This window comes from Streptomyces sp. NPDC001744 (assembly GCF_042892575.1).
Lineage (GTDB): Bacteria > Actinomycetota > Actinomycetes > Streptomycetales > Streptomycetaceae > Streptomyces.
On the sequence record NZ_JBIAUG010000006.1, the window covers coordinates 57,672 to 173,014 of the forward strand.

Annotated in this window: 97 protein-coding genes, 1 tRNA gene and 1 pseudogene (2 of these 99 cut by a window edge); 59 read left to right on the forward strand and 40 right to left on the reverse strand. The window is 73.6% G+C overall.

Features of this window, described 5'->3' with window-relative positions; genetic code table 11:
* Positions 1-234: the end of an ABC transporter permease gene (locus ACFYZY_RS09615; protein ID WP_388691489.1), read on the forward strand. 591 nt of this gene lie to the left of the window's left edge; the window shows 234 of its 825 coding nt (coding positions 592-825); its start codon lies beyond the left edge, outside the window; its stop codon occupies positions 232-234.
* Positions 235-268: 34 nt separating this feature from the next.
* Positions 269-949 (forward strand): DUF2567 domain-containing protein, encoded by a 681-nt coding sequence (locus ACFYZY_RS09620; protein ID WP_388691492.1) that lies wholly within the window; start codon positions 269-271, stop codon positions 947-949.
* Between the two features lie 21 nt (positions 950-970).
* Here the strand turns inward: ACFYZY_RS09620 and ybaK are convergent, their stop codons facing one another.
* The 4 genes from ybaK to ACFYZY_RS09640 form a co-directional block, all read right to left on the reverse strand.
* Positions 971-1,468 carry a Cys-tRNA(Pro) deacylase gene (gene ybaK / locus ACFYZY_RS09625; RefSeq protein ID WP_388691949.1) on the reverse strand — a complete coding sequence of 166 codons (498 nt, stop codon included), beginning with the start codon at positions 1,466-1,468 and terminating at the stop codon, positions 971-973.
* 66 nt (positions 1,469-1,534) lie between these two features.
* Positions 1,535-2,272, reverse strand: a complete 738-nt coding sequence (locus ACFYZY_RS09630; protein ID WP_388691494.1) for an LON peptidase substrate-binding domain-containing protein — start codon at positions 2,270-2,272, stop codon at positions 1,535-1,537.
* A gap of 10 nt (positions 2,273-2,282) precedes the next feature.
* Entirely contained in the window at positions 2,283-3,362 is a 1,080-nt protein-coding gene (locus ACFYZY_RS09635) for a hypothetical protein (RefSeq protein WP_388691496.1), read from the reverse strand.
* 247 nt (positions 3,363-3,609) lie between these two features.
* Positions 3,610-5,214, reverse strand: coding sequence for an oxidoreductase (locus ACFYZY_RS09640; protein ID WP_388691499.1), 1,605 nt, complete (start codon positions 5,212-5,214; stop codon positions 3,610-3,612).
* A gap of 194 nt (positions 5,215-5,408) precedes the next feature.
* Here ACFYZY_RS09640 and hisD point away from each other — a divergent pair, with 194 nt between their 5' ends.
* The 10 genes from hisD (at position 5,409) to ACFYZY_RS09690 (ending at position 13,104) form a co-directional block, all read left to right on the forward strand.
* Entirely contained in the window at positions 5,409-6,761 is a 1,353-nt protein-coding gene (hisD, locus tag ACFYZY_RS09645; protein WP_388691502.1) for a histidinol dehydrogenase, read from the forward strand.
* A complete protein-coding gene (locus ACFYZY_RS09650) occupies positions 6,758-7,864 on the forward strand; it encodes a histidinol-phosphate transaminase (protein WP_388691504.1) in 1,107 nt (368 codons plus the stop codon). The genes hisD and ACFYZY_RS09650 overlap by 4 nt, the downstream gene beginning before the upstream one ends.
* Positions 7,861-8,454, forward strand: coding sequence for an imidazoleglycerol-phosphate dehydratase HisB (gene hisB / locus ACFYZY_RS09655; protein WP_388691507.1), 594 nt, complete (start codon positions 7,861-7,863; stop codon positions 8,452-8,454). Before ACFYZY_RS09650 ends, hisB begins: the two co-directional genes overlap by 4 nt.
* A gap of 2 nt (positions 8,455-8,456) precedes the next feature.
* Positions 8,457-8,621: a hypothetical protein gene (locus tag ACFYZY_RS09660; protein ID WP_388691510.1), complete on the forward strand. Its 165-nt coding sequence runs from the start codon at positions 8,457-8,459 to the stop codon at positions 8,619-8,621.
* On the forward strand, positions 8,618-9,268 hold the full coding sequence (gene hisH, locus ACFYZY_RS09665) for an imidazole glycerol phosphate synthase subunit HisH (RefSeq protein ID WP_388691512.1): 651 nt from the start codon (positions 8,618-8,620) through the stop codon (positions 9,266-9,268). The genes ACFYZY_RS09660 and hisH overlap by 4 nt, the downstream gene beginning before the upstream one ends.
* A complete protein-coding gene (priA, locus tag ACFYZY_RS09670) occupies positions 9,265-9,993 on the forward strand; it encodes a bifunctional 1-(5-phosphoribosyl)-5-((5-phosphoribosylamino)methylideneamino)imidazole-4-carboxamide isomerase/phosphoribosylanthranilate isomerase PriA (protein WP_388691515.1) in 729 nt (242 codons plus the stop codon). The genes hisH and priA overlap by 4 nt, the downstream gene beginning before the upstream one ends.
* Positions 9,990-10,403: a RidA family protein gene (locus ACFYZY_RS09675; RefSeq protein ID WP_388691517.1), complete on the forward strand. Its 414-nt coding sequence runs from the start codon at positions 9,990-9,992 to the stop codon at positions 10,401-10,403. Before priA ends, ACFYZY_RS09675 begins: the two co-directional genes overlap by 4 nt.
* Complete coding sequence (gene hisF, locus ACFYZY_RS09680; RefSeq protein ID WP_388691520.1) at positions 10,400-11,155, forward strand: imidazole glycerol phosphate synthase subunit HisF; 756 nt, start codon at positions 10,400-10,402, stop codon at positions 11,153-11,155. Before ACFYZY_RS09675 ends, hisF begins: the two co-directional genes overlap by 4 nt.
* Positions 11,156-11,272: 117 nt before the next feature.
* Positions 11,273-11,860 carry an ArsR/SmtB family transcription factor gene (locus ACFYZY_RS09685; RefSeq protein WP_388691522.1) on the forward strand — a complete coding sequence of 196 codons (588 nt, stop codon included), beginning with the start codon at positions 11,273-11,275 and terminating at the stop codon, positions 11,858-11,860.
* Positions 11,857-13,104 carry an MFS transporter gene (locus ACFYZY_RS09690; RefSeq protein WP_388691525.1) on the forward strand — a complete coding sequence of 416 codons (1,248 nt, stop codon included), beginning with the start codon at positions 11,857-11,859 and terminating at the stop codon, positions 13,102-13,104. The genes ACFYZY_RS09685 and ACFYZY_RS09690 overlap by 4 nt, the downstream gene beginning before the upstream one ends.
* A 3-nt stretch (positions 13,105-13,107) precedes the next feature.
* Here ACFYZY_RS09690 and ACFYZY_RS09695 read toward each other — a convergent pair whose 3' ends face one another.
* Positions 13,108-13,743 (reverse strand): TIGR03085 family metal-binding protein, encoded by a 636-nt coding sequence (locus ACFYZY_RS09695; protein WP_388691528.1) that lies wholly within the window; start codon positions 13,741-13,743, stop codon positions 13,108-13,110.
* 84 nt (positions 13,744-13,827) lie between these two features.
* Between ACFYZY_RS09695 and hisI the strand changes: the two genes are divergently transcribed.
* The 11 genes from hisI (at position 13,828) to lgt (ending at position 23,070) form a co-directional block, all read left to right on the forward strand.
* On the forward strand, positions 13,828-14,178 hold the full coding sequence (gene hisI / locus ACFYZY_RS09700; protein ID WP_388691531.1) for a phosphoribosyl-AMP cyclohydrolase: 351 nt from the start codon (positions 13,828-13,830) through the stop codon (positions 14,176-14,178).
* An 11-nt stretch (positions 14,179-14,189) separates the two neighbouring features.
* Positions 14,190-15,692 (forward strand): anthranilate synthase component I, encoded by a 1,503-nt coding sequence (locus ACFYZY_RS09705; RefSeq protein WP_388691534.1) that lies wholly within the window; start codon positions 14,190-14,192, stop codon positions 15,690-15,692.
* 22 nt (positions 15,693-15,714) lie between these two features.
* A complete protein-coding gene (locus ACFYZY_RS09710) occupies positions 15,715-16,362 on the forward strand; it encodes a TIGR02234 family membrane protein (protein ID WP_388691537.1) in 648 nt (215 codons plus the stop codon).
* 136 nt (positions 16,363-16,498) lie between these two features.
* Positions 16,499-16,753, forward strand: coding sequence for an HGxxPAAW family protein (locus tag ACFYZY_RS09715; RefSeq protein ID WP_388691539.1), 255 nt, complete (start codon positions 16,499-16,501; stop codon positions 16,751-16,753).
* Positions 16,754-16,959: 206 nt separating this feature from the next.
* Positions 16,960-17,373: a DUF2752 domain-containing protein gene (locus ACFYZY_RS09720; protein WP_388691542.1), complete on the forward strand. Its 414-nt coding sequence runs from the start codon at positions 16,960-16,962 to the stop codon at positions 17,371-17,373.
* 141 nt (positions 17,374-17,514) lie between these two features.
* On the forward strand, positions 17,515-18,324 hold the full coding sequence (gene trpC, locus ACFYZY_RS09725) for an indole-3-glycerol phosphate synthase TrpC (protein ID WP_388691544.1): 810 nt from the start codon (positions 17,515-17,517) through the stop codon (positions 18,322-18,324).
* Positions 18,325-18,388: 64 nt separating this feature from the next.
* Positions 18,389-18,616 carry a tryptophan biosynthesis modulator TrpM gene (gene trpM / locus ACFYZY_RS09730; RefSeq protein WP_388691547.1) on the forward strand — a complete coding sequence of 76 codons (228 nt, stop codon included), beginning with the start codon at positions 18,389-18,391 and terminating at the stop codon, positions 18,614-18,616.
* Positions 18,617-18,894: 278 nt separating this feature from the next.
* Positions 18,895-20,184 carry a tryptophan synthase subunit beta gene (gene trpB / locus ACFYZY_RS09735; protein WP_388691550.1) on the forward strand — a complete coding sequence of 430 codons (1,290 nt, stop codon included), beginning with the start codon at positions 18,895-18,897 and terminating at the stop codon, positions 20,182-20,184.
* A complete protein-coding gene (gene trpA, locus ACFYZY_RS09740; protein ID WP_388691552.1) occupies positions 20,181-21,011 on the forward strand; it encodes a tryptophan synthase subunit alpha in 831 nt (276 codons plus the stop codon). The genes trpB and trpA overlap by 4 nt, the downstream gene beginning before the upstream one ends.
* Before the next feature lie 63 nt (positions 21,012-21,074).
* Positions 21,075-21,899, forward strand: a complete 825-nt coding sequence (locus ACFYZY_RS09745) for a DsbA family protein (RefSeq protein WP_388691555.1) — start codon at positions 21,075-21,077, stop codon at positions 21,897-21,899.
* 139 nt (positions 21,900-22,038) lie between these two features.
* Positions 22,039-23,070, forward strand: coding sequence for a prolipoprotein diacylglyceryl transferase (gene lgt, locus ACFYZY_RS09750; protein ID WP_388691558.1), 1,032 nt, complete (start codon positions 22,039-22,041; stop codon positions 23,068-23,070).
* Positions 23,071-23,162: 92 nt separating this feature from the next.
* Here lgt and ACFYZY_RS09755 read toward each other — a convergent pair whose 3' ends face one another.
* The 3 genes from ACFYZY_RS09755 to ACFYZY_RS09765 form a co-directional block, all read right to left on the reverse strand.
* A complete protein-coding gene (locus tag ACFYZY_RS09755; RefSeq protein ID WP_388691952.1) occupies positions 23,163-23,381 on the reverse strand; it encodes a CoA transferase in 219 nt (72 codons plus the stop codon).
* A gap of 121 nt (positions 23,382-23,502) precedes the next feature.
* Entirely contained in the window at positions 23,503-24,423 is a 921-nt protein-coding gene (locus ACFYZY_RS09760; protein WP_388691560.1) for a ribokinase, read from the reverse strand.
* 121 nt (positions 24,424-24,544) lie between these two features.
* Positions 24,545-25,711 carry an ADP-ribosylglycohydrolase family protein gene (locus tag ACFYZY_RS09765; protein WP_388691561.1) on the reverse strand — a complete coding sequence of 389 codons (1,167 nt, stop codon included), beginning with the start codon at positions 25,709-25,711 and terminating at the stop codon, positions 24,545-24,547.
* Between the two features lie 322 nt (positions 25,712-26,033).
* On the opposite strand from ACFYZY_RS09765, the gene ACFYZY_RS09770 reads away from it, so the two are divergent.
* The 3 genes from ACFYZY_RS09770 to ACFYZY_RS09780 all read left to right on the forward strand — a co-directional run bounded on the left by ACFYZY_RS09770 (position 26,034) and on the right by ACFYZY_RS09780 (position 33,439).
* Positions 26,034-26,762 carry a VIT1/CCC1 transporter family protein gene (locus ACFYZY_RS09770; RefSeq protein ID WP_388691564.1) on the forward strand — a complete coding sequence of 243 codons (729 nt, stop codon included), beginning with the start codon at positions 26,034-26,036 and terminating at the stop codon, positions 26,760-26,762.
* Positions 26,763-27,417: 655 nt separating this feature from the next.
* Positions 27,418-31,986 carry a glutamate synthase large subunit gene (gltB, locus tag ACFYZY_RS09775; protein WP_388691566.1) on the forward strand — a complete coding sequence of 1,523 codons (4,569 nt, stop codon included), beginning with the start codon at positions 27,418-27,420 and terminating at the stop codon, positions 31,984-31,986.
* Complete coding sequence (locus tag ACFYZY_RS09780; protein WP_388691569.1) at positions 31,979-33,439, forward strand: glutamate synthase subunit beta; 1,461 nt, start codon at positions 31,979-31,981, stop codon at positions 33,437-33,439. The genes gltB and ACFYZY_RS09780 overlap by 8 nt, the downstream gene beginning before the upstream one ends.
* Before the next feature lie 122 nt (positions 33,440-33,561).
* Here ACFYZY_RS09780 and ACFYZY_RS09785 read toward each other — a convergent pair whose 3' ends face one another.
* The 3 genes from ACFYZY_RS09785 to ACFYZY_RS09795 are packed head-to-tail and all read right to left on the reverse strand — an operon-like array spanning position 33,562 to position 39,493.
* On the reverse strand, positions 33,562-34,020 hold the full coding sequence (locus tag ACFYZY_RS09785) for a hypothetical protein (protein WP_388691571.1): 459 nt from the start codon (positions 34,018-34,020) through the stop codon (positions 33,562-33,564).
* Entirely contained in the window at positions 34,014-34,346 is a 333-nt protein-coding gene (locus tag ACFYZY_RS09790) for a hypothetical protein (RefSeq protein ID WP_388691574.1), read from the reverse strand. The genes ACFYZY_RS09785 and ACFYZY_RS09790 overlap by 7 nt, the downstream gene beginning before the upstream one ends.
* Positions 34,343-39,493, reverse strand: a complete 5,151-nt coding sequence (locus ACFYZY_RS09795) for a caspase family protein (RefSeq protein WP_388691576.1) — start codon at positions 39,491-39,493, stop codon at positions 34,343-34,345. The genes ACFYZY_RS09790 and ACFYZY_RS09795 overlap by 4 nt, the downstream gene beginning before the upstream one ends.
* Positions 39,494-39,657: 164 nt before the next feature.
* On the opposite strand from ACFYZY_RS09795, the gene ACFYZY_RS09800 reads away from it, so the two are divergent.
* The 3 genes from ACFYZY_RS09800 (at position 39,658) to ACFYZY_RS09810 (ending at position 42,606) form a co-directional block, all read left to right on the forward strand.
* Positions 39,658-40,038: a VOC family protein gene (locus tag ACFYZY_RS09800; RefSeq protein WP_388691579.1), complete on the forward strand. Its 381-nt coding sequence runs from the start codon at positions 39,658-39,660 to the stop codon at positions 40,036-40,038.
* A gap of 64 nt (positions 40,039-40,102) precedes the next feature.
* The gene (locus tag ACFYZY_RS09805; RefSeq protein WP_388691582.1) at positions 40,103-40,612 is read left to right on the forward strand and encodes a pyridoxamine 5'-phosphate oxidase family protein; all 510 of its coding nucleotides are present in this window, start codon (positions 40,103-40,105) and stop codon (positions 40,610-40,612) included.
* Between the two features lie 368 nt (positions 40,613-40,980).
* On the forward strand, positions 40,981-42,606 hold the full coding sequence (locus tag ACFYZY_RS09810) for a DEAD/DEAH box helicase (RefSeq protein ID WP_388691585.1): 1,626 nt from the start codon (positions 40,981-40,983) through the stop codon (positions 42,604-42,606).
* Between the two features lie 340 nt (positions 42,607-42,946).
* On the opposite strand, the gene ACFYZY_RS09815 is transcribed toward ACFYZY_RS09810, so the two are convergent.
* Positions 42,947-44,416 carry an ankyrin repeat domain-containing protein gene (locus ACFYZY_RS09815; RefSeq protein WP_388691588.1) on the reverse strand — a complete coding sequence of 490 codons (1,470 nt, stop codon included), beginning with the start codon at positions 44,414-44,416 and terminating at the stop codon, positions 42,947-42,949.
* Positions 44,417-44,483: 67 nt separating this feature from the next.
* The gene (locus ACFYZY_RS09820) at positions 44,484-45,368 is read right to left on the reverse strand and encodes a hypothetical protein (protein ID WP_388691591.1); all 885 of its coding nucleotides are present in this window, start codon (positions 45,366-45,368) and stop codon (positions 44,484-44,486) included.
* 177 nt (positions 45,369-45,545) lie between these two features.
* Between ACFYZY_RS09820 and ACFYZY_RS09825 the strand changes: the two genes are divergently transcribed.
* On the forward strand, positions 45,546-46,313 hold the full coding sequence (locus tag ACFYZY_RS09825; RefSeq protein ID WP_388691954.1) for a S1 family peptidase: 768 nt from the start codon (positions 45,546-45,548) through the stop codon (positions 46,311-46,313).
* 298 nt (positions 46,314-46,611) lie between these two features.
* Here the strand turns inward: ACFYZY_RS09825 and ACFYZY_RS09830 are convergent, their stop codons facing one another.
* Complete coding sequence (locus tag ACFYZY_RS09830; protein WP_388691593.1) at positions 46,612-48,369, reverse strand: beta-galactosidase family protein; 1,758 nt, start codon at positions 48,367-48,369, stop codon at positions 46,612-46,614.
* A gap of 161 nt (positions 48,370-48,530) precedes the next feature.
* Here ACFYZY_RS09830 and ACFYZY_RS09835 point away from each other — a divergent pair, with 161 nt between their 5' ends.
* The 7 genes from ACFYZY_RS09835 to ACFYZY_RS09865 all read left to right on the forward strand — a co-directional run bounded on the left by ACFYZY_RS09835 (position 48,531) and on the right by ACFYZY_RS09865 (position 56,602).
* Positions 48,531-49,418, forward strand: a complete 888-nt coding sequence (locus ACFYZY_RS09835; protein WP_388691595.1) for a helix-turn-helix domain-containing protein — start codon at positions 48,531-48,533, stop codon at positions 49,416-49,418.
* An 11-nt stretch (positions 49,419-49,429) separates the two neighbouring features.
* Positions 49,430-49,822, forward strand: a complete 393-nt coding sequence (locus tag ACFYZY_RS09840) for a chorismate mutase (protein ID WP_388691598.1) — start codon at positions 49,430-49,432, stop codon at positions 49,820-49,822.
* The gene (locus tag ACFYZY_RS09845) at positions 49,819-50,100 is read left to right on the forward strand and encodes a hypothetical protein (RefSeq protein WP_388691599.1); all 282 of its coding nucleotides are present in this window, start codon (positions 49,819-49,821) and stop codon (positions 50,098-50,100) included. The genes ACFYZY_RS09840 and ACFYZY_RS09845 overlap by 4 nt, the downstream gene beginning before the upstream one ends.
* A complete protein-coding gene (locus tag ACFYZY_RS09850; protein WP_388691602.1) occupies positions 50,100-51,086 on the forward strand; it encodes an asparaginase in 987 nt (328 codons plus the stop codon). Before ACFYZY_RS09845 ends, ACFYZY_RS09850 begins: the two co-directional genes overlap by 1 nt.
* Positions 51,087-51,150: 64 nt before the next feature.
* The gene (pepN, locus tag ACFYZY_RS09855; protein ID WP_388691604.1) at positions 51,151-53,637 is read left to right on the forward strand and encodes an aminopeptidase N; all 2,487 of its coding nucleotides are present in this window, start codon (positions 51,151-51,153) and stop codon (positions 53,635-53,637) included.
* Between the two features lie 122 nt (positions 53,638-53,759).
* On the forward strand, positions 53,760-55,145 hold the full coding sequence (locus ACFYZY_RS09860) for a pyridoxal phosphate-dependent decarboxylase family protein (RefSeq protein WP_388691605.1): 1,386 nt from the start codon (positions 53,760-53,762) through the stop codon (positions 55,143-55,145).
* Positions 55,142-56,602: a lysine N(6)-hydroxylase/L-ornithine N(5)-oxygenase family protein gene (locus ACFYZY_RS09865; protein ID WP_388691608.1), complete on the forward strand. Its 1,461-nt coding sequence runs from the start codon at positions 55,142-55,144 to the stop codon at positions 56,600-56,602. Before ACFYZY_RS09860 ends, ACFYZY_RS09865 begins: the two co-directional genes overlap by 4 nt.
* Positions 56,603-56,607: 5 nt before the next feature.
* Here ACFYZY_RS09865 and ACFYZY_RS09870 read toward each other — a convergent pair whose 3' ends face one another.
* Positions 56,608-58,410, reverse strand: coding sequence for a 5'-nucleotidase C-terminal domain-containing protein (locus ACFYZY_RS09870; RefSeq protein WP_388691610.1), 1,803 nt, complete (start codon positions 58,408-58,410; stop codon positions 56,608-56,610).
* A 307-nt stretch (positions 58,411-58,717) separates the two neighbouring features.
* Between ACFYZY_RS09870 and pyk the strand changes: the two genes are divergently transcribed.
* Complete coding sequence (pyk, locus tag ACFYZY_RS09875) at positions 58,718-60,145, forward strand: pyruvate kinase (RefSeq protein ID WP_388691613.1); 1,428 nt, start codon at positions 58,718-58,720, stop codon at positions 60,143-60,145.
* 18 nt (positions 60,146-60,163) lie between these two features.
* Here the strand turns inward: pyk and ACFYZY_RS09880 are convergent, their stop codons facing one another.
* Together ACFYZY_RS09880 and ACFYZY_RS09885 are read right to left on the reverse strand one after the other, a co-directional pair.
* On the reverse strand, positions 60,164-60,952 hold the full coding sequence (locus tag ACFYZY_RS09880) for a helix-turn-helix domain-containing protein (RefSeq protein WP_388691616.1): 789 nt from the start codon (positions 60,950-60,952) through the stop codon (positions 60,164-60,166).
* Between the two features lie 80 nt (positions 60,953-61,032).
* A tRNA-Leu gene (locus ACFYZY_RS09885) sits at positions 61,033-61,119 on the reverse strand.
* Positions 61,120-61,212: 93 nt separating this feature from the next.
* On the opposite strand from ACFYZY_RS09885, the gene ACFYZY_RS09890 reads away from it, so the two are divergent.
* The gene (locus ACFYZY_RS09890) at positions 61,213-61,866 is read left to right on the forward strand and encodes an ANTAR domain-containing response regulator (protein WP_388691618.1); all 654 of its coding nucleotides are present in this window, start codon (positions 61,213-61,215) and stop codon (positions 61,864-61,866) included.
* Between the two features lie 90 nt (positions 61,867-61,956).
* Here ACFYZY_RS09890 and ACFYZY_RS09895 read toward each other — a convergent pair whose 3' ends face one another.
* From ACFYZY_RS09895 to ACFYZY_RS09930, 8 genes are all read right to left on the reverse strand, one after another.
* Positions 61,957-62,673, reverse strand: a complete 717-nt coding sequence (locus tag ACFYZY_RS09895; RefSeq protein WP_388691620.1) for an ABC transporter ATP-binding protein — start codon at positions 62,671-62,673, stop codon at positions 61,957-61,959.
* Positions 62,670-63,644 carry an ABC transporter ATP-binding protein gene (locus tag ACFYZY_RS09900; RefSeq protein ID WP_388691623.1) on the reverse strand — a complete coding sequence of 325 codons (975 nt, stop codon included), beginning with the start codon at positions 63,642-63,644 and terminating at the stop codon, positions 62,670-62,672. The genes ACFYZY_RS09895 and ACFYZY_RS09900 overlap by 4 nt, the downstream gene beginning before the upstream one ends.
* Before the next feature lie 4 nt (positions 63,645-63,648).
* Entirely contained in the window at positions 63,649-65,382 is a 1,734-nt protein-coding gene (locus ACFYZY_RS09905) for a branched-chain amino acid ABC transporter permease (RefSeq protein ID WP_388691625.1), read from the reverse strand.
* A 5-nt stretch (positions 65,383-65,387) separates the two neighbouring features.
* Positions 65,388-66,320, reverse strand: a complete 933-nt coding sequence (locus ACFYZY_RS09910; protein ID WP_388691628.1) for a branched-chain amino acid ABC transporter permease — start codon at positions 66,318-66,320, stop codon at positions 65,388-65,390.
* A 113-nt stretch (positions 66,321-66,433) separates the two neighbouring features.
* Positions 66,434-67,678 (reverse strand): branched-chain amino acid ABC transporter substrate-binding protein, encoded by a 1,245-nt coding sequence (locus tag ACFYZY_RS09915; protein WP_388691630.1) that lies wholly within the window; start codon positions 67,676-67,678, stop codon positions 66,434-66,436.
* A gap of 494 nt (positions 67,679-68,172) precedes the next feature.
* A complete protein-coding gene (locus tag ACFYZY_RS09920; RefSeq protein ID WP_388691632.1) occupies positions 68,173-68,553 on the reverse strand; it encodes a hypothetical protein in 381 nt (126 codons plus the stop codon).
* Positions 68,554-68,849: 296 nt separating this feature from the next.
* On the reverse strand, positions 68,850-69,353 hold the full coding sequence (locus ACFYZY_RS09925; RefSeq protein WP_388691635.1) for a PaaI family thioesterase: 504 nt from the start codon (positions 69,351-69,353) through the stop codon (positions 68,850-68,852).
* 60 nt (positions 69,354-69,413) lie between these two features.
* Positions 69,414-71,696: an FdhF/YdeP family oxidoreductase gene (locus ACFYZY_RS09930; protein WP_388691637.1), complete on the reverse strand. Its 2,283-nt coding sequence runs from the start codon at positions 71,694-71,696 to the stop codon at positions 69,414-69,416.
* A gap of 122 nt (positions 71,697-71,818) precedes the next feature.
* On the opposite strand from ACFYZY_RS09930, the gene polA reads away from it, so the two are divergent.
* Positions 71,819-74,530 (forward strand): DNA polymerase I, encoded by a 2,712-nt coding sequence (gene polA / locus ACFYZY_RS09935; RefSeq protein WP_388691640.1) that lies wholly within the window; start codon positions 71,819-71,821, stop codon positions 74,528-74,530.
* Between the two features lie 83 nt (positions 74,531-74,613).
* On the opposite strand, the gene ACFYZY_RS09940 is transcribed toward polA, so the two are convergent.
* On the reverse strand, positions 74,614-75,510 hold the full coding sequence (locus ACFYZY_RS09940) for a DUF4184 family protein (RefSeq protein ID WP_388691643.1): 897 nt from the start codon (positions 75,508-75,510) through the stop codon (positions 74,614-74,616).
* Between the two features lie 317 nt (positions 75,511-75,827).
* Between ACFYZY_RS09940 and ACFYZY_RS09945 the strand changes: the two genes are divergently transcribed.
* A complete protein-coding gene (locus ACFYZY_RS09945; protein WP_388691646.1) occupies positions 75,828-77,699 on the forward strand; it encodes a lytic transglycosylase domain-containing protein in 1,872 nt (623 codons plus the stop codon).
* Between the two features lie 392 nt (positions 77,700-78,091).
* Here the strand turns inward: ACFYZY_RS09945 and hrpB are convergent, their stop codons facing one another.
* A complete protein-coding gene (gene hrpB / locus ACFYZY_RS09950) occupies positions 78,092-80,650 on the reverse strand; it encodes an ATP-dependent helicase HrpB (RefSeq protein WP_388691649.1) in 2,559 nt (852 codons plus the stop codon).
* Positions 80,651-80,770: 120 nt separating this feature from the next.
* On the reverse strand, positions 80,771-81,619 hold the full coding sequence (locus ACFYZY_RS09955; protein ID WP_388691651.1) for a class I SAM-dependent methyltransferase: 849 nt from the start codon (positions 81,617-81,619) through the stop codon (positions 80,771-80,773).
* 346 nt (positions 81,620-81,965) lie between these two features.
* Between ACFYZY_RS09955 and rpsA the strand changes: the two genes are divergently transcribed.
* Positions 81,966-83,474 carry a 30S ribosomal protein S1 gene (gene rpsA / locus ACFYZY_RS09960; RefSeq protein ID WP_053648865.1) on the forward strand — a complete coding sequence of 503 codons (1,509 nt, stop codon included), beginning with the start codon at positions 81,966-81,968 and terminating at the stop codon, positions 83,472-83,474.
* A 143-nt stretch (positions 83,475-83,617) separates the two neighbouring features.
* Here the strand turns inward: rpsA and ACFYZY_RS09965 are convergent, their stop codons facing one another.
* Positions 83,618-84,565 carry a right-handed parallel beta-helix repeat-containing protein gene (locus ACFYZY_RS09965; protein WP_388691654.1) on the reverse strand — a complete coding sequence of 316 codons (948 nt, stop codon included), beginning with the start codon at positions 84,563-84,565 and terminating at the stop codon, positions 83,618-83,620.
* A 222-nt stretch (positions 84,566-84,787) separates the two neighbouring features.
* Between ACFYZY_RS09965 and ACFYZY_RS09970 the strand changes: the two genes are divergently transcribed.
* From ACFYZY_RS09970 to ACFYZY_RS09980, 3 genes are all read left to right on the forward strand, one after another.
* Complete coding sequence (locus ACFYZY_RS09970) at positions 84,788-85,726, forward strand: PAC2 family protein (protein ID WP_388691656.1); 939 nt, start codon at positions 84,788-84,790, stop codon at positions 85,724-85,726.
* 31 nt (positions 85,727-85,757) lie between these two features.
* Positions 85,758-86,381, forward strand: coding sequence for a dephospho-CoA kinase (gene coaE / locus ACFYZY_RS09975; protein WP_388691659.1), 624 nt, complete (start codon positions 85,758-85,760; stop codon positions 86,379-86,381).
* A 139-nt stretch (positions 86,382-86,520) separates the two neighbouring features.
* Positions 86,521-86,889 carry a tetratricopeptide repeat protein gene (locus ACFYZY_RS09980; RefSeq protein ID WP_388691661.1) on the forward strand — a complete coding sequence of 123 codons (369 nt, stop codon included), beginning with the start codon at positions 86,521-86,523 and terminating at the stop codon, positions 86,887-86,889.
* A 57-nt stretch (positions 86,890-86,946) separates the two neighbouring features.
* Here the strand turns inward: ACFYZY_RS09980 and ACFYZY_RS09985 are convergent, their stop codons facing one another.
* Positions 86,947-87,231: a DUF6343 family protein gene (locus tag ACFYZY_RS09985; protein WP_388691663.1), complete on the reverse strand. Its 285-nt coding sequence runs from the start codon at positions 87,229-87,231 to the stop codon at positions 86,947-86,949.
* Between the two features lie 110 nt (positions 87,232-87,341).
* Positions 87,342-87,677, reverse strand: a complete 336-nt coding sequence (locus ACFYZY_RS09990; protein WP_388691666.1) for a hypothetical protein — start codon at positions 87,675-87,677, stop codon at positions 87,342-87,344.
* Positions 87,678-87,897: 220 nt separating this feature from the next.
* Here ACFYZY_RS09990 and ACFYZY_RS09995 point away from each other — a divergent pair, with 220 nt between their 5' ends.
* From ACFYZY_RS09995 to ACFYZY_RS10005, 3 genes are all read left to right on the forward strand, one after another.
* Positions 87,898-90,849, forward strand: a complete 2,952-nt coding sequence (locus tag ACFYZY_RS09995; RefSeq protein ID WP_388691669.1) for an SNF2-related protein — start codon at positions 87,898-87,900, stop codon at positions 90,847-90,849.
* On the forward strand, positions 90,846-92,117 hold the full coding sequence (locus ACFYZY_RS10000) for an SWIM zinc finger family protein (protein ID WP_388691671.1): 1,272 nt from the start codon (positions 90,846-90,848) through the stop codon (positions 92,115-92,117). The genes ACFYZY_RS09995 and ACFYZY_RS10000 overlap by 4 nt, the downstream gene beginning before the upstream one ends.
* 128 nt (positions 92,118-92,245) lie before the next feature.
* Entirely contained in the window at positions 92,246-93,034 is a 789-nt protein-coding gene (locus ACFYZY_RS10005) for a chaplin (protein WP_388691673.1), read from the forward strand.
* Positions 93,035-93,081: 47 nt separating this feature from the next.
* On the opposite strand, the gene ACFYZY_RS10010 is transcribed toward ACFYZY_RS10005, so the two are convergent.
* The 3 genes from ACFYZY_RS10010 to ACFYZY_RS10020 form a co-directional block, all read right to left on the reverse strand.
* Positions 93,082-93,756, reverse strand: a complete 675-nt coding sequence (locus ACFYZY_RS10010) for a DUF2293 domain-containing protein (RefSeq protein WP_388691675.1) — start codon at positions 93,754-93,756, stop codon at positions 93,082-93,084.
* Positions 93,757-93,767: 11 nt separating this feature from the next.
* Entirely contained in the window at positions 93,768-94,226 is a 459-nt protein-coding gene (locus tag ACFYZY_RS10015; protein WP_388691678.1) for a hypothetical protein, read from the reverse strand.
* Positions 94,227-94,294: 68 nt separating this feature from the next.
* Positions 94,295-95,521, reverse strand: coding sequence for a pyridoxal phosphate-dependent aminotransferase (locus ACFYZY_RS10020; protein ID WP_388691681.1), 1,227 nt, complete (start codon positions 95,519-95,521; stop codon positions 94,295-94,297).
* Positions 95,522-95,610: 89 nt separating this feature from the next.
* On the opposite strand from ACFYZY_RS10020, the gene ACFYZY_RS10025 reads away from it, so the two are divergent.
* On the forward strand, positions 95,611-96,330 hold the full coding sequence (locus tag ACFYZY_RS10025) for a winged helix-turn-helix transcriptional regulator (protein WP_388691683.1): 720 nt from the start codon (positions 95,611-95,613) through the stop codon (positions 96,328-96,330).
* Between the two features lie 4 nt (positions 96,331-96,334).
* On the forward strand, positions 96,335-96,982 hold the full coding sequence (locus ACFYZY_RS10030) for a uridine kinase (protein ID WP_388691956.1): 648 nt from the start codon (positions 96,335-96,337) through the stop codon (positions 96,980-96,982).
* 76 nt (positions 96,983-97,058) lie between these two features.
* Here ACFYZY_RS10030 and ACFYZY_RS10035 read toward each other — a convergent pair whose 3' ends face one another.
* Entirely contained in the window at positions 97,059-97,973 is a 915-nt protein-coding gene (locus ACFYZY_RS10035) for a carbohydrate kinase family protein (protein ID WP_388691684.1), read from the reverse strand.
* A 152-nt stretch (positions 97,974-98,125) separates the two neighbouring features.
* Positions 98,126-99,022: pseudogene (locus ACFYZY_RS10040) on the reverse strand (pseudouridine-5'-phosphate glycosidase); the annotation flags it as partial.
* A gap of 318 nt (positions 99,023-99,340) precedes the next feature.
* Here ACFYZY_RS10040 and ACFYZY_RS10045 point away from each other — a divergent pair.
* The 4 genes from ACFYZY_RS10045 to ACFYZY_RS10060 all read left to right on the forward strand — a co-directional run bounded on the left by ACFYZY_RS10045 (position 99,341) and on the right by ACFYZY_RS10060 (position 103,778).
* A complete protein-coding gene (locus ACFYZY_RS10045) occupies positions 99,341-99,697 on the forward strand; it encodes a cupin domain-containing protein (protein ID WP_388691686.1) in 357 nt (118 codons plus the stop codon).
* 416 nt (positions 99,698-100,113) lie between these two features.
* A complete protein-coding gene (locus ACFYZY_RS10050; protein WP_388691687.1) occupies positions 100,114-101,454 on the forward strand; it encodes a discoidin domain-containing protein in 1,341 nt (446 codons plus the stop codon).
* Positions 101,454-102,782, forward strand: coding sequence for an MFS transporter (locus ACFYZY_RS10055; protein ID WP_388691689.1), 1,329 nt, complete (start codon positions 101,454-101,456; stop codon positions 102,780-102,782). The genes ACFYZY_RS10050 and ACFYZY_RS10055 overlap by 1 nt, the downstream gene beginning before the upstream one ends.
* A 3-nt stretch (positions 102,783-102,785) precedes the next feature.
* Complete coding sequence (locus ACFYZY_RS10060) at positions 102,786-103,778, forward strand: hypothetical protein (protein WP_388691692.1); 993 nt, start codon at positions 102,786-102,788, stop codon at positions 103,776-103,778.
* A gap of 133 nt (positions 103,779-103,911) precedes the next feature.
* Here ACFYZY_RS10060 and ACFYZY_RS10065 read toward each other — a convergent pair whose 3' ends face one another.
* Positions 103,912-105,237, reverse strand: coding sequence for an MFS transporter (locus ACFYZY_RS10065; protein WP_388691695.1), 1,326 nt, complete (start codon positions 105,235-105,237; stop codon positions 103,912-103,914).
* Positions 105,238-105,460: 223 nt separating this feature from the next.
* Positions 105,461-106,051, reverse strand: a complete 591-nt coding sequence (locus ACFYZY_RS10070) for a methylated-DNA--[protein]-cysteine S-methyltransferase (protein WP_388691698.1) — start codon at positions 106,049-106,051, stop codon at positions 105,461-105,463.
* Between the two features lie 394 nt (positions 106,052-106,445).
* Here ACFYZY_RS10070 and ACFYZY_RS10075 point away from each other — a divergent pair, with 394 nt between their 5' ends.
* The 5 genes from ACFYZY_RS10075 (at position 106,446) to ACFYZY_RS10095 (ending at position 113,633) form a co-directional block, all read left to right on the forward strand.
* The gene (locus tag ACFYZY_RS10075; protein WP_388691699.1) at positions 106,446-107,366 is read left to right on the forward strand and encodes an MHYT domain-containing protein; all 921 of its coding nucleotides are present in this window, start codon (positions 106,446-106,448) and stop codon (positions 107,364-107,366) included.
* Between the two features lie 70 nt (positions 107,367-107,436).
* Positions 107,437-109,566: an excinuclease ABC subunit UvrB gene (gene uvrB / locus ACFYZY_RS10080; protein WP_388691701.1), complete on the forward strand. Its 2,130-nt coding sequence runs from the start codon at positions 107,437-107,439 to the stop codon at positions 109,564-109,566.
* A gap of 142 nt (positions 109,567-109,708) precedes the next feature.
* Positions 109,709-110,287, forward strand: a complete 579-nt coding sequence (locus ACFYZY_RS10085; protein ID WP_388691703.1) for a TerD family protein — start codon at positions 109,709-109,711, stop codon at positions 110,285-110,287.
* A gap of 176 nt (positions 110,288-110,463) precedes the next feature.
* Positions 110,464-112,395 (forward strand): TerD family protein, encoded by a 1,932-nt coding sequence (locus tag ACFYZY_RS10090; protein WP_388691706.1) that lies wholly within the window; start codon positions 110,464-110,466, stop codon positions 112,393-112,395.
* A gap of 230 nt (positions 112,396-112,625) precedes the next feature.
* Positions 112,626-113,633: a TerC/Alx family metal homeostasis membrane protein gene (locus ACFYZY_RS10095; protein ID WP_388691709.1), complete on the forward strand. Its 1,008-nt coding sequence runs from the start codon at positions 112,626-112,628 to the stop codon at positions 113,631-113,633.
* Between the two features lie 72 nt (positions 113,634-113,705).
* Here the strand turns inward: ACFYZY_RS10095 and ACFYZY_RS10100 are convergent, their stop codons facing one another.
* Both ACFYZY_RS10100 and ACFYZY_RS10105 read right to left on the reverse strand, forming a co-directional pair.
* Positions 113,706-114,986, reverse strand: a complete 1,281-nt coding sequence (locus tag ACFYZY_RS10100; protein ID WP_388691712.1) for an MFS transporter — start codon at positions 114,984-114,986, stop codon at positions 113,706-113,708.
* 152 nt (positions 114,987-115,138) lie between these two features.
* Positions 115,139-115,343, reverse strand: the final stretch of a protein-coding gene (locus ACFYZY_RS10105) for an MBL fold metallo-hydrolase (protein WP_388691714.1). The gene runs 452 nt beyond the window's last position; 205 of the gene's 657 nt are visible here — the last part of the coding sequence; its start codon lies beyond the right edge, outside the window; the stop codon is at positions 115,139-115,141.

Below are 115,343 nucleotides of genomic sequence, written 5' to 3' on the forward strand. Positions count from 1 at the left end.
GGCATGTCGGCGGCGCTGCTCCTGGGCGTGCTCCCGGCGGAACGGCTGCCGGGCCCCCTCGGCTGGGCGCGGGACCTGCTGCCGTCCACGTACGGCGTGGAGGCCCTGGCCCGCACCTTCGTCCCGCACCCCGACTGGGCGGCCGTCGGCCTCGACCTCGCCGTCTGCGGCGCGGTCGGCGCGGCCTCGCTCGCGGTCGCCACCCGGGCGTACCGGCGGGCCGTCGTCCGCTGAGGCGGGACACCGGAGCACCTGGCACGATGTCGGGGTGACCGCACCTCTGACTCCGCCCCACCAGCCACGGCCGCACGACCCCGACTGGCCCCCGCCGCCCCCGCCGCCGCTCGGCCCGGAGGGCGACCCGATCACGGCGGCCGAGGTCGTCCTGGGTGCCGCGGTGACCGTCGTCTCGGCGGTCGCGGGCGCGCTGCTCGGAGTGCTGTGGCTGAACCTGGCCCCGCGCGTCCCGCTCGTCTCGGACGGCAAGGGGATCTACCTGCGGAACTCCGAGGGGGAGGCGGCGATCGGCGGGGACGGCACGTTCGTCCTGCTCGCCCTGGCCTTCGGCGCGGTCGCCGGGCTCGTCGTCTTCCTGCTGCGCCGCCGGGGCGGGATCCCGCCGGTGCTCGGCCTGGCGGCGGGCGGCGTCCTGGGTTCGCTGCTCGCGTGGAAGGTGGGGACGTACTTCGGCGCGGGCCCGGACGTGATCGCCCGCGCCAAGGCGGTCGGTCCCGGTGTCGTCTTCGACGCGCCGCTGAAGCTGAACCTGGGGGCCGCCGCGCTGCTGGCCTGGCCGCTCGCGGCGGTGATCGTCCACCTGGTCCTGACGGCCGTCCTCGGCCCCCGCGACCCCGACCCCTGGGACCGGCCGGAGGACGGCGCTCCCGGGGCCGGCCCCGGGAACGGCCTGGGGACCACCGCCCCCGGGCCCGGTCCGGGAGCGGCCTGAGGACCACCGGCCCCGGGAGGGTCAGACGCGGCCGATCGGGGCCACGACCGCCGAGGTGAGGGCGGCGAGGTCCCCCGGGGAGAGCTCCACCTCCAGGCCGCGCCGGCCCGCCGAGACGCAGATCGTCGCGTGACCGGAGGCCGAGGCGTCGAGGACCGTGCGGAGCCGCTTGCGCTGCCCCAGGGGGGAGATGCCGCCCCGCACGTAGCCCGTGGTGCGCTCCACCACCGCCGGATCGGCCATCGCCGCGCGCTTGCCGCCGACCGCCGAGGCCAGCGCCTTCAGGTCCAGCCTGCCCGCCACCGGGACCACCGCGACCGTCAGCTCCCCGTCGACGTCCGCCACCAGCGTCTTGAACACCCGCTCGGGGGAGACGCCCAGCGCCTCCGCCGCCTCCTCGCCGTACGAGGGGGAGGCCGGGTCGTGCGCGTAGGCGTGCACGGTGAACGGGGTGCCGGCCGCCGTCAGGGCCACCGTCGCCGGGGTGCCCCCGCCGTTCTTCTTCTGCTTCTTCACCACGTTCTCCGCCACGCGTCCTTCCTCGACCTCTTCCCCGGCCCGGCCCTCCCGGCCGCCGGGACCGGCTCAGTTCGGGTACGTCGGAGCCTGTGTCAGGTCCACCATCGGCAGCGACGGCAGGTGCCGCAGCACCGCCGTCTCCGCGCGCAGCAGGGACAGCTCCTCGCGCAGCCGCGTCGCCGTGTCCGGGGCCTGGAGCAGCCGCTGCTTCGACGGCGTGTCGAGCATCGCCGCCGCCGCGACCAGGTACGACACCACCGACGGGTCGTCCGGCAGCTCGCTCGTGGTCAGGGACCGCTCCCGGGCCCCCGCCAGCCGCTTCTGGTAGTTCCGGAAGGCCCGCAGCACCACCTCGGCGAGCGCGCCCGGCTCCTCGCCCGGCTCCTCCGGGATCTCCTCGACCCCGGCCACCAGGAACGGACCGCTCGCGTCGACCGACAGCAGCCTCACCCGGGACGTGCCGGTCACCATCACCTCGAAGCTGCCGTCGGCACGCTCCCGGATGCTCGCCACGTCGGCGACGCAGCCCACCCGGTGGAAGGACCGGAGCGGGTCGGGACCGAACCCGGCGGCCGGGCCCCTGGCGGGCAGCGCCGTCGGGTCCGGCAGTCCGGGCGCGGTCGGCGCGACCTCGTGGCCGTCGCGGATCGCCACGACGGCGAAACGGCGCGGTTCCGGCTCGTCGATCGTGAGCAGCTCGCGCATCATGGCGCGATAACGCTCCTCGAAGACGTTCAGCGGCAGGACGAGGCCGGGGAACAGCACCGCGTTGAGCGGGAAGAGGGGCATGCGGGCGGTGGTCACAGCGGCCAGCCTAATGGCCGACGGGCCCGTCCCGTCCGGCCCGTCCGCGACGGGGCTCCCGGAGGGGCGTCCGGCGGGCCAGCTCGACCCGCGTCCGGTCCCGCGCGGCCAGGAAACGCAGGAGGGGGTCCCTCCTGGCCGGGCGGGGCCGGGGGCCCGGGGGCGGGTCCTCCGGTACGGCGTCCCCCGCGCACCCCCACGGGAACGAGGTCGCGTACGGGCCGATCCGGCCGAACTCCTCCCGCGCCTCCGCCCACCGGCCCCGCTCCACGAGGACGTGCGCGAGCAGGTTGCGGACCTCGGCCGGCCAGGGGTCGCCCGCCGGGAACGCCGCCGACAGGGCCAGGGCCCGGTCCGCCGCCCGGTCCACCCGGTCCGGGGGCCCGGACCCGTCCCGCTCCGGCTCCGCCCGCAGCGCGTCGTGGGCGGCGCGGACCGGCAGCGCCCGGACGAGGGAGTGCGGGGCGGCGTCGTCGGCGGCCCGCTCGGCGAAGTCGAAGGCGGCGCGGTGCGAGCCGTACCCCTGGGCGGACAGGTACTTCAGCGCCGCGACGTGGGAGCCGTAGTGGTGCGGGGAGCGGCGCACGGCCTGCCCCCAGAGCGTCTCGAAGACGGCGGGCCCGGCCTGCGCGCCGCGCGCGTGGTCCAGGGCGAGCCGCCACGGCACCGGGTCGTGCCCCGCCTCCTCGGCGACCGCCCGGACCAGCGGGTCCAGCTCGCGCAGCCGCTCGGCCCGCGCCGGGGACTCCCACGCCCTGCGGACGGCGAGCTGCGCCGTGACCAGGAGGGCGTCGGGGTCGTGGGGCGCGGCCGAGACCCACCGGGCCAGCCACTCGTCCCTCCGGTACGCGAAGGCGGCCAGCCGGACGACGTACCGGTCGCGGTCCTCCCACTCCGCGGCGTCCCGGGTGGTGGCGAGCAGCTTCGCCGCGGGGTCGGGATCGGCCAGGGCGGCGGCGACCAGGGCGGGGGCGAGCCGCGCGTCCGGGGCGTCGAGCAGCACCTCGTCGTCCGGCACGAGCCCGGCCGCGAGCCGGGGAGCGTGCCGGACCGAACGGACGGCGCCGACCAGGGTGCGGAACAAGGACATGGTGTGACGTATTGTCCCCCGGGCCCGCCCGCCGCGGCAGCCGAGTCCACCCGGTCACGACAGCTCCCTCACCCCGTCGTGACAGCTTCCACACCCTCTCCGCGACGCCCTCCCGCGTGGGCTCCGCCCCCTCTCCGCGGCGCCCTCCCGCGCGGACTCCGCCCCCCTCCCCGCGACACCCCCGCACGGGGCTCCGCCCCCCTCCGCGCGGCGCCCTCCCGCGCGGGCCCCCGTCCCCGGGGCGCTCTCAGCCCCTGCTCAGCAGCCGGGTCGCGCCCGCCGCCACCGTCGTCGCCAGGATCCAGCCCAGCAGGATCAGCCCCGCCACCACCCACTGCCAGACGCCCTCCAGGCGCCAGTAGCCCTCCTGACCCAGGTTGATCACCGGCAGCAGCAGGTCGAGCGCGTACAGCGAGCCGTTCCACTCGGGCGCCTCGTCCGCCTTCAGCGGCACCGGGTGGTAGCGGGAGAAGGCCACCGTGCCCGCCGCCCACAGCACCGCCATCCACAGCGCCGCCCGCCCCGGCCGGTAGCCGTACGCCACGGCCCAGTCCTGGAGGTATCCCCAGAGCTTCCCGGCCAGGGGCAGCGTCTCCCGTCTGCGCCGCTGCTTGGCGAGCAGCACCTCACGGGCGTCGGCGTCCTCGCCGCTGTTGCGCAGCACCGTCGCGAGGCGTTCGTACGGCTCGGGGGCGTACTCCGGGGTCGCCGCCGCCACCCACTCCAGCCGGAGCGACAGCGGGAAGCGCTCGTAGGGCACCAGGTTCTCGTAGACGAAGCCGCCCATCGCCAGGCCGCCGGGGCCCGGCCAGCTGCTCCACATGTCGAGGAGCGTGACGACCTTGGCCCCGTTGAGCACCACCCGCCCCTCCTCCGGCCGCTCCCCGTTGAACCGCAGCTCCGGCGTGGTGATCCGGCGCAGCGACACCTCCTCGCGGCGGGAGCCGTCCAGCAGGAACCGGGCGTGCTTCAGGTCCACCGCGTCGCCGAACCGCCCGTCGTCGAGCCGCACCCCGCCGTGGAACTCGGTCGGCTTGTTCCGGGTCCCCGGGGCGGGCCCGATCCCGTACGGCGGGGTGACCGCCGAGTCGACCGTGCCCTCGGCGACCTCGCGCACCCACGCCGCGTTCAGGTAGAGCGTGCGCTCCACCGTCAGCTGCGGGGCGTTGAGCGCGCGGCGGTCCCGCGCCGCGCGCAGCACGCTGCCCCGCAGGTTGAGCGAGACCCCGACCTGCGCCCCGCGCAGACTCACCTCCCCGTACGTCTCGATCCGCTCGGCCTGGAGGTCCTGGGCGACCACCATCCCGTCCGCCGTGATCGCCCGCCCCCGCTGGTCCGGCCACACCTGGATCTCGCTGATCAGCAGATCCGTGCCGATCTGGGCGTCGGTGAGCCGGATGCCCCACCGCACCCGGCAGCGCGGCAGGTGCAGGTCCCCCTCCGTGTGCAGCCGGGCCGCCTCCAGACGCGGCAGCGCGCACTCGACCATCCGCAGGGTGCCGAACCGGGCCTCGGGCACCATCACCTCGCCGTCGAACCGGCAGCCGCGCAGCTCCACGTACGGCCCTATGGCCCCGCCCGCCAGGTCCAGCACGCCGGTGACCCGGGCCCCGTACAGCTTCAGCGCCGCCACCCGGCCGGACAGGGCCGGCGGTCCGGCGAGCAGCAGCAGCGCCAGCACCTCGGCGCGCACGCTCCGCTCCTCTCCCCACTCCCATCCCCCGAACGGGTCGTCCCGCTCCGCGACCCCCTCCGTCAGGTCGCACGTCCCGCCCACGCGGAACGCCCGCCACAGGGCCCGCTCCGGGTCCGTGAGGTCGTCCGGCATCCCGTTCTCGTGCGGCTCGGTCACTGCCGCCCCCTCGCTTTCCACGATCCGTACCCACGGCTCCGTTCCCCGGGTTCCGTGGATTCGTACAGCCGTTCTTCCCGCTGTGTGACGGGCTGAACGCTAACGGTCAGGAGTGGCGACAAGACGCCAGTGGGGCGTGTATCAGCCAGTGATACGGGCGTCCGGTGCCGTGGGCCGTCTGAGAGAATTGACCCGTGATCTCTCGAATCGATCTGCGCGGCGAGGCCCTTCCCGAGGGTTCCGCCCTGCGCGACCTGCTGCCCCGTGCCGAGTTCGACGTGGAAGCCGCCCTGGAGAAGGTGCGGCCGATCTGCGAGGACGTACGGCATCGCGGCGCGGCGGCGGTGATCGAGTACGGCGAGAGATTCGACGGCGTGCGGGTCGGGTCCCTGCGCGTCCCCGCCGAGGAGCTCGCCCGCGCCCTCGACGAACTGGACCCGGCCGTCCGCGCCGCCCTGGAGGAGTCCGTCCGCCGCGCCCGCCTCGTCCACCGCGAGCAGCGCCGCCCCACCCACACCACCCAGGTCGTCCCCGGCGGCACCGTCACCGAGAAGTGGATCCCCGTCGAGCGCGTCGGCCTGTACGTGCCGGGCGGCCGTTCCGTCTATCCGTCCTCCGTCGTGATGAACGTCGTCCCGGCCCAGGAGGCCGGCGTCGAGGGCATCGCCGTCGCCTCGCCCCCGCAGAAGGAGTTCGGGGGCCTGCCGCACCCGACGATCCTGGCCGCCTGCGCCCTGCTCGGGGTGGACGAGGTCTACGCCGCCGGCGGCGCCCAGGCCGTCGCCATGTTCGCGTACGGAACCCTCGACGGCGCCGGCACGGCCGACGGGCCCGGCTGCGCCCCCGTCAACCTGGTCACCGGCCCCGGCAACATCTACGTGGCCGCCGCCAAGCGCCTCCTCAAGGGCCGCGTCGGCATCGACGCCGAGGCCGGGCCCACCGAGATCGCGATCCTCGCGGACTCCACCGCCGACCCCGTGCACGTCGCCGCCGACCTCATCAGCCAGGCCGAGCACGACCCGATGGCCGCCTCCGTCCTCGTCACCGACTCCGAGGAGCTGGCCGAGGCCACCGAGGCCGAGCTGAAGGCCCAGGTCGCCGCCTCCAAGCACGTGGACGACCGGATCGTCCCCGCCCTGGCCGGCCGCCAGTCCGCGATCGTCCTCGTCCGCGACCTCGCGGACGGCCTCCGGGTCGTGGACGCGTACGGCGCCGAGCACCTGGAGGTCCAGACCGCCGACGCCGCCGCCGTCGCGGACCGCGTCCGCAACGCCGGCGCGATCTTCGTCGGCCCCTGGGCCCCCGTCTCCCTCGGCGACTACTGCGCCGGCTCCAACCACGTCCTGCCCACCGGCGGCTGCGCCTGCCACTCCTCGGGCCTCTCCGTGCAGTCCTTCCTGCGCGGGGTGCACATCGTGGACTACACGCGCGACGCCCTCGCGGACGTCGCCCACCACGTGGTGACCCTGGCGGAGGCCGAGGACCTGCCGGCCCACGGCGCGGCGATCAAGGCCCGTTTCGGGTGGAAGGTGCCGGAGGGCAAGTGACCGGGATCGACGACCTGCCCGTCCGCGACGAACTGCGCGGCAAGACCCCCTACGGCGCCCCCCAGCTCGACGTCCCCGTCCAGCTGAACACCAACGAGAACCCGTACCCGCTGCCCGAACCGCTGGTGGCCCGGATCGCGGAACGCGTCGCCGAGGCCGCCCGCGGCCTCAACCGCTACCCCGACCGCGACGCCGTCGAACTGCGCACCGAGCTGGCCCGCTACCTCACCCGCACCGGCGGGCACCCGGTCGCCGCCGAGAACGTCTGGGCGGCCAACGGTTCCAACGAGGTCCTCCAGCAGCTGCTCCAGACCTTCGGCGGTCCCGGCCGCACCGCGATCGGCTTCGAGCCCTCGTACTCGATGCACGCCCTGATCGCCCGCGGCACCGGCACCGGCTGGATCTCCGGACCCCGGAACGACGACTTCACCCTCGACGTGGCGGCCGCGCGGAAGGCGATCGCCGAGCACCGCCCGGACGTCGTCTTCGTCACCTCGCCCAACAACCCCACCGGCACCGCCGTCGGGGCCGACACCGTCCTCGCCCTGTACGAGGCGGCCCAGGCGGCCGGCCCCTCGATGGTCGTCGTGGACGAGGCGTACGTCGAGTTCAGCCACCACGCCTCGCTGCTGCCCCTCCTGGAGGGCCGCCCGCACCTGGTGGTCTCCCGGACCATGTCCAAGGCGTTCGGCGCCGCCGGACTCCGCCTCGGCTACCTCGCCGCCCACCCGGCCGTGGTCGACGCCGTCCAGCTGGTCCGCCTCCCGTACCACCTCTCCGCCGTCACCCAGGCCACCGCGCTCGCCGCCCTGGAGCACACCGACACCCTCCTCGGGTACGTCGAGCAGCTCAAGGCCGAACGCGACCGGCTGGTCACCGAGTTGCGGGCGATCGGCTGCGAGGTCACGGAGTCCGACGCCAACTTCGTGCAGTTCGGGAGGTTCCCCGACGCCCACGCCGCCTGGCGGAGGATCCTCGACCGGGGCGTCCTGGTCCGGGACAACGGCGTACCGGGGCGGCTGCGGGTCACCGCGGGCACCCCCGCAGAGAACGACGCGTTCCTCGACGCGGTCCGTGAAGTGATGAAGGAGCAGGAACGATGAGCCGCGTAGGCCGCGTTGAGCGCGCCACCAAGGAGACCTCCGTCGTCGTCGAGATCGACCTCGACGGCACCGGAAAGGTCGACGTGTCGACCGGGGTCGGCTTCTACGACCACATGCTCGACCAGCTCGGCCGCCACGGTCTGTTCGACCTCACCGTGAAGACCGACGGCGACCTGCACATCGACACGCACCACACCATCGAGGACACCGCCCTCGCCCTCGGCGCCGCCTTCCGGCAGGCCCTCGGAGACAAGGTCGGCATCTACCGCTTCGGCAACTGCACCGTCCCCCTGGACGAGTCGCTCGCCCAGGTCACCGTCGACCTCTCCGGCCGCCCGTACCTCGTGCACACCGAGCCCGGGAACATGGCACCGATGATCGGCTCGTACGACACGACGATGACCCGCCACATCTTCGAGTCCTTCGTCGCCCAGGCCCAGGTCGCGCTGCACGTCCACGTCCCGTACGGGCGCAACGCCCACCACATCGTGGAGTGCCAGTTCAAGGCCCTCGCCCGTGCCCTCCGCTACGCCTCCGAGCGCGACCCGCGCGCCGCCGGCATCCTCCCCTCCACGAAGGGCGCCCTCTAGTCGTGAACGGCCTCTCCACCGTCCTGATCGTCGTCGGACTCTTCCTGCTCGGCGGCATCTACTCCTTCGCCAAACAGAAGATGCCCAAGGGCCTGATCGTGCTCCTCTCCCTCGGCGCCGCGATGTGCCTCGCCGCCGGTGTGGTCCGTCTGGACGTGTGGGCATGAGCGCGGCCGGAAGCCCCAGGAAGGTCGTCGTCTTCGACTACGGCTTCGGCAACGTGCGCTCCGCCGAGCGCGCGCTCGCCCACGTCGGCGCCGACGTCGAGATCACCCGCGACTACGAGACGGCGATGAACGCCGACGGGCTCCTCGTCCCCGGCGTCGGCGCCTTCTCCGCCTGCATGAAGGGGCTCAGGGAGGCCCGCGGCGACTGGATCGTCGGCCGCCGCCTCGCCGGCGGCCGCCCCGTCATGGGCATCTGCGTCGGCATGCAGATCCTCTTCGCCCGGGGCATCGAGCACGGCGTGGAGACCGAGGGGCTCGACGAGTGGCCCGGCACCGTCGAGCCGCTGGACGCCCCCGTCGTCCCCCACATGGGCTGGAACACCGTCGAGGCCCCTGCGGACAGCGAGCTGTTCGCCGGGCTCGACGCCGACGCCCGGTACTACTTCGTGCACTCCTACGCGGTGCGCGCGTGGTCCCTGGAGGTCGGCAACCCCAACATCCGCGCGCCCAGGGTCACCTGGGCCACCCACGGCGAGCCGTTCGTCGCGGCCGTCGAGAACGGCGCCCTGTGGGCCACCCAGTTCCACCCCGAGAAGTCCGGCGACGCCGGAGCCCAGCTCCTCACCAACTGGATCGGAACCCTGTGAGCACCCTCGAACTCCTCCCCGCCGTGGACGTCCGCGACGGCCGGGCCGTCCGCCTCGTGCACGGCGAGTCCGGCACCGAGACCTCCTACGGCTCCCCGCTCGAAGCGGCCCTGGCCTGGCAGCGCTCCGGCGCCGAGTGGCTGCACCTGGTCGACCTCGACGCGGCCTTCGGCACCGGTGACAACCGCGAGCTGGTCGCCGGGGTCGCGGGGGCCATGGACATCAAGGTCGAGCTCTCCGGCGGCATCCGCGACGACGCCTCGCTCGCCGCCGCCCTCGCCACCGGCTGCACCCGCGTCAACCTCGGCACCGCCGCCCTGGAGACCCCCGAGTGGGTCGCCAAGGTCATCGCCGAGTACGGCGACAGGATCGCCGTCGGCCTCGACGTGCGCGGCACGACCCTGCGCGGCCGGGGCTGGACCCGCGACGGCGGCGACCTGTACGAGACGCTCGCCCGGCTCGACTCCGAGGGCTGCGCGCGCTACGTCGTCACCGACATCGCCAAGGACGGCACCCTCCAGGGCCCCAACCTGGAACTCCTGAAGAACGTCTGCGCGGCCACCGACAAGCCCGTCGTCGCCTCCGGCGGGGTCTCCTCCCTGGACGACCTGCGGGCCCTGTCCGGCCTGGTCCCGCTGGGCGTGGAGGGCGCGATCGTCGGCAAGGCGCTGTACGCGGGGGCCTTCACCCTCGAAGAGGCGCTCGAAACGGTGGCCCGGTCATGACGGGGGAGCTCCGCAAGATCGCCACCGGCGCCCCCTGGGAGGACCAGTTCGGCTACTCGCGCGCGGTGGAGCTGCCCAACGGCCTGGTCCTGGTCTCCGGCTGCACCTCCGTGGTCGGCGGCCAGATCGCCGAGGGCGGCCCCTACGAGCAGACGGTCAACTCCTTCCGGGTGGCCCTCGACGCGCTGGGGCGGCTCGGCCTGGGCGCCGAGCACGTCGTCCGCACCCGGATGTACCTCACCCACGCCCGGGACATAGAGGAGGTCGGCCGCGCCCACAAGGAGCTGTTCGAGGACGTGCGTCCGGCAGCCTCCATGATCATCGTCTCCGGCTTCGTCGACCCCAGCCTGGTCGTGGAGGTAGAGGTCGAGGCGTACCGCCCCCAGGAGCAGGGGGGAGAGGGCGCGTGAGCCTCGCCGTACGGGTCATCCCCTGCCTGGACGTGGACGACGGCCGGGTCGTCAAGGGCGTCAACTTCCAGAACCTGCGGGACGCGGGCGACCCCGTCGAGATGGCCCGGCTGTACGACGCCGAGGGCGCCGACGAGCTGACCTTCCTCGACATCACCGCCTCCTCCGGCAACCGGGAGACCACCTACGACGTGGTGCGCCGCACCGCCGAGCAGGTCTTCATCCCGCTCACGGTCGGCGGCGGCGTGCGGTCGGCGCGGGACGTGGACAAGCTGCTGCGGGCGGGCGCCGACAAGGTCGGCGTGAACACCGCCGCCCTCGAGCGCCCCGAGCTGATCCGGGAGATCGCGGAGCGCTTCGGCCGCCAGGTGCTCGTCCTGTCCGTGGACGCGCGCCGCACCGCGACCGGCTCCTTCGAGGTCACCACGCACGGCGGCCGCAGGGGCACCGGCATCGACGCCGTCGAGTGGGCGCACCGCGCCGCCGAGCTGGGCGCGGGCGAGATCCTGCTCAACTCGATGGACGCGGACGGCACGAAGGACGGCTACGACACCGGGATGATCGCGGCCGTGCGCGAGCACGTGACCGTGCCGGTGATCGCCTCCGGCGGCGCGGGCAGGCTCTCCGACTTCCCGCCGGCCGTCGCGGCGGGCGCGGACGCGGTGCTCGCGGCCTCCGTCTTCCACTTCGGCGACCTGCGGATCGGGCAGGTCAAGGAGACGCTGCGGGAGGCGGGCCACCCGGTCCGCTGAGCCCTGGTTCCGCTTCTCGGAAGGGCCCCTTCGGGGGCCCTTCTTCGCGCCAGAACGTGCAACATTTATTTCGCAATTTTAGTTGCGCAACTTTTCTTTCGTATCTAGGGTCGGGGCATGACCCCACCGGAGCATCGCCGGATCACCGACCTCGGCACCCTCAAGGCCATCTCGCACCCGCTGCGCATGCGCCTCTACCGCGCCCTCTTCACGGCCCGCACCGCCACCGCTTCCCAGCTCGCGGACCAGGTCGACGAGGCCGTCTCCCTCGTCAGCTACCACCTGCGCAAGCTCGCGGACCACGGCCTCATCGAGGAGGCCGAGGTCCGTTCCCCGGACGGCCGCGAGCGCTGGTGGCAGCCCAGTTCCTACGGCTTCGGCATCCACGACGAGGACATGCGCGACGCCCCCGAACTCGTCGCCGCGAGCACCGCCTTCAGCCGTACGGTCGAGGAGCAGCGCAACGCGATGTACGCCCGCTTCCTCGACGAGCGGCACACCTGGTCCGACGCGTGGCGCTCCGCCTCCACCGGCTCCGAGTGGCTGCCCCGCCTCACCGCCCCCGAACTCGCCGCACTCGCCGCCGAACTGGACGCCGTCGTCAGGAAGTACGACCAGCGGGCCCGCGCCGCCGAAGAGGCCGGCGACACCGAGGGCCGCGAGAACGTCGCCGTCCACATCCACGGCTTCCCCTACCGCCCGTGACCGCCGCCGTCCTCGCCGCCGCCCCGTCGCGGCCCGCCCACCGCGACCCCCGGGTCCTGCGCTGGCTCGGCGCCTACACCGCCTCCACCCTCGGCGACAGCGTCTACCACCTGGCCCTCTCCTGGGCCGCCGTCCGCGGCGGCACCCCGGCGGAGGCGGGACTCGTGATGGCCGTCTCCGCCGTGCCCCGGGCCCTGCTGATGCTCGGCGGGGGAGTGGTCGCGGACCGCTTCGGCCCCCGCCGGGTCGTCATCGCCTCCGACGGCGCCCGCTGCCTCGTCGTCCTCGCCCTGGCCGCGCTCGTCCTGGTCACCGCGCCCGCCCTCTGGGTGCTCGCCGCCGTCGCCCTCGTCTTCGGCGTCCTCGACGCCCTCTTCCTGCCCGCCGTCGGCGCCCTGCCGCCCCGGCTGGCCGCGCGCGACCAGCTCGCCCGCGTCCAGGGCATGCGCGGCCTCGGCCAGCGCGCCGGGGCCGTCCTCGGCGCCCCGCTCGGCGGCCTCGCGGTCGCCCTCGGCGGACCGGGCGGCGCGTTCGCGGCCGCCGGGGCGCTCTTCGCGCTCTCCCTGCCCCTGCTGCTCGGCCTGCGCCTGAACCCGCTGCCGGCCGACGCCGAGGCGCGGACCGGGAAGAACACCGCCCTCGGCGACCTCGCCGACGGCCTGCGCTACCTGCGCGGCCACCGGATCCTCGGGCCCCTCATGATCGTCATCGCGCTCAGCGACCTCGGCTTCGTCGGCCCGCTCAACGTCGGCCTCGCGCTCCTCGCCGACCAGCGCGGCTGGGGCGCCTCCGGCATGGGCTGGGTCCTCGCCGGCTTCGGGACGGGCGCGGCGGCCTCCTCGCTGCTGCTCGGCGTCAAGGGCCGGGTCCCGCGCGCCGGAGCCGTCCTCGGCCCGACCATGGTCCTCGGCGCCGTCTCGATCGGCGCGCTCGCCCACGCCCCGCTGCTGCCGGCCGCCGTGCTCCTCGCGCTCTCCGTCGGCCTGCTCGCCGGGCTCTCCGGAGCGCTGGCCGGCGCCCTCCTCCAGACCGAGTGCGCCCCCGCGTACCTCGGCCGCGTCTCCGCCGTCGCGAGCCTGTGCAGCCTGGGGCTCGCCCCGCTGAGCTTCCCGCTCACCGGGGCCGCCGTCGGCCTCTGGGGCCCCGGCCCGGTCTTCGTCGTCAGCGCCGCCGTCTGCGCCCTGTCGGGCGTGTACGCCCTCGCGGTCCCGGCCCTGCGCCACGCCGAACTGCCCCGGGGCTGATCCTCAGATGCCGAGCCGCTTCGTCTCCCGCAGCCGCTCGATCGCCTCGGGCTCGCCCTCCAGGGCCACCTTCGCCGCCGACTGGCGCCCGTACAGGTACATCGTCAGCTCGCCCGGCTCCCCGGAGGCCGTCACCACCGGGGTGCCCTTGCGGGCGACCACCGTCTGGCCGTCCGGGCGGCGCAGCACCAGCCCCGCCGGGGCCTTGCGGCCCAGAAGACGGGCCGAACGCTCCAGACGGGACCAGAGGACGTCCGCGAAGACCGGGTCGAGCTCACGGGGCGACCAGTGGGGCTGCGCCCGCCGCACGTCCTCCGCGTGCACGTAGAACTCGACCACGTTCGCCCCCTCGTCCACCTGCTTGACGGCGAAGGGCGAGAACTTCGGCGGACCCGTCCGGATCAGCCGGATCAGCTCCTCGTACGGCTTGTCCGCGAACTCCGCCTGCACCCGGTCCCGCCGGTCCTTCAGCGCCGGTACGAGCGAACCGGCCGCCGCGTCCGGGCGGCGCTCCCGCACCACCACATGGGCCGCGAGGTCCCGGGTCCGCCAGCCCTCGCAGAGCGTCGGCGCGTCCGGACCGGCCGCTTCCAACAGATCAGCCAGCAGAAGCCGTTCACGTTTGGCATGGGTCGACATGTCCGCCAGCCTACGGCGGACGCCGGCGGTCCGCCCAGTGGACGCCCCGCCGGCCACCGCCCCCGGGCGCGGCACAATGGCGCCATGAGCAGCAACCTCGACCCGTCCCTCTCCGCCCGGCTCAAGCGCAGCCCGGACGGGCTCGTCCCCGCCATCGCCCAGCAGTACGACACCGGTGAGGTGCTGATGCTCGGCTGGATGGACGACGAGGCCCTGCACCGCACCCTCACCACCGGCCGCTGCACCTACTGGTCCCGCAGCCGGGGCGAGTACTGGGTCAAGGGCGACACCTCCGGCCACGTCCAGCACGTCAAGTCCGTCGCCCTCGACTGCGACGCCGACACCCTCCTCGTCAAGGTCGACCAGGTCGGAGCCGCCTGCCACACCGGCGCCCGCACCTGCTTCGACGCCGACGTGCTCCCCGTGTCCCAGTAAGGTCCGGTGCCATGGACCTCGAGACCTTCCGCAAGCTGGCGGCCGACCGCCGCGTCATCCCCGTCGGCCGCAGACTCCTCGCGGACGGCGACACCCCGGTCGGGCTCTACCGCAAGCTCGCCGCCGAACGCCCCGGCACCTTCCTCCTCGAATCCGCCGAGAACGGGCGCTCCTGGTCCCGCTACTCCTTCGTCGGGGTCCGCAGCGACGCCACCCTGACGGTGAAGGACGGCGAGGCCCACTGGCTCGGCACCCCGCCCGTCGGCGTCCCCACGGACGGCGACCCCCTCCGGGCCCTGCGCGCCACCGTCGAGGCCCTCCACACCCCCCGCGACCTCGACGCCCTGCTCGACGGCGGACCGCCCCCCTTCACCGGCGGCATGGTCGGCTACCTCGGCTACGACATCGTCCGCCGCCTGGAGCGGATCGGCGAGCACGGCCGCGACGACCTGGAACTCCCCGAGCTGACCATGCTCCTCACCAGCGACCTCGCGGTCCTGGACCACCGGGACGGCACGGTCCTCCTGATCGCCAACGCGATCAACCACAACGACCTGGAGACCGGCGTCGACGAGGCGTACGCGCACGCCGTCGCCCGCCTCGACGCGATGGAGGCCGACCTGGCCCGCCCGGTCGCGGCCGCCCCCACCGCCCTGCCCGCCTCCGAGCTCCCCGCGTACTCGGCCCTCTGGGGCGGCCGGGCCTACCAGGACGCCGTCGAGGACGTGAAGGAGCGCATCCGGGCGGGCGAGGCGTTCCAGGTGGTGCCCTCGCAGCGGTTCGAGACCCCCTGCACCGCCTCCGCGCTCGACGTCTACCGGGTCCTGCGGGCCACCAACCCCTCCCCGTACATGTACCTCTTCCGCTTCGAGAACGGCTTCGACGTGGTCGGGTCCAGCCCCGAGGCCCTGGTCAAGGTCGAGGACGGACGGGCGCTGCTCCACCCCATCGCCGGCACCCGGCGCCGGGGCGCCACCCCGCAGGAGGACCACGACCTCGCCGAGGAGCTGCTCGCCGACCCCAAGGAGCGCGCCGAGCACCTCATGCTCGTGGACCTCGGCCGCAACGACCTCGGCCGGGTCTGCGTGCCCGGCTCCGTGGAGGTCGTGGACTTCATGTCGGTCGAGCGCTACTCCCACGTCATGCACATCGTCTCCACCGTGACCGGCCGGGTCGCGCCGGACCGCACGGCCTTCGACGTCCTCACCGCCTGCTTCCCCGCCGGGACGCTCTCCGGCGCCCCCAAGCCCCGCGCCATGCAGATCATCGAGGAGCTGGAACCCTCCCGGCGCGGCCTGTACGGCGGATGTGTCGGTTATCTCGATTTCGCCGGCGACGCGGACACCGCCATCGCCATCCGCACCGCCCTGCTCCGCGACGGCACCGCGTACGTGCAGGCCGGGGCGGGCGTCGTCGCCGACTCCGACCCGGCGGCCGAGGACGACGAGTGCCGCAACAAGGCCGCGGCCGTCCTCCGGGCCGTCCACACCGCCAACCGGATGAACGGCTCCTGAGCCCGTGGGGGATAGTGGGTACGTGAGCGCCGTACCCGTACCCGCACCCCAGCCCCGGGCCGCCCGCGCGGCCGCCCCCTCCGGCGGTCGTCGCAGCCTGGCCGCGGCCCTCCTCCTCGGCGCCCTCGGCGCCACCGTCGTCCTGCTCTCCGCCGGACAGACCTGGGCGGAGGGCACCGCGTCCGTCGGCGGCGGCAGCGTCCCCGTCGAGGCCGACGGCGGCACCGTCACCGGCGTGCCGACCGCCCTCGCGATCGTCGGCCTCGCCGCGCTCTTCGCCGTCTTCGCGGTCCGCCGCACCGGCCGCGCCCTCGTCTCCGCGCTCCTCGCGCTGAGCGGCGCGGGCGCCGTCCTCGCCGCCCTCCTCGGTGCCTCCGACCGGGCCGCCCTGGACGCCGAGGCCGCCCGGATCAGCGGCGACACCTCCGCCGCCGTGGCCGGCCTGACGCACACCGCCTGGCCGTACGTGACCGCCGCGGGCGCCGCCCTCCTCCTGCTCGCCGGCCTCCTCGCGCTCCGCTTCGGCGGGAGCTGGCCCGCCATGGGCGGCCGCTACGAGCGGACCGGCGCCCCCCGCGCCGGGCGCGCGGCCCCCGTCACCGACCCGGACCGGCCCGAGGACCTGTGGAAGGCCCTGGACCGCGGCGAGGACCCCACCCGCGGCGCGTGACCCGGAGGCCGGCCGCGACGCGTGATCGTCCCGGCACCCCCGATTCACCCTCGCGACCCCGCGTGCGGGACAATGAGCGCCGAGTGTCCGCGCACGCGAGACCTCACCACCGAGCAACAGCAACGAGGAGCAACTCATGGCGGGCAGCGCCCACGGACACACCCCGGCCGCCTGGACCGGTGTCATCATCTCCTTCATCGGCTTCTGCATCGCCGGGGTCTTCATGGTGGCCGCCAACGCGCCCGGCTTCTGGGCGGGCATCGGCGTCGTCCTGCTCGGCGGCGTCGTCGGCGGGGCGATGAAGATCGCGGGCCTCGGCATGCCGAAGGAGTCGGCCGACGTGGCCGCCGCCCGCGAGGTCGCGACCACCTCCGCGCGGGCCCGTCACTGACACCGCTCCACGCACCCGAGGGCGCAACCCGGCACGGCCGGGCTGCGCCCCCGCGCGTCAGGGGCGAGAATCACCGCGTGGACCCGCACCCGACACCCGAGCCAGCGACCGGCCCCGCCCCCCGCACCCGGTCGGCCGAACCCACCGGCACGAATACCGGAAACCCCGGGACGGCCGCCGCCGGACCCCGGCCGGGCACCGGTTCCGTGCCCCCGCCGCCCCCGTCGCGGGCGCGCCGGCTCCTCGCGCCGGCGGGGACCGTCGCCGGAGTCGTCGCGGCGTTCGCGTACGTCGGCGCCGTCGACCCCAACGAACCCGGGCACTACCCCGTCTGCCCGCTGCTCCGTCTCACCGGCCTCTACTGCCCCGGCTGCGGCGGACTCCGCAGCGCCCACGCCTTCGCCCACGGCGACCTCCCGGCCGCCCTCGGCTCCAACGCCCTCGCCGTCGCCGGCTACGCCCTCTTCGCGGTCTTCGCCGCCGTGTGGCTGGTTCGCGCCTTCCGGGGACTGCCCACGCGCCCCACGGTCCCCCCGGCCCTGTGGTGGGCGGCCGGAACCGTCCTCGTCGTGTTCACCCTGGTCCGCAACCTCCCCTTCGGCTCCGCGCTGGCCCCCTGAGGCCCCGCCGGGCCCCGGCGGAACGTCCCAGCACGTGGGACGCGACTCCGGCCGATGCGGGCCCGGGGCCGTCCTGCGGATAGGATCGATGTGGCTGAACCCGCTTCATCATCACCACCGTCCCGGAAGGGGGCCCCTCGCGTGAGTGTGCTCGACGAGATCATCGAAGGCGTCCGCGCCGACCTCGCAGAGCGGCAGGCGCGGGTCACCCTCGACGAGCTCAAGGAGCGCGCCGCCAGGGCGCCGCGGGCCAAGGACGGCGTCGCCGCACTGCGCGGGGACGGCGTCAAGGTGATCTGCGAGGTCAAGCGCTCCAGCCCGTCCAAGGGCGCGCTCGCCGCGATCGCCGACCCGGCCGCCCTGGCCGCGGACTACGAGGCGGGCGGCGCGGCCGTCATCTCCGTCCTCACCGAGGAGCGCCGCTTCGGCGGCTCGCTCGCGGACCTGGAGGCCGTCCGCGCCAAGGTGGACGTCCCGGTCCTGCGCAAGGACTTCATCGTCACCGCGTACCAGCTCTGGGAGGCCCGCGCGTACGGGGCGGACCTCGCGCTGCTCATCGTCGCCGCCCTGGAGCAGGAGGCCCTCGTCTCCCTCATCGAGCGGGCCGAGTCCATCGGGCTCACCCCGCTGGTCGAGGCGCACGACGAGGAGGAGGCCGAGCGCGCCGTCGAGGCGGGCGCCCGCATCATCGGCGTCAACGCCCGCAACCTCAAGACCCTCAAGGTCGACCGCTCCACCTTCGAGCGCGTCGCCCCCGAGATCCCCGCGCACATCGTCAAGGTCGCCGAGTCCGGCGTCCGCGGCCCGCACGACCTGATCGCCTACGCCAACGCGGGCGCCGACGCCGTCCTCGTGGGCGAGTCCCTGGTGACCGGCCGCGACCCGAAGACCGCCGTCGCGGACCTCGTCGCCGCCGGCGCCCACCCGGCCCTCCGGCACGGCCGGAGCTGACCGGACCGTGACCCCCCGCCGCGACACGCCGACACCCCCGGGCGCCGCCCGGGGGAACGCCGCCGTGCCGTCGGCACCCGGGCGCCGCGCCCGGCTCCGCACCGCCGCCGCCCCCCTCCCCGCGCACGCCCCCCTGGCCCGGGGCTGCCGCCCGCGCGGCTGCCGCGCACCCGCCCGCCGGGTCCTCGGCCGCCGGGTGCGGTACGTGATCGGCGACGAGCCCGGCCAGGTCAACGGCATGCGATGGCGCCCGCGCCCCTCGCGCGCCCTCACGCACGGCGACACCGTCTAGGACGTGTTCCCGGAGTCCCCGCCCGCCCTCTCCTGGCGGACGGGGCCACCGCCGCACACGTCCCGGCCACGGCGTTCCGGCCCGGTCTCCCGCACCTCCGTCCGCCCCGCCCTCCCGTGGGCCCGTTCCCCCGTCCCGGGGGACGGCCGTCCCCCGGCGAGCGGGCCGGCCACGGACCGCGCACCGGCCCCGCCGTACGCGCGCGAGCGGCTCGCGCGCCTACCGTGACCACCACCCGCACGTGATTCCGGGGCACCCGCCCCGCGAGGAGCAACCGCATGTCCAGCGAGTTCTTCATCCCCGACCTGGAGGGCCAGGTCCCCACCGCCGAGGGCTACTTCGGCGCCTACGGCGGCAAGTTCATCCCGGAGGCGCTCGTCGCCGCCGTGGACGAGGTCGCCGTCGCGTACGACAAGGCCAAGTCCGACCCCGGGTTCGCCCGCGAGCTCAACGACCTGATGGTCAACTACACGGGCCGCCCGAGCGCCCTCACCGAGGTCCCCCGGTTCGCCGAACACGCCGGCGGAGCCCGGATCTTCCTCAAGCGGGAGGACCTCAACCACACCGGCTCGCACAAGATCAACAACGTGCTCGGTCAGGCCCTCCTGACCAAGCGCATGGGCAAGACCCGGGTCATCGCGGAGACCGGCGCCGGACAGCACGGCGTCGCCACCGCCACCGCCTGCGCCCTCTTCGGCCTCGACTGCACCATCTACATGGGCGAGGTCGACACGCGGCGCCAAGCGCTCAACGTGGCCCGGATGCGGATGCTCGGCGCCGAGGTCGTCGCCGTGAAGTCCGGCAGCCGCACCCTCAAGGACGCCATCAACGAGGCGTTCCGCGACTGGGTGGCCAACGTCGACCGGACGCACTACCTCTTCGGCACCGTCGCCGGCCCCCACCCCTTCCCCGCCATGGTCCGCGACTTCCACCGCGTCATCGGCGTCGAGGCCCGCCGCCAGGTCCTGGAGCGCGCCGGACGCCTCCCCGACGCGGCGATCGCCTGCGTCGGCGGCGGCTCCAACGCCATCGGCCTCTTCCACGCCTTCGTCCCGGACGCCGGCGTGCGCCTGATCGGCTGCGAGCCGGCCGGCCACGGCATCGGGACCGGCGAGCACGCGGCCACCCTCACCGCCGGCGAGCCCGGCATCCTGCACGGCTCGCGCAGTTACGTCCTCCAGGACGAGGAGGGCCAGATCACCGAGCCGTACTCCATCTCGGCCGGCCTGGACTACCCCGGCATCGGCCCCGAGCACGCGTACCTCAAGGACAGCGGACGCGGCGAGTACCGGGCCGTCACCGACGCCGCCGCCATGCGGGCGCTGCGGCTGCTCTCCCGCACCGAGGGCATCATCCCGGCCATCGAGTCGGCGCACGCCCTCGCCGGGGCGATCGAGGTCGGCGGGGAGCTGGGCCCCGAGGGCCTGATCGTCGTCAACCTCTCCGGACGCGGCGACAAGGACATGGACACGGCCGCCCGCTACTTCGACCTGTACGACACCGACGCCGAGGTCGCCGCCGACGCCGGCGCCGACGACACCGCCGAGATCGAGGGGGACGCCGAGTGAGCGGCAACATCGACCTGCTGAGCGACACCCTCGCCGCCGCGAAGGCGGAGAACCGGGCCGCGCTCATCGCCTACCTCCCGGCCGGCTTCCCGACCGTCGACGGCGGCATCGCGGCCGTCAAGGCCGTCTTCGACGGCGGCGCCGACGTCGTCGAGGTCGGCCTCCCGCACAGCGACCCCGTCCTCGACGGCCCGGTCATCCAGACCGCCGACGACATCGCGCTGCGCGGCGGCGTCAGGATCGCCGACGTCATGCGCACGGTCCGCGAGGCCCACGGGGCCACCGGGAAGCCGGTCCTCGTCATGACCTACTGGAACCCGATCGACCGGTACGGCGTGGAGCGCTTCACCGAGGAACTGGCCGCCGCCGGCGGCGCGGGCTGCATCCTGCCCGACCTTCCGGTCCAGGAGTCCGCGCTCTGGCGCGAGCACGCGGAGAAGCACGGCCTCGCGACCGTCTTCGTCGTCGCGCCCAGCAGCAGGGACGAGCGCCTCGCCACCATCACGGCGGCCGGGTCCGGCTTCGTCTACGCCGCCTCGCTCATGGGCGTCACCGGCACCCGCGCGTCGGTCGGCGAGCAGGCGTCCGACCTCGTCCGCCGCACCCGGGCCGCCGTCGCCCCCGGCCGGGACCTCCCCGTCTGCGTCGGCCTCGGGGTGTCCGACGCCGCCCAGGCCAGGGAGGTCGCCGCCTTCGCCGACGGCGTCATCGTCGGCTCCGCCTTCGTGAAGCGGATCCTGGACGCCGAGGGCGACGAGGCCGCCGGACTCGCCGCCGTAAGGGAACTGGCGACCGAACTCGCCGAGGGCGTCCGCCGCGCTCCGTAACCCGTTCGGATGGATCCGGACCGGGGAGGCGCGTACGCGCCTCCCCGGTTCGTTTCCCAGGACGTGAGCGAGAACAACCGTGGTGACGGTAACCGGAACGCGCGGGAGCGCCTTCAGCAGCAGCGCGAGCGCGACAAGGCCCGCGAGAGGCAGCGACGCGTCCTGATCGTGTCGTCGGCGGTGGTCGGCGTCCTCGCCCTGGCGGCGGTCGTCGGCGTGATCGCCGCCAACGCCGGCAAGGACGGGGGAGAGTCCGGCGCGGCCGGCCCGGTGGTCGCGCCGACCGGCTCCGTCGAGGACGACAAGCCCGCCATCCCCACCGGCAAGGCGGACGCCCCGTCCACCCTCGCCGTCTGGGAGGACTTCCGCTGCCCGGCGTGCGCCCAGTTCGAGAACGTCATGCGGGACTCCATCCACGAGCTGGAGGCGTCCGGCGCCCTCAAGGCGGAGTACCACCTCGCCACCCTCATCGACGGGAACATGGGCGGCAGCGGCTCCCTGCGCGCGGCGAACGCCGCCGCGTGCGCCCAGGACGCGGGGAAGTTCACCGCGTACCACGACGTCCTCTACATGAACCAGCCGCAGGAGACCGACGACGCCTTCGGGAAGAACGAGAGGCTGATCGAGCTGGCGGCGAAGGTGCCGGGACTCGACACCCCGGCGTTCCGCGGCTGCGTGGAGAACGGCACGCACGACGGCTGGGTGAAGAAGTCCAACGAGGCGTTCCAGAAGGGCGGCTTCCGGGGCACCCCGACCGTGCTCCTCAACGGGGAGCCGGTCTTCCCCACGAAGGGGAACGAGCAGATCTCCCCGGAGAACCTGAAGAAGTGGGTCGCCGAGGCCAACAAGGGCAAGAAGCCCGGCACGGCCTCCCCGCCGGCCGGCTGAGCCGCCCCGGCCGGGCCCGCCCCCCGGTCCGCCGCCCCCGGTCCACCTCCGCCGGGGGCGGCCCGGCACGGTTAGTTACCCAGAAGTTGCCGGACGGACTGCCGTCCCGCCCGGCCGGCAGGGTAGCGTCGGACCTGCCATGGACCTTGCCTACATTCCCAGCCCGTCGACCGGCGTGATCCACCTCGGACCGATCCCGCTGCGCGGCTATGCCTTCTGCATCATCATCGGTGTCTTCGTCGCCGTCTGGTACGGCAACAAGCGCTGGATCGCCCGGGGCGGCACCGCCGGCACCGTGGCCGACATCGCCGTCTGGGCGGTGCCCTTCGGCCTCGTCGGCGGACGCCTCTACCACGTGATCACCGACTACCAGCTGTACTTCGGCGAGGGTGAGAACTGGGTCGACGCCTTCAAGATCTGGCAGGGCGGCCTCGGGATCTGGGGCGCCATCGCGCTCGGCGCGGTGGGCGCCTGGATCGGCTGCCGCCGCCGGGGCATCCCGCTCCCCGCGTACGCCGACGCCATCGCGCCCGGCATCGCCCTCGCCCAGGCCATCGGCCGCTGGGGCAACTGGTTCAACCAGGAGCTGTACGGCCGGCCGACCGACCTGCCCTGGGCCCTGAAGATCACCGAGAGCGCGAACCGCGAGGCCGGGCTCTACCACCCGACCTTCCTGTACGAGTCGCTGTGGTGCGTCGGCGTCGCCCTCCTGGTCGTCTGGGCCGACCGCCGCTTCGCACTCGGCCACGGACGCGCCTTCGCCCTGTACGTCGCCGCCTACTGCGCCGGGCGCGGCTGGATCGAGTACATGCGCGTGGACGAGGCGCACCACATCCTCGGCCTGCGCCTGAACGTGTGGACGGCGATCGTCGTCTTCGTGCTCGCGGTGCTCTACATCGTGCTCTCGTCGCGGATGCGGCCGGGACGCGAGGAGGTCGTGGAGCCGGGGGCCGTCAAGAAGGCGGAGGACGAGAAGGCCGCGGAGGAGAAGGCGACGGAGACGGAGCCGTCCGGGACCGGGAAGGCCGCCGGCGCCGGCGCCGGGGCGGAGGACGACGCGCGGGACGCGGCGGACGCCGGGCCGGAGGACACCTCTCCCGGAGCCCCCGACGGGACTTCCGGCCGGGTCGGCCTCGACAAGGACGTGGAGCACGGCGCGGGCAGGAGCTGACCGGCCGTGACCGGAAGGGCCGTCGGGACCGAGGGGTCCCGGCGGCCCTTTCCGCGTACGGGGAGGTCCGGAGGCCGGGAGCGGCGGCCCCCTCACGGCACCGGGGCCACGGGACCGGGACGGGCCGCCCGCGCGGCGAGGGCGGGCCCGCCGGGCGCGGACAGGTCGAGGGCGATCGTCCGCCTGTTGCGGCCGAGGACCTTCCACCGCAGGCCGACGCCGTCCTTGGCGGGACCGTGGCCCCGGGACGGACCGGGCCTGCGGGGGCGGTCCACCTCGACGACGCCGGCGCCGGAGCCGCCCGGCGTCATGGCCGCCACGGAGCCGGCGAAGAGGGGCGCCAGGTCCGGGGCGCGCAGCCCGTGGAGGGGAGCGGCGGGGACGGAGGGACCGGCGGCCGGGTGCCGTCCGTGCTGTCCGGCGCGTGGACGGTCATACGGGATCGGCCTCCAGGGTCTCGGGGGAGCGGAAGGCGGCCTCGATGTCGACGCGGTACGGCATCGAGGCCGACGCGCCCTCGCGCCGGACGGAGAGGGCGGCGGCGGTCTGCGCCCAGGCGAGGGCCTCCGGGACGGGCCGGCCCTCGCCGAGGGCGACCGCGAGGGTGCCGGCGAGGGTGTCGCCCGCCCCGGTGGTGTCCACGGCCCGGACGCGCGGGGCGGGCACCACGACCGGTTCGGCGCCGCGCGCCGCGTACAGGCTGCCGGCCGCGCCCAGGGTGACGACCACCGCGGGCACGTCCCGCAGCAGGGCCTCGGCGGCGGCGCGCGGATCGGCGAGGCCGGTGAGGGCGGCCGCCTCGTGCTCGTTCGGCACCAGCAGGTCGGTGGCGGCGAGGAGGCCGGGCGGGAGGGGCCGCGCGGGGGCGGGGGTGAGGACGGTGCGGACGCCGAGCCGGCGGGCGGCGGCGGCGCCCGCCACGACGGCGGAGAGGGGGAGTTCGAGCTGGAGGAGCAGGAAGTCGGCGGTGCCGATGAGGGCCTCGTCGCCGTGGGAGAGGCCGGTGACGGTCCCGTTGGCCCCGGGGACGACGACGATCGCGTTGCCCCCCTCGTCGTCCACGACGACGTGGGCGGTGCCGGAGGAGCCCTCGACGGTGCGCAGGAGGTCGGTGTCCACCGCGCAGTGCTCCAGGGTGGCCCGGAGCCGTCCCCCGAAGTCGTCCGTGCCGACCGCGCCGATCATCGCCACCTCGCCGCCCGCGCGGGCGGCGGCGACGGCCTGGTTGGCGCCCTTGCCGCCGGGGACCGTGCGGAAGGAGCGGCCGGTGACCGTCTCGCCGAGGGCCGGGGCCCTGGGCACTCGGGTGACGAGGTCCATGTTCGTGCTGCCGAGCACGACGATGCTGGTCATGGGCGTACCGCCTCCAGGGGGGTCCGTTCGGCCGGGGTGTCGGAAGCGGTCCCGTCGGAGGACGGGACCGGGGTCGCGGGGCGCACCGGGTCCTCCGGCCGCCCCCGGATCGTCCGGAGGGTCACCGGTCCGCGCCCGTCAGCGCCGCGAACGCCGTCTCGTGCGCCCGGCGCGCCTCCGCGTCCCGCGCGAACACCTCGCGGGCGACTCCGGCCAGGGTCCGCGCCGGGGCGTGCGGATCGAGGCGGCTCGCCTCCGTCACCCGCTTCGCCCAGTCGGCGGGCACGGCCGGTTCGCCGTGCAGCGCGCCCACGATCGCGCCCGCCATCGCGGCGATCGAGTCGCAGTCCCGGCCGTAGTTGACCGCGCCCAGGACCGTGTGCCGGAAGTCGCCCCCGCCGACGAGCAGCATCCCGAGGGCGATCGGCAGCTCCTCGATCGAGTGGAGCCGGGAGGGACGCCGGGCACCGAGCGACGGCGCGCGGTAGTCGGGGCCGACCGTGTCGAAGGGGGCCACCGCCTTGCGGAGGGGGGCCAGGGCGGACTCGAAGTCCGTGTACCGGCAGGCGACTTCGGCGACCGCCTCGATCGCCGCCTCCGTCCCGTCCTTCGCCAGCGACAGGACCGTGTCCACCACCGAGACCGGTGTGGCGCCCGGCGCGCAGGCCGCGGCCACCGCCGCCGCGAACACGCCCGCCGCCTCCCGGCCGTACGAGGACTGGTGCGCGCCCGTAATGTCCAGGGCCTCGGCGTAGGCGGCCCGCGGATGGCCCGCGTTCACGAGCCCGACCGGGGCCATGTACATCGCGGCGCCGCAGTTGACGATGTTGCCGTTGCCGGCCTCGCGCGGGTCCACGTGGCCGTAGTGGAGCCGGGTCACGACCCACTTCTCGGCGAGGAGGAGCCGCTGGAGGGGCAGCGCCTCGGCCTCCGGCTCCGGAATCCAGGCGGGGAAGTTCATGAGTTCGGGGACGAGGTGGTCGGCGACCGCGTACGCGTCGAGGTGGTCGCGGACCTTCTCGTACACCCGGATCAGGGCGTGGGTCATCAGGGTGTCGTCGGTGACGTGCCCGTCGCCCTCGCGGCACGGGGCGGCGGGGCGGGCGGTGCGCCGGTCGTCACCGTTCCATGGGTCGACGATCCCGGTGACGCGGCCGCCGTGGCGCTCCAGGATCTGCTCGGGGGTGCAGCCCTCGACGGGGCCGCCGAGCGCGTCGCCGACGGCGGCCCCGAGGAGGCTGCCGGTGATCCGGTCGTCCAGACCGGGTACGTTCGCGGTGGGGGTCATGCCCGGAATTGTCCACCTGGGGCGGCCGGTTCCGCGGCTCCGGGCGGTCCGGCGAGTTCCACCGGGTCCGTCCCCGCGAGCCGGGGCGGCGCGCACCGGCGGCGCCCCGCCGCCCGGACCCGTGCCGCCCCGGGTCGTCAACTCGCCGCGCGAACGCCGCTGTCACCCGCCCGACACCGCGCCGGGAGAGGGGCCGGCGACTGAGGCGGACCTTAGTAAGTACGCCCTGCCTTGCTGGCGCGACCCTTACATCGAGCGTAGTTTCGAGGGTACGCAAGGGGGAGGCGGGCGCGTTCGGGCCCGCCGGAACGAGGGGAGAACCATGTCGGTCATCGAGGCCCAGGCGCCACTGCACGAGGCCCACCGCGACAACCACACCCACCGCGACGTGAACGGCGGTTGGCTGCGTCCCGCCGTCTTCGGCGCGATGGACGGCCTCGTGTCCAACCTCGCCCTCATGACCGGTGTCGCCGGCGGCTCGGTCTCCCCGGGGGTCGTCGTCGTCACCGGCCTCGCGGGCCTCGCCGCCGGCGCCTTCTCGATGGCCGCGGGCGAGTACACCTCCGTCGCCTCGCAGCGCGAGCTGGTCCAGGCCGAACTGGACGTCGAGCGAGCCCAGTTGAGCAAGCATCCGGTGGACGAGATGGAGGAGCTGGCCGCGCTCTACGTCTCCCGGGGCGTCGAGCCCGCCCTCGCCCGCGAGGTCGCGATGCAGCTGTCGAAGGACCCCGAGCGGGCCCTGGAGATCCACGCCCGCGAAGAGCTCGGCATCGACCCCGACGACCTGCCGTCGCCGACGGTCGCCGCCGTCTCGTCGTTCGGCTCGTTCGCGCTCGGCGCGCTGCTGCCGGTCCTGCCGTACCTGCTCGGCGCGACCACCCTCTGGCCCGCCGTCCTCCTGGCGCTCCTCGGCCTCTTCGCCTGCGGCGCCCTGGTGGCCCGGGTGACCGCCCGGGGCTGGCTCTTCAGCGGCATGCGCCAGCTCGTCCTGGGCGGCGCCGCCGCGGCCGTCACGTACGGGCTCGGCATGCTCCTCGGCGCGGCCCTGTAGCCCGCGTGCGGCGCCCGGCGCCCGGGGCCCGCCGCGCCCGGCGCGGGCCCGCCCCGCCGTGCCCGGCGACCCCGCGCCCGCCCGTGCCCCGCCCGTCGGGTCCGGCCGCCCCGCGTCGTTCCCACGTCGTCCGCGCCACCCGTACGGCCCCATGGGTCGCTCCGTATACCCATGCGGCCCCGCCCCGGCCCCCCTCGTCCCCGGAGGCGGGGCCCGGACGGACATAAGCCGCGGGATCGCTGTGACGTATCTCCCTGTGCCGATCCGCCGTCGTGGTGGGACACTATGCGGGACGCCACATATCGAGCCGGTTACCCGGCGGTTTCGCATCCCTGGGCAGGGGGAAAGAGGCAGGAGCGTCACTGGGCAACGAAGCCCGTATCCGTGACGGCTCGCCGGAAGACCGGAAAACCCCTCGCACCCCCGATCCGCCCCTGCGGGACAGGCTCCGCCGCCGCGTCCCCCCACGGGGAACACCCCGCCGCCGCGCACCGACGGTGTCCGCATGCTGGAACGAACTATCCGCTTCGCGAGAAGCCATCCATCATGTAACCTGCACGAAATTTTGCGGAGGGCCAGCGTCGTCCCTCGGTAGTCACTCCCCCAGACTTCGGTCTGGGAGGTGCCCCAAGCCACGACGACGACGGGAGAGCCGATGCGTTCCGACGCCTGGTCGCCCATGGACGGTCGCCCCGCTCCGCAGGGGATGTACGACCCCCGCAACGAACACGACGCCTGCGGTGTCGGGTTCGTGGCCACCCTCACCGGTGTACCGAGCCACGAGCTGGTGGAGCAGGCGCTGACCGTGCTGCGCAACCTCGAACACCGTGGCGCCACCGGCGCCGAGGCCGACTCCGGCGACGGCGCCGGCATCCTCCTCCAGGTCCCCGACGCCTTCCTCCGCGAGGTCGCCGGATTCGGGCTCCCCGAAGCCGGCGCCTACGCCGTGGGCACCGCCTTCCTCCCCGTGGACGGCACCGACGCCACCGTCGCGAGGATCGGGGAGATCGCCGCCGAGGAGGGCCTGACCGTCCTCGGCTGGCGCGAGGTCCCCGTCACCCCCGAGCTGCTCGGCGCCTCCGCCCGCGCCACCATGCCGGTCTTCCGCCAGCTCTTCGTCGCGGACGCCGCCGGCACGGCCACCGGCGTCGCCCTGGACCGCAAGGCGTTCGTCCTGCGCAAGCGCGCCGAGCGCGAGGCCGCGACCTACTTCCCGTCGCTCTCCGCCCGCACCCTCGTCTACAAGGGCATGCTGACCACCGGACAGCTGGAGCCCTTCTTCCCGGACCTGTCGGACCGCCGCTGCGCCACCGCCGTGGCCCTGGTCCACTCCCGGTTCTCCACGAACACCTTCCCCAGCTGGCCGCTGGCCCACCCGTACCGCTTCGTCGCCCACAACGGCGAGATCAACACGGTCAAGGGCAACCGGAACTGGATGTCCGCCCGCGAGGCCCAGCTCGCCTCCGACGTCCTCGGGGACGGCTCGCTGGAGCGGATCTTCCCGGTCTGCACCCCGGACGCCTCCGACTCGGCCTCCTTCGACGAGGTCCTGGAGCTCCTCCACCTCGGCGGCCGCTCGCTGCCGCACGCGGTCCTGATGATGGTCCCGGAGGCGTGGGAGAACCACGAGACCATGGACCCGGCCCGCCGCGCCTTCTACCAGTACCACGCCACGCTGATGGAGCCCTGGGACGGCCCGGCCTGCGTCACCTTCACCGACGGCGTCCAGGTCGGCGCGGTCCTCGACCGCAACGGGCTGCGCCCCGGCCGCTACTGGGTCACCGACGACGGCCTCGTCGTCCTCTCCTCCGAGGTCGGCGTCCTCGACATCGACCCCGCCCGGGTCGTCCGCAAGGGCCGCCTCCAGCCCGGCAGGATGTTCCTCGTCGACACCGCCGAGCACCGCATCGTCGAGGACGACGAGATCAAGGCCGCCCTCGCCGCCGAGCACCCCTACGGGGAGTGGCTGGAGACCGGCGAGATCGAGCTCTCCGACCTGCCCGAGCGCGAGCACGTCGTGCACACCCACGCCTCGGTCACCCGCCGCCAGCAGACCTTCGGCTACACCGAGGAGGAGCTGCGCGTCCTCCTCGCCCCGATGGCCCGCACCGGCGGCGAACCGCTCGGCTCCATGGGCACCGACTCGCCGATCGCGGCCCTCTCCGCCCGCCCCCGGCTGCTCTTCGACTACTTCACCCAGCTCTTCGCGCAGGTCACCAACCCGCCGCTCGACGCCATCCGCGAAGAGCTGGTCACCTCCCTGCGCTCCTCGCTCGGCCCCCAGGGCAACCTGCTCGAACCGACCCCCGTGTCGTGCCGCAGCGTCACCCTGCCCTTCCCGGTGATCGACAACGACGAGCTGGCCAAGCTCATCCACATCAACGCCGACGGCGACATGCCCGGCATGAAGGCCGTCACCCTCTCCGGCCTCTACCGGGTCTCCGGCGGCGGCGACGCCCTCGCCGCCCGCATCGAGGAGATCTGCGCCGAGGCCGACACCGCCATCGAGGGCGGCGCCCGCCTCGTCGTCCTCTCCGACCGGCACTCCGACGCCGAGCACGCCCCGATCCCCTCGCTGCTCCTCACCGCGGCCGTCCACCACCACCTCATCCGCACCAAGCAGCGCACCAAGGTGGGCCTGCTCGTGGAGGCCGGCGACGTCCGCGAGGTCCACCACGTCGCCCTGCTCATCGGCTACGGCGCCGCGGCGGTCAACCCGTACCTCGCCATGGAGTCCGTCGAGGACCTGGTCCGCGCCGGCACCTTCATCGAGGGCCTGGAGCCCGAGCAGGCCATCCGGAACCTGATCCACGCCCTCGGCAAGGGCGTCCTCAAGGTCATGTCCAAGATGGGCATCTCCACCGTCGCCTCCTACCGGGGCGCCCAGGTCTTCGAGGCCGTCGGCCTGGACGACGACTTCGTCGCCACGTACTTCAACGGCACGGCCACCAAGATCGGCGGCGCCGGCATCGACGTCGTCGCCCAGGAGGTCGCCGCCCGCCACGCCAAGGCGTACCCCGTCTCCGGCGTCGCCTCGGCGCACCGCGCCCTGGACATCGGCGGCGAGTACCAGTGGCGCCGCGAGGGCGAGCCGCACCTGTTCGACCCCGAGACCGTCTTCCGCCTCCAGCACGCCACGCGCAGCAAGCGGTACGACATCTTCAAGAAGTACACCGAGCGGGTCAACGAGCAGTCCGAGCGGCTGATGACGCTCCGCGGCCTCTTCGGCTTCGCCACCGGGGACCGCGCCCCGGTCCCCCTCGACGAGGTCGAGCCGGCCTCCGAGATCGTCAAGCGCTTCTCCACCGGCGCCATGTCGTACGGCTCCATCTCCAAGGAGGCGCACGAGACCCTCGCCATCGCCATGAACCGGCTGGGCGGCAAGTCCAACACCGGCGAGGGCGGCGAGGACCCGGACCGCCTCCACGACCCGGCCCGCCGCTCCTCCATCAAGCAGGTCGCCTCCGGCCGCTTCGGCGTCACCAGCGAGTACCTCGTCAACGCCGACGACATCCAGATCAAGATGGCCCAGGGCGCCAAGCCCGGCGAGGGCGGCCAGCTGCCCGGCCACAAGGTCTACCCGTGGGTCGCCAGGACGCGTCACTCGACGCCCGGCGTCGGCCTGATCTCCCCGCCGCCGCACCACGACATCTACTCCATCGAGGACCTCGCCCAGCTCATCCACGACCTCAAGAACGCCAACCCGGCCGCCCGCATCCACGTGAAGCTGGTCTCCGAGGTCGGCGTCGGCACGGTCGCGGCCGGCGTCTCCAAGGCCCACGCGGACGTCGTCCTCATCTCCGGCCACGACGGCGGAACGGGCGCCTCCCCGCTCACCTCCCTCAAGCACGCGGGCGGCCCCTGGGAGCTCGGCCTCGCCGAGACCCAGCAGACCCTGCTGCTCAACGGCCTGCGCGACCGGATCGTCGTCCAGACCGACGGCCAGCTCAAGACCGGCCGCGACGTCGTCATCGCCGCGCTGCTCGGCGCCGAGGAGTTCGGCTTCGCCACCGCCCCCCTCGTCGTCTCCGGCTGCGTCATGATGCGCGTCTGCCACCTCGACACCTGCCCGGTCGGCATCGCCACCCAGAACCCGGTCCTGCGCGACCGCTTCTCCGGCAAGCCCGAGTTCGTCGTCAACTTCTTCGAGTTCATCGCCGAGGAGGTCCGCGAGATCCTCGCCGAACTGGGCTTCCGCACCCTCGAAGAGGCCGTCGGCCACGCCGAGCTGCTCGACACCGACCGCGCCGTCACCCACTGGAAGGCGCAGGGCCTCGACCTGACCCCGCTCTTCCACGTGCCCGAGCTGCCCGAGGGCGCGGTCCGCCACGCCCTGATCGAGCAGGACCACGGCCTGGAGAAGGCCCTCGACAACGAGCTGGTCCAGCTCGCCGCCGAGGCCCTCGACGCCCCCTCCGCCGAGGAGGCCCGGCCGGTCCGCGCCCAGGTCGCCATCCGCAACATCAACCGCACGGTCGGCACCATGCTCGGCCACCACGTGACGAAGAGGTTCGGCGGCGCGGGGCTCCCGGCCGACACCATCGACATCACCTTCACCGGCTCCGCCGGCCAGTCCTTCGGCGCCTTCCTGCCGAGCGGCGTCACCCTCCGTCTGGAGGGCGACGCCAACGACTACGTCGGCAAGGGCCTCTCCGGCGGCCGCGTGATCGTCCGCCCCGACCGGGGCGCCGACCACCTGGCCGAGTACTCCACCATCGCGGGCAACACCATCGCGTACGGCGCGACCGGCGGCGAGCTGTTCCTCCGCGGCCGCACCGGCGAGCGGTTCTGCGTCCGCAACTCCGGCGCGCTCGTCGTCTCCGAGGGCGTCGGCGACCACGGCTGCGAGTACATGACCGGCGGCACGGCCGTCGTCCTCGGCGAGACCGGACGCAACTTCGCGGCCGGCATGTCGGGCGGCGTCGCCTACGTGATCGACCTCGACCGGGACAACGTCAACGCCGGGAACCTGGGCGCGATCGAAACCCCGTCGGACGCCGACGCGGAGTGGCTGCACGAGGTCGTGCGCCGCCACCACGAGGAGACCGGTTCCACCGTCGCCCGGAAGCTCCTCGCCGACTGGGACGCCGCCGCGGCCCGCTTCAGCAAGATCATCCCCACCACGTACAAGGCCGTGCTCGCCGCCAAGGACGCCGCCGAGCTCGCCGGCCTCTCCGAGGCCGAGACCACCGAGAAGATGATGGAGGCGGCGACCCATGGCTGATCCGAAGGGCTTCCTCACCACCGGCCGCGAGGTCGCCGAGACCCGTCCCGTGGCCGAACGCGTCCGCGACTGGAACGAGGTGCAGGTCCCCGGCTCCCTGCTGCCGATCATCAGCAAGCAGGCCGGCCGCTGCATGGACTGCGGCATCCCGTTCTGCCACAACGGCTGCCCCCTCGGGAACCTGATCCCCGAGTGGAACGACTACGCCTACCGCGAGGACTGGTCGGCGGCGCAGGAACGCCTGCACGCCACCAACAACTTCCCGGAGTTCACCGGCCGCCTCTGCCCCGCCCCCTGCGAGGCCGCGTGCGTGCTCGGCATCAACCAGCCGCCCGTCACCATCAAGAACGTCGAAGTCTCCATCATCGACAAGGCGTGGGACGGGGGCGACGTCAGGCCGCAGGTGCCCGAGCGCCTCTCCGGCAAGACCGCCGCCGTCATCGGCTCGGGCCCCGCGGGCCTCGCCGCCGCCCAGCAGCTCACCCGGGCCGGCCACACCGTGGTCGTGTACGAGCGCGCCGACCGCATCGGCGGCCTGCTGCGCTACGGCATCCCCGAGTTCAAGATGGAGAAGCGGCACATCAACCGCCGCATCGAGCAGATGCGCGCGGAGGGCACCAAGTTCCGCACCGGCATCGAGATCGGCCGCGACCTGACGGCGACGGACCTGCGCAAGCGGTTCGACGCGGTCGTCATCGCCGCCGGCGCCACCACCGCCCGCGACCTGCCCGTTCCCGGCCGCGAGCTGAACGGCGTCCACCAGGCGATGGAGTACCTGCCGCTCGCCAACAAGGTGGTCGAGGGCGACTTCGTCGCCCCGCCGATCACCGCCGAGGGCAAGCACGTCGTCGTCATCGGCGGCGGCGACACCGGCGCCGACTGCGTCGGCACGGCCCACCGCCAGGGCGCGGCCTCGGTCACGCAGCTGGAGATCATGCCGAAGCCGGGCGAGGAGCGGAACGCCGGCCAGCCCTGGCCGACCTTCCCCATGCTCTACAAGGTCACCTCGGCGCACGAGGAGGGCGGCGAGCGGGTCTACTCCGTCTCCACCACCCACTTCGAGGGCGACGAGGACGGCAACGTCCAGTTCCTCCACCTCGTCGAGGTCGAGTTCGTCGAGGGCAGACTGACCCAGAAGCCGGGCACGGAGCGGAAGATCCCCGCCCAGCTGGTCACCCTCGCCATGGGCTTCACCGGCACGGACGTGGAGAACGGCCTGGTCGCGCAGTTCGGCCTGGAGCTGGACGAGCGGGGCAACATCGCCCGCGACGCGGACTTCGCCACCAACGTCGACGGCGTCTTCGTCGCCGGTGACGCCGGCCGCGGCCAGTCGCTCATCGTCTGGGCCATCGCCGAGGGCCGCTCCGCCGCCCGCGGCGTGGACCGCCACCTGACCGGCGCCAGCTCCCTGCCGGCCCCGATCCGCCCGACGGACCGCGCCCTGACGGTCTGACCCGGCCGGACCACCCCGAACGTCCCGTACAACGACGTACGGAACCGAGCACGGCGCCCCCCGACCCGTCCCCGACCGACGAACCGGGCGGGCGCCGATGCGCGTTCTCAGCTCTTGCCGGCTCAGCTCTTTCCGGGCCAGATCCAGGTGACCAGCGAGGCGGCGGAGACGGCGAGGACACCGACGAGGCCCATCCAGCGGGCCCAGGCGGTCGCCCGGCGTACGGTACGGGCCCGGTCCCGCTCGTACCGCAGCAGGTACTCCGCGCCGGAGGGCAGCGTGCGGCCCGGTCGCTCGTGCACGGCGGAGACCATCAGCCAGGAGGCGGCGAGCAACAGCAGGAAGGCCCCGGCAAGCAGTCCGATCACCCACCACCTCGGTCCGGTGGTCATCTTGCTCAGGTTCTCCTGCCCCTTGAGCACGAAGACGACGGTGAGCAGTCCGGTGAGCGTGGTGAGGAAGTTCCGGTACCCCTCGGCCTGCTGGAGCGCGGCCCGCAGCTGCTCCGGCGGAGTCGCCAGCTCCCGCACGCGCCGCTCAGCCTCGCGGATCTGGTCGGGCGTGAACTCCGGGGTTACCACGCGAGGCCCAGCCGCCTGGGCGGCATTGCGATGTAGAAGAGGAAGCCGCAGCCGTTGCGGACCGACGCGGGTCGGCCCGCATGCCAGGCCGGACAGGCGCAGACCACCGGCTTGGGCTCGCCGTTGTCGAACTTCCTCCGATCCGATCCGGTCGGGCCCTTGGCGACGTACTGCACATCCATCCAATACGGGGTGATCACGCACCGGCACTGCGGACATTCGCCGGTGGCCTCGACCCGGCCGGGCGCCCGTACCTCCCAGAGGAAGGTCGTCAGGAACCGGTCTGGCGGTAGATCGCCCTCGTGGTAGGGCGTGGCGGAACTCATGGGCGTCCTCCGGAGGTGGGCAGGTCGAGCGCGAACAGTCGGGCGTAGGGCCGCAGCAGTGCGAGGACCTCGTCCTCGGTGCGCTCCGTCTCCTCCGCGCACAGGACGACGTGCTCCGGCGGCACGGTTCCCGTGAGGGCGGGCGCCCGGCCGGTCAACTGCTCGGTGAGTACGACGACATCGGCCCAGCCGGGCACGATCTCCCGCTCCTCGCCCCGCGGCGCGGCCTCGACCCGCAGCCCGAGGGCCGCGAAGGGGGCGTACCGGTCGTGCGTCTCACCGAGTGTCCAGCCGAACCGCCCGGCGACGAGAACCAGTTCGAGGGGACCGAGGACACCGGGGCCGAGCAGGCTGTCCTCGAAGGCTACGAGGTCGAAGAGCGTGGGCGTCAGCTTGGCGAGCGGCTCCTTCGGAGTGCTGGGCAGCTCCGGCCCGCCGACGCAGTGGTACGCGCCGAGGGCGTCGGCGGCCCCGCGCAGGGAAAGGCGGTGAGAGCGGGCGAGTCGCAGCAGGTCTCGGATGGCTACCTTCTTCTTGAAGCCGGGCCGCCCTCCGCGATGTTGCCGAAGGAGGAACCCCATCTCGGTGGCGTCCGGAGCGAGGTGGCGCGCCTCCTCGTCGAGTTCCGGAAGCCGCAGCGAAAGGCGGAAGTCGACCTGCTCCAGCTCGTCAGCGACGACGCCGAGCGTGGTGCGGCGATCGGCGGCCATCCGCAGCAGCAGGAGGGGGTCGAGGTCCTCGGAGAGGAGGGCCCAGGTGGCTTCGTCGTGCGACCACCGAGGGAACACGTGCTCAAGGAGCATGACGAGGGGAGGGCTGAGCCGCTCGAACTGCTCCACGAGGGCGTCGATCGCCGTCGTCAGCACACCACATGCCTCCAGTTGTAGGAGCTGCGCGCGGAACTCCCCTGGCGACACCGGCGGTTTGGCCTTGTGGGCGGAGAAGAGCAGCCGCCAGTCCTCACGCGGGGTGCCGACCGGAGCCCTTCTCTGAGGAGCAGCGGGTCTGTAGTGGCTCACCCAAGACGGCGGAGCCCAGGAGCACTGCGGGTCGGGGACCTCCGGCACGGTGACGCCCGAGGCGCCGGAGAGCGCGGCGACATCCGTCGCTACCTGGCCGAGCGTTCGCCTCAACAGGGCGGCGCGGTCGATGAGCTGCCACATGGTCAGCTCGCCGGCCGGAAGCCAGGGGCCTGCCGCGTCGATGTCGCGGGAGAGCAGTTTCTGCTCGAAGGAGGTGAGCGGGTCGAGGGTGAGGGTCTCCTCGTTCACCGAGTCGGCGAGGCCGAAGCCGAGCGACTCCAGTGTCTTCACCCGTTCGGTCAGGCGGTCTCGCTGGGCGACCGAGTCGCCTCGGGTGAGCAGGTCGACCGGATGGAGGGTGCCCTCGTGCCACGCCGTGCCGTCCGGAGTCATCCGGGCCAGCAGCGCAGCCTCCGACGGGAGGAGCTTCATGCCCAGGCCGGCCGGGTCCAGGCGGCTCATGTCCGGTATCCCGACGCCGAGGCGCACCAAGGCGTCCACCTCGGGCAGGAGCCGGGACACTGGCACTTCAAAGTCGGCGGCCACGGTCAGGAGAGGGGCATGGGCGGCGGGGTGGAGGGCGTCCCTCTCCGAGATGCGTGCGGCCTGGTCGTACGCCAGGTGGAGGGCCACCATGTACTCGGTCGGCGTCCCGGCCTCGCGCAGGGCTTGGATGCTCCGGGGGACCGGCACGCGGACGCCGGTGATCGCGTACCTGCGGAGCGCCCGGACGGTTTCCGCCAGGGGAAGGCCCGCATTCGCCGCCGCGCGCAGGGGGGACGACCAATCGCTGTGGAACGCCCCGCGGGAGAAGAGCAGCGCGTCCATGCCTGTGGGCTCGGGGTATCCCTCGGGTCCGAACGGCGCCTTGCCGTAGAGGTCCACTCCGAGTTTCGTCGAGCGCCACCTCCGGATCAGCTCACGCTCGCGGAGGCTGCCCTGCGGCCAGAGAGCGAGGTTCCCTTCGTCGTGGAGGCAGTCGTAGTCCATCGCGAGGACGCCCGTGTGGTTGAGGGGAACGGAGTCGGAGGCGAGGCTGTGCTCGGTCGTTCGGGTGTCCATCACACCGACGGCGTCGGCCCGGGTGCTCCCGAGCAGCTTCACCACCAGCCGGGGTTCGTTCTCCGCGAGTTCCCACAGCCATTCCAGCCACAGCCACTCCAACCTGCGGGCCGCGTCCGGCACGGCTCCGAGGAGTTCGTCCTCCACCGCCCGCGTGTCGTACTCGAGCAGGGAGTTGCGGTTCACGCTGGGTACCGGACGGTGCCGTTCCTGGAGGCTGAAGACGTAGCCGTAGACGGAAGGCGCGCCCTCGACGAGGACGCCGTCGAGCAGCAGCTGCCCCTTGCCCTGGACGATCCAGCTTCCGTCCCCCGCCGGTACGGGGTTCCCGTACCACTCCTCGGTGCGCTCTTCCGGCGCCCGGAGGATCCCCGGCTCCCACGTCTCGGAACGGAGCGGGTTCCCGTCCCGGTCCCGCTCCTCCGCCGTCACCCTGAACTCGCTCACCCACAGCAGCCGCCGGAGCGTCTCCACCACGGACGGCGGATCCTCCTCGTCCTGCTCCGTGCTCAGGTAGAGGCGGACGACCGTGCCGCCGTCGTCCGGTCCTCCGCCGCACTCCGCCGTGCCGATCTGGAGCAGGCCGGAGCCCGACTGGACAGTGGCGTGGAGCGGGGAGACAGAACGGATCTGATTGCCGTGCGGGTCGACGGCGGCGGTGTCGACCGTGACCTCCTCGGCCAGCATGAAGTAGCTGAACACCCCGATGCCGAAACGGCTGTTGAAGGCGATCGGTTTCATCCCGGCCCGTCGCCAGTTGCGGCGTTCCTGCACGTAGTCGGGGTCCTGGGCGTACCGTCGGCCCGCGCGGGCGAACATGGAGGTGAGCTTCTCGCGGCTCATGCCCGCGCCGACATCCTCGCACTCGATGTATGCCCGGTCGCCCTCGTATCCCTGGCGGAAGCGGATCTCCAGAACCGGTTCGGGGCCGCGGAACAGGTTCCGGCAGCGGCCGTACTCGGTCCGCAGCCGCCGATGGCGGCAGGCGTCCAAGGCGTTCTGGTATAGCTCGCGCACGGCCAGCATCCGGTCGCCGTACAGCTGGGTGCCCATGAGCAGCGGACGGATCTCGTCCTCGGCCAGGCGGAAGCGCTCCAGCGGCTTGGTGTAGTTCCGGTCGGCGGGATTGAGGTGTCGGGTGGTTACCTTCCGGGGGACGCCCCGCAGCAGGTCGGGAGGGGCGGGCTGCCCGGTTTTGTGCCAGCGGTGGTGGCGGTCGCGGACGGAGGCGTCGGCGGTCTCCGCCAGTTCTTCGAGCGCGGCGTGCAGCGCGGGGTGCGGGCAGGAGAGGCGGAGGGCGTACTGGGACTGGTGGTCGTGCTCCTCCGCCTCCCAGTCCAGGGTGAGGAGCGCGGCGACGGCGTCGGCGGGGACGAGGGGGCGGTGGGCGCCCAGGTGGTCAACGAGCACGCCTGACATGCGGCGCGGGTCCGCCGCGAGGAGGGACGCCAGCCACAGGAGGTAGGCGAGTTCCTGCTCCCGCCAGACGTTGCCGGGGACGGGCTTGTCGTCGCGGCTCCAGTCCGGGCTGCCGGTATCGTCGATGCGCGGGCTCGACCCGGGGGCGACCGTCATGTGCGGCAGGACCCGGCGGACGTGCTGGTCTACGAGGGTCCGTTGGGTGTGCGGGCCGACCGCGCCGGCCGAGACGGCCGTCACCACCATGTCGAGGAGCGCGTGGACGGAGCGATAGTCCTCATGGCTCCGGTCCCACAGCCGGTCCCAGTCGGTGATGAAGCGGTGGCGCAGCCAGTGGTCGGCCGCCTTGGCGGCGTCGCGCAATCCGCGGGTGCGCAGCGTGGCGGCGGCGACGGTCACGCGCGGATGGGCGCGGCAGACGTCGGCGGCGGCGTCGCAGACCAGCCGGTCGTGGCCGGCCGCGGGGTCCTTGCCCCGGTTGCCCTCCATCCGGTCGAGCCGATCGGGACGGAGGAAGGCGAGTTCGCTGAGCGCGACGGCAACGACGCCCTCGTGCAGCAGCGGGGCGGCGAGGAGGGCGGCGGTCTCGGCGGGTGACAGGTACTCGCCGGGCCGGAGGCGGGCATCCTCGACGAGTCGGCCTAGGAGGTGAACGACCCGTTCCAGGTAGTGGGGGTCGTGCCAGGGGGTGGCGAGTTCGGACCGGGTGTCGATACGACTCCTGGCGACTTCGGCGGCCAGCGCGCCGAGCGCCTCCCGTACCCGGGCGAGGACCTCGGGAGCGCCCGAGGTGTACTGCCAGAGGACGGACTGCTCCAGGACCTCCGCCCAGTGCACGGTCTCCTCGGAGCCCTGACACAGGGGCAGGTCTCGCGCCCAGTCTTCACGCCCCAGGACAGCCTTGAGTTCAACGGCGGGCGGTGGGACGTGCAGCTTCTGGGTGAGGGGCCTGACCCGGGTCCGGACGAAGTCGGCGATCTCCCCGACGGTCTGCGGGGGGTGTTCGGGTGACATGGCTTCGGCGAGGGCGAAGCCGAAGTGGCTGCCCCGCTTCGGGTCGGCGAACGCCTCCTGCCCCCGGCTCGCGGCCCGCAGCCACACCACGCCGTCGTACTCGTCTCCCACCAGGGACTTGCGCGTCCTGGGTGCGGAGCCGGAGGTCTCGGTCCGGCAGGTGTCCAGGCACACGACGACTGGCACGCCCTCGGGGACGCCGCCGAGGAGTTCGGGGGCGGTGGTCGCGATGAGAGTCGCGGGAACCAAGTCGCCGTTCGCGCTGGCGCGGGCGCTCCAGGGCAGGAGGTAGTCCTGGCCGTCGATCGCGACGCCGTGCCCGGAGACGTACACGAGGGCGGTGTCGCCGGGAGAGCAGGAACGGAAGAAGTCGACCATGGTCGCGAGGATCATGTCCTTGCTGGTGTCACGGTGTTCCTCGTCGGGATGGCCCGGGTGGAAGGCCACCACCTCATAGTCCGACTCCTTCAGGACCGTCCCGATCCGCTGCACGTCCTCGTCGACGCAGGGCAGGGACGGGTAGGGGGTGGTGAGGCGTGGGTTCCGTTCCAGGAACGGGGTGTCCCGGACGCCGATCAGCAAAGCCCTACGGGTGCCCGTCCTCGTCTCCTGTCCCGCTGTCGTGCCCACGCGCCCCCGCTTTCCTCGATCTGCCCCGGAAGGCCATGATTCCAGAAGGAGAAGGGGCGTTCACGGCACTCGGGTCCCCGCCCCGACGGGGGAGGGGTTGTCCAGAGTGACGCCCGGTGGTTATGGAGTGGCGCCCGACCGCACCCGGCGGCGATCCTGGGCCCATGACATCTCTCGTACGCCACGTGACCTTCGACTGCGCCGACCCCTACGCCCTCGCCTCCTTCTGGGCGGAGGTCCTCGGCGCCGAGGTCTCCGACGAGGACGCGCCCGGTGACGACGAGGTCCTCGTCGAATCGCCCGGCGCCGGGCTCCTCTTCATCCGGGTCCCCGAGCCGAAGGCGGTGAAGAACCGCGTCCACCTCGACGTCCAGCCGCAGGACCGCACCCGCGACGAGGAGGTCGAACGGCTCCTCGGCCTCGGCGCCGCCCTCCTCGACGACCGCCGGAACCCCGACGGCACCGGCTGGGCCACCCTGGGGGACCCCGAGGGCAACGAGTTCTGCGTCGAGCGCAGCCGGGCGGAGCGCACCGCCGCCTCCTGACCCGTCGCGACGCGGCCCGGCAAACCGGACAGAAGGTGTCGGGTATCCGGTGTTCCCTGGAACCATGGGAGACACCACGACCACCTGGCCGGCCTTCGAGGCCGCCGCACCCGCACTCGCCGCGACCGTGCGCGAACGCTTCGGCCTGCACACCCACCACGTCCTCGCCACCGTGCGGAAGGACGGCTCGCCCCGCCTCAGCGGCATCGAGGCGGACTTCCGCGACGGCGAACTGTGGCTCGGCATGATGCCGAACTCCCGCAAGGCGCTCGACCTGCGCCGCGACCCCCGGTTCGCCCTCCTCGCCAACCCCGGACCCGGCACCGACATGGCCGGCGGGGACGTCCGGATCTCCGGGCGGGCAGTCGAGATCACCGACCCCGGAGCGCTGGAGCGGTACGCGGCGGCGGCGGGGGCGCCCCTGCCGTTCCACCTCTTCCGGGTGGAGCCGGCCGAGGTCGTGCGGACCCGGGTGGAGGGCGAGGAGATCGTCCTCCGCTGCTGGACGCCGGGACGCTCCGCGTGGACGGTCCGGCGCGGCAACGACGACGCCCCGCCCCGCGAGGAGGGGTGAGCGGCCGGGCCCGGACCCCGGCGGCTGTGAGGTCGCCCACGTCCGGACCGGTCCGCCCGGCCCCGTCCGGCGCCCCCGCCCGGCGCTGTCCGTCCGGCGCTGTCCGTCCGGGCGCCGGACGGACACCGGACGGCGGGGCGGGAAGGTTCCGGGGCGCACTATTGTTCCGGTAGAGACGACCGGAGCCCGCACCGCGTGCTCCGCCGCAGGACCGGGGCCGCACCGCGTGCCCCGGTGATGGACAGCCGGAGCCCGCACCGCGTGCTCCGGACAAGAGCAGCCGGGGCCCGCATCGCGCAGGTGCGGGCCCCCGCTGCGCCGCGCACCGGCCAGAAGGGCACGGCGGCGCACCGGCCAGAAAGGCACGAATGACCCGCTCCGAGCGCCCCCACAAGCGCGGCCCCCGTCCCGACCGGGCGAAGTCCGCGGCACAGCCGAAGGCCGCCCGCGGCGGCCGCCGCCCCGCCACGCCCCCGCCGCCCAGCGAGTTCACGCCGCCGGCGACCGTGACGCCCGCGCTGCCCGCCGTGGCCTCCTTCGCCGACCTCGACATGCCCGAGGCCCTGCTGCGGGTCCTCGGCGAACAGGGCGTCACGGAGCCGTTCCCGATCCAGGCCGCGACCCTGCCGAACTCGCTGGCCGGCCGCGACGTGCTCGGCCGGGGACGTACCGGCTCCGGCAAGACCCTCGCCTTCGGCCTCGCCCTGCTCGCCCGCACCGCGGGCCGCCGCGCCGAGCCGACCGCGCCCCTCGCCCTGGTCCTGGTGCCCACGCGCGAACTCGCCCAGCAGGTGACCGACGCCCTCACCCCGTACGCCGGGGCCCTGCGGCTGAGGATCACCACGGTCGTCGGCGGCATGTCGATCTCCCGGCAGTCCTCCGCGCTGCGGCGCGGCGCCGAGGTGCTGATCGCCACCCCGGGCCGGCTCGCCGACCTCATCGACCGGGGCGACTGCCGCCTCGACCAGGTCGCCGTCACCGTCCTGGACGAGGCCGACCAGATGGCCGACATGGGCTTCCTGCCGCAGGTCACCAAGCTCCTGAAGCAGGTCGAGCCCGGCGGGCAGCGCCTGCTGTTCTCCGCCACCCTCGACCGGAACATCGACAAGCTGGTCAAGATGTTCCTGGACGACCCGGTCGTGCACTCGGTCGACCCCTCGGCCGGCGCGGTGACCACCATGGAGCACCACGTCCTGTACGTGATGGACGAGACCGACAAGAAGGCCGTCACGCTGCGGATCGCGGCCCGCGACGGCCGGACGATCCTCTTCCTGGACACCAAGCGGTCCGTGGACCGGCTGGTCAAGCGGCTCCTCGCCAACGGCGTGCGGGCCTCCGGACTGCACGGCGGGCGTTCGCAGCCACAGCGCAACCGGACCCTGGACCAGTTCAAGAGCGGCCAGGTCACCACGCTCGTCGCGACGAACGTGGCCGCGCGCGGCATCCACGTGGACGACCTCGACATGGTCGTGAACGTCGATCCGCCGATGGACCACAAGGACTACCTGCACCGCGGCGGCCGCACCGCCCGCGCCGGCGAGTCCGGAAGCGTCTTCACCCTGGTCCTGCCCGAGCAGAAGCGCGACATGGGCCGGCTGATGTCCAACGCGGGCATCAGCCCCCGCACGGCGCAGATCAAGTCCAGCGACGAGGAGCTGGCCGAGCTGACCGGCGCCCGGGAGCCCTCGGGCGTCCCGATCGTCATCGAGGTCCCGCAGCCGACCCCGGCGCGCAAGCCGGCCGGGTCCCGGAGCGGCGGCGGCACCGGCGGCGGTCGCCGCCGTCGCCCGGCCTCCGGCGGCACCGGCACCGGCGGCACCTCCACGGGCTCGGCGCGCGGTTCCGCCTCGGCGGGCGGCGCGGGGCGCGGCACCGGCGCGGGCCGGGGCACCGGTTCCGGCCGCGCGTCGGCCTCCGGCGCCGGTCGCGGCGGGCGTCCGACGGCCGGGACGGGCCGCCCGCGCGGCTCCCGGCCGAGGCCGACCGACACGTAACCCCGGGAACCAGGGAACCCGGGAACGGGGGAGTACGGGGCAGGGGCCCGGACCCGGCCCCGCACGCGGGCGGCGCCGTGACACGGCGCCGCCCGCGCTCCGTCGTACGGGGCCCCTCGGCGTGGCCCGCTCCGTCGTACGGGGCCCCTCGGCGTGGCCCGCTCCGTCGTACGGGGCCCCTCGGCGCGGCCCGCTCCGTCGTACGGGACCCGTCGGCGCGGCCCGCTCCGCGCGTACGGGTTCCTCGCGCGGCGCGCCCGTCCTCGGCCGCGCGGGCCTCTCGCGCGGCCCGCCCGTCCTCCGGGGCGCGCCCCTCGCCTCCGCCGCGCGACCCCGTCCGTCAGCCGCGGCGCGGGGTCGTCCACTCCAGACGGGTCCTGACCCGGGGGTCCCGGACGTGTTCGAGGGCGGCGAGCGCCGTCTCGCGCGCCGCGCCGTCCGCCTCGCCGTCGGCGAGGATCGACGCGAGCGCGTCGACGGCGCGCGGGTCCTGCCGGATCGCGAGCCCGCGCGCCGCCTCCGCCGCCGTCTCCGGGTCGGGATCGGCGAGCCGCTCCGCGAGCCCCTCCCGTACGAGCGGGGTGTCGTCGGGCAGTTCGGCGAGCGCGAGCGTCGCCCAGTCCCGCACCCGGGCGTCACCGTCCCGGCTCAGCGCGAGCAGCACCCCCAGGGCCTCGACGTGCCCGGCCGGCACGATCCCGGCGAGGGCGCTCGCGACGGCCCGCCGCACCACCGGGTCGGGATGCCCGGCGGCCGCGAGCAGCTCGGGCACGCCCGCCGGGTCCGCGCACTCCCCGAGCGCCGTCACCACCGAGAGGGCGGGCTCCCGCGCCGGGCCCGCGGACTCCGCCGCCAGGCGCCCGAGGACCGGCAGGGCGCTCTGCGCGAACCCCGGCAGGGCGCCCAGCACCCGCGCGCCGAGCGCCCGCCGCCGCGGGTCGCGGTAGGCGCACCAGCCGGCCGCCGCCACGAAGGTCTCCTCGTCGGCCCGGCGCACCAGCTCGGCCACCGCCGTCGTCCAGTCGTCGATTTCGGTGTCGCCCCGCCGCAGCGCCCGGCCCGCCAGCTCCTCGGCGGAGACGCGCAGGCCGAGCGAGGACTCCAGGAGCGTGGCGATCGCCGCGTGCCCCGTCTGGCGGTCGTCGCCGCGCCCCGGCGCGCCGTCCTCCCGCAGCAGCTCCACCACGACCGTGATCCCGCCGTCCTCCCGGACCCGGCGGACGACCGCCTCGTACGTCTGCCCGCCCTCGTTCCCCGCGACGAGCCCGCGCCGCAGCTCGGCCGCGATGTCGGCGCCGATCCACCGCCGCGCCTCCCGCAGCGCGGCTTCCCTGCCCCCGGCACCGTGGTCGAGGAGCGCCCGCACGCAGCCGGTGGAGCCGCGCCGGGCGGCGGCGAGGAGCGGGTCGAGCCCGTCGGGGCCGCGCCGGTCGGGGTCGGCGCCGTGCTCCAGGAGGAGCCGCGCGACGTCGGCGTATCCGAGCCGCAGGGCCCAGGCCAGGGCCGTGAAGCCGTACGCCTCCTCCTGGTCCGCCTCCGCGCCCGCCGCGAGCAGCGCCCGCGCCGTGTCGGCGTGTCCGCCGCAGGCCGCCCCGCACAGCGGCAGGTCGCCGTCCTCCTCGCCGCTGCCCCGGCCGGGGTCCGCCCCGGCGGCGAGCAGCACCCGCACGATCCCGGCCTCGCCGCCGACGGCCGCCCGGTACAGGGCGGTCTCCCCGTCCTCCCGTTCCTCGGGGTCGGCCCCGTCCCGCAGGGCCCGTACGGCCCCGTCCTCGTCCCCGGCCCGGATCGCGTCGAACAACGTACTCATGCGCCGACCCTGACTCCCCGTCGGCACATGGCGCAAATCGCTCGGCGGCGCGCGGGCGGCGGAGGGGTCAGGCCGCGCACTCCAGGACCGTGCCGCACACCCCGCACCGGGCCCGCACCGCGCGCCCGGCCGGGACCCGCAGGCGCTGCCGGCAGACGGGGCAGCGGAAGGAGACGCCGGTCGCCGGGGCCCCGCCCCCGAAGGCGTACGGGGCGCCCTCGGCGGCCCTGCCCCGGCGCCGCTCCCTGCCGTACCGGCGGCGCTCGGCCCAGCCCGCCCCGGCGAGCGGCGGCGCCGTCCGCTCCCGGGCGGCCTCGGCCCGTCCCCGCAGCCACGCCTCGTACGCCACCGCGCCGGTGAACCACGGCGAGGGGTCCTCGCCGAACACCTCGGCCCGTTTGGCCAGGACGTAGCCGAACTCCTCCGGGGTCAGGTAGCCGAGCTTCTGGAACTCGACGCCGTCCTCGCGGTACGCGTCGAGCAGCAGCCACCCCGCGCCCAGGTAGGCGGCGGCCACGTCGGTGAGGATCTCGTTCTCGGCGGTGGAGGGGAAGCGGAGGCCGAGCCGGTGCAGCAGGACGTGGGTGATCTCGTGGGCGAGGACCGCGCCGACGTCCCCGCGCCGGGTCCGGAAGCGGTCGTGTATCTCCACGGAGTACTCGGGCCCGGAGGTCAGTTCGACGGTGCCGGCGTACTCCATCGGCCGGAAGGACGTCACGATGCGGGCCTCGGGCAGCCGCAGGTGCCGGACGAGGGCGCGGGCCACCCGCCGGGTGCCCGGGTGCAGGTCCTCGTCGGCGCCCAGGGCCACGTCGGAGGCCGGGACGCTCACCGGGTACCGGTGCACGCCGGCGGGGGAGAGGCGGCGGTAGAGCGCGGTGAGCGAGGCCCCGATCACGGCCCGGTGCGGGAAGCCGTGGACGACACGGTCGGCCTCGTGACGGTGCGGCATGCCGGTTCCCCCCTCCTGTCCACTGTACGGTCCCTTCATCGGAACTGGCCGAAAAGGCTTCCTTGTGACGTCAGTTGACCGCTGTTCATAATGCGGACCACGCCTTGACGGGCGCATGTCATGAACCGTCAGGGTCGACCCCCCACGAGAGAAGGCAGACACGTGAAGCAGAACAGAATGGTCCGCACGCTCCAGAAGCTGGCCGCGGCCGGCGCCGTCGTCCTCGCCGCCGTCAGCCTCCAGCCCACCACCGCCTCCGCCGCCCCCACCCCCGTCGTCGGCGGCACCCGCGCCGCCCAGGGCGAGTTCCCCTGGATGGTCAGGCTCTCCATGGGCTGCGGCGGCTCGCTGATCAGCCCCCAGATCGTCCTCACCGCCGCCCACTGCGTGAGCGGCTCCGGCAACAACACCGGCATCACCGCCACCGCCGGAGTCGTGGACCTCCAGAGCGGCAGCGCCATCAAGGTCAGGTCCACCAAGGTCCTCCAGGCCCCCGGCTACAACGGCAAGGGCAAGGACTGGGCCCTGATCAAGCTCGCCAGCCCCATCACCTCGCTGCCCAACCTGCAGATCGCCGAGACCACCGCCTACAACACCGGCACCTTCACCATCGCCGGCTGGGGCGCCGCCCGCGAGGGCGGAGCGCAGCAGCGCTACCTCCTCAAGGCGACCGTCCCGTTCGTCTCCGACGCCTCCTGCCAGGCCTCCTACGGCAGCGACCTCGTCCCCGCCGAGGAGATCTGCGCCGGTTACACCCAGGGCGGCACCGACACCTGCCAGGGCGACTCCGGCGGCCCCATGTTCCGCCGGGACAACGCCGGAGCCTGGATCCAGGTCGGCATCGTGAGCTGGGGCGAGGGCTGTGCCCGGGCCGGCTACCCCGGCGTCTACACCGAGGTCTCGACCTTCGCCGCCGCGATCAAGTCCGCCGCCGCCACGCTGTAGCGGCTCCCACGAACGGGTACTCCGGAACACCCCGGCTCCGGAACACCCCTCCCGTGCGCCGGACCGGTGTGGGCCGGCCCGGCGCACACCGCTCCGGGCCCCGGCCCGGCGGGAGCGGGCGGGTACGTACGAGCGGGGACACCGCGACCGGCCCGCCGCCCGCGACCGTCGCACGCCGGGGCTGCCGCACGCCGCCACCGTCGCACACCGCGACTGCCGCACACCGTCACCGCCGCACGCCGCGACCGTCACCGCCGCACGCCGCGACCGTCACCGCCACACACCGCGACCGTCCCGGTCACACCGGCTCCAGCCACACCCCCGCCCCCACCCCGCCCTCGAGGGCCAGGACCCACACCTCGTTCGCGCCCTCCCGCAGCACCGGACCCGGCACGAAGAGCGCCTCCTGCGGACCGGCCGACCAGTAACGGCCCAGGCAGAAACCGTTCACCCACGCGAAGCCCCGGCCCGACCCCGGCAACCGCAGCACCGCGTCCCCCGCGCCCGCCACCTCCAGCGTCCCCCGGTGCAGCCCCGGGCCGCCGTGGTCCGCGCCCGGCTCGAACGGCACCCCGTCCACCCCCGCCCCGAAGGCGTCCAGACGCAGCCCCCGCGCCCGTACCCCGTGCAGGTACTGCCGCTCGTGCCGCACCCCGCCGGTGATCCCCTTCGGCTCCCCGAGCCGGGGCCCGTAGTTCACCCGGCCCAGCGACTCCACCCACAGGTCCACCACCGCCGGACCCGCCACCGGCTCCGCCAGCGCCACGTCCTCCCCGTCACCCGTGTCCAGGACCCCCGCCGGGACCCCGTCGACGTACACCACCGCCCGGTCCCGCAGCCCCGTCACCCCCAGCGGATACGGCTCCCGGGGCCCCGGCACCGCCACCCGGTAGCGCACCAGCCCCCGGTCCACGCCCAGCTCCTCGAAGGTCGGCGGCACGGGCGCCACCGCCTCCGCGTCCCCCAGCGCCTCCAGGACCCCGTCCAGCGAGGCCCACCCGTCGAAACTGCCCCGCACCGGCCCCGCCAGCCGGGCCGGCGGCTCCGGAACCTCCGGCAGCGGCCCCTCCGCGTACTCCGCGAACACCTCCCGGAAACGCCAGTACTTCTCCGTGGGCCGCCCCGCCTCGTCCACCGGCGCGTCGTAGTCGTACGACGTCACGGTCGGCCGCAACGGTCCGTCGTGCAGGAAACCGTCCCGGTTCGCCCCCGCCCAGCCCGCGAAGTTCGTCCCCCCGTGCGCCATGTACACGTTGACCGAACCGCCGCACTCCAGGATCTCCCGCAGCGCCGCCGCCGCGTCCCCCGCGTCCCGCACCGCGTGCTTCGTACCCCAGTGGTCGAACCAGCCGCACCAGAACTCCGTGCACATCAGCGGCCCGCGCGGCTGGTGTCGCCGCAGCACCCCGAAACCCTCGCGCGCGCCCGAACCGAAGTTCACCGTCGCGAGCACCCCCGGCACCGAACCGCCCGTCAGCATGTGGTCCTCCGGGCCGTCCGAGGTGAACAGCGGCACGCTCACCCCGCACTCCCGCAGCAGCTCCGCCAGCCACTCCAGGTAGTCCCGGTCGCTGCCGTAGCTCCCGTACTCGTTCTCCACCTGCACCAGGACCACCGGCCCGCCCCGGTCGACCTGCCGCTCCACCACCTGCGGCAGCAGCCGCCGGAACCAGGACTCCACCGGCGCCAGGAACTCCGGGTCCCGGGTCCGCACCCGCCGCCCGAGCGGACCCGTCAGCCAGTGCGGCAGACCGCCGTTCTCCCACTCGGCGCAGATGTACGGACCGGGGCGCACGACCGCCCACATCCCGGCCCGCCCCACCGCGTCCAGGAACCGGCCCAGCTCCTCCACGTCCCCGTACCGGCCGGGCTCCGGCGCGTACAGGTTCCACGGGACGTACGTCTCCACGCAGTTGAGCCCCATCGCGCGCAGCATCCCGAGCCGGTGCTCCCACTGGGCCTCGTGCACCCGGAAGTAGTGCAGCGCCCCCGAGAGCAGCCGCACCGGCCGCCCGTCGAGCAGAAAGTCCTCGTCACCCACAGCGAACGTGCTCATGGCCTTACCCTCACTCCCTGGCGGCGCGTCGGTCCATGGACAAAGATCGTCGCGGTTTGGACGTTAGGCCCGGACGGCGGACCGCAACCGCACGGGCCGAGGAAGACGGCCCACCGGCGCGACGCAACCGGACCGACGGGCCACGGAAGGAACCACCCGGCATGTACCACACCTGGATGCGCTACTTCACGCCCAGCCCCGTCCACCACCGCCTCGGCCTCGTCTGCCTCGGCGTCGGCCTCCAGCACGGCACCCTGCCCACCGTCGGACCCCGCACCCTCGACCACCACGTCGCCGTCGTCGTCTCCGCGGGCGGCGGCTGGTACCGGGGCCCCGACGGGCGGCGCACCACCGTCACCGCCCCGGCCCTGATCTGGCTCACCCCCCACACCCCCCACCACTACGGCGCCGACCCCGGCACCGGCTGGGACGAGGCGTTCGTCGACTTCTCCGGCCCCGCCACCACCACGTACACCGAACTCGGCTACATCGAACCCGACCGGCCCGTCGTCCCCCTCTCCGACGCCGCCCCCGCCCGCGCCGCCATCGGCCGCATCGCCCGCGCCGCCCGCCCCGGCAACCCCCTCCTGGAGGTGGAGGCCGGCGCCGCCGTCCACGAACTCCTCGTCGCCCTGCGCCGCGCCCGCGCCGACACCAACGCCGACGGCGACCCCGTCCTCACCGCCCTCGCCCGCGACGCCTTCCAGCCCCTCTCCGTCGCCGAACACGCCGCCCGGCACGGCATGACCCCCGCCGAACTGCGCACCGCCGTCCGCCGCGCCGCCGGCTGCAGCCCCAAGGACTACCTGCTCACCGTCCGCCTCGGCCGCGCCAAGGAACTCCTCGCCGCCACCGAACTGCCCGTCGCCGCCGTCGCCCGGCGCGTCGGCTACGACGACGCCGCCTACTTCTCCCGGCTCTTCACCCGCCGGGTCGGCACCGCCCCGATCCGCTTCCGCGAGCAGCAGGGGCGGTCCGTGCCCGGCGGCTGGAGCACCAGCGTTCCGGATGCCGAACACCCGCCGACGATCCTCCCGCGATCCGTCTAAGCTCGCAGGTCATGAGCGACTCCACCCCGGCCCCGGCCACCGACGAGACCGCGCCCGCCGACGAGACCGCGCGCCCCGCCGGGACCACGCCCGCGCCCGCCGCCCGGCCCGACGAGGCCGTACGGGCCGAACTGACCCGGCTGCGCGAGAGCATCGACAACATCGACGCGGCGGTCGTCCACATGCTCGCCGAACGCTTCAAGTGCACCCAGCAGGTCGGCGTCCTCAAGGCCGAACACCACCTGCCGCCCGCCGACCCCGCCCGCGAGGCCCGCCAGATCGCCCGGCTGCGCCAGCTCGCCGAGAACGCGAAACTGGACCCCGCCTTCGCGGAGAAGCTCCTGAACTTCATCATCGCCGAGGTCATCCGCCACCACGAGACGATCGCGGACGGAACCCGGTGACGCCCCGCACCCCGGACCCCGGCCCGGCGCACGGCGGAACGCGGTCCGGCCCCGCCGACGCCTCCCGCCCCGCGTACGGCAGGACCACGTACGGCCCCGCCGACACCTCCCGCCCCGCGCACGGCAGGACCACGTACGGCCCCGCCGACACCTCCCGCCCCGCGCACGGCAGGACCACGTACGGCCCCGCCGACGCCTCCCGCCCCGCGTACGGCGGAACCGCGCCCGGCCCCGCCCGCACCCCCCACCCCGCCCCGACCCCGGACGAAGCCCCCTGATGCCCCCCGTCACCGTCTTCACCCTCGGCGGCACCATCTCCGCACGCGGCGCGGACGCCGCCCGCATGACCGGCCGGGAAGTCCTGGACGCGCTCGGCGCCCCCCGGGACACCGTCCTCCGCGACTTCCGCCGCGTCCCCAGCTCCTCCCTCACCCACGCCGACCTCGCGGACCTCGCCGCCGAGGTCCGCGCCACCGTCGCCGCCGGCTCCGGCGCCGTCGTCGTCCAGGGCACCGACACCCTGGAGGAGACCGCCTTCCTCCTCGACCTGCTCTGCACCACCGAACGGCCCGTCGTCGTCACCGGCGCCATGCGCCGCCCCGACCTGCCCGGAGCCGACGGCCCCGCCAACCTCGCCGCCGCGCTCGCCGTCGCCACCGACCCCGCCTGCCGGAACCTCGGCGTCCTCGTCGTCCTCGCCGACGAGATCCACGCCGCCCGCCACGCCCGCAAGACCCACACCACCTCGCTCACCACCTTCGCCTCACCCGGCGCCGGCCCGCTCGGCACCGTCGTCGAGGGCGAACCCCGCATCCTGCTCCGCCCCGCCGCCCCCACCACCCCCCACCTCCTGGCGCTCGACCCCGACGTACGGGTGGCCCTGGTGACCCTCTCCCTGGGCGACCGCGGCGAACTCCTCGAAGCCGTCGACCACCGCTTCCAGGGCCTCGTCGTCGCCGCCCTCGGCGCCGGACACGTCCCCGCCCCCCTCGCCGAACCCCTCGCCCGGATCGCCGCACGCGTCCCGGTCGTCCTCGCCTCCCGCACCGGAAGCGGAACGACCCTCACCCACACCTACCGCGGCCCCGGCTCCGAACACGACCTGCTGCGCCGCGGACTGATCCCGGCCGGCCCCCTCGACCCCGCCAAGGCACGCATCCTGCTCCACGCCCTGATCTCCGCCGGAGCCACGGGCCCGGCCGGCTACGACCGCCCCCGCATCACCGCCGCCTTCACCCGCCTGAACGGCTCCGGACCCCTCTGAGCCCCGGCAAGGTTCTCCCCCTCACCCCTGCCCGGCGCCCCGGGCATCGGGCAGCATAGGGCCCATGTCCGTACTGACGCGCGACGAAGCGCAGACCCGTGCCCAGCTCCTCGACGTCCACCACTACCGCGTGGACCTCGACCTCACCACCGGCGCCGAGACCTTCGAGTCCACCAGCACCGTCCGGTTCACCGCCCGCGCCGCCGGGAACACCTTCGTCGAGCTCAAGCCCGTCACCCTGCACTCCGCCACCCTCGACGGAGAACCCCTCGACCCCACCGCCCTCGACGACAACCGGCTCCCCCTGGACCTCACCGAGGGCGAACACGAACTGCGCCTCACCGCCACCATGCGCTACTCCCGCACGGGCGAGGGCATGCACCGCTTCACGGACCCCACCGACGGCGAGTCCTACGTCTACACCCAGCTCTTCATGGAAGACGTCCAGCGCGTCTTCGCCGCCTTCGACCAGCCCGACCTCAAAGCCGTCTTCGAGATCACCGTCACCGCCCCCGACCACTGGACCGTCCTCTCCAACGGCATCACCGCACAACAGCCCGACGGCACCTGGAAAGCCGCCCCCACCCCCCTGCTCTCCACCTACTTCGTCTGCGTCGCCGCCGGCCCCTGGCACTCCGTCCGCACCGAACACGCCGGACTCCCCTTCGCCCTCCACTGCCGCCGCTCCCTCGCCCCCCACCTCGACGCCGACGCCGACGAGATCCTCGCCGTCACCAGGGCCTGCTACGACCGCTACCACGAGAAGTTCGACGAGCCCTACCCCTTCGACTCCTACGACCAGGCGTTCGTCCCCGAGTTCAACGCCGGCGCCATGGAGAACCCCGGCCTCGTCACCTTCCGCGACGAATTCGTCTTCCGCTCCGCCGTCACCGTCACCGAACGCCAGACCCGCGCCATGGTCATCGCCCACGAGATGGCCCACATGTGGTTCGGCGACCTCGTCACCCTGCGCTGGTGGGACGACATCTGGCTGAACGAGTCCTTCGCCGAGTACATGGGCTACCAGACCGTCAACGAAGCCTGCTCCGACCTCTTCCCCGACACCTGGATCGACTTCGGCGTCACCCGCAAGGCATGGGGATACGAAGCCGACCAGCGGCCCTCCACCCACCCCGTCGCCCCCGACCCCGAAGCCGTCCCCGACACCGCCTCCGCCCTCCTCAACTTCGACGGCATCTCCTACGCCAAGGGCGCCTCCGCCCTCCGCCAGCTCGTCACCTGGCTCGGCGAGGACGACTTCCTCGCCGGCATCAACATCCACTTCAAGCGCCACAAGTTCGGCAACGCCACCCTCGCCGACTTCCTCGACAACCTCGCCGCCGCCACCGACCGCGACGTCCACGCCTGGGCCGCACAATGGCTCCGCACCACCGGCGTCGACACCCTCACCCCCCGCCTCGACGGCGAAGGACTCCACTGGAACCTCACCGTCGACCGCGACGGCAGCCGCCCCCACCGCATCTCCGCCGGCCTCTACGACCGCGACCCCTCCGGCGACCTCGTCCCGCGCGAACACCGCGCACTCGACGTCCCCCAGGACACCCCCGCCGCACTCACCGGCCCCCGCCCCGCCCTCGTCGTCCTCAACGACGGCGACCTCACCTACACCAAACTCCGCTTCGACGACACCTCCGCCGAATCCGCCCTGCGCGGCCTCTCCCGCATCCCCGACCCCCTCACCCGCGCCGTCGTCTGGAACGCCCTGCGCGACATGGTCCGCGACGGCGACCTCGCCCCCGCCGACTACCTCGACGTCGCCCTCGCCCACCTCACCGAAGAAACCGAACTCGCCGTCGTCCAAGGCGTCCTCGCCTTCGCCCGCACCCAGATCGCCGACCGCTACGTCCCCGCCGACGCACGCCCCGCCGCCCTCGCCACCCTCTGCGAGATCGCCCGCGCCCTCCTCCGCCGCACCGAGGACGGCGAAGCCCCCGGACTGCGCCTCACCGCCGTCCGCGCCTCCATCGACAGCGCCACCACCCCCGACAAGATCGCCGCCTGGCTCGACGAGGGCACCGTCCACGGCGGCCCCGAACTCGACCCCGAACTGCGCTGGCGCATCCTCGCCCGGCTCGCCGTCCTCGGCGCCACCGACGAGACCACGATCGCCGCCGAACTGGCCCACGACCCCAGCGCCACCGGCCAGGAAGGCGCCGCCCGCTGCCGCGCCGCCCTGCCCGACCCCGAGGCCAAGGCGACCGCCTGGTCCGCCCTCTTCGACTCCGACGACCTCTCCAACTACCTCTTCACCGCCACCGCCCAGGGCTTCTGGCAGCCCGAACACGCCGACCTCGTCAGCGCGTACGTCCCCCGCTTCTACGAAGCCGCCGTCGCCCTCGGCGACCGCCGGGGCCCCGCCATGGCCGAAGCCGCCGGCCGCCACGCCTTCCCCGCGTACGCGATCGACGCCGACTCCCTGGCCCTCGGTGAACGCCACCTGGCCGACACCCCCATGATCCCGGCCCTCCACCGCAAGCTCGTCGACCAGCTCGACGACCTCCGCCGCGCCCTGCGCGTCCGCAACGCCTGAACCCGGAACGGTGACCGAGGGGGACACACCTCCCCCTCGGCCACCACCCCACGTCCCCCGTTCGGGTCACACCACCCCCGCTCACCGGACACACCGCCCCACCCCCCGCCACGCTGTCGTCCATGCGTGCCGCACCCCCACCCCTCGCCGGAGGCGCCCCCGGCGCCGACGCCCTGCGGCCCCTCCTGGCCGCCGTCCTCGACGCCCTGCGCACCGGAGCGGAAGAACGGAACGGGCCCCTGCCCGCCGGAGGACCCGAGACCGTCACCCGCCGCACCGCGAAACTCGGAACCGTCCTCCCGGAGACCGGCACCGGCCCCCACGAAGCCCTGCGCACCCTCGTCCACACCCTCGCCGCAGGCGCCGCCGACCCCGCACACCCCCTCTGCGCCGCCCACCTCCACACCCCGCCGCTCGCCCTCGCCGCCGCCGCCGACCTGGCCGCCTCCGCGCTCAACCCCTCCATGGACTCCTGGGACCAGGCACCCGCCGCCTCCGCCCTCGAAGCCCTCGTCACCGCCGCCCTCGCCGCCGAGATCCACCCCACCGCCGACCACCCCGACGCCCTCGTCACCACCGGCGGCACCGAGTCCAACCAACTCGCCCTCCTCCTCGCCAGGGAACGGCACACCGCCAGAGGCCCCCTCCGCACCGTCGTCGGCGCCAACGCCCACCACTCCTTCCACCGCGCCGCCTGGCTCCTCGGCCTCCCCGCCCCCGTCACCGTCCCCACCCCACGCGGCACCCTCGACCCCGCCGCCCTGCACACGGCCCTGACCACCACCCCCGGCCCCCACCTCGTCGCCGCCACCGCCGGCACCACCGACCAGGGCCTCATCGACCCCCTGCCCCGACTCGCCGACATCTGCGCGGCCCACGGCGCCGACCTCCACGTCGACGCCGCCTACGGCGGCCCCGTCCTCTTCAGCCCCACCCACCGCCGACTCCTCGACGGCCTCGACCGGGCCCGCACCGTCACCCTCGACCTGCACAAACTCGGCTGGCAACCCGCCGCCGCCGGACTCCTCGCCGTCCGCGACACCACCGACCTCACCCCCCTCGCCCACACCGCCGACTACCTCAACGCCGACGACGACACCGACGCCGGCCTCCCCGACCTCCTCGGCCGCTCCCCCCGCACCACCCGCCGCCCCGACGTCCTCAAGACCGCCGTCACCCTCCGCGCCCTCGGCCGCACCGGACTCGGCGCCCTCGTCGACACCTGCATGGACCTCGCCCAGGACCTCGCCGACCGGGTGGAAAAGGCCCCCGGCCTCGACCTGCACGCCCGCCCCACCCTCACCACCGTCCTCCTCCGCCCCCACGGAGCCGACGACACCACCGTCGCCACGATCCGCCGCACCCTCCTCACCGAAGGCCGCGCGGTCCTCGGCCGGGCCAGGGCCGACGGCCGCCTCTGGCTCAAAGCCACCCTCCTCAACCCCCACACCACCCCCGACGACCTGGACCAGCTCATCACCCTCGTGGAAGGCGACACCCCCCGATGACCGGCACCACCCCCCAGCACCCCACCGACCGGCCCCACGACCGGCAGCCCACCCCCCGGCCCCACGACCCCGACCGGCCCCACGACCTCGTCGGCATCGGCATCGGCCCCTTCAACCTCTCCCTCGCCGCCCTCGCCCACGGCGTCCCCGGCGGCCTCGCCACCGCCTTCTACGAACAACGACCCGCCTTCCACTGGCACCCCGGACTCCTCCTCGACGGAGCCACCCTCCAAGTCCCCTTCCTCGCCGACCTCGTCACCCTCGCCGACCCCACCAGCCCCTGGACCTTCCTCAACTACCTCAAAACCCGCGAACGCCTCTTCCCCTTCTACTTCGCCGAGAAGTTCCACATCCAACGCGCCGAATACGACGCCTACTGCCGCTGGGCCAGCGAACACATCCCCGGCCTCCACTTCGGCCACCAGGTCGACTCGATCCGCTGGAACCCCGAACGCCACCTCTTCGAAGTCGACTACACCCAACTCGGCCCCGACGGCGAAGCCGAAGCCCTCGGCCGCACCCGCACCCGCAACGTCGTCCTCGGCATCGGCACCGAACCGTACGTCCCCGAACCCCTCCGCCCCCTCGCCCAGGCCCCCGGCGTCCCCGTCATCCACTCCGCCGACTACCTCACCCACCGCGAGACCCTCCTCGCCGCCGGCCACATCACCGTCATCGGCTCAGGACAGTCCGGCGCCGAAGTCTTCCTCGACCTCCTCCGCGCCCGCCCCGCCGGCGCCGAAGGAATCCACTGGCTCACCCGCACCGAGGCGTTCGCCCCCATGGAGTACTCCAAACTCGGCCTCGAACACTTCACCCCCGACTACACCCACTACTTCCACCACCTCCCCGAAGCCGCACGCGACGACCTCCTGCCCCGCCAGTGGCAACTCCACAAAGGCATCGACACCGACACCATCACCGCCATCCACGACGAGCTCTACCGCCGCACCCTCCACGGCGGCTGGCCCGACGCCGTCCTCACCCCCGGCGTCCGCGTCCGCACCGCCGGCCGCGTCGCCGCCACCCGCGTCGAACTCCACCTCGAACACCTCCGGCAAGCCACCCGCACCCGGCTCACCACCGACGCCGTCGTCCTCGCCACCGGCTACCGCGAACGCCCCGCCGACCACCTGCTCACCGGCCTCGCCCCCCTCCTGCGACGCGACTCCGCAGGCCGCCCCCGCATCGACCAGCACTACCGACTCGCCCTCGACCCCTCCGTCACCGGCTCCGTCCACGTCCAGAACGCCGAACGCCACACCCACGGCGTCGGCGCCCCCGACCTCGGCCTGGCCGCCTGGCGCAGCGCCACCATCCTCAACGCCCTCACCGGCAAGAACCCCTACCCCCTGCCCCACCGCACCGCCTTCACCACCTTCGGCCTCCACGAACGAAGGACGCCGGACATCCCGGCCCAGAGCCGGAAGCCGACGCCCCTCGGACATCACACCTGAACCCCTCAGAACACCGGGACACCGTCCCGCGTCAGCCTCCAGCCCACCGACGCGAACAGAGCCGGATCCACCGTCCCCCGCGCCCGCACCCACTGGATGATCGTGTTGCGGATCTCGTCCGAATCCGCCCACACCTGCGGCGCACCCGCCACATGCGGAAACGCACCGCCACCGCTCGCCCGGTAGTTGTTCACCGCCAGGACGAACCTCGCCGCCGGGTCGAGCGGCCTCCCCTCGAACGCCAGACCCACGATCCGCGAACCCACCGGCTTCGCGATGTCGATCTCGTACGTCAGACCCGACACCGCGTCGTAGTTGTAATCCGGCGTGCCCTCCGCGTTCGTCAGCTTCGCCGTGTCCACCGGAGCACCCGCCGGAGTCAGCGCGTAGTACTTCGCCGAGAACTCCAGATAATCCTTCAACTGGGCACCCGTCAGCACCCGCGCCTCCAGCGTGTTCTCGAAGGGATACAGCCCCGCCGCGTCCTTGATCGTGATCTCACCCGCCGGAATCCGCGCCGTACGCGAGAAACAGGAAGCCTGCGACAGCACCGGCAGCCCCGCGTACGCGCCACCCGCCAGAGCCGCCCGCACCGTCTCCGTCTGCACCACATTGATCAGATCGATGATCGGCTCGTCCTTCCACGGCGCGTCGGCCGTGGACATGGCCGTCGTGGACGTCCCGATCACCTGGTTGACATACGCGACCACCTTCCGGTGCTCGTCCGCCAGCAGCCCCGTGATCCTCGGGTCCTCCTCCACCACATTGGAGTTCAGAACCCGCGCACCCACCTTCTCCACCGACCAGCGACCCTTCTCCCACACCAGGTCGAAGTCGAACAGGGTCAGCCGCTGCCCCCACTTCAACGGCTCCGACAGCACCACGTCCCGGCCGGTCTCCCGATTCCTCACCCGGTACTCGGGAATCTCACTGTGCGCGTGACCGACGAGGATCGCGTCGATGCCCGGCACCTGCTCGGCGACCAGCCCGGCCGCGTTCTCGACGTACGGCAACTGATCACCGTACGACGACGTACCACTCGAACCGGAATGCGCCGACACCACCACCACGTCCGCACCCATCGAACGCAGCTTCGGCACCCACTTCGCCGCCTGCTCCTCCAGACCCGGGAACACCATCTTCCCGCCGACGTTCGCCTTGTCCCAGATCGCGATGCCCGGATTGGTCAGCCCCAGCACGGCCACCCGCACGTCCCGCCCGTGCGGAGTGCGCAACCGGTGCATGCTGTACGGAGCGAACGCCGGCCGCAACGTCTTCGCGTCCAGCGCGTTGGCACCGAGCAGCGGGAAGTCGCACTGCTCCTCGAACTTCCGCAGCACCGGAATGCCGTAATTGAACTCGTGATTGCCGAGAGCGGCCGCGTCGTACCCGATGGCGTTCATCGCCTGCGCCATCGGATGCACCGGACCCCGACGCGCGGTGATCGGATCGACCTTGGCGTAGTAGTACGACAACTGGGTGCCCTGAATCGTGTCACCGGCGTCGATGAGAAGGGTGTTGCCCCGCCCCTTCTCCTCCCGCACCCGGTCCACCAGGGTCGAGATCTTGGCCAGACCGACGTCGTTGTGCGCCTTGTCGTCGAACTCCCGGTCCGTGAAGTAGTCCCAGTTGAAGACGTTCCCGTGCAGATCGGTGGTCCCCATCACGGTGAAGGAGTACCGCCTGGCCGGCCGGGGGCGAGGCCCGCCCCCATGGGCCTCTGCGGGAACGGCGACCCCGGCGGCGAGAGCGGTCCCGGCCCCGACGGCCACGGAGCCCTCCAGGAACGTCCGGCGGTTCAACGGCATGTGCTTCTCCTCGGTTCAATGGCGTCGTCTCAGGCGCACAACGCGCGTAGATTCTGACCCAGGAGACACCCCGGCAACAGGTCTTCCGGGTCACGGAGTGGAAAAGCGTCCGATGTGCGGCGACCCCCCCGCCCCCGCGACCGACAGCCGCACAGCACCGCGACCGGCCACCCGAAGACACCCGAACCGCTCATCGGAGCAACCCGCCGCACAGATTCAATACTTGTCAACCCCCCTTCACCAAAAGGTGGTTGGGAGGCCACGCCACACGAAGCCACTACCCACCGGTAAGCCCTAGGCTCGACCCATGCGCCGAGCCAAAATCGTCTGCACCCTTGGGCCCGCCACCGAAACGTACGACCAGATCAAAGCGCTGATCGAAGCCGGAATGGACGTGGCCCGCCTCAACCTCAGCCACGGCGGCCACACCGAACACGAAGAACGCTACCGACGCGTCCGCAAAGCCTCCGACGAAACCGGCCACAGCGTCGGCGTCCTCGCCGACCTTCAAGGCCCGAAGATCCGCCTCGGCCGCTTCCGCGAAGGCCCCGTACTCCTTGAACGCGGCGACCCCTTCACCCTCACCGTCGAACCCGTCGAAGGCGACCGCCACACCTGCGGAACCACCTACACCGGACTCGCCGACGACGTCACCACCGGCGAACGCATCCTCGTCGACGACGGCCGCGTCACCCTCGAAGTCACCTCCGTCGACGGCCCCCGCGTCCACACCCGCGTCGTCGAAGGAGGCATGGTCTCCGACCACAAGGGCCTCAACCTCCCCGGCGTCGCCGTCTCCGTCCCCGCCCTCTCCGACAAGGACATCGACGACCTCCGCTGGGCCCTGCGCACCGGCGTCGACGTCATCGCCCTCTCCTTCGTCCGCAGCGCCCGCGACATCGAGGACGTCCACCGCGTCATGGACGAGGAAGGCCGCCGCCTCCCCGTCATCGCCAAGATCGAGAAACCCCAGGCCGTCGAGAACATCGAGGAGATCGTCGCCGCCTTCGACGGCATCATGGTCGCCCGCGGCGACCTCGGCGTCGAAATGCCCCTCGAACACGTCCCGATCGTCCAGAAACGCGCCATCAAACTCGCCAAGCGCAACGCCAAACCGGTCATCGTCGCCACCCAGATGCTCGACTCCATGATCGAGAACTCCCGCCCCACCCGCGCCGAGGCGTCCGACGTCGCCAACGCCGTCATCGACGGCACCGACGCCGTCATGCTCTCCGGAGAGACCAGCGTCGGCCGCCACCCCGTCGAAACCGTCCGCACCATGAGCCGCATCGTCCGGGCCGCCGAGAAGGACGTCCTCGCCAAGGGCCTCCCCCCGCTCACCGAACGCAGCAAACCCCGCACCCAGGGCGGCGCCGTCGCCCGCGCCGCCGCCGAGATGGGCGACTTCCTCGGCGCCAAGTACCTCGTCGCCTTCACCCAGTCCGGCGACACCGTCAAACGCCTCTCCCGCTACCGCTCCCCGATCCCCCTCCTCGCCTTCACCCCCGACCCCGCCACCCGCTCCCAGCTCAACCTCACCTGGGGCGTCGAGACCTTCCTCGGCCCGCACGTCGACTCCACGGACGCGATGGTCGCCCAGGTCGACGAGGAACTGCTCCGGATCGGCCGCTGCGCGAAGGGCGACATCGTGGTCATCACGGCCGGCTCCCCGCCGGGCGTCGCGGGCTCGACCAACCTGGTCCGGGTCCACCACATCGGCGAGGCGCTGTCCTAGCCGGTGCGATGCCCGGTGTCAGTGCTTGGGCCCCACGTGCAGGTCCATGAGCGCGACGGACGCCTTGCGGGCGACGGAGACGTTGTACGGGTCGGTGCCGCGATGGGTGGTCGTCCATTCGACACCGACCCGGTCGAGGGCGTCACCGAACAGCTTCCGGATGTCGTCGGACTTGTTGGTGAAGAAGTACCGGGGGTACTCGTACCGCTTGCGTTCGCCGCCGACGAGACGGGTGGTCCAGTTAGTGATCCGGCAACCGTCGGAGTGGATGAGGCCCCGGATGAACTCCCACGGGTGCGCGTCGACGATCGCCTGCTGCCACGGTTCGAGGGCGATGCGCCGCTCGTGCTTCCTTCCGGGCCCGTGCTGAGGGAAGAGGCAGGCGAGATGCAACGAGTACACCTTGATGTTGTGGCAGCCGTTCCTGCGGACGCGGCATGTGGCGTTGTCCGGGAACACCCGGCGCATGGCGGTCTCGGCGTCATCCTGCACCCCCGGCCACGTGTCGTCGAGGGTGATCATGAGGTTCGGTACGCGGTGTCCTGAATACCGGCTGATGTGTCCGTCGCCGAGATACAGCCCGAGGAGGTACGCGTATGCCTTTTCGTTCAGCTCGCGTCCGTCGCAGCGGGGGCATTGAGGGGCAGGACGCCCTGGGCACTCGTCGCGCTTCGCACGGTCCATGTGCTTCCAGTAACCGATGGTGCCCGACGGAACATCGAGCTTGCGTGCCACCTCCGCGTTCCTGGCGCCGTCCCGCAACATCGTGAGCGCCCGCTGTCGAACGGTCGTCCCGTGAAGATTCATGCGACGACTCTGCGTGACGGAACGTGCGTGCGCAGCGAAAAAGCGGACATTCACGCGAAGGTGAACATCCGCTTCAGAAGTGGTGCCGGGTGCGGGACTCGAACCCGCAAGCCCTCACGGGCAAATGTGTTTGAGACATTCGTGTATGCCGATTCCACCAACCCGGCAGGTTGCCTTCCGGAGTCTACCCGGTCACCGGTCCGGTCAGCAGCTGGGTAGGCTTCTTCGTGCAGCGCACTGCCCCGCAACGAGGAGCCCCCGTGACCGCCCCCGAGTCGCCCCAGCCCGTCGACGACGCCGACGCGTCGCACGTCCCGCCGCTGACGACCCGCGTCGTCATCGCAGAGGACGAGGCACTGATCCGCCTCGATCTCAAAGAGATGCTGGAGGAAGAGGGCTACACGGTCGTCGGCGAGGCCGGAGACGGCGCCCGGGCCGTCGAGCTGGCCCGCGAGCACCGGCCCGACCTCGTGATCCTCGACGTGAAGATGCCCGTCCTCGACGGCATCTCGGCCGCCGAGAAGATCGCCGGCGAGTCCATCGCCCCGGTCCTGATGCTCACCGCCTTCTCGCAGCGCGAGCTGGTCGAGCGGGCGCGGGACGCCGGTGCCATGGCGTACCTGGTGAAGCCCTTCAGCAAGAGCGACGTGGTGCCGGCCATCGAGATGGCGGTCTCCCGGTTCGCGGAGCTGCGGGCGCTGGAGAAGGAGGTCGCGGACCTCTCGCAGCGGCTGGAGACCCGGAAGCTGGTGGACCGTGCCAAGTCGGTCCTGCAGACGCAGTACGGGCTGACGGAGCCGGCCGCGTTCCGCTGGATCCAGAAGACGTCGATGGACCGCCGCATGTCGATGCAGCAGGTGGCGGAGGCGGTCATCGAGGACGCCGAGGAGAAGAAGGCGGCCAGGGGGCAGTAGCAGTAGCCCCGCCCGTACGTACGGCGGAAGGCCCGTCCCGCGGTGTGTTGCGGGGCGGGCCTTCCGTGTGGGTGGCCGGTGCCGGGAGGGTCAGTCCTCGCCGAGGTACGTCTTGCGGACGTCGTCGTTGACGAGGAGGTCCTGTCCGGTGCCGGACAGCTTGATCGTGCCGACCTCCAGGACGTAGGCGTGGTCCGCGAGGGAGAGGGCGGCCTGGGCGTTCTGCTCGATGAGCAGGATCGTCATGCCCTCGGCCTTGAGGGTGGCGATCGTTTCCATGATCTTCTGCATCATGATGGGGGAGAGGCCCATGGAGGGCTCGTCCAGCATGAGCAGCTTGGGCCGGGACATGAGGGCCCTGCCCATGGCGAGCATCTGCTGTTCTCCGCCGGAGAGGGTGCCGGCGGCCTGCTTGCGGCGTTCGCCCAGGATGGGGAAGAGGTCGTAGGACTTCCGGATGTCCTGTTCGATGCCGTCCTTGTCCTTGCGGAGGAAGGCGCCGAGGCGCAGGTTCTCCTCGATGGAGAGCCGGGGGAAGATGTGGCGTCCCTCGGGGGAGTGGGCGAGGCCGAGGGAGACGACCTTGTGGGCGGGGATGCCGCTGAGTTCCCGGCCGTCGAAGGCGATCCTGCCCGTGGTGGGCTTGATGAGGCCGGAGAGGGTGCGGAGCGTCGTGGTCTTGCCGGCGCCGTTGGTGCCGATCAGGGCGACGACCTGGCCGGCCTCGACGGAGAAGGAGATGCCCTTGACGGCCTCGATCTTGCCGTAGGCGACCCTGAGGTCCTCGACCTCCAGAAGCGCGGTCACTTGGAGTCTCCTTCGGTGGTGCTGTGCGCGTCGCCGGAGTCGGGCGCGGTTTCCGCGGCCGGGGTCTCCGCGGTGGCTCCGGGCTTCGCGTCCGGGGTGGCCGTGGCGTCCGGGGTGGCCGTCCGGTGGGAGTGGTCCTCGGCGGCCTGGACCTCGGCGGCCTCCTCGGCGCCGGGGGCTCCTTCGTAGGGGGTGCCGAGGTAGGCGGCGACGACGCGCTCGTCGCCCTGGACGACCTCGGAGGTGCCTTCGACGAGCTTTTCGCCCTGGACGAGGACGGCGACGCGGTCGCACAGGTTGAAGATGAACTTCATGTCGTGCTCGATGACGAGGACGGCGATGCCGAGGTCCCGGATGGCGAAGACGAGTTCTTCGGTGGTGCGGGTCTCGCTCTGGTTCATGCCGGCGGTCGGCTCGTCGAGCAGGAGGAGGCCGGGGTCGCTGGCGAGGGCGCGGGCGATCTCCAGTTTGCGCTGTTCGCCGTAGGGGAGGTTGCGGGCGAGGTGTTCGGACTTGTGGGCGAGGCCGACGAAGTCCAGGAGTTCCATGGCGCGTGCGCGGGAGGCGGCTTCGGCCTTCTTGAAGCCGGGGCCGCGCAGGAGGGCGGACCAGAGGCCCTCCTTGGTGCGGGTGTGGCGTCCGACGAGGACGTTCTCCAGGACGGTCATGTTGGAGAAGAGGCGGATGTTCTGGAAGGTGCGGGCGATGCCGGCCTGGGTGACCAGGTGGGGTTTCGGGGGGAGGACCGTGCCCTTGTAGCTGACTTGGCCCTCGGTGGGGACGTACAGGCCGGTGAGGCAGTTGAAGAAGGTGGTCTTGCCGGCGCCGTTGGGGCCGATGAGGCCGACGATCTCGCCTTCGCGGACGGTGAGGTTCACGTCGCGGACGGCGGTGAGGCCGCCGAAGCGCATGGTGACCCCGCTGGCGTCGAGGACGGTGGCGGTCGTGGCGGTGTTCTGGGTGGTGGTCATGGCGTCACGCCCCCGCCTTCGCCGTGCCGATGCCCGACTCCTCGGAGGGTCGTGGTTCGGGTACGGCGGGCTGTTCGTCGTTCTCGTGGAATTCGAGCTTCGCGCGCTTGTTGGCGATGAGGCCCTCGGGGCGGAAGCGCATGAGGAGGATGAGTGCGATGCCGAAGCCGAGGAGCTGGTAGTCCTGGAGGAACTGCAGCTTGGCCGGGATCAGGAAGAGGAGTGCGGAGCCGAGGATGGGGCCGCTGATGGTGCCCATGCCGCCGAGGATGACGGCGGCGAGGAGGAACGCGGAGTTCGGCGGTACGGGGCCGGCGAAGACGTAGTTCTCGGGGACGACCGTGGTGTTGACGTGGGCCTGGACGGTGCCGGCGAGGCCGGCGAGGGCGGCGCCGAGGGCGAAGGCGACCAGCTTGACGCGGAAGCCGTTGATGCCCATGGCGGTGGCGGCGGTCTCGTCCTCGCGGATGGCGACCCAGGCGCGGCCGATGCGGCTGTTGGCGGCGCGGGAGAAGACGATGACGACCAGGGCCATGACCAGGATCATCAGGAGGTAGTAGTTGGCGTAGGCGCCGAGTTCGATGCCGAGGACGGTGTGGGACTCGCCGAAGTTGTAGCCGAAGAACTCCAGCTGGGGGATGTTCGGGATGCCGTTGGGGCCGTTGGTGATCTGGGGGCCGGAGGTGCCGTCGAGGTTGCCCATGGCGATGCGGAAGATCTCTCCGAAGCCGAGGGTGACGATGGCGAGGTAGTCGCCGCGCAGGCGCAGGGTCGGGGCGCCGATGACGACGCCGAAGACCAGGGAGGCGGCCATGCCGGTGAGTGCGGCGGCCCAGAAGGGGAACTGGACGCCGAAGGCGGAGGAGGTGGCGCCGGAGACCAGGGCGGCGGTGTAGGCGCCGACGCCGAGGAAGGCGACGTAGCCGAGGTCGAGGAGTCCGGCGAGGCCGACGACGATGTTCAGGCCGAGGGCGACGGTCGCGAAGATGAGGATGTTGACCGCGATGAGGGTGTAGGTGTCGCCGCTCTGCTGGATGAAGGGGAAGGCGATCGCCGCGACGAGGCTGGCGGTGACGGTGACCTGGCGGTTCCGGGCGGTGATCGCGGAGATGCGGGCGACGAGTCCGGACTTGATCAGGGCGGTGGCGGCGAAGCCGGTGAGGATCAGGAAGGCGACGAAGAGCTGCGGTTCGGAGTCGTCGGTGTCGATGCCGAAGGTGACGACGAAGAGGCCGAGTGCGAAGACGGTGGCGATGACGAGGATCTCGGCCCAGGAGGGGAGTTCCTTGGCGGGTGCGGCCTTGCGGGTGTCGTCGGGCAGCTTGTGGGCGGCGATCGCGGGTACGGCGGAGGCGAGGACGGCGATGCCGGCTCCGGGCTCCAGGTCGACGAGGGCGCCGAGTTCCACGATGATCGCGAGCGCGGTGAAGAGGGTGGTGGCGAAGGTGCCGAGGGCCAGGATCCACGTGGCCTTGCGGGCGCCGTTGGGGGTGAGCCAGCCGAGGCCCTTGATGCCGAGCGCGGAGAGCGCGTGGGCGGCGGTGAGGACGGCTCCGACGAGGGTGAGGAGCTGGAGTTCGGCCGGGTAGCCGTAGACGGTGAGGTTGCCGGGGAAGGCGGTGGTCCACGTCCAGGCGAGGAAGGTGCTGGCGAGGGTGGCGAGGCTGCCGCCGACGACGGTCCACAGCAGTGCGGTGGACTTGGGTGCGGCGGGGTTCTTGGGCTGGTTTTCGGTCATGGTGCTCACGCCCTGTCCGCGACGCGTTCGCCGAGCAGGCCCTGGGGCCGCACGAGGAGTACGAGGATGAGGAGGACGAAGGCCCAGACGTTGGCCCAGGCGCCGCCGCCGAGCTGCTGCATGCCGGGTACGTCCTCGATGTAGGCGATCGAGAGGGATTCGGCGATGCCGAGGACGACGCCGCCGACCATGGCGCCGTAGATGTTGCCGATGCCGCCGAGGACGGCGGCGGTGAAGGCCTTGAGTCCGAGGATGAAGCCCATCTCGAAGTTGATCTGGCCCTTGTCGACGCCGTAGGCGACGGCGGCGACGGCGGCGAACGCGGCGCCGATGGCGAAGGCCATGACGATGATGCGGTCGGTGTTGATGCCCATGAGCTTGGCGGTGTCGGGGTCCTGTGCGGTGGCCTGCATGGCGCGGCCGCTGCGGCTCTTGGAGACGAAGACGCCGAGGGCGAGCATGCACAGGGGGGCGAGGACGAGGACGAAGGCGTCGGCGCGCTGGATGGAGAGGTTGCCGGCGATCTGGAAGGAGTCGCCCTTGAACTCGGGGAAGCTGACGGCCTTCTTGGCGTCGGGGTAGAACTGCCAGACCAGCTGCTGGAGGGCGATGGACAGGCCGATCGCGGTGATGAGCGGGGCCAGTCGGGGGGCGCCGCGCAGCGGGCGGTAGGCGAAGCGTTCGGCGGCGGTGGCGACGGCCACGGAGGCTATCGCGCCACCGACGATCATGAGCGGTATCGCCACCAGCAGGGACGTTCCGCTCGGCAGAGCGGTGTAGGTGGTGAGGGCGCCGAAGCCCCCGATCATGAAGATCTCGCCGTGGGCGAAGTTGATGAGCTGGACGATGCCGTAGACCATGGTGTACCCGATGGCGATGAGGCCATAGAGGGCACCGAGGGCCAGGCCGTTGGCCAGCTGTTGCGGCAGTTCGTTCACCGCAGGCCTCCGATGAGCTTGTCGGATATGACTCCGCGCGAGGGCGCTGTTTGCGCCCGCGCGCGGTTCGGTTCAGGTGGTGCGGGGTTCCCGGTGGGGTGCCGGGTGGGGGTTTACTGGTTGAAGGTGTCGCTCTTGACGTCGGTCCACTTGCCGCCCTCGACCTTGTAGACCGTGAGCTGCTTGTTGGTGGTGTCGCCGTACTCGTCGAAGGCGACCTTGCCGGTCACGCCGTCGAAGGCGACCTTGCCGAGGGCTTCGGTGACCTTGGCGCGGGCGTCGGTGGGGACCTTGCCGCCGTTGGCGGCGACGACGGCCTTGACGGCCTGGACGATGGCCCAGCCGGCGTCGTAGGAGTAGCCGCCGTAGGCCGCGTAGGGGTCCTTGTAGCCGCCGGCGTTGTAGTCCGCGATGAACTTCTTGGCGGTGTCGAGCTTTTCGACGGGGTAGCCGATGGAGGTGGCGAGGTCGCCGTCGTTGGTTTCGGCGGAGGCGCTGATGAAGGCCGGGTCGTAGAGGCCGTCGCCGCCCATGACGGGGATCTTGGCGCCGGTCTTCTTGATCTGGTCGGAGAGGAGGCCGCCCTCGGGGTACTGGCCGCCGAAGTAGACGGAGTCGGCGCCGGAGGTCTTGACCTTGTCGGCGGTGGCGGAGAAGTCGGTCTCCTTGACGGTGACGTGGTCGGTGCCGACGACCTGGCCGCCGAGGCGCTTGAACTCGTCGCTGAAGATGGCGGCGAGGCCGGCGCCGTAGGTCTGCTTGTCGTCGACGACGTAGACCTTCTTCTTGCCGGCGTCCTTGAAGAGGTACTGGGCGGCGAACTTGCCCTGGACGACGTCGGTGGCGGCGGTGCGGAAGTAGGTCTTGAAGGGGCGCTTCTTCTCGCCCTTGCCCCAGTTGTCGCCCTGGCTGAGGGCGGGGTTGGTGTTGGCGGGGGAGACCTGGGCGAGGTTGGCGGCGGCGAAGACGCCCTGCATCTGCTGGGAGACGCCGGAGTTCAGGGGGCCGACGACGCCGAGGACGTCCTTGTTGCCGACCAGTTTGGTGGCGTTGGCCTGGCCGGAGGCGGGGACGGCCTGGTCGTCGAGGGCTTCGATCTTGAAGGTGACGCCGGGGACTTCGTTGTTCTTGTTGGCGGTCTTGACCGCGAGGTCCACGGAGTTCTTGATGCCCTGGCCGAGGGCGGAGAGGGAGCCGGTCAGGGGGGCGTCGACGCCGATGACGACGGTCGTGGTGTTGCCGCCGCCGCCGTTTCCGTCGCCGGCGCCGCCCTTGTCGTCGCGCGAACCACATGCGGTGAGGGTGAGCGCTCCGGTGGTGAGCACACTGGTGAGGATGAGCAGTGAACGGTGTCGCACGAAGAATCCTTTCCCTGGCGCGGCCCCCTCGAGCTGAGGCGGTGCCGTGAAGCTGTGGAGCTGGAGGTGCCGTTTTCCGTGCCGGGCCGTACTGGATCGAGTGGGGCCGTGCAATGGGGGCGCCCGGCGGCGCGGTGACTGGCCGTGACTCTAGGCGCAGGTGGGGAGGGTCGGGGAGCGCAGGGGTCAGGATGTGACTGTCTTGTTATGCCGAGGGGCGGATGCCGTGTGTGGCGGGTGGGCAAACCCGGGCACAGTGGTCGGTAGCGCGGTGTTCACATGGTGAGAATTCCCAGTTCCGCTAAGGGGCTTGAGAGGATCATGCTCCTGTCGGCGCGGTGCGGGGGCTCTCCGGATATCGGACACGGGTCTTTCCGTGAGCGGACGGAGGGGGTGGTCGGGGTGGGCGCTCCGGACACTGCGCATCAGTTACGCAGAGTGAGGGCGGTGGTGGCCGAGATCGTTCGTCCGGTCCGCCGGTCCGGGCGCTCCGGTCACGGCCGCCAGTTCTCCGAGCTCCTCGTCGCGCCCTTCGTCTCCTCGCAGCGCCGTCGTGATTCCCGGGCGGCGAGGGCGGAGGCGGCCCGGCGTCCCGCCCGTCGTTCCTCGGCGCGGGCGGCCGCGAGCACGTCGTCGTGGATCTCGTACTGCTCGTTGGAGAGGCCCTTCTGTTCCCAGTCGAGCCCCGCCCACGGGCTGCCTTCCAGTGCCTTCTCGACCCAGTACGAGACGAGATCCGCGCAGATGTCCTCGGGGGTCCTGGCGGGGGGTGCGGACGGTTCGGGCGTGCCGCAGCCGCCGGCCGGGAGGAGGACGCAGGCGGTCAGGAGCGCGGCGAGCGCGGTCGTGGCGGTGCGGGGCCGCCCGCCGTTCACGGGAGGGGGGCGTGCGGGGCCGGGAGGGCGGGGGCGCCGGTCGGTTGCGGCCGGTATGCGTCGTCGTCGGTGTGACAGGGCGTGTCGTCCGTGACGGGTGTGGGGGCCGGTGCGTGGGCGGGGCGTGCGGTGGCCATGTCGGACTCCTCGGTGGGAGCGGTGCCGGTGTTCCCCGGCGGGAGGTCCGCCAGTGAAGCGCTCGCGGCGGCCGGGGGCAAGGGGGCGGACGCGCCGGCGGGGGCGGCGCTTTCGCGCGCCGCCCCCGCCGGTTCCGTTCTGGGCTCCGTGGTTCGCGTTCAGGAGCCGTTCGGCCGGTCCGTCCCGGGGAGGGCGTCGGCGTCCTTGGGGGTGATCTCGCGGAGCATGCAGGTCAGTCGTGCCGAGCAGACCCGCCGGTCCTGCTCGTCGGTGATCACGATCTCGTACGTGGCGGTGGACCGTCCGCGGTGCAGGGGGGTGGCCACGCCGGTCACGAGACCGCTGCGGACTCCGCGGTGGTGGGTGCAGTTGAGGTCGACGCCGACGGCGATCCGGGAGGTGCCGCCGTGCAGCATCGCTCCGACGGAACCCAGCGTCTCGGCGAGCACCGCCGACGCGCCGCCGTGCAGCAGTCCGTACGGCTGGGTGTTGCCCTCCACCGGCATGGTGCCCACGACCCGTTCGGCCGACGCCTCCAGGATCTGCACGCCCATCCGGTTGCCGAGGTGTCCGGCGGAGAAGAGGGCGGGGAGGTCGACGCCCAGGGCCGCGTACTCGTCGATGACCTCCTGCGGGAACTTCACGTGCTGCTGTTCACCCATGGCCCGGCTCCGTTCGTCCTTGTGCGGCTGTTGCTCGCGCGATTCCGCCTAAGCGCTTGCTCAGGTGGAAGGGGATTGTTCCAGACGGACGATCACGGACTTGCTCGCGGGGGTGTTGCTGACGTCCGCCGTCGACTCCAGCGGCACGAGGACGTTCGTCTCCGGGTAGTAGGCGGCCGCGCACCCCCGGGGCGTCGGGTAGTGCACCACCCGGAACCCGGGCGCCCGCCGCTCGCTGCCGTCCGTCCACTCGCTCACCAGGTCCGCGTACGCCCCGTCGGAGAGGCCGGCCGCCGCCGCGTCCTCGGGGTGCACGAGGACGACCCGGCGGCCCCCCTTGATGCCCCGGTAACGGTCGTCCAGGCCGTAGATCGTGGTGTTGTACTGGTCGTGCGAGCGCAGCGTCTGGAGGAGCAGCCGGCCCTCCGGCACCCTCGGGTACTCGACGGGCGCGGCCGTGAAGTTCGCCTTCCCGGTCCTCGTCGGGAAGCGGCGCTCGTCGCGCGGGGCGTGCGGCAGCGCGAAGCCGCCCGGGTTCGCCGCGAGCCGCGCGTTGAAGTCCTCGAAGCCGGGCACGACGCGCGCGATGCGGTCCCTGACGCGGGCGTAGTCGGCCTCGAACTCCTCCCAGGGCGTGGCCGAGGCGTCGCCGAGGACGGCCCGCGCCATCCGTGCCACGATCGCGGGCTCCGACAGCAGGTGCGGGCTCGCCGGGGGCAGGTTTCCCCGGGAGGCGTGCACCAGGCCCATCGAGTCCTCGACCGTGACGAACTGCCGTCCGCCCTTCTGGACGTCCTTGTCGGTGCGGCCGAGGGTGGGCAGGATCAGCGCGCGCGTGCCCGTGACCGCGTGCGAGCGGTTCAGCTTCGTGGAGACGTGGACGGTCAGCCGGGCCCGGCGCATCGCGGCCTCGGTCACCTCCGTGTCGGGCGTCGCCGCCACGAAGTTGCCGCCCATCGCGAAGAACACCTTCGCCTCGCCGTCGCGCAGCGCCTGGATGGAGCGCACCACGTCGAAGCCGTGGTGGCGCGGCGAGACGATCCCGAACTCCTTGTCGAGGGCGTCGAGGAAGGCGGGCGCGGGGCGTTCGAAGATGCCCATCGTGCGGTCGCCCTGCACGTTCGAATGGCCGCGCACCGGGCACACGCCCGCGCCCGGCCGCCCGATGGCGCCGCGCAGCAGCAGGAGGTTGACCACCTCGCGGATGGTCGGGACGGAGTGCTTGTGCTGGGTGAGGCCCATGGCCCAGCAGACGACCGTCCGCTCCGAGGCGAGGACCATCTCCAGGGCCCGTTCGATCTCGGAGCGCTCCAGGCCGGTCGCCGCCAGGGTCTCGTCCCAGTCGGCCTCCGCCGCGGCCGCGGCGAACTCCTCGTACCCGTGGGTGTGCTCGCGGACGAAGTCCTCGTCGACGGCTCCCGGGGTGGCCAGGACCAGCTTGTTGAGGAGGCGGAAGAGGGCCTGGTCGCCGCCGATCCGGATCTGGAGGAAGAGGTCGGTGAGGGCGGTGCCCCGGAGCATGCCCCGGGGGGTCTGCGGGTTCTTGAACCGCTCCAGGCCGGCTTCGGGCAGGGGGTTCACCGAGATGATCCGGGCGCCCGCGGCCTTCGCCTTCTCCAGGGCGGACAGCATCCGGGGGTGGTTGGTCCCCGGGTTCTGTCCGGCCACGACGATCAGGTCCGCCCGGTGCAGGTCCTCCAGGGTGACGCTGCCCTTGCCGACGCCGAGGGTCTCCGTCAGGGCCGAACCCGAGGACTCGTGGCACATGTTGGAGCAGTCGGGCAGGTTGTTGGTGCCGAACTCGCGGGCGAAGAGCTGGAGCAGGAAGGCGGCCTCGTTGCTGGTGCGGCCCGAGGTGTAGAAGAGGGCCTCGTCCGGGGAGTCCAGGGCCCGCAGCTCCTCCGCGAGGATCCCGAAGGCCCGCTCCCAGGTCACCGGCTCGTACCGGTCGCCGCCCTCCGGGAGGAGCATCGGCTGTGTGATGCGGCCCTGCTGCCCCAGCCAGTACCCGCTGCGCTCCGCCAGGTCCGCCACCGGGTGCGCGGCGAAGAACTCCGGGGTGACCCGGCGCAGCGTCGCCTCCTCGGCGACCGCCTTCGCGCCGTTCTCGCAGAACTCCGCGACGTGCCGCTCGTCCCCCTCGGGCCAGGCGCAGCCCGGACAGTCGAATCCGTTCTTCTGGTTGACCCCGAGGAGGGTCCGCGCGGTGCGCAGGACCCCCATCTGCTCCCGGGCGATCCGCAGGGTGTGTCCGACGGCGGGCAGCCCGGCGGCGGCGTGCTGCGGCGGCGTGACCTGCGGTGCGTCCTGGACCGGGTCACCGGCCGGCGGCTTGCTGACCATCGCGCTCTCCCTCGGGCGATCCATCCTGCGGGGTACGCCCCGATCCTGTCACGGGGCACCGGCGGCCCGGCACCCCGGCCGGTGGGGGCGGGATTGTCGGTGGGCCGTGGCAGGATCGTCCCGTGGCCCAGACAGCATCGAAGAAGACCGCAGACCCCCGCCCCCGCCTGCTCCTCATGGACGGGCACTCGCTCGCGTACCGGGCGTTCTTCGCGCTGCCCGTGGAGAACTTCACCACCGCGACCGGACAGCCGACGAACGCGATCTACGGGTTCGCCTCGATGCTGGCGAACACGCTGCGCGACGAGGCGCCCACCCACTTCGCGGTCGCGTTCGACGTGTCCCGGCAGACCTGGCGGTCCGAGGAGTTCCCTGAGTACAAGGCGAACCGTTCGAAGACGCCCGACGAGTTCAAGGGGCAGGTCGAGCTGATCGGCGAGCTGCTCGACGCGATGAACGCGCCGCGCTTCGCCGTCGACGGCTTCGAGGCCGACGACGTCATCGCCACCCTCGCCACGCAGGCCGAGGCCGAGGGCTTCGACGTCCTCGTCGTCACCGGCGACCGGGACTCCTTCCAGCTGGTCACCGACCACGTCACCGTGCTCTACCCGACCAAGGGCGTCTCCGAGCTGACCCGCTTCACCCCGGAGAAGGTCCAGGAGAAGTACGGTCTGTCGCCTTCGCAGTACCCCGACTTCGCGGCCCTGCGCGGCGACCCGTCGGACAACCTGCCCGGCATTCCCGGCGTCGGCGAGAAGACCGCCGCCAAGTGGATCACCCAGTTCGGCTCCTTCGCCGAGCTGGTGGAGCGCGCCGACGAGGTCAAGGGCAAGGCCGGGCAGAACTTCCGCGACCACCTGGAGTCGGTCAAGCTCAACCGCCGCCTGACCGAGATGGTCCGCGACGTCGAGCTGCCGAAGGCCGTGGCCGACCTCGCCCGCGAGCCGTACGACCGCGCGGCGGTCGCCCTCGTCCTGGACACCCTGGAGATCCGCAACCCCTCGCTGCGCGAGCGGCTCCTGGCGGTCGACCCGGGCGCGGGCGAGGAGGCCGCGCCGGCCCCGGCGGCGGGCGTCGAGCTCGACGCCTCCGTCCTCTCCGCCGGCGAGCTGGCCCCCTGGCTCGCCGAGCACGGCACCGAGCCCCTCGGCATCGCCACCGTCGACAGCTGGGCCCTGGGCACCGGCAGCGTCAGCGAGGTCGCCCTGGCCGCCGCCGGGGGGGCCGCCGCCTGGTTCGATCCCAGTGAGATCGACGAGGCCGACGAGCGGGCCTGGGCCGCGTGGATCTCCGACCCCGACCGGCCCAAGGTCATGCACAACGCCAAGGGCGCCATGCGGGTCTTCCCGGAGCACGGCTGGAGCGTCGCGGGCGTCACCATGGACACCGCCCTCGCCGCCTACCTCGTCAAGCCCGGCCGGCGTTCCTTCGCCCTCGACGCGCTCTCCGTCGAGTACCTCGGCCGCGAGCTGGCCCCGGCCGCCGCCGCGGACGGGCAGCTCGCCTTCGGCGCCGAGGACACCGCGGAGGCCGAGGCCCTCATGTCCCAGGCCCGTGCCGTCCTCGACCTCGGCGGGGCCTTCGACGAGCGGCTCGGCGAGGTCGGGGCCAGGGAACTGCTCCACGAGGTCGAGCTGCCCACCTCCGCCCTCCTCGCCCGTCTGGAGCGGCACGGCATCGCCGCCGACCGCGAGCACCTGGAGGCGATGGAGCAGCAGTTCGCCGGCGCCGTCCAGCAGGCCGTGAAGGAGGCCCACGCCTCCGTCGGCCACGAGTTCAACCTCGGCTCGCCCAAGCAGCTCCAGGAGGTCTTCTTCGGCGAGCTGAACCTCCCGAAGACCAAGAAGACCAAGACCGGGTACACGACCGACGCCGACGCGCTCGCCTGGCTGGCCGGCCAGACCGAGCACGAGCTGCCCGTGATCATGCTCCGTCACCGCGAGCAGGCCCGGCTCCGCTCCACCGTCGAGGGCCTGATCAAGACCGTCGCCGCCGACGGCCGCATCCACACCACCTTCAGCCAGACCGTCGCCGCCACCGGCCGTCTCTCCTCCACCGACCCGAACCTGCAGAACGTGCCGGTGCGCACCGACGAGGGCCGGGCCATCCGGCACGGCTTCGTCGTCGGCGAGGGCTTCGAGGCGCTGATGACCGCCGACTACAGCCAGATCGAACTGCGCGTCATGGCCCACCTCTCCGAGGACGAGGGCCTGCTCGACGCCTTCACCTCCGGCGAGGACCTGCACACCACCGTCGCCTCCCAGGTCTTCGGCGTCGAGCGGTCCGCCGTGGACGCCGAGATGCGCCGCAAGATCAAGGCCATGTCGTACGGCCTGGCCTACGGCCTCTCCGCCTTCGGCCTCGCCCAGCAGCTGACCATCGACCCGGCCGAGGCCCGCGTCCTGATGGAGACCTACTTCGAGCGCTTCGGCGGGGTGCGGGACTACCTGCGCCGGGTCGTCGACGAGGCCCGCGCCACCGGGTACACCGAGACGATGCTGGGCCGCCGCCGCTACCTGCCCGACCTCAACAGCGACAACCGGCAGCGTCGCGAGGCCGCCGAGCGGATGGCGCTCAACGCCCCCATCCAGGGCACGGCCGCCGACATCGTGAAGGTCGCCATGCTGAACGTGGACCGGGCGCTGACGGAGGCGGGCCTCGCCTCCCGGATGCTCCTCCAGGTCCACGACGAGATCGTGCTCGAACTCGCTCCCGGCGAGCGCGAGCAGGTCGAGGCGCTGGTCCGCGAGCAGATGTCCGGCGCGGCCGAACTGCGCGCCCCGCTCGACGTCTCCGTCGGCGTCGGCCGGGACTGGGACTCCGCCGCGCACTGACACCGCCGCACGGCCCCGCCCCGTTCCGCTCCGTTCCGTCCCTGGCGCCGGACGAGGGACGGGGCGGGGCCGGTCCGGAGCGGTCAGCGCGATTCCTGACGAGAACGCTCCGGCCGGGGCGCCCGGTCCTCGCCCTCCGGGCCGGGACGGTCGGCGTGATCCCCGGCCGGGGCGGGCGACGGCCCCAGCAGCCGCGCGCCCGCCCCGTACAGCACGAGACCGGCGGCGAGTCCGGCGCCGGCTCCGAAGCACGCCGTCGGAATGATGTCCAGGGGCGTCTCGATCCGGTCCCAGCCCCAGTACGCGGCCCAGCGCAGCACCCGGTGGGCGATTCCGGCGAGGACGCAGGCGCCGATGAGCCCGGCCGCGACGAGCCGCCCGCGGCGGCCCGGGACGGGCACCCGGGACGGCAGTTCCACCGGCGCGACGGAACGCAGCGCCCGGACCGTGAACCAGCCGAGCAGCCCCAGGGCCAGCGCCGAACTCCCGTACTGGACGTAGAGGTAGAACGGGAAGCCGGCCACGACCTCGGCGAGCAGGGGGACGGCCCGGGTGCCCCAGCGGTCGAGATGGGTGAATGAGTCCCACAGCACATGGGTCGTGGCGCCGAGGACGGCCGACAGGAAGAACCACCCGGCGAGCGCGGCCGGACGCGGGTCCCGCCGGGGGCGGCCCGCGACGAGTCCGTACACCGTGCCCCGCCACCGGGCGGGCAGCAGCGCCGTGAGCGGTTCGCGCACGGTCAGCCACAGGGCGAGGAGTACGGCGGTGATCAGCACGTCGGCCGTGACGATCCCGGCGGGGGAGTGCGTGACGTCCCCGAAGGCCATCGCGCCGGGGAACACCGTGGCGGCGAAGTAGGTCGTGTCGGGCGCGAAGGAACCCGCGACGAGGGCGGACGCGACCAGTGGTCCGCGCGCCGTTCCGTTCCGGCGCAGTCCGGGCAGGACGGCGGCGGCATGGCTCAGTGTGAACGGCAAGGCGGGCTCCCGGAGTTCCGGTGGTGGCGGCCGCGGCGAACGACGGCCGCGGCCGCGGCGAACGACAGGCGGCGGTTTCCGGTCGCCGACTGTCGATCTCTGGTTGGCGGTTGTCGGTACATGATCGGTTGCAGTACAAGAGGAGCCGGACCCTCCTCCCGGTTCCCGCCCCGTCCGGCCGGGCGGGGCCGGAGAGGTGACGAAAGCGTGAAACCCGGTTACGCACCGGTAGGCGTCGGTCCGGACTTGGCATAGGGTCGCCGGAGGCCACGCGCGGGGAGCGCGGAACCGTAGTCGACGGGGAGGGGACGAAGAACATGACGGAGCGCATCGGACGCCGGCTGCGCAGGGGGGCCACCAGTGGAGCGGTGGTGGCCGCGGCGGTCGCCGCACTCGCCGCCTCACAGGCGCCGGAGGCCGCTCCGCCGGCCACGGACAACGCGAGTGGTGACCGGGCCATCGGTGCCGGCGACTCCGTCCAGCCGTCCGGTGACGGCTCCGCGACCGGCGGTTCGCCGTACTACACGGACCTGCCGCCGCTGAACACCCCGAACAAGCCCGGGGCGACCCCCGGGGCGGGCACCGTCCTGCCGGTGATCACCGGACCGGCCGAGGCCGGCATACCCGCGACCGTCCTCTCCGCCTACAAGCGGGCCGAGCAGTCGATCCGCTCGACCGATCCGGGCTGCAACCTGCCGTGGCAGCTGCTCGCCGGCATCGGCAAGGTCGAGTCCGGGCAGGCGGGCGGCGGCCGGGTCGACGCCAACGGCACGACCCTCTCGCCGATCCTCGGTCCCGTCCTCAACGGCGTCGGTTTCGCCAACATCTCCGACACCGACCGGGGCGCGTACGACAACGACACCCTCCACGACCGCGCCGTCGGCCCGATGCAGTTCATCCCGTCCACCTGGGCCACGTGGGGCCAGGACGCCAACGGCGACGGGAAGAAGGACCCGAACAACATCTACGACGCGGCGCAGGCCGCCGGTCTCTACCTGTGCGCCAACGACCGCAACCTCGCGCTCAAGGCCGACCTCGACCGGGCGGTCCTCAGCTACAACCGCTCGACGGAGTACCTGAACACGGTCCTGTCCTGGGTCGAGTACTACAAGCGCGGCACCCACCAGGTCCCGGACGGCACGGGAGTGCTGCCGGTCGACCGCAGCGACAACGGCGGCAGCCGTCCGCCCTTCACCACGCCGTTCTCGCCCGCCCCGACGACTCCCGCGCCCCGGCCGGGCACCCAGACGCCGAAGCCGTCCGTGCCGGGCGGCCCCGGACCGGCCACCCCGTCGCCCACGAGCCCGGCCAAGCCGCCGGTCGCCCTGCCGGCAGGGCTCCCGGCCGCCAAGGTGACGCGGCTCGCGATCGTGGCCAACGGCCGACTGGCCACGACCACGGACAGCGACTTCACGGGAGCCCCCCGGGTCGCGGCGCTCGACGCCCGGGGCAAGCCGGTCGCCGGGGTGAAGGTCCGCTTCGAGATCGTGGGAACCACCGACGCCCGCTTCTCCGGCGGCGCGGTCACCGCCACCGTCGCCACCACCCCGGCGGGCAACGCCACCTCTCCCGCGCTGCGGGCCGGCGGGAAGACGGGATCGTTCACGGTCCGGGCCACCGTCGTGGGCCGGAACCTGGTCGCCGACTTCGCCGCGACCGTCACGGAGCGGCAGGCGGACGCCCTCACCCTCGTCGGCGACGGCTCCCTGCCGGCCACCACCGGCGGCGTCTTCGACCAGCAGGTGCAGGTCAGGGCCACCAACAAGGGCGCTCTCGCTCCGGGCGTGCTCGTCACCGCGGAGATCGTCACCTCGAAGACGGACCCGAAGCCGAGCACCGACGGTCCGGCCTTCAAGAACACGTCCACCCGTACCGTCACCCTCCCGACCGGCACGGACGGACTCCTCACCTTCGCGAAGGGGTCGCTCCTCGCGGGCGACAAGGCGGGCACGTTCTACCTCAGGCTGACCGCGCGCGGCGGCGGCACCGCCTTCGTCGAACTGACGGTCACCGCGCCCACCCCCACCCCCACCCCCACACCTACGCCCACGCCGACCCCGGAGCCGACGCCTTCGGCCCCCGCGTCGCCCGAGGCCACTTCCTCGCCCGTGGCCGCCCCCTCGCCCGGAGCCACCGCCTCCTCGAAGGTGACCGCCTCACCCAGCTCCACCCCTTCCTCCCCGGGCTGACAACCCGCGCTTCCGCGCCGTGTCCTTCCGCGCCGCCGCCCCGTCCACCCCGGACGGGGCGGCGCTCGCGTTCCCGCCCCGACACGCCTTCTTCCCGCGCCCATGTCACGGGAGCGTCCCGGCGGCCCGACGTTCCCCCGGCCCCTCCTCGGCGCCGGGCCCCGCCCCGGCCCGCCCCGACCGGACTCGCCCTGCCCCAGCCGGCAGGGCCTGCTCCACCCCGGTAGGGCCCTGCCCGCTGTCGGGGGCAGATTCGGCAACGCCCGACCCGGCCGGCCCCGAATTCGGCCGGGTCCAGATCCGCCCGGGTCCAGATCCGGCCAGGCCCAGGTATGACCGGGCCCAGGACCGAACCGCCGGTCACCGTGTCCCTCCGGACACCGCTCCTCCCGTCATCGCGCTCCTCTCAGCCGCGCGCTCGTGTGCCGGGTCGCCGCCGCCGCGGACGGGTCCTCGGGCCACGGGTGCTTCGGGTACCGGCCCCTCAACTCCGCCCGCACCGCCCGGTAGCCGTCCCGCCAGAACGACGCCAGGTCGGCCGTGACCGCCGCGGGCCGCCCGGCGGGGGAGAGGAGGTGGACCAGCACCGGCACCCCCGCCACCCGGGGCGTCTCCGCCAGTCCGAACATCTCCTGGAGCTTCACCGCCAGCACCGGCCGGTCGCCCCCGTACGCGATCCGTATCCGGGACCCGCTCGGCACCTCGATCCGTTCCGGAGCCAGCTCGTCCAGCCGGCCCGCCTCGCCCGACGCCCACGGCAGCAGCCGTCGCAGGGCCTCGCCCGCGTCGATCCGCCCCAGATCGGCGCGCCGCCCCGCCCGTGACAGCTCGGGCTCCAGCCACTCCCCGGCCCGGTCGGTCAGCGCCCCGTCCGACACGTCCGGCCACGGCTCTCCCACCTCCCGGCGGAGGAAGGCCAGCCGCTCGCGCAGCTCCACGGCCTCCCGGCTCCACCGCAGCAGTCCGAGCCCCTCGCGCCGCAGACCGTCGAGGAGCGCCTCCCGGACGAGTGCGGGGTCGGCCTTGGTGCCCAGGGGGCGGACCGTCAGCTCGATCGCGCCCAGCCGGTCCACCGACCGCGCGACCACGTCCCCGTCCTCCCAGCGGACCTCCTCCCCGGTGGACCGCAGATGCCCGGCCGCCCGCCGTGCCACGGCCTCGTCCACCACCGCCGCCAGCCGTACCCGCGCCGTGGCGTCCCGCGCCGTACGGTCCGCCACCGCCACGGCCAGCCACGGCGCGGATCCCAGACCGGAGCCCTCGGCGAGCCGCGCCCCGCTCCCCGACACCATCAGATGACCGCCCTGCTCCCGGGCCCTGGCGACCCGCTCCGGGAAGGCCAGCGCCGTCACCAGACCGGCCACGGCGTCGTCGCTCCTTCCGGCCCCCGGCGCGGAGTCCTGCCCGGGGGCCGCGCCCCCGGCCGCGCCGGCCGCCCGCTCCAGACGGCGGACCTCCGCCCTCCAGCGCGCGCCGTACGCGTCCGAGTCCCGGCGGGCCGCCCGCCAGGCCGCCACCAGATCGTCCCCGTAGTCGCGCGGCGGCTCCTCGCTGAGCAGCGCGACCACCTCGGCGGCCCGCCGTGTCCCGACCTCCGCCGCACCGTCCAGGAGGGCGCGCCCCAACCGGGGGTGGAGCCCGAGCCGGGACAACCGCACCCCCCGGTCGGTGGCCCGGCCCGCCGGATCCACGGCCCCGATCGACCCGAGGACCGCGCGGGCCGCCTCCATAGCCCCGGCCGGCGGCGCGTCGAGGAGCGCGAGCCCCCCGGCCGTCGGGTCGCCCCAGCAGGCGACCCGCAGGGCGAAGTCCGCCAGGTCCGCGACCCTGATCCCGGGGGAGGGAAAGCGCGCCCGGCTGCCGTCCTCCGCCTCCGCCCAGCAGCGGTAGACCACGCCGGGCGCCTCACGTCCCGAGCGGCCGGCCCGCTGGGTCGCCGCCGCCGTCGACACCGGGACCGTCGCCAGCGACCCGAGCCCCCGGGCATGGTCCGTCCGGGGCTCCCGCGCGAGTCCCGAGTCCACCACGACCCGCACCCCCGGAACCGTCAGGCTCGACTCCGCCACCGACGTCGAGAGCACCACCCGGCGCCGCCCGCCCGGACCGGTGCCCCGCAGCACCGCGTCCTGCACCGCCGCCGGAGCCCGCCCGTGCAGCTGGAGCACCTCCGCGTCCAGGCCGGCGAGCAGGCCCGCCGTCCGCGCGATCTCCCCGGTGCCCGGCAGGAAGCAGAGGACGTCGCCCTCGTGCCGCTCCAGGGCGAGCCGGACCGTCGCCGCCACGTGACGCAGCAGTGCCGGGTCCACCCACGTGCCGTGCGCGGGTCTGATCCCGGCGGGCGGCGCGGCGTACCGGACCGCGTACCCGTGCCCCTCGCCCTCGCTCCGCACGATCGGCGCGGGTCCGCTGCCGTCGAGGACCGTGAGCAATTGGGACCACGCCCCGGCGTCGCTCGTCGCCGAGGCCGCGATCAGTTCCAGCTCCGGCCGCAGGGTGGCCCGTACGTCCACCAGGAAGGCCATGGCCGTGTCGGCGTCCAGGTGGCGCTCGTGGCACTCGTCGAGCAGGACCGCGTCGACGCCCGCCAGCTCCGGGTCGCGCTGCAACCGCTGGAGCAGAACGCCCGTGGTGACCACCTCGACCCGGGTGGCGGGGCCGGTCCGCCGCTCGCCGCGCACGGAGAGGCCGACCGCGCCGCCGACCTCCTCGCCGAGCAGCCACGCCATCCGCCGCGCCGCGGCCCGCACCGCCATCCGGCGGGGCTCCGCCACCAGTACTCTCCGCGCCGGACCGTCCCCCGCGAGCCCCGCCAGCACCAGCGGCACCAGCGTCGTCTTGCCGGTGCCGGGAGGGGCGGACAGCACCGCCGCACCGCGCTCCGCGAGCGCCGCGAGCAGCTCGGGGACGGCATGGCGGACGGGGAGACGGTCGAGTACGTCGTTTCGGATCACGCACTCAGTCTCGTACGCGAAGGGAAAGGGCGGGCCCCGCTGTCCACAGGGCCCACCCGTAAGTACGACTTGTATGGTCGACCGTCCTGTGGACAACGGGGCCCGCCCCCGGCCTCACGGCTACTCCGCCCGCTCCGCCCGTTCGCACACGAAGATCGCCGTGCCCGGGATCAGGTTTCCCCGCAGAGGGGACCAGCCGCCCCACTCCTGGCTGTTCCAGGCCGGCCACTCCGGCTCGACCAGGTCCACCAGCCGGAACCCACCGGCCACCACGTCCCGCACCCGGTCCCCGATCGTCCGGTGGTGCTCCACGTACACCGCCCGCCCCTCCTCGTCCTGCTCGACGTACGGCGTGCGGTCGAAGTAGGAGGCCGCGACGGAGAGGCCCTCGGGTCCGGGCTCGTCGGGGAACGCCCAGCGGATCGGGTGCGTCACCGAGAACACCCAGCGGCCGCCCGGCCTCAGCACCCGGCGCACCTCGCGGAACACCCGCACCGGATCGGCGACGAACGGCACCGCCCCGTACGCGGAGCAGGCCAGGTCGAAGGAGCCGTCCCGGAACGGCAGCGCCCCCGCGTCGGCCTCCACCAGCGGCACGTCCCCGCCGATCCGCAGCGCGTGCTGGAGCTGCCGGTGCGAGAGGTCGAGCGCCACCGGCCGCGCCCCCCGGGCCGCCAGCCACCGCGAGCACTGCGCCGCGCCCGCGCCGATCTCCAGGACGTCCAGGCCCTTCAGCGCGTCGGCCGGGCCGAGGAGCCCGGCCTCGGCCTCGTCCAGCCCCTCGGGACCCCACACGAAGCGGTCGTCGCCCAGGAAGGAGCCGTGCTCGTTCTGGTACTCGTCGGCGTTGCGGTCCCACCATCCGCGGCTCGCCCGGCTGCTCTCCGCGTCCCCCGCGTCACGCCGGGTCGCCTCCGCCCCGTCGGCCGCGTCCCCGGTCCCGTCGTCGTGTCCGTGCTCTTGGTTCATCTCGCCCGCCGATGTAGTTTGCGCTCAGTGGCGCCGTGCGGCGGACCCGCCGACACGGCGCGGAAAACCGTGAATGGTGCCGGAGTTGAGCGGTTCTGCCCCGGGTGCGCGCTTCGCGCATTGACCCTGTCCGGCCGCTTCCGTATGCTAAAGGTTGCGCTGCGGGTCTGCGTGCCTCAGACGGAGCAGGCCGCGCTCGTACCTGGTATATGTCCCCTCGGTTTTCGAGGCATCCTCCCGTCCGCGGGAAGGGCGTCTCATTGGCTGTCCGGCTTCTTGGTGCGATACGGGCTCTCGGCGTAGCAGTACCTACGACTTTCTGTCCGTAACCGGAGCCCTTTCCCACATGACGAGCAGCACCGAGACCACCGCCACCACCCCGCAGGTTGCGGTCAACGACATCGGTAACGAGGAAGCCTTCCTCGCCGCGATCGACGAGACGATCAAGTACTTCAACGACGGCGACATCGTCGACGGCGTCATCGTGAAGGTCGACCGGGACGAGGTCCTGCTCGACATCGGTTACAAGACCGAAGGTGTCATCCCGAGCCGCGAGCTCTCGATCAAGCACGACGTCGACCCGAACGAGGTCGTCAAGGTCGGCGACGAGATCGAGGCCCTGGTCCTTCAGAAGGAGGACAAGGAAGGCCGCCTGATCCTCTCGAAGAAGCGTGCCCAGTACGAGCGCGCCTGGGGCACCATCGAGAAGATCAAGGAAGAGGACGGCATCGTCACCGGTACCGTCATCGAGGTCGTCAAGGGTGGTCTCATCCTCGACATCGGCCTCCGCGGCTTCCTCCCGGCCTCCCTGGTCGAGATGCGCCGCGTCCGCGATCTCCAGCCCTACGTGGGCAAGGAGCTCGAGGCGAAGATCATCGAGCTGGACAAGAACCGCAACAACGTGGTCCTGTCCCGCCGTGCCTGGCTGGAGCAGACCCAGTCCGAGGTCCGCCAGACCTTCCTCACGACCCTCCAGAAGGGTCAGGTCCGCTCCGGCGTCGTGTCCTCGATCGTCAACTTCGGTGCCTTCGTGGACCTGGGTGGCGTCGACGGCCTCGTGCACGTCTCCGAGCTGTCCTGGAAGCACATCGACCACCCGTCCGAGGTCGTCGAGGTCGGTCAGGAGGTCACCGTCGAGGTTCTCGACGTGGACATGGACCGCGAGCGCGTCTCCCTGTCGCTGAAGGCGACGCAGGAAGACCCGTGGCAGCAGTTCGCCCGGACCCACCAGATCGGCCAGGTCGTCCCGGGCAAGGTCACCAAGCTGGTTCCGTTCGGTGCGTTCGTCCGCGTGGACGAGGGCATCGAGGGTCTGGTCCACATCTCCGAGCTGGCCGAGCGCCACGTGGAGATCCCGGAGCAGGTCGTCCAGGTCAACGACGAGATCTTCGTCAAGGTCATCGACATCGACCTCGAGCGCCGTCGCATCAGCCTCTCGCTGAAGCAGGCCAACGAGTCCTTCGGTGCCGACCCGGCCTCGGTCGAGTTCGACCCGACCCTGTACGGCATGGCCGCGTCCTACGACGACCAGGGCAACTACATCTACCCCGAGGGCTTCGACCCCGAGACCAACGACTGGCTCGAGGGCTTCGAGACCCAGCGCGAGGCGTGGGAGACCCAGTACGCCGAGGCGCAGTCCCGCTTCGAGCAGCACCAGGCCCAGGTCATCAAGTCCCGCGAGGCCGACGAGGCCGCCGCTGCCGAGGGCGCTGCCGCCCCGGCCGCCGGTGGCAACGCCGGTGCGGGCATCTCGGGTGGTTCGTACTCCTCGGAGTCGGACGACAACTCCGGCGCCCTGGCGTCGGACGAGGCGCTCGCCGCCCTGCGCGAGAAGCTGGCCGGCGGCCAGAGCTGAACAGGCTCTCCGCTGAGCGCTAGCCGCTAGCGAAACGAGGCCCGTTCCCCTCCGGGGGAGCGGGCCTCGTCGTTTTCCGCCCGGCCGGTCCGGGCATCCGGTCCGGCCCGAGCGCCCGGACCGGCCGGGCGTGCGCGGGTGCTTCAGGGGGTGACGGGGATGTTGGTCAGACCGTTACCGCCGATCACCGTGTTCGAGGAGTGGACCGTGGTCACGCACGAACCGCTCCGGTGGGTGACGTTGATCGCGAGCCGCTGCGCCCCGGTCGCGCCCCTGAGGTCCGAGCGGTTGCCCCGGAAGACCGTCCCGCAGCCCCAGCCGCTCTGCTGACTGTGGGTCTCGAAGCCGTTGTTCGTCGTGTTCACCCCGGTGTTGTCCGCCACGAGGACGCCGTTGCCCTTCACGTCGACCCAGGAGTCGTCGTAGTGGACGCCGGTCAGCCCGCGCCCGTCGAAGGTGTTCCCGACGATCTTCGCGCCCGTCGTGCCCTCCTTGATGTCCACGCTCTCACCGCCGACGTCCGGCCCGATGACGTTGTTCAGGATCTGCGCGTTGTCGCTCCTGTCGGTGAGCGCGTTGGCGGTGCCGACGTACACCCCCTCGCCCATGCCCCGTCCGTCGTTCCCGGTGTCGTAGATCCGCGAGTTCTTGAGGACGCCGTTCTTGCTGGAGTTGCGGAAGTGCACCCCCTCCATGTCCAGGCCGTGCACGGTCACCCCGTCGATCACCACGTGGTTCGCGGCGTCGGTCATGATGCCCTTCTGGCCGCCGGTCACCGTGATCCCCTCCACCGTCCAGTAGGAGGCGCCATTGAGGTGCAGCCCGTAGCCGCCCCCGGCGGTCAGCACGGCGCGCGAGGAGCCGGTCAGGGTGATCCGTGCGGAGGAGGTGCCGGGGACGGTGGCCTTGAAGTTGCCCGTGTACGTGCCGTCCGCGAGGTGGATCGTGTCGCCGGGGCGTGCGCCGGCGAGCGCCGTCTTGAGCTGGGCCGCCGTCGTCACCTCGACGGTGGCCGCGACGGCCGGGGCGGGTACGAGCGGGACGGCGAGAAGGGCCGGGAGGAGGGGGAGGAGCAGCGTTCGAGCGCGCATGGGGGGCCTTCCGGTGCAGGAATGGGGGGACGTTCCTGTATGTGCACAAGGATCGGGATGCTGAACGCGGAGCTGTTCCGAGACGGTAGGGAGCCACCCTGTCCGTGTCAAGGTCTGGACCAGTGGCCGGAGTTCGTGCCGTCCCGCGGGAGATCGCGCGCACCGGGAATGGCGGCGCCGCGCGGCACGTTGCCAGAGAGAACACGAGGAGGAGCGGTAACCGTGCTTGATCCCCAGGATTTGTACGAATGGGACCCGAAGGGCCTGGCCGTCGTGGACCTGGCCCTGGCACAGGAGTCGGCCGGACTGGTCATGCTGTACCACTTCGACGGCTACATCGACGCGGGCGAGGCCGGCGGGCAGATCGTCGAGCGCCTGCTCGACACCCTTCCCCACCAGCCGGTGGCCCGTTTCGACCACGACCGGCTCGTGGACTACCGCGCCCGCCGTCCGCTGCTGACCTTCCGGCGCGACCGATGGACCGCGTACGAGACGCCGTCCATCGAGGTCCGCCTCGTGCAGGACGCCACCGGCGCCCCCTTCCTCCTCCTCTCCGGTCCGGAGCCGGACGTGGAATGGGAACGGTTCGCCCTCGCCGTCCGGCAGATCGTCGAGCGCCTCGGTGTGCGCCTCGCCGTCAACTTCCACGGCATCCCCATGGGCGTGCCGCACACCCGCCCGGTCGGGCTCACCCCGCACGGCAGCCGCACCGACCTCATGCCCGGTCATTCCAGCCTCTTCGACGAGGCCCAGGTTCCCGGCAGCGCCGAGTCCCTCGTCGAGTACCGGCTCACGGAGGCCGGTCACGACACCCTCGGAGTCGCGGCCCACGTCCCGCACTACGTGGCCCGTTCGCCGTACCCGGACGCCTCCCTGACGGCCCTCGAAGCCGTCACGGCCGCCACCGGCCTCGTCCTCCCGGGCGTCGCCCACTCCCTGCGGACGGAGGCCCGCCGCACCCAGACCGAGATCGACCGCCAGATCGGGGAGGGCGACGAGGAACTGGTGACGCTCGTGCGGGGCCTTGAGCACCAGTACGACGCGGTGTCCGGCGCCGAGACCCGCGGCAGCCTCGTCGCCGAGCCCGTCGACCTCCCGTCGGCGGACGAGCTCGGCCGCGAGTTCGAGCGCTTCCTCGCGGAGCGGGAGGGCGAGGCGTAGCCCCGCGGGGGCAGGCCCTAAGCTGCCGCTCATGCTGAAGGTGGGCCTGACCGGCGGGATCGGCGCCGGCAAGAGCGAAGTGTCACGGCTGCTCGTGTCGTACGGAGCCGTGCTGATCGACGCGGACCGGATCGCCCGCGAGGTCGTCGAGCCCGGGACCCCGGGGCTCGCGGCCGTCGTGGAGGCGTTCGGCGACGGCGTCCTCACGGAGGCGGGGACGCTCGACCGGCCGAAGCTCGGCTCCGTCGTGTTCGCCGACCCCGACCGCCTGGCCGTCCTCAACGGCATCGTCCACCCCCTGGTCGGAGCCCGGTCGGCGGAGCTGGAGAGCCGGGCGGGCGCGGGCGACGTCGTCGTCCACGACGTACCCCTGCTCGCGGAGAACGGGCTCGCGCCGCTCTACGACCTGGTCGTGGTCGTGGACGCGGCCCCGGAGACCCGGCTCGACCGGCTCGTGCGGATCCGTGGCATGAGCGAGTCCGAGGCGCGGGCCCGGATGGCGTCCCAGGCCACGCGCGCGGAGCGGCTGGCCGTCGCGGACCTCGTGATCGACAACGACGGGCCGCTCGACGCGCTGGAGCCGCAGGTCGAGAAGGTCTGGGAGGAACTGGAACGCCGGGCCGCGTCCGCAGCCCGGACCGATCCTCCTGCCTGACCGCCGCCCTTCGCGGTGCCCGTCCGGCCCGGCGGCCTTCGTCCCGTCCGGCCCGGCGGGCTTCGCGCGGGCGGGGCGGCCGCGGAATGCCGCCACCGGGACCGGTGTTCAACCCCGTGTACGAGGGAAGGATGCCATCGTGGCCGACAGCACCCCGGAAACGCACGTCATCGACTTCCGCGCCGCCGAGCAGTTGCTGGCCGCGCGGGACCCCCGGGGAGCCGTGAAACTGCTGGACTCGGTGATCGCCGCCCACCCCGAGAACACCGCCGCGCGCCTGCTGCGCGCCCGGGCGTTCTTCGCGGCCGCCCAGTTGCGCCCCGCGCAGCTGGAGTTCGAGCTGGTCCTGGAGCGCGAGCCGGACAACGCGTTCGCGCACTTCGCCCTCGGCCGCACCTTCGAACGCTCCGGGCGGACCGCCCAGGCCCTCCGGCACTTCCGTCTCGCCGCCGCGCTCGACCCGAAGCCGGAGTACGTGCGGGCGGCGGGATTCGGCCCGGAGGACTGAGGACCGCCGGGCCCGGGGAGAGCGGGGGAGCCGAGGGCGCGGGCGTGCGCGCGGCGCTCAGCGCCCCTCGCGTCCCGTGCCGGTGCCACCGTGATCGGGATCGTACGGAGGGACGTCCCGCCCCGGCTGCCAGTGCGGGCCCTGGCGCATGTGGCGCACCACGAGGCCCAGGTCGACCAGGACCACCAGGAACAGCACCCCGCAGGCGGCGGCCCAGCCGGGACGCCCCACCAGGACGAACGCGGCCGTGCCGAAGGCCGCCCACAGCAGCCCCCACACGCCCAGCCAGAACCGCATCCGCAGCGGGCTGCGCGCGGTCACCGGCTCGTTCCCGGTCCGCATGGCGGTCACCTCCCCGCCCGGCCCTTCCGGTGCCTTGGTCCTTCCGGTCACTTCCAGGATGGACCCGCCGGGGACGAAAGGGGAAAGGGGCGGGCGCCCCGGCGGACGCCTCAGTGGACGACGGTGTAGCTGCGCCAGGGAGGGGTGCCCGGCACGATCCGGTCACCGCTGCTGGTCGGCAGGTAGGTCGAGTCCTCGCCCCGGCAGTCCCGGGTCTTGTACAGCACGATGTCGACCAGGGTGCCGTTCTCGACCCCGGTCGCGCCGGACGGCGCCAGGCGGTGGCAGCCCTTCACCGAGGGGCTCGTCACCATCACTCCCGCATCGCGTTCCGTCTCGTACGAGATCGTGCCCACGGCGCTGCGGCCGAGGCCCGAGCAGCCGGCGACGGCGAGGGCGAGCAGCACGGCCCCGGTGGCGGTCGTGAGACGCCGGCGAACGGACATGTCGAATCCTCTTCTGTCGGACGAAGACTGCGGGCGGCGGACGGCGGTTCCGCGGGTCCGACCCCGGTCCACGCCCACCCTCCCGCCCGGCGGACCCCGTGTCATCCGCTGCTGGGCCGCCCGGGGGAACCGCTCGGCGGCCGGTTGTCAGACCTCCCCCGTAAAGTCGGAGTTCCAGTCGGAGATCCGTCGCGCGACGGAAACGGGAAGGGGGACGGCCGTGACGCACACCTGGATCACCGGCGCCGCCGTCTTCCTGCCGGCCGCCCTTCCCCGCGAGGGCCGGATCGCCTTCTGGGCGCCCGACGGCGGAGCGCTGCCCGACCCGGCGACGACGACCGGCGCGGAGCGCGTCGGGCTGACCGTCGCCCGGCGGCACGGCGGCGGCGCCCGGGGCCGTGAGGTCCCCGCCGTCACCCTCTCCATCGAGGCCGCCCTGCCCCATCTCGTCGCGGCCCGCCACCACCCGGCCGCCCATCCGGCCACCGCCGGCTGGGGCGCCGCCGCCCTGCACGCCCTGCACCTGACCGCCCGGGGCCGGCTGCTGCCGGGACTGACCGCCGACGACCTGGACGCCTGGCGGGCCGGGCCCCTGGACGCCGACGACATCGCCCACCTGCGGGCCGTCGCCGCCGCCCTGCCGGCCGAGGCCTACGCCGTGCCGGTGCCCGGCCGGGGGCCGCTGAGGCTGCCCGATCCCGAAGCCCTCGTCCGGGCCTTCCTCGACGCCGTCGCCGACGTCCTGCCCCGCACCCCGGCCGCCGCCCACGCGGTCGGGGCACCGTTCGCGGCCCGTGCCCCGCAGCATCTGCCCCGCGCGCGTGCCTGGGCCGCCGAGGCCGCGGCCGGAATGGACGCCGGGGTCCGCGTCTCGCTCCGCCTCGACCTGTCGGCATACGAACTTTTCGACAGCACAGACAGCACAGACAGCACAGCCACCACAGACGGCACAAGCGGCACAAGCGGCACAAGCAGTAAAAGCAGCACAGGCGCCGGGGACACCGCAGACGCCACGGAGGCCGCGGGCACCCCCGCAGGCACCGCCGGGGCGAACGCCGGCGAGCGCCACGCCGCCGCCGCGCTCCTCCAGGTCCACAGCCTCGCCGACCCCACCCTCGTCATCGACGCCGCGGCCCTCTGGGCGGGGGAGGGCGAGCACCTCGGGCCCCGGGCCCGGGTCGACGCCGTCCTCGCCCTGCGCCGGGCCGCGCGCGTCTGGCCCCCGCTGGCCCGGCTCCTGGAGCGGGACGTGCCCGACGTCCTCGCCGTCACCGAGGACGAGCTGTACGAGCTCCTCGGACCCGCCGCCGCCCGGCTCGCCGACGCCGGGGTCGTCGTCCACTGGCCGCGCGAGCTGGCCCGCTCGCTCAGCGCCTCGGCCGTCGTCCGCCCCGCGCCGGGCTCCGCGACCGACGGCACCTCCTTCTTCGACAGCGAGGAACTGCTGCGGTTCAACTGGCAGCTGGCCCTCGACGGCGACCCGCTCACCGAGGGGGAGATGGACCTCCTGGCGGAGGCCCACCGGCCGGTCGTGCGCCTCCGCGACCAGTGGGTCGTCGTCGATCCCGACCTGGTCCGCAAGGCCCGCAAACGGGAGCTGGGCCTGCTCGAACCGGTCGACGCCCTCGGCGCCGCCCTCACCGGCACCGTCGAGGTGGACGGCGAGACCGTCCCGGCCGTCCCCGTCGGAGCGCTCGCCGCGCTCCGCGACCGGCTCCTGGCCGGTCCGGAGGAGGCGCAGGCCCCGCCCGGCCTCACCGCCACCCTGCGCGACTACCAGCTCCGGGGCCTCGCCTGGCTGGACCTGATGACCTCGCTCGGCCTCGGCGGCTGCCTCGCCGACGACATGGGCCTGGGCAAGACCGTCACCCTCATCGCCCTCCACCTGCGCCGCGCGCGCCGCGCCCCCACCCTCGTGGTCTGTCCGGCGTCCCTGCTCGGCAACTGGCAGCGGGAGGTGGAGAAGTTCGCCCCCGGCGTGCCCGTACGGCGCTTCCACGGGGCCGACCGGGAGCTGGACGGCGCCGGGGGCGGCTTCGTCCTCACCACCTACGGCACCCTGCGCACCAGCGCCGCCCGGTTGGCCGGACACGAGTGGGGGATGGTCGTCGCCGACGAGGCGCAGCACGTCAAGAACCCGTTCTCCGCGACCGCCAGGGCCCTGCGCGAGATCTCCGCGCCCGCCAGGGTCGCGCTGACCGGCACCCCCGTGGAGAACAACCTCTCCGAACTCTGGGCGCTCCTCGACTGGACCACCCCCGGGCTCCTCGGCCCGCTCAAGGCATTCCGCTCCCGGCACGCCCGGGCCGTGGAGAACCACGACGAGATCGAGCACGACGAGGCCGTGGAACGGCTCGCCCGGCTCGTGCGCCCCTTCCTGCTGCGTCGCCGCAAGTCCGATCCCGGCATCGTCCCCGAACTGCCGCCCAAGACGGAGTCCGACCACCCCGTCCCCCTCACCCGGGAGCAGGCGTCCCTCTACGAGGCGGTCGTCCGCGAGACCATGGCGCGGATCGAGGAGGCCGAGGGGATGGCCCGCCGGGGCCTCGTCATGAAGCTGCTGACCTCCCTCAAGCAGATCTGCAACCACCCCGCCCAGTACCTCAGGGAACAGGCCCCGCGCGGCGCCACCCGGCTGACGGGCCGTTCCGGGAAGCTCACCCTGCTCGACGAACTCCTCGACACGATCCTCGCCGAGGACGGATCCGTGCTCGTCTTCACCCAGTACGTGTCGATGGCGCGGCTCCTCGCCGAGCACCTGGCGGCGCGCGGCACACCGGCCCAGCTCCTCCACGGCGGCACCCCCGTGGCCGAGCGGGAACGGATGGTCGACCGCTTCCAGGCCGGTGAGGTCCCCGTCTTCCTGCTCTCCCTCAAGGCGGCGGGCACCGGTCTCAACCTCACCCGGGCCGGCCACGTCGTCCACTACGACCGCTGGTGGAACCCGGCCGTCGAGGAGCAGGCCACCGACCGGGCCTACCGCATCGGACAGACCCGGCCGGTGCAGGTCCACCGGCTCGTCGCCGAGGGCACGGTCGAGGACCGCATCGCCGAGATGCTCCGCGCGAAGCGGGCCCTGGCCGACGCGGTCCTCGGCTCCGGCGAGGCCGCCCTCACCGAACTCACCGACCGGGAGCTCGCCGACCTGGTGTCCCTGAGGAGGCCCTCGTGAACCGCGCCCGGACCGCGCGCGGGGCCGTCCCCCGCCACGACGACCGCCGCCGTTCCTTCCCGCAGGTCGCGCCCCGGGAGGCCCCCGACGGCCGGTTCGCCTCCACCTGGTGGGGGAACGCCTGGGTCGACGCCCTGGAGGACACCGCCCTCGATCCGGCCCGTCTGGCGCGCGGCAAGGCGTACGCGAGGCGCGGCCACGTCGACGCGATCACGGTCACCCCCGGCCGGGTCGTCGCCTCCGTGCACGGCACCCGGCCCCGCCCGTACCGCACCGAGATCAGGATGCGGACCCTCGGTGACGACGGCTGGGAGCGGTTCCTCGACGAGGCCGCCGCGCGCCCCGACCACATCGCCGCCCTCCTCGACAAGGACGTGCCGCACGCCCTGGAGGCCGTCACCGGACTGCTGCCCGCGCCCGGCGACCTGGTTCCCGACTGCTCCTGCCCGGACGACGGCTACCCCTGCAAGCACGCCGCGGCCCTCTGCTACCAGGCCGCGCGGCTCCTCGACGAGGACCCGTTCGTCCTCTTCCTGATGCGCGGCCGGGGCGAGCAGGAACTCCTCGCCGGGCTCACCCGGCGCAACGCGGTCCGTTCCGCCGCCGAGACGAGTGCCGCCGCCCCGCCGATGCCCACCGTTCCCGCCCGTGCCGCGCTCGACGCGGCCGCGGGGGCGGCGCTCCCGCCCCTGCCCGCCCCCCTGCCGCCCCCGGCTCGGCCCGGCCGTCCGGCCGTCTTCCCGCCCGACCCCGCCGCTCCCGACCCGCTCGCGCTCGACCTCCTCGCCACCGAGGCGGCCGCCCGCGCCCACGCGTTCCTCACCACCGGGGTCGATCCGGTCGCCGCGCTCACCCCCTGGCAGGACGCGGTCCGCCTGGCCGCCGCGCACCCCGGTTCCGGCCTCACCGCCGCCACCCGCGCGCTCTACCGCGACCTGGCCCACGCGCTCGACCGCACCCCCACGGACCTCGCCCGCGCCGTCGCGGCCTGGCGGCAGGGCGGAGCCGAGGGCCTCGCGGTCCTGGAGGAGCCGTGGGACCCGCCGGCGGGACCGTTCGACCGGGCGCGGCCCGCGCTGCTCGCCTCCGGATTCCCCGCCCTCCGGCCCTGGCGGAACCGCCTCTCCGACCGGTCGCTCCAGCTCCGGCTCGGCCGGGACGGCCTCTGGTACGGATACGAGTCGGATCCCGGCCGCGAGGACTGGTGGCCGCGCGGCGACCCCGATCCCGACCCGGTCGGAGCCCTTTCCGCTCTCCTGGGGCACTGAAGTCCACACTCGAACGCTCCGCACTCGTTGGAGTGAAACCCTCCGGCGGTCGAATCCGGCAGGTACGTGTGCCGCGTTGATTCGGGTACGGGCACTTGCCCGTGCACACCTCCGGAAGGCAGGAAGCCATGAGGCAGATTCGCCGAAGTGGTCTGGCCACACTGTTGGTCACGGGCGGAGCGCTCGCCCTCTCGGCGGGCGCCGCGCACGCCGACGCCGGCGCCCAGGGCGCCGCGATCGGTTCGCCGGGCGTCGGTTCCGGCAACACGCTTCAGCTGCCGGTGCACGTGCCGGTCAACGTCTGCGGCAACACGGTCGACGTCGTCGGGCTGCTCAACCCGGCCTTCGGCAACGGCTGCGCCAACCTCTCCTCCGGGCCCGCCGGTCACGGCTCGGACGGGGACGGCCGCTCCCACGGCCACCCCCACTCCCACAAGGACGAGCCCGCCACCCCGCGCGGCGGGGAGCAGGCCGGCGGCGCCCACGGGGGCGGTTCCTCCAACGGCGGCGGCTCCACCGCCGAGAGCCACGCCCAGGGGTCGCCGGGCGTGCTCTCGGGGAACGGCCTCCAGCTGCCCGTCGACCTCCCCCTGAACGTCAGCGGGAACTCGGTCAACGTGGTCGGCGTCGGCAACCCGGTCTTCGGCAACACCGCGGTCAACGGCCCCTCGAAGCCGGCGCAGCCGATCGAGAAGCCGACGCCGCGCCCGCAGACCCCCGTGCGCAACATCCCGGCCCCGCAGACGCAGACCGTGACGCCCGCCCCGGCCCCCGCGCCGCAGGGCGGGACGGAGAGGGAAGCGCTGGCCACCACCGGTTCGGACGCCATCGGCTACGCCGCCCCGGCGAGCGTCGCCCTGCTCCTCGGCGGCGCCCTGCTGTACCGTCGCGCGCGCCGCGCCGCGGACCAGGTCTGAGGGACCGCGGCCCGGCGGCCGGACCGACGCGCGCCGGCGGCGGGCCGTCAGTCGCGCGCGTCCTCGCCGCCGCGCCAGGACCGGAGCACCGCCTCGATGGCGGGAGCGACCCTCGCCCGGGCCCGGTGCCGGGGCACCCCCTGCATCAGCAGGGTGTCGTACGGCGTGTCGACGTGCCGTACGGCGGCACGTACGGCGGCGGTCACCGCGCCGCGGTCGAGCGAGCGGCCGGCGGCGGTGCGCCCCACCCGTCCGCTGCCCTTCGCCGAGGCGTGGGCGGCGATCTCGTCGGCCCGGTCCGCCGGGCACGACGGGAAGAGCCGCAGGATCTCCGCCCGCAGGGCCTGGGTGACCCCGGCGTCGAGGACCGCGCGCCGCGCCGCGTCCCGGGCCCGCCGCCCGGCCCGTGCCTCCGCGTCCGCCAGGCAGGCCCGTTCGGCCCGGGCCAGCGCCGCCTCCTCGACCAGGAGGCCCCGGCGCTCGTACCGCGTACGGCGCCGGTTGTGCCGTACCACCACGGCCCAGAGTGTGCTGCCCTCGCGGGCCCGCCGGGTCAGGGCCGTGTCGCCCCGGGGCAGGAAGACCAGGTGTCCGAGGTCGGCGCAGTCCAGGCAGACCGGCGCGCCGAACTCCACGATCATCCGCTCCAGCGGCCCCCGGTGACACTCCGAGCAGCGGCGCCGCCGGAGCGGTTCCACGACGACCGGCGCGACGAGGTCCACGTCGGCCCCCGTCAGCGGACGCCGGGAGCGGCGGCGGCGACGAACAGGGCGAGTGCTTCCTTGGCCCGGTCGGAGTACCGGACGCGCTCCTCCTCGTCCACCGCCTCGTGCATGCAGTGGGTCTCCTGGAAGGCCGCCTCGGCCAGCCGCCGCGTCTCGGGGTCGTCGCACACCAGCTGGACGCGGAACAGGGCCTGCCGGGCGGCGGTGCGCTGCCGGTAGGAGGCGTGGCGGGACTCCTCCGCCCGTTCCGAGCCGGGTTCCCGGAACGCGCTGAACCAGCGGTCGTTCTGGCTGTGCCGGTAGTCGACCACCGCGCCGGCGAAGGCGCTGTAGGTCACGATCCTCTCCTGCCGGAGCTGTTCGGTCCGGGCGAGCACGGCCGCGCGCTCGGCGGCCCGTCCCTGGAACCAGTGCGTGAAGACGGCACCCAGCAGGGTTCCCGCCACGGCTATCAGCGCCGCATCCATGACCGGCCGCCCTCCCGTTCCCCTCGGCCTCCGAACCCCCCGATCATGACAGCAGGGGCGGGCGGGCGTCACCGTCCGGCGGGCTCCTGCCGGTACCCGCTCAGGAAGCGGCCGATGCGGCTGATCGCGGCGTCCAGGTCGTCGGCGTGCGGCAGGGTCAGGATGCGGAAGTGGTCCGGGCGCGGCCAGTTGAAGCCGGTGCCCTGCACCACCTGGATCTTCTCCCGGAGCAGCAGGTCGAGGACGAACTTCTCGTCGTCGTGGATCCTGTGCACGGCCGGGTCGAGGCGCGGGAAGGCGTACAGGGCCCCCTTCGGCTTCACGCAGGAGACGCCCGGGATCTCGTTGAGCTTCTCCCAGGCGCGGTCGCGCTGTTCGCGCAGCCTGCCGCCCGGGGCGGTCAGTTCGTCGATCGACTGGCGGCCGCCGAGCGCGGCCTGGATGGCGTACTGGGCGGGGGCGTTGGGGCAGAGCCGCATGGAGGCCAGCATGGTGAGGCCCTCCAGGTAGTTCCTGGCGTGCTGCTTCGGGCCCGTGACGACCAGCCAGCCGGAGCGGAAACCGGCCACCCGGTAGGTCTTGGAGAGCCCGCCGAAGGTGAGGACGACCAGGTCGTCGGCGAGGGAGGCGGCCGGGTGGTGGACGGCGTCGTCGTAGACGATCCGGTCGTAGATCTCGTCGGCGAGGACCATCAGGCCGTGGCGGCGGGCGAGGTCGAGGACGCCTTCGACGATCTCCTTCGGGTAGACCGCGCCGGTGGGGTTGTTGGGGTTGATGAGGACGACGGCCCGGGTGCGGTCGGTGATCTTCGAGGCCATGTCGTCCAGGTCCGGGTACCAGTCGGCCGACTCGTCGCAGAGGTAGTGCACGGCCCTGCCGCCCGCGAGGGTGGTGGCGGCCGTCCAGAGCGGGAAGTCGGGGGCGGGGATCAGGACCTCGTCGCCGTCCTCCAGGAGGGCCTGCACGGCCATGGAGACCAGCTCCGAGACGCCGTTGCCGAGGAAGACGTCGTCCACGTCCACCTCCGGCAGGCCCATGGCCTGGTAGCGCTGGGCCACCGCGCGGCGGGCGGAGAGGATGCCCCGGGAGTCGGTGTAGCCGTGGGCGCCGGGAAGCATCCGGATCATGTCCTGGACGATCTCCTCGGGCGCCTCGAAGCCGAAGAGCGCCGGGTTGCCCGTGTTGAGGCGCAGGACGCTGTGGCCCGCCTCCTCCAGGGCGTTGGCGTGCTCGATGACCGGGCCGCGGATCTCGTAGCAGACCCCGTTCAGCTTGCTCGACTGCCGGAACTCCATGTCCGACCTCCCAGATCCCGGAATGAGTGTTGCTTGGTTTTACCAAGTTCGAGCTTGGAAAGTCCAACAACTTGTCTAGACTGCGTCGCATGCCCCGTCAGCCACGCCGCCGCAGCTACGACCAGCACTGCGCCGCCGCGCGCGCCCTCGACCTCGTCGGCGACCGCTGGACCCTGCTCGTCGTCCGCGAACTCCTCGCCGGACCGCGCCGGTACACCGATCTCCACGCCGACCTGCCCGGCGTCAGCACGGACGTGCTGGCCGGCCGCCTCAAGGACATGGAGGCCACCGGGCTCGTCACCCGGCGCCGGCTGCCCCCGCCCGCCCCGGCCTCCGTGTACGAACTCACCCCGCGCGGCCGGGACCTGCTGCCCGTGCTCCGCGCCCTCGCCGCCTGGGGAGCGCCCGCACTGGGGGAGCCGGGACCCACCGACGCCGTACGCGCCCACTGGTACGCCGTCCCGCTCCTCGGTGTCCTCGCGGAGCTGGGCCCGGGGACGGTGCAGGTCACCCTGGACGAGGGGGAGTTCCACGTACGGGTCGGGGCCGGCGGTTCCGTCGCGTACGGGGACGGCGCGGCGGAAGCACCGGACGCCCGGCTGCGGACCGACGCGGCGACGTGCCGGGCGCTCGCGGCGGGGGAGCTGACGCTCGCCGCGGCGGTCGCCTCGGGGCGCGCGGCGCTCGCGGACGGGCGGGGGACCGACGCGACGGAGCCCCTCGTCACCGCGCGGGCCCTCGGGGACCGGCTCGCCGTGCCGCTGCGTGGGCCCGGTGACGACGGTCCGCCGCGTGTACGGGCAGAGTGAGGGGATGCGGTACGAGGCGATCACCTGGGACCGGCTGGCGGAGGCGCTCGCCGGGCACGTCGACGCGGGCGTCCCCGGCGACGGCGGCGAGTGGCTCAAGGTCGGCGTCGACGGGCCGCCCGCCGCTCCCGGCGCCGGACTCGCCGCCGCGCTGGCCGAGGCGCTGCGGGCGCGCGGACGCCCCGTCCACCTGGTGGGCACGGGCGGCTTCCTGCGGCCCGCCTCCCTCCGGTACGAGTACGGCAAACGGGACCCCGACGCGTACTACGGCGGGTGGACCGACACCGGGGCCCTGTGGCGGGAGGTCTTCGGCCCGCTGGAGCCCGGCGGCACCGGCCGGGTGCTGCCCGACCTGTGGGACCCGGTCACGGACCGGGCGACCCGCAGTCCGTACGTCACGCTGCCGCCCGGCGGGGTCCTCGTCCTGCACGGCCCCTTCCTGCTCGGTCACTGGTTCCCCTTCGACCTCACCGTCCACCTGCGGCTCTCGCCCGCCGCCCTCGCCCGGCGCGCCGAGGAGCCCTGGACCCTGCCCGCCTTCGCCCGGTACGAGACGGAGGTCGGTCCGGAGGAGACGGCGGACGTCGTCGTACGCGCCGACGACCCGCGCCATCCGGCCTGGACGGGACTCGGCCGGGAGGACGAGGGGTGACGGGCGACGGAGCCCGCGGGCTTCCGGGGCGAGACCTCCGGGGTCCGGTTTCCGTCCGAGGCCTCCGGGAGCGCGTTCAGCCGTCCGCCGTCCGGACCGGGGGCCTGCCGCCCACGACGGTGACCGCCTCCGCGCCCGCCCCGCACCCGGCTTCCGCCGCCTCCACCGGACCCGCGCCCGCGAGCCGGGCCGCCAGGAACGCGCCGGTGAACGCGTCGCCCGCGCCCGTCGAGTCCACCGGCCGCACCGGCGGCGCCGCCACCCGCGCGGTGACCGCCCCGCCCTCGGCGACCAGCGCGCCCACCGCCCCCAGGGTGACCACGACCAGCGGGAAGCGCCGGCTCAACTCCGCCGCCGCGCGCTCCGGATCGGCGCGTCCGGTGAGTACCCGGGCCTCGTCGGCGTTGGGCAGCAGCACCTCGGCGCCCTCCGCGGCCGTCAGGAACCGGTCCGCCCCCAGCGTCGTGAGGAACCCCGCCGAAGCCGGGTCCACGCTCACCGGGACTCCCGCCTCCCGCGCGTCCCGCAGCGCCCGGAGCACCGCCGCCCGGCTCGGCACGGCGAAGAACAGGTACCCCGAGAGGTGCAGTCGGGCCACCCCGTCGAGCAACCCCGGGGACCAGTCGCCGGGGGAGAGGCGCAGCGCGGCACCGCTGTCGGTGAGGAAGGTGCGCTCGGCCGAGGCGTCCACGAGCGCGACGACGGTGGCCGTCGCCGCCTCCGCGTCCGGGACGAGCAGGGGCCGTACGCCCGCCGCCCGCAGCGCCCGTGCGTGCCAGTCGGCCGCGTCCGTCCCCACCCGGCCGAGCAGCCGCACCTCGCCGTGGCCGGAACGCGCCGCCCAGCACGCCGCGTTGGCCCCGGCGCCGCCGGGAAGGGTCCGGATCTCCGCCGCGGTGTCCGTGGCGGGCGCGAGCGGGGTCCGGTGCCGGGCCACGACGTCCGTGACCACGTCCCCGACGACCAGCAGCGCGCCCCCGGGGCGGGTCACCGGCGGTCCGCGCCACGCGCTCCCGCGCCGCCCGGGCCTCCGGCGCCGGGTGTCTCCGCCCCGTACTCCTCACGGCCTCCTGAGCCCGCTCCGCACGACTCCGGACTTCCCGGCCCCGTCCCGTACGGCCCCGCCCCGCACGACTCCGCCCCGTACGCCGCCGCGATCCTCGCCGCGAGCCGTACGTTTCCCCGTATCGCCGCCAGGTTGGCCTCCAGGGACGCCCCCTCCGTGTGCTCCGTCAGGTGGGCGAGGAGGAACGGTGTCACCGCCTGGCCCGTGATCCTCTTCTCCTTCGCCGCCGCCAGCCCCTCCGCGAGCACCCGGTCGTGCAGCGCGGGGTCCAACTGCTCGCTCTCCGGAACCGGGTTGGCCACGACGAGCGCGGTCCGGAGGCCCTCCAGGCGGTCCTGGGCGCGCATCACCCCCGCCACCTCCTCCGGGGTCCGCAGGGTCCAGTCGACGGGCTCGCCCGAGGAGGAGAGGTAGAAGCCGGGGAAGTGCTCCGTGCCGTACCCGACGACCGTCACCCCCAGCGTCTCCAGGCGCTGGAGCGTCGCGGGCACGTCGAGGATCGACTTGACGCCCGCGCAGACGACGGTGGTGCCGACCCGGGCGAGCAGCCGCAGGTCGGCGGACTCGTCCTGCGTCTCCTCCCACGCACGGTGCACGCCGCCGAGGCCGCCGGTCGCGAACACCCGGATGCCCGCCGCGTCCGCGAGCCAGGCCGTCGCCGAGACCGTCGTGGCGCCGGTCGCGCCCGTCGCCAGGGCCGGGGCCAGGTCGCGGTGGCCCAGCTTCCGCACCGCCGGGTCCTCGGCGATCCGTATCAGCGAGGCGTCGTCCAGTCCCACCCGGGCCGTGCCGTCCACCACCGCGATCGTGGCGGGGACGGCGCCCGCGCCCCGCACCAGCTCCTCCAGTTCACGGGCCACCGCGAGGTTGCGCGGGCGCGGCAGGCCGTGGGAGACGAGCGTCGATTCCAGCGCGACGACGGGACGGCCCGCGTGGAGCGCCTCCCGTACCTCTTCGGACACGTGTGTGGACATGTTCCCTTCCTTGGCGCGGCCGACGGTCCCGCAAACCTCGGCGGCGATCTCTTGCCACGCTCCCGGCGCGGACCGCGGAATCCGTGACGGAGCGCTCCGGAGGGCCGCCGGGAACGGCCGCGGCGCCCGCCCGGTGCCGGCCGGAGGGCCGCCGCGAGCTGCGGCGACGCCTGCCGGGCGTCCGGCCGGTGCGGCGGTGCGGATCCAGTCGTCCCCGCCGGGTTCGGCATCGTGCCTGGTGGTAGCCGAACCGGAACCATGACTTCCATGCGGTCCCGACCCCGGAGGGCGCACCGGCCCCCGCTACAGTCACCGCCCATGACGACACACGAACCGCCCTCCTTCGCCGTGCACATCCCCGACGCGGAGCTCGAAGCGGAGCCGCTCGACCCCGCCCGGATCGTCTCCGGCACGCCCGAGGTGACGGGCAAGGTGCTGTGGGAGTCGGCGGACGGGAAGCAGATCCGCGGCATCTGGCAGATCACGCCCGGCGTCGTCACCGACACCGAGGCCGACGAACTGTTCGTGGTGGTCTCCGGGCGCGCGACCGTCGCCGTCGAGGGCGGCGGGACCCTGGAGGTCGGCCCCGGTGACGCCTGTGTGCTGCGCGAGGGCGACCGGACCACCTGGACCGTCCACGAGACCCTGCGCAAGGCGTACCACATCAGCCTCTGAGGCCGGGCGGGACCGCCGCGCGGGGCCACCGGCCGGGGGGCCGTCCCACCCGTCCGTGGACCCCGTCGAAAGGTCGTCCCGCCCGCCCGCGAAGCATGGCCGAAAACCCGCCCCCGCCCGCCCGCGGGCCGTGGCGGGACCTCGCCAGAAGTCTGGTAGGAAACCTTCCTGTCCGCTAGCATCCCGGTCGGCGGCCTGGCGCGGCGCCCCGCCCCCGGGGCGTGACGCGCTCAGCGAGAGCTCTGACCCGGCCGCCGGGCACCACCGCCGTGTGGCACTCCGCACCGCCACCCGGCCGGTCGTCCGTGCCGGTGGCACACGGCACGGGCGACCGGACGGTGGCACGCGGCACGTCCGTGGTGCTCCCCGCACCCGTGTCCAGCTCTCGCCACCCCCTCAGGTCAGGGAGCCCAGGTATGCGCCTGTACGCCTCCGCACCACCCCGCCGCACCACACAACGGTCCGCCTTCGTCCTCACCGCCGTCCTGATGCTCGTCGGCGGACTCCTCCTCGTCCTCCCCGACCGGGCCGGAGCCGCCGCCGACGCGGTGATCTCCCAGGGCCGGCCGGCCACCGCGTCCTCCGTCGAGGACAGCACCTTCGGCCCGGAGAAGGCGTTCGACGGCGTCTCCACCACCCGCTGGGCCAGCGCCGAGGGATCCGACCCCCAGTGGATCCGGGTCGACCTCGGCCCCTCGGCCACCGTCTCCCGCGTCAAACTCGTCTGGGAGGCCGCCTACGCCAAGGCGTACCGCGTCGAGATCTCCGCCGACGGCACCACCTGGACCCGCCTCGCCAACGAGACCGCGGGCAACGGCGGTACGGACGACTGGACCGGTCTCACCGGCACCGGCCGCTACCTCCGGGTCTACGGGACCGCCCGCGGCACCTCGTACGGCTACTCCCTCTACACGGTGGAGGTCTACGGCACCACCGGCACCACCACCCCGCCCACCGGGGCCTTCACGGTCGTCGCGGCCGGTGACATCGCCGCCCAGTGCACGGCCTCCAGCAGCTCCTGCGCCCACCCCAAGACCGCCGCGCTCGCCCAGCGGATCGCGCCGTCGTTCTACCTGACCATGGGCGACAGCCAGTACGACGACGCCCGGCTCTCGGACTTCCGCAACTACTACGACAAGACGTGGGGCGCCTTCAAGGCCCAGACCCGGCCCGTGCCCGGCAACCACGAGTCGTACGACCCGGCCGGCGCCTTCGCCGGCTACAAGTCGTACTTCGGCGCCATCGCCTACCCGCAGGGCAAGCCCTACTACAGCTACGACCAGGGCAACTGGCACTTCGTCGCCCTCGACTCCAACTCCTTCGACGACGCCGCGCAGATCCAGTGGCTCAAGGACGACCTCGCGCGGAACACCAAGGGCTGCGTCGCCGCCTACTTCCACCACCCGCTGTACTCCTCCGGCGGGCACGGCAACGACCCCGTCTCCAGGCCCGTGTGGCAGATCCTCTACGGGGCCAAGGCCGACCTGGTGCTCAACGGGCACGACCACCACTACGAGCGCTTCGCCCCGCAGGACCCCAACGGGAAGGCCACCGCGGACGGCATCGTCGAGATCGTCGGCGGCATGGGCGGCGCCGAACCCTACGACATCGAGACCGTCCAGCCGAACAGCCAGAAGCGGATCAGCGGCCAGTACGGCGTCCTGAAGCTGGACCTCACCGACACCACCTACACCTGGCAGTACGTCGGCACCGACAACCAGGTGAAGGACTCCGGCCCGACCTACACCTGCCACTGATGTACCTCGCGACCACAGGTCGCCGCGACGCGCCGTCCCGGCCCTCCGGGGCCCGGCGGCGCGTCTCCGGCACCGTCATCGCCCTGGGCGCGGTCAGCCTGGTCACCGACGTCTCCTCGGAGATGGTGACGGCCGTCCTGCCGCTCTACCTGATCCTCGGACTCGGCCTCTCCCCCCTCCAGTTCGGCCTGCTCGACGGGCTGTCCACCGGGGCCACCGCGCTCGTGCGGCTCCTCGGCGGCGCCACCGCCGACCGCGGCGGCCGCCACAAGCAGATCGCCGGAATCGGCTACGCCCTCTCTGCCTGCTCCCGGCTCGGCCTCCTCCTCGCGGGCGGCGCGGCCGGGTGGATCGCCACCTCGATCACCGCCGACCGGCTCGGCAAGGGCGTGCGCACCGCCCCCCGGGACGCGCTCATCACCCTGAACAGCGAACCCGAGGACCTGGGCCGCGCCTTCGGCACGCACCGCGCCATGGACACCGCCGGCGCCCTCCTGGGGCCCCTGGTCGCCGTCGCCCTGCTGTGGGCGACGGCCGAGGCGTACGAGGCGGTCTTCGCCGTCAGCTTCTGCGTCGGGGCGTTCGGCGTCCTGCTGTGGGTGCTCCTCGTCCCCGGCCGGCGGAGCGCACCCGGGTCCGGAGCCGTCCCGGAGACCGCGGGGGTGCCGGGTCCCCGGCGCGCGCGGGACGTGCGGGACACCGTCCCGGCGGCGCCCCCCGCGCGGAGCGGGTTCTTCGCCGCCCTCGGCTCGCCCGCGTACCGCCGGATCGTGCTCTGCGCCGGCCTCCTCGGCGCCGCCACCATCGGCGACGCCTTCCTCTACCTGCTGCTCCAGCAGCGCCTCGACCTCGACGCGACCTGGTTCCCCTTCCTGCCGCTCGGCGCCGCCGCCGTCTACCTGCTGCTCGCCGTCCCGGCCGGACGCCTCGCCGACCGCTTCGGGCGCCGCGGACCGCTCCTGTACGGCCACGGGGCCCTGCTCCTGGCCTACGGACTGCTCCTGGCCCCCGTGCCCGACACGGTGGCCCTGGCCGGGGTCCTCGGACTGCTCGGGATCTTCTACGCCGCCACCGACGGCGTCCTGATGGCCCTCACCGGGCCGTTCCTCGTCGAAGGCCGGCGGGCCGGCGGCCTCGCCCTCGTCCAGACCGTGCAGGCCCTCGCCCGCGTCGGCGCCGCCGTCGCGTTCGGCGCGGTCTGGACGGCGAGCGGACAGGAGACGGCGCTCGTGGCGGCGCTCGTCGCCCTCGCGGCCGCCCTGTGCTGTGCCGCCCGCCTGCTGCCCGGCTCCCCGGCCACCGCCCCCACGTCCCCCCGGAAGGACTGACCCATGAGCGCCCCGACCGACGGCCGCCCGTCCACGCGCGCGCGTGTGTGGATCATCGTGCTCGCCCTCGTCCTGCTCGGCGGCGGAGCCACCGCCTACACGCTGCGGGCGGCCTCCGGCCGGACCGGGGCCACCGGGGCCGCCGACCCCGGCTTCGTCCTCACCGGCGGCGCCGGAGCGCTCTACGCCCGGGACACCGCGAGCGGGCGCGTCGCGCGCGTGGCACCCTCCGCGGCCGGCGGCCGGGTGGTCGGCGGCCCGTCCTGCGACCGCTTCCACGCGGCCGGACCCACCGCGCTCTGCCTCCAGCGCCGGCCGGGCGTACCGGCCCGCTCGTACGTCATCGTGCTCGACCGGCAGCTGCGCGAGATCCGCCGCATCGCGCTGCCCGGCATCCCCAGCCGCGCCCGCGTCTCCGCCTCGGGGAACATGCTCTCCTGGACGATGTTCGCGACCGGCGACTCGTACGCCCGCTCGTCCTTCTCCACCCGCACCTCGATCCTCGACCTGCGCACCGGCTACCTGGTGAAGAACATGGAGCTGATCCCGCTCACCCTCGGAGGGCGCCGCCACCACGCCCCCGACGTCAACTACTGGGGCGTCAGCTTCGCCGCCGACGACAACCGCTTCTACGCCACCGTCTCGACGAACGGCCGCACCCATCTCGTCGAGGGGGACATGAAGAGCTGGTCGGCCAAGGCCCTGCGGGAGAACGTCGAGTGCCCCTCGCTCTCCCCGGACGGCACCCGGATCGCCTTCAAGAAGCGGGTCTCCGACGGACCGGACGACCCGTGGCGGCTGTACGTGTACGACCTGCGCACCGGCCGCGAGCACGCCGTCGCGGAGCGGCGGGGCATCGACGACCAGGCGCTCTGGACGGACCCGCGGACCCTCGCGTACGGATACGGGGGAGCGGTCTGGTCCGTGCCGGCCGACGGGACGGGCGCTCCCCGGCAGCTGATCGGCGGAGCCTCGTCCCCGGCGGCACCGCGCTGACGGGGGAGGCGGACCGCTTCCGGTGCCGGGTCCGCCCCCGGTGGGCCGGGCTCGTCGGTCTGCCGGACCCGCCGGTCGCCCCTGGCCCGCGGGTGGTCCCGGACCTTCGCGCCGCTCCGGCCCGCCGGTGGTCTCATGCCTTCCGGAAGGTCCCCCGCAGGGCCAGCGCGGCCATCGGCAGCAGCAGGCACGCGGCGATCGCGTTCAGCGGGCCGTAGCCCGCCCGCGAGACGATCAGGCCGGCCGCCAGACCGCCCACCGCGGCGGCCGTGTTCATGACGAAGTCGGAGAGCCCCTGGACCGCGGCCCGCGCGGCCTGCGGGACCGAGTCCGTGAGGAGCGCCGAGCCGGACACCAGCCCCGCCGACCAGCCCAGGCCCAGGACGAAGAGGCCCAGGGCGATCCGGCCGTGGCTCGGTCCCGCCGTGCCCGCGACCAGCGCCGCCGTCCCGATGAGCCCGACCGCGAGCCCGATCACCGACAGTCGGCCCAGCCGGTCGGAGAGCCACCCCATCAGCGGCGAGAAGGCGTACATGCCCGCGATGTGCCCGCTGATGACGAGTCCGATCAGCCGGATGTCCGCGCCGTGGTGGGTGAGCGCCACCGGCGTCATCGACATGATCGACACCATGGCGGTGTGCGAGCCCGCGACGGTGACCAGGGCGAGGCGGGCCCGCGGGGACTCCCGCACCGCCCGCATCCCGGCCCGCAGGGAACGGCCCTCCGCCGCCTCGCCCGGTTCCGTTCCCGGCTCCGCGCCGGCCAGCGCGCGGGCGGTGAGGAGCGGGTCCGGCCGCAGCGCCAGGGCCACCACGGCCGCCGCGACCACGAAGACGCCGGCGGCCCAGACGAAGGGGCCCGCCGCGGCCGGCACGCCCAGGCCCGCGACGCTCCTCCCGGCGGGCGCGGCGATGTTCGGGCCGAGCACCGCCCCGACGGTGGTCGCCCACACCACCGTGGAGATGGCCCGGGCCCGGCGGTCCGGCTCGGCCAGGTCGGCGGCGGCGAACCGGGCCGCCAGGTTGGCCGAGGACCCCGCGCCGAAGCCCACGAGCCCGGTGAGCAGCAGGGCGAAGCTGTCGGTGACCGCACCGAGCACCACGACCCCGGCGCCCAGCGCCCCCAGCAGGTACGCGAGGACGAGTCCCGCCCGGCGTCCCCGTGCGGCCATCAGGGTCGCCAGCGGCATGGCGAGCAGCGCGGGGCCGGTCACCGTCGCCGTCGACGCCAGACCGGCCAGCGCTTCGGTGCCGCCGACCTCCGCGGCCAGGACGGCGGCGAGCGCGACCCCGATGGCGATGCCGAGGCCTCCGAGGATCTGGGTGGCGATCAGCACGGCTTGGACGCGCCGGCGCAGCGCGGGCAGTCCGGCGGCGGTGACGGGAGCGGGGACGGGGAGGGACGTACGGCCGGGCGGGACGGCGGCGGAGGCGTCAGGGGCGTCGGGGGTCTGGATCACTGACGAGAGTGTGCCAGCGGTCCCACCCGAAGGGAACGCCCGCGCGCGGCCCCCGACCGATCGGCGGGGCTCCCCCCCCGGCGCCCCGATCCCTCTCGCCCGTGAACTCCGCGTCCCCGGTCCTCCTCGCCCGGGAGCCCCGTGCCTTCGCCCCCGCCCCCCTCGCCCGGGAACCTCGCGCCTTCGCCCCCGGGCATTGCTCCCCGGCCCCCGTGCCCCTCCCTCAGAACAACGGCGCCGGCAGCACCCCCTCCAGCTCCAGCAGTCGCCGTTTGGCCTCCGGGCCGCCCCCGAAGCCGCCGAGCCCGCCGCCGCTCTCCACCACCCGGTGGCACGGCACCACCACCGGCAGGGGGTTGGAACCCATCGCCGCCCCCACCGCCTGTGCCGCGCCCGGCTGCCCCACGCGCCTCGCCAGCTCCCCGTACCCGACGACCGTGCCGTACGGGACGCCGGACGCCAGCTCGCGCAGCACCCGCCGGTTGAACCCGGACGTCAGGCTCCAGTCCAGGGGCGGGTCCAGCGCGGCCGGATCACCCGCGAAGTACCGGTCGAACCGGCGCACCGCCTCCGCGAGCGCCCCCGAGACGCGCTCCACCGGCCGCGCCCCGAACCGTTCCGCCAGCCGGTCGAGCATCCGTTCCCGCCGTGCCGCGTCGGCGTGGAACCCGACCCGCACGAGCCCCCGCCCGGTCGCGGCGAGCAGGAGCGGCCCGACGGGGCTTCCGACGACCGTCCACTCCACCGGGACGGCCCGCTCCCCGCCCGCCGGCCCCGCCGCCGGGACCGCCCCCGGCACCGCTTCGATGTCCATGCGCCCACGGTACGACCCGCCTCCGACAGTCGGTCGGCCCGCTCGGCCCGCTCGGCCCGGTCAGCCCGGTCGGCCCGGTCGGCCCGGTCGGCCCGGTCGGCCCGGTCGGCCCGGTCGGCCCGGTCGGCCCGGTCGGCCCGGTCGGCCCGGTCGGCCCGGTCCGGAGCGGCTCCCGGGGGTCGAGGACGCGCCACAGGAGCCCCCGGGCCGCCCCGGGGGCGGCCGGCCGTCACGGAGGCCCGCGGGCCCGTCCCGCTCCGGTCCCGCCGAAGGAAATTCCCCGGTCACATGGCCGCCGCGTCCCCGGCGCGCCATAATCACGCCCCGGTAGTACTAGCCGACGACACCGACTGTTTTCGGACGACGTCGCACCAGGGGTGGAGGGCACACGCTCATGCAGGGCACGGTCGACGGATTCAGCTACGGGCTCGTCACGCCGGTGGCCGCCTTTCTCATGGCGTGCCTGGGCGGCGCCCTCGGCCTGAGGTGCACGGTCAGATCCCTCCGCCGCCACGACGCCTTCAGGAGGGGCTGGCTCGTCCTCGGCGCCGTCTCGACGGGGACCGGCATCTGGACCATGCACTTCATCGCCATGACGGGCTTCTCGGTCCGGCAGGCACCGGTCGGCTACGACCGCCCCCTCACCTTCGCCAGCCTGGGCGTCGCCGTCCTCGTGGTCGGCATCGGCCTCCACATCGTCGGATGCCGGGGCGCGACCGTCCTCTCCCTGGTCACCGGCGGCACCGTCACGGGCCTCGGCATCGCCACCATGCACTACCTCGGCATGGCCGGAATGCGACTCCCCGGCCGGGTCGAGTACGACACGGCGACCGTTGCCCTCTCCGTGGTCATCGCCGTGGTGGCCGCCACCGGGGCCCTCTGGGCGGCCGTCTCCGTGCACGGCTTCCTGGCGGGGCTCGGCGCGAGCCTGGTGATGGGCGGAGCCGTCACCGGCATGCACTACACCGCCATGGCCGCCGTCACCGTCCACCTGCACGGCACCGGGGCCGCCGCGACCGCCGCCCCCTCGTCCCTCCTGCCGATGCTGATCGGCCCGGCGGTCTTCCTGGTCCTCGCCGCCGTCGTCCTCATGTTCGACCCGCTGCTCGTGACGGGCGGCCCCGAGGGGCGGCGGCTCCCGGACCGGGCCGTGCACCGCCCCGGCGTGCCCGCCCCGCGCCGCGTGCCGACCCACTACGGCGACCCCGCCGTCTGGACGGCCGGACCGCCGGGACGACGCCCCGGACGCCGCGCTTCCGTCCGCACCGCGCGCAGGGCCGCGGCCCGGACCGGACACCGCTCCCAGGACTGGTGACGCGCGCCCGGAGGCCGGACGGGAGGCCGATCACCGCCCGAGTGTCGGTGCCGGGTCGTACGGTGGTTGCATGCGGCCCGTTTCCAAGATCGAACGTACGGTGGCGCCCTTCGAGGTCGTCAGCTCCTACCAGCCCAGCGGCGACCAGCCGGCGGCCATCGCCGACCTCGAGCGGCGCATCCGCGCGGGCGAGAAGGACGTCGTGCTCCTCGGCGCCACCGGCACCGGCAAGTCGGCGACCACCGCCTGGATGATCGAGAAGCTCCAGCGCCCCACCCTGGTGATGGCGCCGAACAAGACGCTGGCCGCCCAGCTGGCCAACGAGTTCCGCGAGCTCCTTCCGAACAACGCCGTCGAGTACTTCGTCTCGTACTACGACTACTACCAGCCCGAGGCGTACGTCCCGCAGTCGGACACCTACATCGAGAAGGACTCCTCCATCAACGAGGAGGTGGAGCGGCTCCGCCACTCCGCGACGAACTCCCTGCTCACCCGCAGGGACGTCATCGTCGTCGCCTCCGTCTCGTGCATCTACGGCCTCGGCACGCCCCAGGAGTACGTGGACCGGATGGTCCCGCTCAAGGTCGGCGAGGAGATCGACCGGGACCGGCTCCTCCGCCGCTTCGTGGACATCCAGTACACCCGGAACGACCTGGCGTTCACCCGGGGCACCTTCCGGGTCCGGGGCGACACCATCGAGATCTTCCCGGTGTACGAGGAGCTCGCCGTCCGCATCGAGATGTTCGGCGACGAGATCGAGGCCCTCTCCACCCTCCACCCGCTCACCGGCGAGGTCATCAGCGAGGACGACCACCTGTACGTCTTCCCCGCCAGCCACTACGTCGCCGGCCCCGAGCGCATGGAGCGGGCGGTCAACGACATCGAACGGGAGCTGGAGGGCCGCCTCGCCGAGCTGGACAGGCAGGGCAAGCACCTGGAGTCCCAGCGCCTGCGCATGCGCACCACGTACGACATCGAGATGATGCGCCAGATCGGTTCCTGCTCCGGCATCGAGAACTACTCGATGCACTTCGACGGCCGCGAGCCGGGCTCCGCGCCCAACACCCTCCTCGACTACTTCCCCGAGGACTTCCTGCTCGTCATCGACGAGTCGCACGTCACCGTGCCGCAGATCGGCGCCATGTACGAGGGCGACGCCTCCCGCAAGCGGACCCTGGTGGACCACGGCTTCCGGCTCCCGTCCGCCCTCGACAACCGTCCGCTGAAGTGGGAGGAGTTCCAGGAGCGGATCGGCCAGACCGTCTACCTCTCCGCGACCCCCGGGGCGTACGAACTCTCGCGCGGCGACGGCTTCGTCGAGCAGATCATCCGCCCCACCGGCCTGGTCGACCCGGAGGTCGTCGTCAAGCCCACCGAGGGCCAGATCGACGACCTGGTCCACGAGATCCGGCTGCGCACCGAGCGTGACGAGCGGGTCCTCGTCACCACCCTCACCAAGAAGATGGCCGAGGACCTCACGGACTACTTCCTGGAGCTCGGCATCCAGGTGCGCTACCTGCACAGCGACGTCGACACCCTGCGCCGCATCGAGCTGCTGCGCGAGCTGCGCGCCGGCGAGTACGACGTCCTGGTCGGCATCAACCTCCTCCGTGAGGGCCTGGACCTCCCGGAGGTGTCCCTCGTCGCCATCCTCGACGCCGACAAGCAGGGCTTCCTGCGCTCCGGGACCTCCCTGATCCAGACCATCGGCCGTGCCGCCCGCAACGTCTCGGGCCAGGTCCACATGTACGCGGACCGGATCACCCCGGCGATGGAGCAGGCCATCGACGAGACCAACCGGCGCCGCGAGAAGCAGATCGCGTACAACACGGAGCACGGCATCGACCCGCAGCCGCTCCGCAAGAAGATCAACGACATCGTCGCGACCATCGCGCGCGAGGAGGTCGACACCGAGGAGCTGCTCGGCACCGGCTACCGCCAGGCCAAGGAGGGCAAGGGCGCCAAGGCCCCCGTCCCGGCGCTCGCCGCGCACGGCCCCAAGGGCAGGGGCAAGGCCGGCTCGACGGTCGAACTGGGGGACCGGCCCGCCACCGAGCTGGCCGCGATCATCGAGGAGATGACCGACCGGATGCGCGCCGCCGCCGCCGAGCTGCAGTTCGAGGTGGCGGCCCGGCTCCGCGACGAGGTGGGGGAGCTGAAGAAGGAACTGCGCCAGATGAAGGAGGCGGGACTCGCCTGACCGGAGGGGCGGCCCGGTGTGTTGCAAGACCGACACGAAACCGGACCGCCCCTCCGCGGTGCCGGTGACCCTGCGTAGGGTGCTGAACAACCGCGCGCGTCGGACAGCGGACGCGGGGGAACGCAACGAGAGGGGCAAGCGCGTGACCGTGAACATGACCAAGGGTCAGGCCATCAGCCTGGAGAAGAAGGGCGGGGGCAGCCTCACCCAGGTACGGATGGGCCTCGGCTGGCAGGCGGCGCCGCGTCGCGGTCTGTTCGGCTCGCGCACCCGTGAGATCGACCTGGACGCCTCGGCCGTCCTCTTCGCCGACAAGCAGCCGGTCGACGTGGTCTTCTTCCGGCACCTGGTCAGCGACGACGGCTCGGTCAAGCACACCGGCGACAACCTGGTGGGCGGTGCCGGACAGGGCGGCGACGACGAGGCGATCCTCGTGGACCTGGAGCGGGTGCCGGTCCACATCGACCAGATCGTCTTCACGGTGAACTCCTTCACCGGCCAGACGTTCCAGGAGGTGCAGAACGCCTTCTGCCGGATCGTCGACGAGACGAACGGGCAGGAGCTCGCGCGCTACACCCTCGACGGCGGCGGCAACTACACCGCGCAGATCATGGCGAAGGTGCACCGCTCCGGCTCCGGCTGGCAGATGACCGCCCTGGGCAACCCGGCCAACGGCCGCACCTTCCAGGACCTGATGCCGGCGATCCTGCCGCACCTGTAGACGGCCCGCGCACCCCGCACCCACAGCTCCCGGCGGCAGCGGTCGCCGGGAGCTGTCCCGCGTGAACCGCGCGGGAACCGCACGACCCGCCCGGCCCGCGGCCGGGGCGGGCGCGAACGATCCGTTGAACCACGCCGGGAAACTCCGCACCGGAGAACGCTGAGGGGACAGAGTCGATGACGGCCGAGCTGGTCCGGGGACAGAACCACCCCCTGCCCGACACCCGACTGGAGATCCTGGTGTCGGCCGGTCACCCGGTCCTCGCCGTGGCCACCCTCGGCGACGAGGAGGGCAGGATCCCCGGAGCGGAGTGGATCGCCCACCCTGGCGCGCCCTCGCTCCCCGGGGTCGACGTCCCCGGGGCGGCCGCCGCCGCCCACCGGATCGCCGTCGCCCTGGACGCGGTCCCCGGGACCGTCCACCGCGTCTCGGTCGTCCTGGCGCTGACCGGGCACGGCGCGGACCGCTTCGGAGCCGTCGCCGCCCCCTCCGTCGCCGTGAACGGTCCCGACGGCACCGGGATCGCCGGTTACACCGTCACCGGGCTCACCAGCGAGACCGCCGTCGTCGCCCTGGAGCTGTACCGCCGCCGGGACGCCTGGAAGGTCCGCGCCATGGGCCAGGGGTACGAGGGCGGTCTCGCCGCCCTCCTCGGCGACCAGGGCCTGGAGCGCCCCGCCGACGCGGCCGCGACGATCCTGGCGGCGGCCGTCACGGCTCCGGCCCCCTCGGCGACCGCCCCGCGGCCACGTGCCCCGGAGCCGGAGCGGGTGCTCCGCGCGACGCTCCCGGCCGACCAGGCCGTCCCGCCGCCCGCGCCCTCCTCCGCCCCGGACCCCGCGCCCCCGGCCGCCCCGCCCGTTCCGGCCCCGTCCGGCCCCGCCCCGGACGCGCGGGCGGCCGGCGGTCCCATCGACTACTCCCACCCCCGCCGCCGGCCCGCCGCCGCGCCGGAGCCGCCGCCGCAGGCCCCGCCCGTCCCGGTCGCCGGGGACGCCTCCGGCTGGTCCATGGACGAGCGCCTGTACAACCAGGTGTGGGGGATGTTCGAGGACCTGGCCCGTACCGCCGCCGCCTACCGCGGCGCCTGTGACTTCGCGGAGACCCGGCTCGACCGCGAGCTCGACCGGACGCTCTCCGACTACCGCTCCCGGACCGGGAGCGCGAACGACGCCGCCCGGGCCGCCGCCCGCGCCCGGCACGACGAACTCGTGGAGCGGGCCCGTGCGGTCCTGGACCGGGACCTCGCCCAGCTCGCGGCCGAGGCCGAGGTCGTCGAACCGGCCCTCCCGGTCGCCTACGCCCGCTGGGACAGCCCCGCCTGGCACGCCTACCGCGTTCCGGACGGGGAACCGATGGCCGTCCGTCTCGGCGACCTCCACCTGCCCGAGCGGACCGACCTGCGGATTCCCATGCTCGTCCGGCTCCCGCTGGAACGCGGACTGTGGGTGGACAGCGGCCGCGGCCACTCCGAGGCGGCCGGTCTCCTCGACGAGGCCGAACTGCGCCGGCTCGCCCTCGACAGCGCGGTCGCTCACGCGGCCCGGCTGCTCGCGGCGCACCCGGCGGGCGGCTTCGCCGTCCACGTCCTCGACGCCGCCGGGGCGGGCGCCGCGTCGCTCGCGCCGCTCGTGGAGTCGGGCGTCCTCGCCGCGCCGCCCGCCCGGGGCGCGGCCGGGGTCTCGGCGGTCCTGGAACAGCTCACCGAGCGGGTCGACCTGCTCCAGATGGCGCTGCGGGGCGGGATGCCCGACGCGCTGCCGCCCGGTCTGGACACGGCCCGGCACCTGCTGGTCGTGCACGACTTCCCGCACGGCTTCGACGACCGGGCGGTCACCCGGCTCCGGTACCTCGCCGACGAGGGCCCCTCGGTCGGCGTCCATCTGCTGGTCGTGGCGGACCGGGAGGACGCGGCCGCGTACGGGCCGCTGCTCGACCCGCTGTGGCGCTCGCTGCTGAGGCTGACGCCCGTCCCCGACGACCACCTCGCCGACCCGTGGGTGGGGCACGCCTGGTCGTACGAGCCGCCGGTCGTCCCGCCGGGCAGCGGGATCCTCCGGCAGGTCCTCGCCCAGGTGGCGGCCGGCCGTCATGGAAAGCGGCCCTGACCTGCGGTCTTGGTGGTCCTTTACCCTCCCCTTTACCTTTCCTTGGGTTTTCGGGTACCGTTCTTCGTGCGGAGGGGAGTACTCCCCAAGCGCGGCGTACCCGTCAATACGGACGGATCATCATCGATCCGATCCCGGGGCGTCGGCCCGGCGGCCCGTCCGCCGCCCGGGTGGAAGAGACCTCCGGCAGCGACGACGCTGATCAGTAGCCGTACGACGCCGGAGGCGCAATGGACGTTTCGACGACCCTGTGGGTCCTGACCATTCTCGGTCTGGGTGCCCTGATCGGAGCCGACTTCTTCATCGGGCGCAAGCCCCATGACGTGTCGGTCAAGGAAGCCGGTGTCTGGACCGTCGTCTGGATCGTGCTCGCCGCGCTCTTCGGCCTCGGGCTGCTGCTCTTCGGCAGCGGCCAGGCGGCCGGGGAGTTCTTCGCCGGCTACGTCACCGAGAAGTCGCTCAGCGTCGACAACCTCTTCGTCTTCGTCCTGATCATGGCGAAGTTCTCGGTCCCCTCGCACCTCCAGCAGCGCGTACTGCTCGTGGGCGTGCTGATCGCCCTGGTGCTCCGGGCGATCTTCATCGCGGCCGGCGCCGCGATCATCGCGAGCTTCTCCTGGGTCTTCTACCTCTTCGGCGCGTTCCTGATCTACACCGCCTGGAAGCTCATCCAGGAGGCGCGTTCCGACGAGGAGGAGGACGAGTTCGAGGAGAACCGCCTCCTCAAGAGCGTGGAGAAGAAGTTCGGCGTCGCCGACCGGTACCACGGCACCAAGCTCTTCATCCGTGCCAACGGCAAGCGGGTGCTGACCCCGCTGATGGTGGTCATGCTGGCCATCGGCACCACCGACATCCTCTTCGCCCTCGACTCCATCCCGGCGATCTTCGGTCTCACCCAGGACCCGTACATCGTCTTCACCGCCAACGCCTTCGCCCTCATGGGGCTGCGGCAGCTGTACTTCCTGATCGGCGGCCTGCTCAAGAAGCTGGTCCACCTCAGCTACGGCCTGTCGGTGATCCTCGGCTTCATCGGCGTCAAGCTGGTGCTGCACGCCCTGCACGAGTCCGGGGTCCACGTCCCGGAGATCTCCATCCCGGTCTCGCTCGCGGTCATCTGCGGTGTTCTGGTCATCACCACGATCACCAGCCTGATCGCCTCCAAGCGGCAGGCGGAGCGGGACGCGGCCGAGAGCGTGGCCGACGCCGACGGTGCCGAGAAGGACAGCATCGGCGCCTGACGCGGCATCCACGGCGGCGGCCGGCCCGGGACCCCCTCCCCGGCCGGCCGCCGCGCGTTTCCGGCGGACCCGTCAGGCGGGTGCGGCGGCCTCCTCGGCCCCGGCCCGCGACGGCAGCGTCTCCGGCAGCAGCGCGAAGCAGCCCAGACTGACGAGGGCCACCAGGGTCAGATAGGCCGCCACGCCCCACGGCGGGCCGGAACCGCCGGAGAGCGCGGTGGCGACGACCGGGGTCAGGGCGCCGCCCAGGACACCTCCGAGGTTGTAGCCGACGGCCGCGCCCGTGCAGCGCACCCGGGGTTCGTACAGCTCCGGGAGGTACGCGGCGACCACCGCGAACATCGTGATGAAGGCCAACAGCGCGCCCAGGAAGCCCAGGAACATCAGCACGGGCCGGGCGGAGTGCACCAAGGCCACCAGCGGGAACATCCAGAGGGCGCAGGCCGCGCACCCGGCCAGACAGAGCGTCCGCCGGCCCCAGCGGTCGGCGAGGAGCGCCACGAACGGGGTGGCCGCGCCCATGAGCGCCACCGCCGCCATGACGCAGCCGAGCATCGCCGCGCTGCTCACCCCGAGCCGTTCGGTGCCGTAGGCCAGGGACCAGGTGGAGACCGCGTAGAAGACGGCGTACCCGACCGCGAGGGCCCCCGCCGTCAGCAGCACGAGCCGCCCGTGCTCCCGGACGACCTCGACCAGCGGGGCGCCCGCCCGCCGCCCGGACGCGGACAGCTCCTCGAACTGCGGGGTCTCGGCCAGCGAGGAGCGCAGCAGCAGCCCGCCCGCCGCGAGCAGCCCCGCCGCCCAGAACGGCACCCGCCACCCCCAGGAACGGAACTCCGCGTCGCTCAGCCCGGTCGTGAGTGCCAGCATCACCCCGTTCGCCAGGAGGAAGCCGACCGCCGGGCCGATCTGCGGGAAGCTCGCCCACAGCGCGCGCCGGTGGGCGGGGGCGTGTTCGGCGGTGAGCAGCACCGCCCCGCCCCACTCGCCGCCCAGGCCGAGCCCCTGCAGGAAGCGGAGGACGAGCAGCAGCACGGGGGCGGCGATGCCGAGCGTGGCGTACGAGGGGACGCAGCCGACCGCGACCGTGGCGCAGCCGGTCAGGAGCAGCGAGGCGAAGAGGACCGGGCGTCTGCCGTACCGGTCGCCGACGTGGCCGAAGAGGACCGAGCCGAGCGGCCGGGCCACGAATCCGACGGCGAAGGTGCCGAAGGCCGCCAGGGTCCCGGCGAGCGGGGAGAAGGTGGGGAAGAAGAGCGGCCCCAGGACGAGGGCGGCGGCGGTCCCGTAGACGTAGAAGTCGAAGAACTCGACGGCGGTGCCGACGAGGGAGGCGCCGGCGAGCCGAACCATCGACGGAGGCGGCGGGGGAGACGGAGGCGAAGAGGGGCGCGACGGAGAGTGACGGCGGTGCATGCCGCAGCCCTACCCGGCGGTCACCCCGGCTACGGGGGCGTGCGGGAGCGCGCCGCTGTTCGGTCGCGCGCCCCGCGTCCGCCGGTGGATCACCAGCCGCGCTCGCGCCACTCCGGGAGACGGGGACGCTCGTCACCGAGCGTGGTGTCCCCGCCGTGGCCCGGATAGACCCAGGACTCGTCCGGGAGGACCGCGAAGAGCTTGGTCTCGACGTCGTGGAGCAGGCTCGCGAACGCCTTCGGGTCCTTGTGGGTGTTGCCCACGCCGCCGGGGAAGAGGCAGTCGCCGGTGAAG

What these genes read in the sequence shown, in the direction of transcription:
- ACFYZY_RS09635 (WP_388691496.1), bottom strand. Translation starts at nt 3,362, where the DNA reads ATGTCCTTGTTCCGCACCCTGGTCGGCGCCGTCCGTTCGGTCCGGCAC.
- hisB (WP_388691507.1), top strand. Translation starts at nt 7,861, where the DNA reads ATGAGCCGCGTAGGCCGCGTTGAGCGCGCCACCAAGGAGACCTCCGTC.
- hisH (WP_388691512.1), top strand. Translation starts at nt 8,618, where the DNA reads ATGAGCGCGGCCGGAAGCCCCAGGAAGGTCGTCGTCTTCGACTACGGC.
- ACFYZY_RS09675 (WP_388691517.1), top strand. Translation starts at nt 9,990, where the DNA reads ATGACGGGGGAGCTCCGCAAGATCGCCACCGGCGCCCCCTGGGAGGAC.
- ACFYZY_RS09685 (WP_388691522.1), top strand. Translation starts at nt 11,273, where the DNA reads ATGACCCCACCGGAGCATCGCCGGATCACCGACCTCGGCACCCTCAAG.
- ACFYZY_RS09695 (WP_388691528.1), bottom strand. Translation starts at nt 13,743, where the DNA reads ATGTCGACCCATGCCAAACGTGAACGGCTTCTGCTGGCTGATCTGTTG.
- hisI (WP_388691531.1), top strand. Translation starts at nt 13,828, where the DNA reads ATGAGCAGCAACCTCGACCCGTCCCTCTCCGCCCGGCTCAAGCGCAGC.
- ACFYZY_RS09705 (WP_388691534.1), top strand. Translation starts at nt 14,190, where the DNA reads ATGGACCTCGAGACCTTCCGCAAGCTGGCGGCCGACCGCCGCGTCATC.
- ACFYZY_RS09715 (WP_388691539.1), top strand. Translation starts at nt 16,499, where the DNA reads ATGGCGGGCAGCGCCCACGGACACACCCCGGCCGCCTGGACCGGTGTC.
- trpB (WP_388691550.1), top strand. Translation starts at nt 18,895, where the DNA reads ATGTCCAGCGAGTTCTTCATCCCCGACCTGGAGGGCCAGGTCCCCACC.
- lgt (WP_388691558.1), top strand. Translation starts at nt 22,039, where the DNA reads ATGGACCTTGCCTACATTCCCAGCCCGTCGACCGGCGTGATCCACCTC.
- ACFYZY_RS09755 (WP_388691952.1), bottom strand. Translation starts at nt 23,381, where the DNA reads ATGACGCCGGGCGGCTCCGGCGCCGGCGTCGTCGAGGTGGACCGCCCC.
- ACFYZY_RS09760 (WP_388691560.1), bottom strand. Translation starts at nt 24,423, where the DNA reads ATGACCAGCATCGTCGTGCTCGGCAGCACGAACATGGACCTCGTCACC.
- ACFYZY_RS09765 (WP_388691561.1), bottom strand. Translation starts at nt 25,711, where the DNA reads ATGACCCCCACCGCGAACGTACCCGGTCTGGACGACCGGATCACCGGC.
- ACFYZY_RS09770 (WP_388691564.1), top strand. Translation starts at nt 26,034, where the DNA reads ATGTCGGTCATCGAGGCCCAGGCGCCACTGCACGAGGCCCACCGCGAC.
- gltB (WP_388691566.1), top strand. Translation starts at nt 27,418, where the DNA reads ATGCGTTCCGACGCCTGGTCGCCCATGGACGGTCGCCCCGCTCCGCAG.
- ACFYZY_RS09780 (WP_388691569.1), top strand. Translation starts at nt 31,979, where the DNA reads ATGGCTGATCCGAAGGGCTTCCTCACCACCGGCCGCGAGGTCGCCGAG.
- ACFYZY_RS09790 (WP_388691574.1), bottom strand. Translation starts at nt 34,346, where the DNA reads ATGAGTTCCGCCACGCCCTACCACGAGGGCGATCTACCGCCAGACCGG.
- ACFYZY_RS09800 (WP_388691579.1), top strand. Translation starts at nt 39,658, where the DNA reads ATGACATCTCTCGTACGCCACGTGACCTTCGACTGCGCCGACCCCTAC.
- ACFYZY_RS09805 (WP_388691582.1), top strand. Translation starts at nt 40,103, where the DNA reads ATGGGAGACACCACGACCACCTGGCCGGCCTTCGAGGCCGCCGCACCC.
- ACFYZY_RS09810 (WP_388691585.1), top strand. Translation starts at nt 40,981, where the DNA reads ATGACCCGCTCCGAGCGCCCCCACAAGCGCGGCCCCCGTCCCGACCGG.
- ACFYZY_RS09815 (WP_388691588.1), bottom strand. Translation starts at nt 44,416, where the DNA reads ATGAGTACGTTGTTCGACGCGATCCGGGCCGGGGACGAGGACGGGGCC.
- ACFYZY_RS09820 (WP_388691591.1), bottom strand. Translation starts at nt 45,368, where the DNA reads ATGCCGCACCGTCACGAGGCCGACCGTGTCGTCCACGGCTTCCCGCAC.
- ACFYZY_RS09825 (WP_388691954.1), top strand. Translation starts at nt 45,546, where the DNA reads ATGGTCCGCACGCTCCAGAAGCTGGCCGCGGCCGGCGCCGTCGTCCTC.
- ACFYZY_RS09830 (WP_388691593.1), bottom strand. Translation starts at nt 48,369, where the DNA reads ATGAGCACGTTCGCTGTGGGTGACGAGGACTTTCTGCTCGACGGGCGG.
- ACFYZY_RS09835 (WP_388691595.1), top strand. Translation starts at nt 48,531, where the DNA reads ATGTACCACACCTGGATGCGCTACTTCACGCCCAGCCCCGTCCACCAC.
- ACFYZY_RS09840 (WP_388691598.1), top strand. Translation starts at nt 49,430, where the DNA reads ATGAGCGACTCCACCCCGGCCCCGGCCACCGACGAGACCGCGCCCGCC.
- ACFYZY_RS09850 (WP_388691602.1), top strand. Translation starts at nt 50,100, where the DNA reads ATGCCCCCCGTCACCGTCTTCACCCTCGGCGGCACCATCTCCGCACGC.
- pepN (WP_388691604.1), top strand. Translation starts at nt 51,151, where the DNA reads ATGTCCGTACTGACGCGCGACGAAGCGCAGACCCGTGCCCAGCTCCTC.
- ACFYZY_RS09860 (WP_388691605.1), top strand. Translation starts at nt 53,760, where the DNA reads ATGCGTGCCGCACCCCCACCCCTCGCCGGAGGCGCCCCCGGCGCCGAC.
- ACFYZY_RS09865 (WP_388691608.1), top strand. Translation starts at nt 55,142, where the DNA reads ATGACCGGCACCACCCCCCAGCACCCCACCGACCGGCCCCACGACCGG.
- ACFYZY_RS09870 (WP_388691610.1), bottom strand. Translation starts at nt 58,410, where the DNA reads ATGCCGTTGAACCGCCGGACGTTCCTGGAGGGCTCCGTGGCCGTCGGG.
- pyk (WP_388691613.1), top strand. Translation starts at nt 58,718, where the DNA reads ATGCGCCGAGCCAAAATCGTCTGCACCCTTGGGCCCGCCACCGAAACG.
- ACFYZY_RS09880 (WP_388691616.1), bottom strand. Translation starts at nt 60,952, where the DNA reads ATGAATCTTCACGGGACGACCGTTCGACAGCGGGCGCTCACGATGTTG.
- ACFYZY_RS09900 (WP_388691623.1), bottom strand. Translation starts at nt 63,644, where the DNA reads ATGACCACCACCCAGAACACCGCCACGACCGCCACCGTCCTCGACGCC.
- ACFYZY_RS09905 (WP_388691625.1), bottom strand. Translation starts at nt 65,382, where the DNA reads ATGACCGAAAACCAGCCCAAGAACCCCGCCGCACCCAAGTCCACCGCA.
- ACFYZY_RS09925 (WP_388691635.1), bottom strand. Translation starts at nt 69,353, where the DNA reads ATGGGTGAACAGCAGCACGTGAAGTTCCCGCAGGAGGTCATCGACGAG.
- ACFYZY_RS09930 (WP_388691637.1), bottom strand. Translation starts at nt 71,696, where the DNA reads ATGGTCAGCAAGCCGCCGGCCGGTGACCCGGTCCAGGACGCACCGCAG.
- ACFYZY_RS09945 (WP_388691646.1), top strand. Translation starts at nt 75,828, where the DNA reads ATGACGGAGCGCATCGGACGCCGGCTGCGCAGGGGGGCCACCAGTGGA.
- ACFYZY_RS09955 (WP_388691651.1), bottom strand. Translation starts at nt 81,619, where the DNA reads ATGAACCAAGAGCACGGACACGACGACGGGACCGGGGACGCGGCCGAC.
- rpsA (WP_053648865.1), top strand. Translation starts at nt 81,966, where the DNA reads ATGACGAGCAGCACCGAGACCACCGCCACCACCCCGCAGGTTGCGGTC.
- ACFYZY_RS09965 (WP_388691654.1), bottom strand. Translation starts at nt 84,565, where the DNA reads ATGCGCGCTCGAACGCTGCTCCTCCCCCTCCTCCCGGCCCTTCTCGCC.
- coaE (WP_388691659.1), top strand. Translation starts at nt 85,758, where the DNA reads ATGCTGAAGGTGGGCCTGACCGGCGGGATCGGCGCCGGCAAGAGCGAA.
- ACFYZY_RS09985 (WP_388691663.1), bottom strand. Translation starts at nt 87,231, where the DNA reads ATGCGGACCGGGAACGAGCCGGTGACCGCGCGCAGCCCGCTGCGGATG.
- ACFYZY_RS09990 (WP_388691666.1), bottom strand. Translation starts at nt 87,677, where the DNA reads ATGTCCGTTCGCCGGCGTCTCACGACCGCCACCGGGGCCGTGCTGCTC.
- ACFYZY_RS10005 (WP_388691673.1), top strand. Translation starts at nt 92,246, where the DNA reads ATGAGGCAGATTCGCCGAAGTGGTCTGGCCACACTGTTGGTCACGGGC.
- ACFYZY_RS10015 (WP_388691678.1), bottom strand. Translation starts at nt 94,226, where the DNA reads ATGGATGCGGCGCTGATAGCCGTGGCGGGAACCCTGCTGGGTGCCGTC.
- ACFYZY_RS10020 (WP_388691681.1), bottom strand. Translation starts at nt 95,521, where the DNA reads ATGGAGTTCCGGCAGTCGAGCAAGCTGAACGGGGTCTGCTACGAGATC.
- ACFYZY_RS10025 (WP_388691683.1), top strand. Translation starts at nt 95,611, where the DNA reads ATGCCCCGTCAGCCACGCCGCCGCAGCTACGACCAGCACTGCGCCGCC.
- ACFYZY_RS10030 (WP_388691956.1), top strand. Translation starts at nt 96,335, where the DNA reads ATGCGGTACGAGGCGATCACCTGGGACCGGCTGGCGGAGGCGCTCGCC.
- ACFYZY_RS10045 (WP_388691686.1), top strand. Translation starts at nt 99,341, where the DNA reads ATGACGACACACGAACCGCCCTCCTTCGCCGTGCACATCCCCGACGCG.
- ACFYZY_RS10050 (WP_388691687.1), top strand. Translation starts at nt 100,114, where the DNA reads ATGCGCCTGTACGCCTCCGCACCACCCCGCCGCACCACACAACGGTCC.
- ACFYZY_RS10055 (WP_388691689.1), top strand. Translation starts at nt 101,454, where the DNA reads ATGTACCTCGCGACCACAGGTCGCCGCGACGCGCCGTCCCGGCCCTCC.
- ACFYZY_RS10060 (WP_388691692.1), top strand. Translation starts at nt 102,786, where the DNA reads ATGAGCGCCCCGACCGACGGCCGCCCGTCCACGCGCGCGCGTGTGTGG.
- ACFYZY_RS10070 (WP_388691698.1), bottom strand. Translation starts at nt 106,051, where the DNA reads ATGGACATCGAAGCGGTGCCGGGGGCGGTCCCGGCGGCGGGGCCGGCG.
- ACFYZY_RS10075 (WP_388691699.1), top strand. Translation starts at nt 106,446, where the DNA reads ATGCAGGGCACGGTCGACGGATTCAGCTACGGGCTCGTCACGCCGGTG.
- uvrB (WP_388691701.1), top strand. Translation starts at nt 107,437, where the DNA reads ATGCGGCCCGTTTCCAAGATCGAACGTACGGTGGCGCCCTTCGAGGTC.
- ACFYZY_RS10090 (WP_388691706.1), top strand. Translation starts at nt 110,464, where the DNA reads ATGACGGCCGAGCTGGTCCGGGGACAGAACCACCCCCTGCCCGACACC.
- ACFYZY_RS10095 (WP_388691709.1), top strand. Translation starts at nt 112,626, where the DNA reads ATGGACGTTTCGACGACCCTGTGGGTCCTGACCATTCTCGGTCTGGGT.
- ACFYZY_RS10100 (WP_388691712.1), bottom strand. Translation starts at nt 114,986, where the DNA reads ATGGTTCGGCTCGCCGGCGCCTCCCTCGTCGGCACCGCCGTCGAGTTC.